Annotated in this window: 112 protein-coding genes, 3 tRNA genes, 6 pseudogenes and 1 other annotated feature (2 of these 122 cut by a window edge); of the genes and pseudogenes, 39 read left to right on the top strand and 82 right to left on the bottom strand. The window is 56.0% G+C overall.

Annotated features, from left to right (window positions below; translation table 11 throughout):
* From SRB521_RS06980 to fba, 15 genes are all read right to left on the bottom strand, one after another.
* Positions 1-442 carry the 5' portion of a gamma-glutamylcyclotransferase family protein gene (locus tag SRB521_RS06980; RefSeq protein ID WP_227152332.1) on the bottom strand. The gene continues 62 nt to the left of window position 1, outside the view, so 442 of the gene's 504 nt are visible here — the first part of the coding sequence; it begins with the start codon at positions 440-442; the stop codon falls past the left edge of the window.
* A 1-nt stretch (position 443) separates the two neighbouring features.
* On the bottom strand, positions 444-692 hold the full coding sequence (locus tag SRB521_RS06975; RefSeq protein ID WP_116722042.1) for a hypothetical protein: 249 nt from the start codon (positions 690-692) through the stop codon (positions 444-446).
* Between the two features lie 5 nt (positions 693-697).
* Entirely contained in the window at positions 698-1660 is a 963-nt protein-coding gene (locus SRB521_RS06970) for an amidoligase family protein (RefSeq protein ID WP_116722041.1), read from the bottom strand.
* Positions 1657-2802, bottom strand: coding sequence for a DNA (cytosine-5-)-methyltransferase (dcm, locus tag SRB521_RS06965; RefSeq protein WP_116722040.1), 1146 nt, complete (start codon positions 2800-2802; stop codon positions 1657-1659). The genes SRB521_RS06970 and dcm overlap by 4 nt, the downstream gene beginning before the upstream one ends.
* A 14-nt stretch (positions 2803-2816) precedes the next feature.
* Positions 2817-3119 carry a hypothetical protein gene (locus SRB521_RS16470; RefSeq protein ID WP_235254762.1) on the bottom strand — a complete coding sequence of 101 codons (303 nt, stop codon included), beginning with the start codon at positions 3117-3119 and terminating at the stop codon, positions 2817-2819.
* Positions 3109-4035, bottom strand: coding sequence for a ParM/StbA family protein (locus tag SRB521_RS06955; RefSeq protein WP_116722039.1), 927 nt, complete (start codon positions 4033-4035; stop codon positions 3109-3111). Before SRB521_RS06955 ends, SRB521_RS16470 begins: the two co-directional genes overlap by 11 nt.
* Entirely contained in the window at positions 4032-5087 is a 1056-nt protein-coding gene (locus SRB521_RS06950; protein WP_242976554.1) for a DUF4240 domain-containing protein, read from the bottom strand. The genes SRB521_RS06955 and SRB521_RS06950 overlap by 4 nt, the downstream gene beginning before the upstream one ends.
* Positions 5074-5502 (bottom strand): synapsin-1 (Synapsin I), encoded by a 429-nt coding sequence (locus SRB521_RS06945; protein WP_116722038.1) that lies wholly within the window; start codon positions 5500-5502, stop codon positions 5074-5076. Before SRB521_RS06945 ends, SRB521_RS06950 begins: the two co-directional genes overlap by 14 nt.
* Positions 5453-6424, bottom strand: a complete 972-nt coding sequence (locus SRB521_RS06940) for a ParB N-terminal domain-containing protein (protein WP_242976553.1) — start codon at positions 6422-6424, stop codon at positions 5453-5455. Before SRB521_RS06940 ends, SRB521_RS06945 begins: the two co-directional genes overlap by 50 nt.
* Positions 6424-6798 (bottom strand): single-stranded DNA-binding protein, encoded by a 375-nt coding sequence (locus tag SRB521_RS06935; RefSeq protein ID WP_116722037.1) that lies wholly within the window; start codon positions 6796-6798, stop codon positions 6424-6426. The genes SRB521_RS06940 and SRB521_RS06935 overlap by 1 nt, the downstream gene beginning before the upstream one ends.
* Before the next feature lie 83 nt (positions 6799-6881).
* On the bottom strand, positions 6882-10148 hold the full coding sequence (locus SRB521_RS06930; RefSeq protein ID WP_116722036.1) for an S-layer homology domain-containing protein: 3267 nt from the start codon (positions 10146-10148) through the stop codon (positions 6882-6884).
* 55 nt (positions 10149-10203) lie between these two features.
* A complete protein-coding gene (locus SRB521_RS06925; RefSeq protein WP_242976552.1) occupies positions 10204-11121 on the bottom strand; it encodes a toprim domain-containing protein in 918 nt (305 codons plus the stop codon).
* 120 nt (positions 11122-11241) lie between these two features.
* Positions 11242-11673 (bottom strand): translation initiation factor 2, encoded by a 432-nt coding sequence (locus SRB521_RS06920; protein WP_116722035.1) that lies wholly within the window; start codon positions 11671-11673, stop codon positions 11242-11244.
* A gap of 385 nt (positions 11674-12058) precedes the next feature.
* A tRNA-Pro gene (locus tag SRB521_RS06915) sits at positions 12059-12135 on the bottom strand.
* Positions 12136-12308: 173 nt separating this feature from the next.
* The gene (gene fba / locus SRB521_RS06910) at positions 12309-13244 is read right to left on the bottom strand and encodes a class II fructose-1,6-bisphosphate aldolase (RefSeq protein WP_058117798.1); all 936 of its coding nucleotides are present in this window, start codon (positions 13242-13244) and stop codon (positions 12309-12311) included.
* 171 nt (positions 13245-13415) lie between these two features.
* Between fba and SRB521_RS06905 the strand changes: the two genes are divergently transcribed.
* Entirely contained in the window at positions 13416-14660 is a 1245-nt protein-coding gene (locus tag SRB521_RS06905; protein WP_058117799.1) for a 6-phosphofructokinase, read from the top strand.
* A 49-nt stretch (positions 14661-14709) separates the two neighbouring features.
* On the opposite strand, the gene pfkA is transcribed toward SRB521_RS06905, so the two are convergent.
* The 4 genes from pfkA to SRB521_RS06885 all read right to left on the bottom strand — a co-directional run bounded on the left by pfkA (position 14710) and on the right by SRB521_RS06885 (position 19920).
* A complete protein-coding gene (pfkA, locus tag SRB521_RS06900) occupies positions 14710-15696 on the bottom strand; it encodes a 6-phosphofructokinase (protein WP_033116536.1) in 987 nt (328 codons plus the stop codon).
* Between the two features lie 20 nt (positions 15697-15716).
* Positions 15717-17156: an adenylosuccinate lyase gene (gene purB, locus SRB521_RS06895; protein WP_075704057.1), complete on the bottom strand. Its 1440-nt coding sequence runs from the start codon at positions 17154-17156 to the stop codon at positions 15717-15719.
* Between the two features lie 84 nt (positions 17157-17240).
* Positions 17241-18431 (bottom strand): pyridoxal phosphate-dependent aminotransferase, encoded by a 1191-nt coding sequence (locus SRB521_RS06890; RefSeq protein ID WP_116722034.1) that lies wholly within the window; start codon positions 18429-18431, stop codon positions 17241-17243.
* 175 nt (positions 18432-18606) lie between these two features.
* A complete protein-coding gene (locus SRB521_RS06885; protein WP_420810022.1) occupies positions 18607-19920 on the bottom strand; it encodes an MATE family efflux transporter in 1314 nt (437 codons plus the stop codon).
* A gap of 234 nt (positions 19921-20154) precedes the next feature.
* Here SRB521_RS06885 and SRB521_RS06880 point away from each other — a divergent pair, with 234 nt between their 5' ends.
* The gene (locus tag SRB521_RS06880) at positions 20155-20715 is read left to right on the top strand and encodes a TetR/AcrR family transcriptional regulator (protein ID WP_075704060.1); all 561 of its coding nucleotides are present in this window, start codon (positions 20155-20157) and stop codon (positions 20713-20715) included.
* A gap of 142 nt (positions 20716-20857) precedes the next feature.
* On the opposite strand, the gene guaA (SRB521_RS06875) is transcribed toward SRB521_RS06880, so the two are convergent.
* The 6 genes from guaA (SRB521_RS06875) to SRB521_RS06850 form a co-directional block, all read right to left on the bottom strand.
* Positions 20858-22147 carry a glutamine-hydrolyzing GMP synthase gene (guaA, locus tag SRB521_RS06875; protein ID WP_116722032.1) on the bottom strand — a complete coding sequence of 430 codons (1290 nt, stop codon included), beginning with the start codon at positions 22145-22147 and terminating at the stop codon, positions 20858-20860.
* A 241-nt stretch (positions 22148-22388) separates the two neighbouring features.
* Entirely contained in the window at positions 22389-22982 is a 594-nt protein-coding gene (locus tag SRB521_RS06870) for a nitroreductase family protein (RefSeq protein WP_058117803.1), read from the bottom strand.
* 37 nt (positions 22983-23019) lie between these two features.
* Positions 23020-23148, bottom strand: a complete 129-nt coding sequence (locus SRB521_RS16670) for a response regulator (protein WP_276329412.1) — start codon at positions 23146-23148, stop codon at positions 23020-23022.
* Positions 23149-23363: 215 nt separating this feature from the next.
* The gene (locus SRB521_RS06860; RefSeq protein WP_075704064.1) at positions 23364-24269 is read right to left on the bottom strand and encodes a GGDEF domain-containing protein; all 906 of its coding nucleotides are present in this window, start codon (positions 24267-24269) and stop codon (positions 23364-23366) included.
* Positions 24270-24294: 25 nt separating this feature from the next.
* Positions 24295-24702 (bottom strand): Hpt domain-containing protein, encoded by a 408-nt coding sequence (locus SRB521_RS06855; protein ID WP_075704065.1) that lies wholly within the window; start codon positions 24700-24702, stop codon positions 24295-24297.
* A gap of 34 nt (positions 24703-24736) precedes the next feature.
* Positions 24737-25753 (bottom strand): HD domain-containing phosphohydrolase, encoded by a 1017-nt coding sequence (locus SRB521_RS06850; protein WP_075704066.1) that lies wholly within the window; start codon positions 25751-25753, stop codon positions 24737-24739.
* A 555-nt stretch (positions 25754-26308) separates the two neighbouring features.
* Here SRB521_RS06850 and SRB521_RS06845 point away from each other — a divergent pair.
* Positions 26309-27223, top strand: a complete 915-nt coding sequence (locus SRB521_RS06845; RefSeq protein WP_116722030.1) for a fumarylacetoacetate hydrolase family protein — start codon at positions 26309-26311, stop codon at positions 27221-27223.
* Between the two features lie 72 nt (positions 27224-27295).
* Here the strand turns inward: SRB521_RS06845 and SRB521_RS06840 are convergent, their stop codons facing one another.
* The 3 genes from SRB521_RS06840 to SRB521_RS06830 form a co-directional block, all read right to left on the bottom strand.
* Positions 27296-28510, bottom strand: a complete 1215-nt coding sequence (locus SRB521_RS06840) for an MFS transporter (protein ID WP_207216007.1) — start codon at positions 28508-28510, stop codon at positions 27296-27298.
* Between the two features lie 100 nt (positions 28511-28610).
* Positions 28611-29711 (bottom strand): MFS transporter, encoded by a 1101-nt coding sequence (locus SRB521_RS06835; RefSeq protein ID WP_279340874.1) that lies wholly within the window; start codon positions 29709-29711, stop codon positions 28611-28613.
* 162 nt (positions 29712-29873) lie between these two features.
* Positions 29874-30635 carry a cyclase family protein gene (locus SRB521_RS06830; protein WP_116722029.1) on the bottom strand — a complete coding sequence of 254 codons (762 nt, stop codon included), beginning with the start codon at positions 30633-30635 and terminating at the stop codon, positions 29874-29876.
* Positions 30636-30867: 232 nt separating this feature from the next.
* Between SRB521_RS06830 and SRB521_RS06825 the strand changes: the two genes are divergently transcribed.
* Positions 30868-31755 (top strand): LysR family transcriptional regulator, encoded by an 888-nt coding sequence (locus SRB521_RS06825; protein WP_116722028.1) that lies wholly within the window; start codon positions 30868-30870, stop codon positions 31753-31755.
* A 244-nt stretch (positions 31756-31999) separates the two neighbouring features.
* On the top strand, positions 32000-32320 hold the full coding sequence (locus SRB521_RS06820) for a hypothetical protein (protein ID WP_207216006.1): 321 nt from the start codon (positions 32000-32002) through the stop codon (positions 32318-32320).
* Between the two features lie 498 nt (positions 32321-32818).
* Here SRB521_RS06820 and SRB521_RS06815 read toward each other — a convergent pair.
* The 6 genes and pseudogenes from SRB521_RS06815 to SRB521_RS06790 all read right to left on the bottom strand — a co-directional run.
* A pseudogene (locus SRB521_RS06815) lies at positions 32819-33349 on the bottom strand (GMP synthase (glutamine-hydrolyzing)); the annotation flags it as partial.
* A 174-nt stretch (positions 33350-33523) separates the two neighbouring features.
* The gene (locus tag SRB521_RS06810) at positions 33524-34903 is read right to left on the bottom strand and encodes a hypothetical protein (RefSeq protein ID WP_116722027.1); all 1380 of its coding nucleotides are present in this window, start codon (positions 34901-34903) and stop codon (positions 33524-33526) included.
* 31 nt (positions 34904-34934) lie between these two features.
* The gene (locus tag SRB521_RS06805) at positions 34935-35957 is read right to left on the bottom strand and encodes a helix-turn-helix transcriptional regulator (RefSeq protein ID WP_116722026.1); all 1023 of its coding nucleotides are present in this window, start codon (positions 35955-35957) and stop codon (positions 34935-34937) included.
* A gap of 107 nt (positions 35958-36064) precedes the next feature.
* Positions 36065-36628 carry a tyrosine-type recombinase/integrase gene (locus SRB521_RS06800; protein ID WP_242976550.1) on the bottom strand — a complete coding sequence of 188 codons (564 nt, stop codon included), beginning with the start codon at positions 36626-36628 and terminating at the stop codon, positions 36065-36067.
* A 160-nt stretch (positions 36629-36788) separates the two neighbouring features.
* The gene (locus tag SRB521_RS06795) at positions 36789-37436 is read right to left on the bottom strand and encodes a SprT-like domain-containing protein (RefSeq protein WP_116722024.1); all 648 of its coding nucleotides are present in this window, start codon (positions 37434-37436) and stop codon (positions 36789-36791) included.
* Positions 37437-37565: 129 nt separating this feature from the next.
* Positions 37566-37844: a hypothetical protein gene (locus SRB521_RS06790; protein WP_116722023.1), complete on the bottom strand. Its 279-nt coding sequence runs from the start codon at positions 37842-37844 to the stop codon at positions 37566-37568.
* A gap of 209 nt (positions 37845-38053) precedes the next feature.
* Here SRB521_RS06790 and SRB521_RS06785 point away from each other — a divergent pair, with 209 nt between their 5' ends.
* Complete coding sequence (locus SRB521_RS06785; protein ID WP_116722022.1) at positions 38054-38260, top strand: helix-turn-helix domain-containing protein; 207 nt, start codon at positions 38054-38056, stop codon at positions 38258-38260.
* Between the two features lie 11 nt (positions 38261-38271).
* The gene (locus SRB521_RS16665) at positions 38272-38403 is read left to right on the top strand and encodes a hypothetical protein (protein ID WP_257534829.1); all 132 of its coding nucleotides are present in this window, start codon (positions 38272-38274) and stop codon (positions 38401-38403) included.
* A 55-nt stretch (positions 38404-38458) separates the two neighbouring features.
* Here SRB521_RS16665 and SRB521_RS06780 read toward each other — a convergent pair whose 3' ends face one another.
* The 6 genes from SRB521_RS06780 to SRB521_RS06760 all read right to left on the bottom strand — a co-directional run bounded on the left by SRB521_RS06780 (position 38459) and on the right by SRB521_RS06760 (position 43237).
* Positions 38459-38767 carry a hypothetical protein gene (locus SRB521_RS06780; protein ID WP_116722021.1) on the bottom strand — a complete coding sequence of 103 codons (309 nt, stop codon included), beginning with the start codon at positions 38765-38767 and terminating at the stop codon, positions 38459-38461.
* Between the two features lie 153 nt (positions 38768-38920).
* A complete protein-coding gene (locus SRB521_RS06775; protein ID WP_116722020.1) occupies positions 38921-39433 on the bottom strand; it encodes a hypothetical protein in 513 nt (170 codons plus the stop codon).
* Complete coding sequence (locus tag SRB521_RS06770; protein WP_129868820.1) at positions 39434-41011, bottom strand: hypothetical protein; 1578 nt, start codon at positions 41009-41011, stop codon at positions 39434-39436. It lies immediately after the preceding gene.
* 748 nt (positions 41012-41759) lie between these two features.
* Positions 41760-41885, bottom strand: coding sequence for a hypothetical protein (locus tag SRB521_RS16660; RefSeq protein ID WP_257534830.1), 126 nt, complete (start codon positions 41883-41885; stop codon positions 41760-41762).
* Between the two features lie 449 nt (positions 41886-42334).
* Entirely contained in the window at positions 42335-42718 is a 384-nt protein-coding gene (locus SRB521_RS06765) for a hypothetical protein (RefSeq protein WP_116722018.1), read from the bottom strand.
* A 282-nt stretch (positions 42719-43000) separates the two neighbouring features.
* Complete coding sequence (locus tag SRB521_RS06760; protein WP_165366590.1) at positions 43001-43237, bottom strand: helix-turn-helix domain-containing protein; 237 nt, start codon at positions 43235-43237, stop codon at positions 43001-43003.
* 144 nt (positions 43238-43381) lie between these two features.
* On the opposite strand from SRB521_RS06760, the gene SRB521_RS06755 reads away from it, so the two are divergent.
* Positions 43382-44377 (top strand): hypothetical protein, encoded by a 996-nt coding sequence (locus SRB521_RS06755; protein ID WP_116722016.1) that lies wholly within the window; start codon positions 43382-43384, stop codon positions 44375-44377.
* A 74-nt stretch (positions 44378-44451) separates the two neighbouring features.
* On the opposite strand, the gene SRB521_RS06750 is transcribed toward SRB521_RS06755, so the two are convergent.
* The 9 genes from SRB521_RS06750 to SRB521_RS06710 form a co-directional block, all read right to left on the bottom strand.
* Positions 44452-44676, bottom strand: coding sequence for a hypothetical protein (locus SRB521_RS06750; protein WP_116722015.1), 225 nt, complete (start codon positions 44674-44676; stop codon positions 44452-44454).
* A gap of 41 nt (positions 44677-44717) precedes the next feature.
* Positions 44718-45176, bottom strand: coding sequence for a hypothetical protein (locus SRB521_RS06745; RefSeq protein ID WP_116722014.1), 459 nt, complete (start codon positions 45174-45176; stop codon positions 44718-44720).
* A 35-nt stretch (positions 45177-45211) separates the two neighbouring features.
* A complete protein-coding gene (locus tag SRB521_RS06740) occupies positions 45212-45400 on the bottom strand; it encodes a hypothetical protein (RefSeq protein ID WP_116722013.1) in 189 nt (62 codons plus the stop codon).
* Positions 45401-45438: 38 nt separating this feature from the next.
* Positions 45439-45909, bottom strand: a complete 471-nt coding sequence (locus SRB521_RS06735; protein WP_165816296.1) for a hypothetical protein — start codon at positions 45907-45909, stop codon at positions 45439-45441.
* Between the two features lie 359 nt (positions 45910-46268).
* Positions 46269-47243 (bottom strand): tyrosine-type recombinase/integrase, encoded by a 975-nt coding sequence (locus tag SRB521_RS06730; protein WP_116722011.1) that lies wholly within the window; start codon positions 47241-47243, stop codon positions 46269-46271.
* Between the two features lie 149 nt (positions 47244-47392).
* Positions 47393-48946, bottom strand: coding sequence for a glutamine-hydrolyzing GMP synthase (gene guaA, locus SRB521_RS06725; RefSeq protein ID WP_116722010.1), 1554 nt, complete (start codon positions 48944-48946; stop codon positions 47393-47395).
* Positions 48947-49083: 137 nt separating this feature from the next.
* Positions 49084-52353 carry a carbamoyl-phosphate synthase large subunit gene (carB, locus tag SRB521_RS06720; RefSeq protein WP_116722009.1) on the bottom strand — a complete coding sequence of 1090 codons (3270 nt, stop codon included), beginning with the start codon at positions 52351-52353 and terminating at the stop codon, positions 49084-49086.
* Positions 52353-53438, bottom strand: a complete 1086-nt coding sequence (locus SRB521_RS06715) for a carbamoyl phosphate synthase small subunit (protein WP_058117821.1) — start codon at positions 53436-53438, stop codon at positions 52353-52355. The genes carB and SRB521_RS06715 overlap by 1 nt, the downstream gene beginning before the upstream one ends.
* 119 nt (positions 53439-53557) lie before the next feature.
* Positions 53558-54397: a metallophosphoesterase gene (locus SRB521_RS06710; protein ID WP_058117822.1), complete on the bottom strand. Its 840-nt coding sequence runs from the start codon at positions 54395-54397 to the stop codon at positions 53558-53560.
* A 159-nt stretch (positions 54398-54556) separates the two neighbouring features.
* Between SRB521_RS06710 and SRB521_RS06705 the strand changes: the two genes are divergently transcribed.
* Together SRB521_RS06705 and SRB521_RS06700 are read left to right on the top strand one after the other, a co-directional pair.
* Complete coding sequence (locus SRB521_RS06705) at positions 54557-55240, top strand: DUF421 domain-containing protein (RefSeq protein ID WP_058117823.1); 684 nt, start codon at positions 54557-54559, stop codon at positions 55238-55240.
* Positions 55237-55617: a DUF4363 family protein gene (locus SRB521_RS06700; RefSeq protein ID WP_058117824.1), complete on the top strand. Its 381-nt coding sequence runs from the start codon at positions 55237-55239 to the stop codon at positions 55615-55617. Before SRB521_RS06705 ends, SRB521_RS06700 begins: the two co-directional genes overlap by 4 nt.
* A 143-nt stretch (positions 55618-55760) precedes the next feature.
* On the opposite strand, the gene nrdR is transcribed toward SRB521_RS06700, so the two are convergent.
* Complete coding sequence (gene nrdR / locus SRB521_RS06695) at positions 55761-56216, bottom strand: transcriptional regulator NrdR (RefSeq protein ID WP_033116499.1); 456 nt, start codon at positions 56214-56216, stop codon at positions 55761-55763.
* A 642-nt stretch (positions 56217-56858) separates the two neighbouring features.
* Between nrdR and SRB521_RS16920 the strand changes: the two are divergent.
* Positions 56859-57629, top strand: a pseudogene (locus tag SRB521_RS16920) (collagen-like domain-containing protein); the annotation flags it as partial.
* 591 nt (positions 57630-58220) lie between these two features.
* On the opposite strand, the gene SRB521_RS06685 reads toward SRB521_RS16920, so the two are convergent.
* The gene (locus tag SRB521_RS06685; protein ID WP_058117826.1) at positions 58221-59570 is read right to left on the bottom strand and encodes a HAMP domain-containing sensor histidine kinase; all 1350 of its coding nucleotides are present in this window, start codon (positions 59568-59570) and stop codon (positions 58221-58223) included.
* Complete coding sequence (locus tag SRB521_RS06680; RefSeq protein ID WP_058117827.1) at positions 59554-60273, bottom strand: response regulator transcription factor; 720 nt, start codon at positions 60271-60273, stop codon at positions 59554-59556. Before SRB521_RS06680 ends, SRB521_RS06685 begins: the two co-directional genes overlap by 17 nt.
* A 196-nt stretch (positions 60274-60469) precedes the next feature.
* On the opposite strand from SRB521_RS06680, the gene SRB521_RS06675 reads away from it, so the two are divergent.
* Together SRB521_RS06675 and SRB521_RS06670 are read left to right on the top strand one after the other, a co-directional pair.
* Complete coding sequence (locus SRB521_RS06675) at positions 60470-62602, top strand: efflux RND transporter permease subunit (RefSeq protein ID WP_075704088.1); 2133 nt, start codon at positions 60470-60472, stop codon at positions 62600-62602.
* 15 nt (positions 62603-62617) lie between these two features.
* On the top strand, positions 62618-64966 hold the full coding sequence (locus SRB521_RS06670; RefSeq protein ID WP_058117828.1) for a YhgE/Pip domain-containing protein: 2349 nt from the start codon (positions 62618-62620) through the stop codon (positions 64964-64966).
* Positions 64967-65094: 128 nt separating this feature from the next.
* Here the strand turns inward: SRB521_RS06670 and SRB521_RS06665 are convergent, their stop codons facing one another.
* The 3 genes from SRB521_RS06665 to murQ are packed head-to-tail and all read right to left on the bottom strand — an operon-like array spanning position 65095 to position 67696.
* Entirely contained in the window at positions 65095-65568 is a 474-nt protein-coding gene (locus tag SRB521_RS06665; protein WP_075704089.1) for a GNAT family N-acetyltransferase, read from the bottom strand.
* A complete protein-coding gene (locus SRB521_RS06660) occupies positions 65559-66776 on the bottom strand; it encodes an anhydro-N-acetylmuramic acid kinase (protein WP_116722007.1) in 1218 nt (405 codons plus the stop codon). The genes SRB521_RS06665 and SRB521_RS06660 overlap by 10 nt, the downstream gene beginning before the upstream one ends.
* Entirely contained in the window at positions 66776-67696 is a 921-nt protein-coding gene (gene murQ / locus SRB521_RS06655) for an N-acetylmuramic acid 6-phosphate etherase (RefSeq protein WP_075704091.1), read from the bottom strand. The genes SRB521_RS06660 and murQ overlap by 1 nt, the downstream gene beginning before the upstream one ends.
* Positions 67697-67843: 147 nt before the next feature.
* Here murQ and SRB521_RS06650 point away from each other — a divergent pair, with 147 nt between their 5' ends.
* Positions 67844-68704 (top strand): MurR/RpiR family transcriptional regulator, encoded by an 861-nt coding sequence (locus SRB521_RS06650; RefSeq protein ID WP_116722006.1) that lies wholly within the window; start codon positions 67844-67846, stop codon positions 68702-68704.
* Positions 68705-69363: 659 nt separating this feature from the next.
* Here SRB521_RS06650 and SRB521_RS06645 read toward each other — a convergent pair.
* Complete coding sequence (locus SRB521_RS06645) at positions 69364-69756, bottom strand: hypothetical protein (protein ID WP_129868819.1); 393 nt, start codon at positions 69754-69756, stop codon at positions 69364-69366.
* Positions 69757-69956: 200 nt separating this feature from the next.
* Between SRB521_RS06645 and SRB521_RS06640 the strand changes: the two genes are divergently transcribed.
* The 5 genes from SRB521_RS06640 to SRB521_RS06620 all read left to right on the top strand — a co-directional run bounded on the left by SRB521_RS06640 (position 69957) and on the right by SRB521_RS06620 (position 75128).
* A complete protein-coding gene (locus tag SRB521_RS06640) occupies positions 69957-71192 on the top strand; it encodes an ABC transporter substrate-binding protein (protein WP_116722005.1) in 1236 nt (411 codons plus the stop codon).
* A gap of 145 nt (positions 71193-71337) precedes the next feature.
* Positions 71338-72282 (top strand): ABC transporter permease, encoded by a 945-nt coding sequence (locus tag SRB521_RS06635; RefSeq protein WP_033116492.1) that lies wholly within the window; start codon positions 71338-71340, stop codon positions 72280-72282.
* Between the two features lie 11 nt (positions 72283-72293).
* Positions 72294-73130, top strand: a complete 837-nt coding sequence (locus SRB521_RS06630) for an ABC transporter permease (RefSeq protein WP_033116491.1) — start codon at positions 72294-72296, stop codon at positions 73128-73130.
* Positions 73131-73146: 16 nt separating this feature from the next.
* A complete protein-coding gene (locus SRB521_RS06625; RefSeq protein WP_116722004.1) occupies positions 73147-74157 on the top strand; it encodes an ABC transporter ATP-binding protein in 1011 nt (336 codons plus the stop codon).
* Complete coding sequence (locus tag SRB521_RS06620) at positions 74154-75128, top strand: ABC transporter ATP-binding protein (RefSeq protein WP_033116489.1); 975 nt, start codon at positions 74154-74156, stop codon at positions 75126-75128. Before SRB521_RS06625 ends, SRB521_RS06620 begins: the two co-directional genes overlap by 4 nt.
* Positions 75129-75191: 63 nt before the next feature.
* Here SRB521_RS06620 and leuA read toward each other — a convergent pair whose 3' ends face one another.
* Positions 75192-76877, bottom strand: a complete 1686-nt coding sequence (gene leuA / locus SRB521_RS06615; protein WP_075704096.1) for a 2-isopropylmalate synthase — start codon at positions 76875-76877, stop codon at positions 75192-75194.
* A 213-nt stretch (positions 76878-77090) separates the two neighbouring features.
* Positions 77091-77324: a binding site (T-box leader), on the bottom strand.
* A gap of 121 nt (positions 77325-77445) precedes the next feature.
* Between leuA and SRB521_RS06610 the strand changes: the two genes are divergently transcribed.
* Both SRB521_RS06610 and SRB521_RS06605 read left to right on the top strand, forming a co-directional pair.
* Positions 77446-78165, top strand: a complete 720-nt coding sequence (locus tag SRB521_RS06610) for a Bax inhibitor-1/YccA family protein (RefSeq protein ID WP_116722003.1) — start codon at positions 77446-77448, stop codon at positions 78163-78165.
* 88 nt (positions 78166-78253) lie between these two features.
* A tRNA-Gln gene (locus tag SRB521_RS06605) sits at positions 78254-78327 on the top strand.
* Between the two features lie 78 nt (positions 78328-78405).
* On the opposite strand, the gene SRB521_RS06600 is transcribed toward SRB521_RS06605, so the two are convergent.
* Both SRB521_RS06600 and SRB521_RS06595 read right to left on the bottom strand, forming a co-directional pair.
* The gene (locus SRB521_RS06600; protein ID WP_116722002.1) at positions 78406-79668 is read right to left on the bottom strand and encodes a site-specific integrase; all 1263 of its coding nucleotides are present in this window, start codon (positions 79666-79668) and stop codon (positions 78406-78408) included.
* Positions 79669-79670: 2 nt separating this feature from the next.
* On the bottom strand, positions 79671-80219 hold the full coding sequence (locus SRB521_RS06595; RefSeq protein ID WP_116722001.1) for a helix-turn-helix domain-containing protein: 549 nt from the start codon (positions 80217-80219) through the stop codon (positions 79671-79673).
* 169 nt (positions 80220-80388) lie between these two features.
* Between SRB521_RS06595 and SRB521_RS06590 the strand changes: the two genes are divergently transcribed.
* The 5 genes from SRB521_RS06590 to SRB521_RS06570 all read left to right on the top strand — a co-directional run bounded on the left by SRB521_RS06590 (position 80389) and on the right by SRB521_RS06570 (position 83293).
* Complete coding sequence (locus SRB521_RS06590; RefSeq protein WP_116722000.1) at positions 80389-80568, top strand: excisionase family DNA-binding protein; 180 nt, start codon at positions 80389-80391, stop codon at positions 80566-80568.
* A 43-nt stretch (positions 80569-80611) separates the two neighbouring features.
* A complete protein-coding gene (locus SRB521_RS06585) occupies positions 80612-80989 on the top strand; it encodes a hypothetical protein (protein WP_129868818.1) in 378 nt (125 codons plus the stop codon).
* A gap of 175 nt (positions 80990-81164) precedes the next feature.
* Positions 81165-81398, top strand: coding sequence for a hypothetical protein (locus SRB521_RS06580; protein ID WP_116721998.1), 234 nt, complete (start codon positions 81165-81167; stop codon positions 81396-81398).
* 726 nt (positions 81399-82124) lie between these two features.
* Complete coding sequence (locus SRB521_RS06575; protein WP_116721997.1) at positions 82125-82877, top strand: sigma-70 family RNA polymerase sigma factor; 753 nt, start codon at positions 82125-82127, stop codon at positions 82875-82877.
* 11 nt (positions 82878-82888) lie between these two features.
* Complete coding sequence (locus SRB521_RS06570; RefSeq protein WP_165366588.1) at positions 82889-83293, top strand: terminase small subunit; 405 nt, start codon at positions 82889-82891, stop codon at positions 83291-83293.
* A 238-nt stretch (positions 83294-83531) separates the two neighbouring features.
* Here SRB521_RS06570 and SRB521_RS06565 read toward each other — a convergent pair whose 3' ends face one another.
* Genes SRB521_RS06565 through SRB521_RS06555 form a run of 3 tightly spaced genes read right to left on the bottom strand, consistent with a single transcriptional unit; the run spans position 83532 to position 84195 of the window.
* Positions 83532-83780 (bottom strand): type II toxin-antitoxin system RelE family toxin, encoded by a 249-nt coding sequence (locus tag SRB521_RS06565; protein ID WP_116721995.1) that lies wholly within the window; start codon positions 83778-83780, stop codon positions 83532-83534.
* Positions 83777-83995 (bottom strand): hypothetical protein, encoded by a 219-nt coding sequence (locus SRB521_RS06560; RefSeq protein WP_116721994.1) that lies wholly within the window; start codon positions 83993-83995, stop codon positions 83777-83779. Before SRB521_RS06560 ends, SRB521_RS06565 begins: the two co-directional genes overlap by 4 nt.
* Positions 83992-84195, bottom strand: coding sequence for a hypothetical protein (locus SRB521_RS06555; RefSeq protein WP_242976549.1), 204 nt, complete (start codon positions 84193-84195; stop codon positions 83992-83994). The genes SRB521_RS06560 and SRB521_RS06555 overlap by 4 nt, the downstream gene beginning before the upstream one ends.
* A 451-nt stretch (positions 84196-84646) precedes the next feature.
* Here SRB521_RS06555 and SRB521_RS06550 point away from each other — a divergent pair, with 451 nt between their 5' ends.
* From SRB521_RS06550 to SRB521_RS16090, 4 genes are all read left to right on the top strand, one after another.
* Positions 84647-84916 (top strand): hypothetical protein, encoded by a 270-nt coding sequence (locus SRB521_RS06550; RefSeq protein WP_116721992.1) that lies wholly within the window; start codon positions 84647-84649, stop codon positions 84914-84916.
* Between the two features lie 76 nt (positions 84917-84992).
* Positions 84993-85286: a hypothetical protein gene (locus SRB521_RS06545; RefSeq protein ID WP_116721991.1), complete on the top strand. Its 294-nt coding sequence runs from the start codon at positions 84993-84995 to the stop codon at positions 85284-85286.
* A 52-nt stretch (positions 85287-85338) separates the two neighbouring features.
* Positions 85339-85653, top strand: coding sequence for a hypothetical protein (locus SRB521_RS06540; RefSeq protein WP_116721990.1), 315 nt, complete (start codon positions 85339-85341; stop codon positions 85651-85653).
* A 10-nt stretch (positions 85654-85663) separates the two neighbouring features.
* The gene (locus SRB521_RS16090) at positions 85664-85828 is read left to right on the top strand and encodes a hypothetical protein (protein ID WP_165366587.1); all 165 of its coding nucleotides are present in this window, start codon (positions 85664-85666) and stop codon (positions 85826-85828) included.
* 492 nt (positions 85829-86320) lie between these two features.
* Here the strand turns inward: SRB521_RS16090 and SRB521_RS06535 are convergent.
* Positions 86321-86875, bottom strand: a pseudogene (locus tag SRB521_RS06535) (IS5 family transposase); the annotation flags it as partial.
* A 268-nt stretch (positions 86876-87143) separates the two neighbouring features.
* Here SRB521_RS06535 and SRB521_RS06530 point away from each other — a divergent pair.
* The 4 genes and pseudogenes from SRB521_RS06530 to SRB521_RS06515 all read left to right on the top strand — a co-directional run.
* Positions 87144-87581, top strand: a pseudogene (locus SRB521_RS06530) (MerR family DNA-binding transcriptional regulator); the annotation flags it as partial.
* A gap of 72 nt (positions 87582-87653) precedes the next feature.
* Positions 87654-87902, top strand: a pseudogene (locus SRB521_RS16795) (RNA polymerase sigma factor); the annotation flags it as partial.
* Positions 87903-87920: 18 nt separating this feature from the next.
* Positions 87921-88071, top strand: a pseudogene (locus SRB521_RS06520) (helix-turn-helix domain-containing protein); the annotation flags it as partial.
* A 364-nt stretch (positions 88072-88435) separates the two neighbouring features.
* Positions 88436-88996: a hypothetical protein gene (locus tag SRB521_RS06515; protein WP_116721988.1), complete on the top strand. Its 561-nt coding sequence runs from the start codon at positions 88436-88438 to the stop codon at positions 88994-88996.
* Between the two features lie 27 nt (positions 88997-89023).
* Here the strand turns inward: SRB521_RS06515 and SRB521_RS06510 are convergent, their stop codons facing one another.
* The 15 genes from SRB521_RS06510 to SRB521_RS06440 form a co-directional block, all read right to left on the bottom strand.
* On the bottom strand, positions 89024-89251 hold the full coding sequence (locus tag SRB521_RS06510; protein WP_129868817.1) for a hypothetical protein: 228 nt from the start codon (positions 89249-89251) through the stop codon (positions 89024-89026).
* A gap of 417 nt (positions 89252-89668) precedes the next feature.
* Complete coding sequence (locus SRB521_RS06505; protein ID WP_075704106.1) at positions 89669-90907, bottom strand: hypothetical protein; 1239 nt, start codon at positions 90905-90907, stop codon at positions 89669-89671.
* A 60-nt stretch (positions 90908-90967) separates the two neighbouring features.
* Positions 90968-91432, bottom strand: coding sequence for an NUDIX hydrolase (locus tag SRB521_RS06500; protein ID WP_075704107.1), 465 nt, complete (start codon positions 91430-91432; stop codon positions 90968-90970).
* A gap of 1 nt (position 91433) precedes the next feature.
* Entirely contained in the window at positions 91434-92729 is a 1296-nt protein-coding gene (rpoD, locus tag SRB521_RS06495; protein WP_371744251.1) for an RNA polymerase sigma factor RpoD, read from the bottom strand.
* Positions 92730-92757: 28 nt separating this feature from the next.
* Positions 92758-94512, bottom strand: coding sequence for a DNA primase (dnaG, locus tag SRB521_RS06490; RefSeq protein WP_116721986.1), 1755 nt, complete (start codon positions 94510-94512; stop codon positions 92758-92760).
* Positions 94513-94595: 83 nt separating this feature from the next.
* Positions 94596-95600: a deoxyguanosinetriphosphate triphosphohydrolase gene (locus SRB521_RS06485; protein ID WP_033116478.1), complete on the bottom strand. Its 1005-nt coding sequence runs from the start codon at positions 95598-95600 to the stop codon at positions 94596-94598.
* Between the two features lie 93 nt (positions 95601-95693).
* On the bottom strand, positions 95694-96335 hold the full coding sequence (locus SRB521_RS06480; protein ID WP_371824768.1) for a YigZ family protein: 642 nt from the start codon (positions 96333-96335) through the stop codon (positions 95694-95696).
* Between the two features lie 205 nt (positions 96336-96540).
* Positions 96541-97818: a GTPase HflX gene (gene hflX, locus SRB521_RS06475; protein WP_116721984.1), complete on the bottom strand. Its 1278-nt coding sequence runs from the start codon at positions 97816-97818 to the stop codon at positions 96541-96543.
* A gap of 23 nt (positions 97819-97841) precedes the next feature.
* Positions 97842-98348: a flavin reductase family protein gene (locus SRB521_RS06470; protein WP_033116475.1), complete on the bottom strand. Its 507-nt coding sequence runs from the start codon at positions 98346-98348 to the stop codon at positions 97842-97844.
* Positions 98349-98448: 100 nt separating this feature from the next.
* Positions 98449-98655 (bottom strand): 50S ribosomal protein L31, encoded by a 207-nt coding sequence (rpmE, locus tag SRB521_RS06465; RefSeq protein WP_033116474.1) that lies wholly within the window; start codon positions 98653-98655, stop codon positions 98449-98451.
* Between the two features lie 88 nt (positions 98656-98743).
* Positions 98744-102361: a helicase-exonuclease AddAB subunit AddA gene (addA, locus tag SRB521_RS06460; protein WP_116721983.1), complete on the bottom strand. Its 3618-nt coding sequence runs from the start codon at positions 102359-102361 to the stop codon at positions 98744-98746.
* Between the two features lie 11 nt (positions 102362-102372).
* Positions 102373-105723 (bottom strand): PD-(D/E)XK nuclease family protein, encoded by a 3351-nt coding sequence (locus SRB521_RS06455; RefSeq protein WP_116721982.1) that lies wholly within the window; start codon positions 105721-105723, stop codon positions 102373-102375.
* A 153-nt stretch (positions 105724-105876) separates the two neighbouring features.
* Positions 105877-107352: an IMP dehydrogenase gene (guaB, locus tag SRB521_RS06450; protein ID WP_116722087.1), complete on the bottom strand. Its 1476-nt coding sequence runs from the start codon at positions 107350-107352 to the stop codon at positions 105877-105879.
* A gap of 72 nt (positions 107353-107424) precedes the next feature.
* Positions 107425-108165, bottom strand: a complete 741-nt coding sequence (locus SRB521_RS06445; RefSeq protein ID WP_116721981.1) for an acyl-[acyl-carrier-protein] thioesterase — start codon at positions 108163-108165, stop codon at positions 107425-107427.
* A 2-nt stretch (positions 108166-108167) separates the two neighbouring features.
* Entirely contained in the window at positions 108168-108779 is a 612-nt protein-coding gene (locus tag SRB521_RS06440) for a hypothetical protein (protein WP_075704115.1), read from the bottom strand.
* A gap of 216 nt (positions 108780-108995) precedes the next feature.
* On the opposite strand from SRB521_RS06440, the gene spoVAD reads away from it, so the two are divergent.
* Positions 108996-110015 carry a stage V sporulation protein AD gene (gene spoVAD / locus SRB521_RS06435; RefSeq protein ID WP_033116470.1) on the top strand — a complete coding sequence of 340 codons (1020 nt, stop codon included), beginning with the start codon at positions 108996-108998 and terminating at the stop codon, positions 110013-110015.
* A 3-nt stretch (positions 110016-110018) separates the two neighbouring features.
* Positions 110019-110387: a stage V sporulation protein AE gene (spoVAE, locus tag SRB521_RS06430; protein ID WP_033116469.1), complete on the top strand. Its 369-nt coding sequence runs from the start codon at positions 110019-110021 to the stop codon at positions 110385-110387.
* A 135-nt stretch (positions 110388-110522) separates the two neighbouring features.
* On the opposite strand, the gene SRB521_RS06425 is transcribed toward spoVAE, so the two are convergent.
* Positions 110523-110792 carry a zinc-ribbon domain containing protein gene (locus SRB521_RS06425; RefSeq protein ID WP_033116468.1) on the bottom strand — a complete coding sequence of 90 codons (270 nt, stop codon included), beginning with the start codon at positions 110790-110792 and terminating at the stop codon, positions 110523-110525.
* A 260-nt stretch (positions 110793-111052) separates the two neighbouring features.
* A tRNA-Pro gene (locus SRB521_RS06420) sits at positions 111053-111129 on the bottom strand.
* 181 nt (positions 111130-111310) lie between these two features.
* On the opposite strand from SRB521_RS06420, the gene SRB521_RS06415 reads away from it, so the two are divergent.
* A complete protein-coding gene (locus SRB521_RS06415) occupies positions 111311-112261 on the top strand; it encodes an AEC family transporter (RefSeq protein WP_116721980.1) in 951 nt (316 codons plus the stop codon).
* Positions 112262-112351: 90 nt separating this feature from the next.
* On the opposite strand, the gene SRB521_RS06410 is transcribed toward SRB521_RS06415, so the two are convergent.
* Entirely contained in the window at positions 112352-113593 is a 1242-nt protein-coding gene (locus tag SRB521_RS06410) for a serine hydroxymethyltransferase (RefSeq protein ID WP_075704120.1), read from the bottom strand.
* A 190-nt stretch (positions 113594-113783) separates the two neighbouring features.
* Here SRB521_RS06410 and nth point away from each other — a divergent pair, with 190 nt between their 5' ends.
* Together nth and SRB521_RS06400 are read left to right on the top strand one after the other, a co-directional pair.
* Entirely contained in the window at positions 113784-114428 is a 645-nt protein-coding gene (gene nth, locus SRB521_RS06405; RefSeq protein WP_075704121.1) for an endonuclease III, read from the top strand.
* 3 nt (positions 114429-114431) lie between these two features.
* A complete protein-coding gene (locus SRB521_RS06400; protein ID WP_075704122.1) occupies positions 114432-115058 on the top strand; it encodes a chloramphenicol acetyltransferase in 627 nt (208 codons plus the stop codon).
* Between the two features lie 110 nt (positions 115059-115168).
* Here the strand turns inward: SRB521_RS06400 and SRB521_RS06395 are convergent, their stop codons facing one another.
* On the bottom strand, positions 115169-115343 hold the 3' end of the coding sequence (locus tag SRB521_RS06395) for a DUF4914 family protein (RefSeq protein ID WP_116721979.1). The gene runs 1700 nt beyond the window's last position; 175 of the gene's 1875 nt are visible here — the last part of the coding sequence; its start codon lies beyond the right edge, outside the window — the gene reads right to left on this strand; the stop codon is at positions 115169-115171.

Genomic DNA, 115343 nt, shown 5'->3' with positions numbered 1-115343 from the left:
ATACCTCGTCAATGGTCCTGCTCCACGCAGCCTGTAATGACTCCACCGGCAGGCCGTTGGCTTCAAAGCCTCGCTGGATCACGCGGTAATAATACGGGGACGGCAGTGCAGGCTGGCGGCAATACGGCTCCGCCATGATATAGACCATGACTGGGAGCTCAGCGCCAGCCGCGTCTTTAACAGTCACGGTTTCTTTCGTGTAGTGGCGGGGATACCCCTCATACCGATCCAGAGACTGTTCACAGTTTGGCGTGATCTTCCACACCAGTCCGTGGACAGTACTGCCTTTTTTCGGTGCAACGGTAGCGAAGCCGCTGCCGCGGAACCGCAGTTCGTAGTTTTCCAGCCTGACCGGCCCCACGATCTCGGCGTCCGGACAGCGCTGCGCCATCTGCTCCAGATCAAGGTTGCTGCCGTAGGCAAAATACAGGTTTTCCTCCACGTCACACCTCCAGCATCGTCAGAGCGCCAAAGCGTTCCAGATGACGGAGCAGGGCTGCCGCCTGTGTCTCCGCATCGCCATCCGGCAGCGGACAGTCCATTCCCGTGGTGCGGATGACATTATTCTGTACAAACCAGATGTAGGTCTCCACATCCGGGAACTCTGTGGGATCAAAGCTGAGATCCCGAAGCTGTTCCATGATCCCGGCTGCGGTCCCTTCGTACACGGTATCTTCAATTTGAATCTTCAAAGGCTTCACCTCTCCATTTCTCTGGATTTTTTCTTCTTTTTGTTGACTGCATAGCTGTCCTTATCAAAACGCCACGCCCGATCACCGTCCAGATTTGCCAACAGGTGGTCACGGGTATGCTTGAATTCCTCGCCGTTGAGCCCCAGCCGCACCAACCAGACCCGGAAGGTGAACAGTTCATTGTCGCTGTGGGTCTTGCGCATGACCGTGCTGCGCTGGGCGATAGCCTGGGCGGAGATGGCAAGGCACAGATTCACATAGGCGGCAACTTTTCCCGCGTGGAGCGTGGAATTGAAGCAGCGCCATTCCACCGTCCCCCGGTAAAAGACCGAATGCAGATTCAGCGCGTAATAGCGGGTCCAGTTATAGTGGTCTGCGCTGCCGTTATCTCCCTCGTACCAGATATTCTCCAACTGCGTCAGATCCCTTGTCTCATCCGATGACAGCTTGCGCGCCTTTTGCAGCATGGGTTCCCGCACCTTCTGACACCAGCGGGACGCCCGGCTTTCATTGACCTGCAGCGCTTTGAACAGGATATCCTCCTTGGAGTACATGATGCCGATGAGGTTTTTCAGACTCTGCCGGTTATGATTGGCTGCGTCCACATGGACATGGATGCCGCAGGAGCTGTTGGCCCTGGCTCCTGCGTGGCGTACCTGCCGGACACACTCCTGCAGCTTGGGCAGTTCCGCATAGGTGAGCTTTGGCGTTACCATCTCCACGCGGTATCTGTAGTCACCCGTTGCACGATAGCCGCTGCCGATCTTCTGCTCCCCGTGGATGCTGGAGTCACTCATGACTGTCCACTCTTTGCCGTCCCGATCCGTCACACACCATTTATCGTAAGCGCCGCCCACATAGCGGGCATCCGTTGCAAAATACGCGGCCAGTGCTGTTGCCGCCTGCTCACGGGTGATGCCGGTCATTTCAACTTCCACGCCGAAGCACTGGTCCTTCAGCCCGATCATGCGGCAGCACCGGCTTTCAGTTCCACATCCACCTCCCGGATACGGCGCCCGATGGCTTCAATGACATTGGCGGTGACGCTGTTGCCTGCCTGCTTATACGCCTGCGCGTCAGACTGGATGGCGAGGATGCGGTCGATCTGCCACTCATCGAAGCCTTGCAGCCGCAGACACTCCTGCGGCATCAGACGCCGGATGCGTCCGCCACGTTCCACGATGCCCTGGATGCAGCTCGTCTCCAATGTATGGGCGATATCCTGTCCCACACGACCACGGCGGGTATTGCTCCCGGAAAAGCCGAGATCGACGCTGTCACCGGGATTCGCCTCTTTATAGCCTTTTTTCGTGGCTTCCTTGATGAGCAGAACGCCGGAACGTTCTGCTCTATGATTGGACAGCGTTGTCTGTCCATAACGCGCAGTGAGGCAGCGGGCAGCCTCCGTTTGTCTCGCCTCCCCGGCACATAGATCCACAAAGGGTCTGTCCTGCGGAATGATATACAATCCTGTTTTGCCGCCCACACCTCCAGCGCCGGCAGTCTGCGTGCAGGCTATTCCGTCTGCGTCGTAGACGCGGGAGCCTTGCGAGCCTCCGAGGACTTGTATAAGAGCTTTTCCACCTGTGCCGAAGACAGGAAATATTTTTCCGGCGCATCGGGGATCAAGATAGCAGATAAGGAACAGCCGCCTTCTGGATTGCGGGACTCCAAAATGTTTGCTGTTAAGCACCATCCATTCCACGCGGTACCCCAGGTCATTAAGCGTGGCGAGGATGACAGAAAACGTCCGGCCTTTGTCATGCGACAGCAGTCCCGGAACGTTTTCGAGCAGAAGATACGAAGGTCGTTTGGATTGAGCCAATCGGGCAATTTCAAAGAAGAGAGTGCCGCGGGTGTCGTCAAAGCCCTTTCTTCTGCCAGCGATTGAAAATGTCTGACAAGGGAATCCTCCGCACAGAAGGTCAAAGTCCGGCATATCTGCGGGGTCAATTTTTGTGGCATCGTGATAATATCGTTCCTCCTTTCCCGGCTCATAAATGGCCTCATAGCTGGCGTTGGCATATTTGTCGATCTCGCAGTGTCCTACGCACTGGAAACCGCCCGCGCGGGTCAATCCCGTGCGGAAGCCGCCGATGCCGGCAAACATATCAAAATATCGGATCAGGTCATCTCATCTCCTTCCTGCAGGGCAAGCAAAAAGCCGAGGACGCTTTCATCTACATCCCCGGCTCTGACGCTATCCTGCGCTTCTTCTTTGGTGAGCTGCACTCCCCGCAGTTCCTGCCGGATGGTCTGGCGAACGGCATCCAGCAATTCCTGCTGCCCTTTATACTCACAGACCATGCGGCAGACCGCGGCGGTACGCTGTCCTGCGGGGATCTCCGTCAGCTTCTTCCACGCCCTGCGCTGTATGGGCGAGGACATGGAAAAGGACAGATTGATCCGCTTTTTGTTACTGCTCATCGTTCTTTGTGAGCCGCTCTGCCAGCCGCTCATAGCCTTTGGCGTTGAGGGATACATCGTCAAGGATGACTGGACGGCAAAGGCCGTCCGCAGCGGATACATTCCGCTTCAGCAGCGCCGCACCACCGCCCAGAAAAACAGCAGGCATGGCACGGGTATCCAGTCCGCTCTCCGTAATGGCGGAGAGCAGGCGATGGACATAGGCGTCTGCCTGCCGGTCAATAATTTTTCTGGCATCCTCGTTGATATGGACAGCATCGCCGCGCAGCACGCTTTCCATCTGTGCCGCCGTCATAGACAGGCCCAGCGTGCGGCGGATCTGCTCACCGATCTCATCCAGACAGCGGATCATGCCAAGTTCCAGACTGCGGCAGGTCGATGCATTGGGAATACGGTTGTCCAGGCGCATCAGATCCACTGTCCATCCACCGATATCTGCCACGATCACAGAAGGCTCATCCAGCAGGATGCTCTGGGTCAAGACTGCGGCATAACCTTGCGGGAACAGGGACACCTTGCGGGTGGCGATGGAGTATTCCTGTCCCTCATAGCGGAAATTTACCGTTTTCCCATCCCGGAGCAGATACTCACGGAATGCATTTTTCTCCCGTCCAAAGCTGGTGAGGGGCAGTCCGGCCGCCAGATGGATCTCTGCTGCAGGCTCCGCATGACGGAAGGAGAGCTCCTTTGCGATAGCGGCCAGCGTGAGGAGGTAGTAGTCCTCTGTCTGCGTTTTGTTCTTCTGCAGCGCCTGACGCCCGCTGCCCACCACATAGAATTTTCCGCCGTATTCCAGCACGTCCTTCAGCGTATATGGCTCATGCTCATACGCCACCAGACCGGAGGGGAACGAGAAATGGGCCGTTTTCATAGCGGCATAGCCGTGGTCGACACCAACAATCATGGACTCGCTCATCTTGCTTCACCTCCACGGCTGCGTTTCTTCTTATTTGATGTCTGGCGCCGGTCATAGTCCTTTCCAGCACGGATAAGATCCCGAATCTCCTTCAGCTGCGGATTCCAGCGCGTTTGACCGTCCCACTCCGGATGCTTCGCACAGAGCCGGGGCAGATATTTCTTCAGATCCGCGCCCTCTCTGGGAAACTCGATGCCGCCCTTATAAACGATATCCTGTTCCAGCTTCATCAAAAGCGCTTCATATGCACTCCAATCTGTCTGATCATAGGCGCTTTTCCCGGTGAGCTGCTCATAGGCATACTCTCCGACATAGCTCAACTGCTCAAAGCAGCAATCTCCGTAGGGAACGACATCCGCAAGGCTGTCCGGGTCTGCCAGCGCAGCAAAATAGACCTCGCGCCCCTGTGCGATGAGCCAGGCACGGAAGTCGATAAAACCGTCATCGCTGCAGCCGTATTCTTTCATGATCCCTGCCGCGTCCCACAAGCCGAACTTGTCCGCGAGATCTTCATAGACGTGGATGATGTCGTGAAAATTCTGTGCCTGCGTGGGGCCCATAAAAACCAGCCGGTCTTTCAGATAGGCCAGCATGGCGTCCATATCCTGCCCGCAGGCGTTTTTTTCTTCATGGATCAGGTCCCAGAAGGATTCTTTGTTGATCTCTGAGATCGGTTCCTTCACATTCTGTCTCTCCTTCCCAATACGTTTTTTGATGCGTGCTGCCGCACCCGCGCAGATCTTTTGATAAAACGTGCGATACTCCGGTGTGGTTTTGCTCACTTCACCGAGAATAGCACGCTCATAGGGCGTGCCGGGGACGACCTCCCAGGTAACGCTCCCAAAGTATGCCGCTTCCAGATACCGCAGCAGCGTGTGTCCGTCTGCCATCTCAAACATTCCCCGGTTATCCTCATAGGGAAATTCTTCATAGACCTTGAGCCCGGTGACTTCTTCCGCGGCGGCATACAACGAGAAACCGTCTGTGTCCAGCGTCGGCGCAAGCTGCGCGTACTGTTCCTCCGGGGATAGCATTTTGTCATGCTGCTCCATCTGACCGCTCCTTTCTTACCCAGCCCGCAAAACGTTCCAAGAGATGGACCCGTCCGCGCACCTTTCCGGCAGACACATCCAGCCCATTCATCTGCGCCTGAATGCGGCGCTGGATGGCTTTCAGCTTCTGCGGGTCATTGCAGCAGTCTACGATGACATACTCGCCGCCGCTGGTGGAGAGGATTTCCCGCTTGCCGTTCTCGTCCCGGATGCCGGACAGGAGACGCTGTCCCAGCCGTTTCCGGTAGGTGTCCTGGAGCGCATCCATATCTCCGCAGACATCATGCTTTTTCAAGATCTCCGCGATCTCACAGGAAGTGATCTTCGTTTCGGCAGACAGCTTTTGCAAAATCTCTGCCTGCGCGTCAGGCGGGATTCCGGTCCGGCTGGGCGCCATTTTCTTCGTTTCCTGCATCGACACACCTCCAATCCGCGGGCAGGATCTTCTGCTCGATGATATCCGCAATCGTCCGGAACACCTCCGCCAGCTCGCGGGATTCCTTCACGGTATCCCGCATTTCCTCCGGGGTCATCCGCGTCCCGTCCGTCCAGCAGCGGATATTTTCTTCGGACGGCGTCAGCAGGACGGCTTTTTCATACGCTTTGCAGAAAAGCGCCGCGATTTTTCCTTTCCGGTCGATCTCGGCGTCCTGCTTTTTCAGTTCTTTTTTCGCTTTTTCGTATTCCAGCGCTTCGGCGGCCGCCTGCTCCCGCTGCTCTTCCGGAAGGTCCTGAAGCTGCCGTGTCAGGTCATAACCCTTGTTGATGGACAGTTCCTTCTTATCAAGAGCCTCCTTGATAACCTCCGGGGCGTTCTCATCGATCTGCATGACCTTGCCCATGGTGACCTCTCCGATACCAACAGCATCCGCCAATTCCTTACGAGTGCTAACAGAGGGGAGCGCTTCTGACAATGTTGTCAAAAGCGCTCCCTTATCAGACTTATCTCCACCCGCGGCAGACTGGTTTGCCCTGGCTTTCGCCTCGATCTCCGGCTTCAGCTTCAGCGCGATCTTGCCCAGCTCCCACTTTTCCAGATTGCGACGACCTTTCTGGGTATCCAGCGCCCACTGCTTGGCTTCCAGCAGATTCTCGAAGGAGAATACCGCCATCGTATAGGGCAGACCATGCTTTTCACACAGCGACTGTCGGTTATGCCCGTCCACGATCACCATGTCCTCATTGACGATGATGGGGGAGTAACAGCCGTTTCGCAGCAGATCCTCTTCCAGAGCGGCAGACTGCTCCGCGCTCAAAGGCGGGAGCAGTTCGGCCATCTCCGGCAGGATCACAGGACTGCGTTCAGCGCTGGTGTATGTGATCCCGGTGTTTTTCATCAGGCGGCGTCCTCACTGGCGGACATATCCTCCACCGCCTGTGCCGCGTCCTCCGCCTTGCGGGGAGACAGGAATTCCACATCGCTGGCTTTGATGAGGAAACCGGGCTGGCGCTGGGGATCGTCCGCGAAGGTGATGGTCTCGAAATCGCCGGAGGCCGCCAGCTTGCAGCCCTTCCAGGCAAACTCGGCGCAGCGCTCGGCCAGAGGGCCGCGCACCTTGATGGAGATAAAGTCGGTGAGCTTGTTGTCGTCCTTATCCTTGTAGCGGCGGTCCGAGGCGATTCGCAGGATGGCGTAGGGCTTGCCGGTGGTCTCATTCATTTTCAGTTCCACATCGTTGGTCAGGTTGCCAATGGCAGTGATTTTCAGCATATTCAGTGCTCCTTTTTTAATGGTTAGGTTTAGTTAAAAAGTGCGGGTGGTCTGCTCTCAGACCACCCGTAGGGGGATACAATTTACTTGCTCCAGCTTTCGCTGTCACCAAGAATGGCGGTATGGGCGTTGGCAGCCTCCATGACTGCGTAGTACGCCCAATGCTTGCGGCTGACATCCGGGAAGGTGTTCAGCTTGCGGAGATTGTCCGCAATGTAGTCCTCGTCCGCTTCGCGGCCCAGCAGGCGGTTGACGATGGTCACAACCTCCGCGCGGTTGATCTCATCGTCAGCGCGGAAGGAGCCGTCGCCATAGCCGTTGATCCAGCCATGCTTGGCGGCAGCCTTGATGTACGCGGCGGCCCAATAACCGTCGCTCACATCGTTGAAGTCCTTATACTGCTCCATGATCTCAGCGTCGCCATCGCCGTACACATCAAAGAAGCGGACGGCCAGCGTGGTGAACTCGGCGCGGGTAATGGCATCGTCGGGGGCAAAGATGGTCTTGCTCTTACCGTAGGTGACACCGTTGTTATTGAGGTATTTGGCATAACCGGAGTACCAGGCATGGGCGGGAATATCCGTAAATCTGGTGTTGGCCACGGTGGAAATGGTATCGCCGTTCTTCTCCGCCAGCAGGCGGGCGAAGATAGCGGCGGCCTCTGCGCGGGTCATGCTGCGGCCGGGGCCGAAGGTTCCGTCCGTGTAGCCGACGATGTAAACACCGTGGCACTCGGTCTGCTCCACTTCGGGGACGGTCAGTTCGCCGTTTTTGTCGGTCTTGCCTGCGGCAGACTGACCCAGATCACCCTTGACCGTAACATTTTTGCCCTGCTGGGGAGCCTTCTTGTGGTCGGTCACGATGACCGTCACCTGATGCTTGGCGTCCAGATCTGTGCCGTCCGGCAGCTTCACCGTGATATTGCCGGTCTTACCGATGGACACTGCACTGCCGGAGATGGGGCGCTTCGTGTCCGTGCGGATGACCTTGACGGTCAGCGTCCAGCGGTCGCCGTCCGCGTCCTCATAGCCAGCAGTGACCTTGCCGTCCTCGTTAGTCTTACCGCTGCCGGTGGGGACGGTGATCTGACCTGCTTTGTCGGTCTTGCCGGAGGCGTAGTTGTCATTCTTATCCGTGACAGCGATGCTCATGTCCGGCACAGCGGACTTGTCCTTGACAAGCTGCACGGTCACGGTGGTCTGGTCGGCGTAGTCCAGCAGGCGGCTGTTCGGCAGGCGGATGGAGATGCTGTTATTCTTGTGGAGCGCAACTGCGGCGTTTGCCACAGGATTTTTGGTGTCGGTATCGGTGACGGTCACAAGGTAGCCGCCCACAATGGCCTCACCCTTGCTGTCCGTGGTGGCGCTGTTGTAGATTTTCTCAATGGGCTGCGCCTCCAGCTTTTCACCGCACACGGTACACTCCTTGTGCTTGCTGCCCTCGGAATCGGTGGTAGGCTCCTTGTCGATGATCCAGTCGCCGGGTTTATGACCGGCAGGCTCGGTGTAATCGGTCTTGTTTGTATCGCCGCAACGGGTGCAGGTGTTGGTGGTGTAACCCATCTCCGTGCAGGTGGGGGCGGTCACTTTGGACTTGTAATCGTGTCCCAGCGCGTTTTTCAGCACTGCGCCGCACTTGGTACAGATCTGCGGCTGGGTGCAGGTGGCATCATTGCCAGGGACATGACCTGCCGCCTCGTTGCCCTCGATGCGGTGATAGCCGCAGCGGGTGCAGCGGTATTCCATGATGCCCTCGCCGGTGCAGGTGGCGTTGGTGACGAGGGTTCCCTCATCCCAGCTATGACCAAGCGCGTCGGTGTAGTCTGTGACGAAGCTGCTGCCGCAGCCGTCACAGCGGTGGATGGTCTTGCCTCCGTTTTCGCAGGTAGCGGCGATGACATGGGATTCGTAATTGTGAGGCAGCGCCGCCGTGATGTCCTCAATGTGACGATCCCCACAGACGGAGCACTCGCGGACGGTATAACCGGGGCTGGTACAGGTGGCAGCCACGGTGTAGACCTCATAGCTGTGTTCGCCCTTGGGCGTGGCGGTCTGCTTCATTTCGCCGCAGCGGGCGCACAGTTCCAGCAGCTTGCCATCCGTTTCGCAGGTGGCGTCGCGAATGACGATGCTCTGCCATGCGTGTCCGAGGGAGTCCACATAGTCGCGCTTTTCGATTTTGCCGCACTCCGTACAGAGGTAGCGGTCATAGCCAAGGGTGGTGCAGCCGGCTTTGGTGCTGTCCAGCAGAATATACTTGTGGTTTTCACCGCAGCCCTTGTCGGTGCAGCAATTTCCATTGCAATGCTTGTTCTGACAGCCGCAATTGGGGTTAGAACAGCCGCAGCCGCAGTTGCCGTTCTCGTCTGTGGTATCATCCCTCAGCCAGACATAGGCCACGCCGTTTTCCGTCATATCCACACCGTCGCAGGTGTAGGTGATCTCGTAATAGACAGTGTACTGACCTTCCTCCGTGTAGTTGGGCGCGGAGGTCATGGTACAGCTATCCGCACTGTTGCCGTAGCGGATAGAGGTGCGGACACCGGCTTCAGAGAGGTCGCTGACCGTGATGGTGTGGGGCTTGCCGTCCACCACGCCGTAATAATCTGCAATGACCGCCTTTGCCGCCGTGTAGTCATAGCGGGCGTAGTCGCACAGGCTGCATTTCTCTACCGTAGCGAAGCGTCCGTTTGCCGGCTGGGGCAGGACTTCCGTCACCATGCTGTGGCGCTCCAGCTTGCGGCTGACCGTATGATTGGTACCGTAGCAGAATGCGCAGTAGGTGCCGCCCTTGGTGGTGACAGTGTGATAGGTATCGTCCGTGTACTCGTAGGAAACGGTTTCGTCCAGTTCCTGCGTAAATGCGGCGGCACAGTCATACAGCCAGTAGACATTTTTCAGATAGCCGTACTCGCTTTTGCTCATATTTGTGTTGATGCCGCCGCAGGTTTCACAGACGGCTTTGGTGTAGTGATATCCGGTATAGGTGGCGTCCTTGCCGGGGATGCCGTCCATGGTATCACCCTTACCGACACCATCTACCATCGTGCCGTCCGAATATTTCACATTGCGGCTAAGTGCCGGCTGGCCATTGCGGGTATATTCGGGAACGCGGAACACCTCAAAAGATGTGGCTTTGCCACACTCACCGCACTTGAAGGTCTCGCGGGTCACAACACTGTTGGCGTCCAGCTCATTGGTTCGACCGGATGCCTGCATCCAGTGTTCTGCGGGGTCGTGGTAACTGTTCTGCTGGGCGGCAAAGGCGGTGGGGATCATGCCCACGCACATGACCAGCGTCAGAAGCAGCGCCAGCGCTCTGCGGGAATAATGGTTCTTTTTCAGATTCATAGGTCCTCCTTATATTTTTTGTTTTTTATCCGCGTTGAAAACGATGTCCTTTTGGCTATCGCCCCCTTTCCCGGCTGCAAATCTTTCTTTGCAGATACTCGTTCCAATCCTTGCCGCAGCGCGGTTTCTCCACGGTAACGGCATACCCCTGTAACTGATACTTTTCCTGTAATTGCTGGGCGGCTTTCTGCCCAGGCTCGTCCGCGTCCAGACACAGCGCAATACGGCGGATCTCCGGATGCGCCTGCAAATAGGTCTGCAGTGCGCCGTCATAGAGTCCGCACAGAGCAACGGCGTTGGTTGTGTCTCTGTGGAGTGTGAGGTAACTCATCAGGTCAATGGGCGCCTCAAAGACAAGCACCAGATCTGAGCGCGGATCGTGCGGGAGGGACAATCCTGTGTTTTTGTCGCTGCCGGGAGCGTCTCCCTTGAAGCCGGGACCGTCCAAATCATAGGTGCCGCGCAGTCCCGCGTACTTTGCCTGTCCGGATTCATTCCTGCCGACGAAGACGCAGTTATGATGTACCGCATCCTCATACAGCAGCCCAGCATTCAGAAACTGCCGGATCACCTGGGCTGCGATACCTCGCTTACGGAGATAGGCGAAGACCCTGCGGTCATCCGCGTTGCGGGGCGGCAGGGAAAACTCCTGTTTCTGGATGATCGGCTTTGGCTGCGGAATGGGCGCGTCTCTGGCTTTCCCATGGAAGGTCAGAAGGTACTCCACCGCTTCCGGAAAGGATTTTCCGCAAAACTGCTGGAGGAAGGTAATGGCATCCCCGCCGGTATTCTGGGAATACCGGAACCAGGTACGCCGGTCTTTAATCCGCAGGCTGTCCATTTCCGCGGTAGTATAGAAGCGTCCCACGCGCTTGACCTGATAGCCGAGGTGGGAGAGCAGCTCCGGCAGGTCCGTTTCTCTGGCGATCTGCATTTCTGTGTCTGTGAAGCGATTTCTGATCTCGCTTGCCATAATGTGTGCCTCCTTTCTGGCGAAACGCAAAAAGCCACCCAGGGCATCCGAGATATTCATCGGATGCCCTGGGTGGCTTTTCTCTAAATCGTGTTCTTTTGTTTTGGCTTTAATGCTGGCTTACACGGCGTTATCTTCGTCGGGGGTGTCCGTGTCCGCTGGAGCGGTCACGTCGGCCACACGGGGCGCGACAGGGGCCTCAGTGGGGGCGTTCTGCTCTGCGGCGTTCTCAGCGTCCGCTTCGTCCAGCGCCTGCGTGATCAGGTTCAGCACGAAGTCTCGCTGGGTGAGCTTTTTGCCGCTGCGGAGCGTCTCGCGCTCCAAGTGACGCTTGATGCGCTGGAAGAGTTCTTCGGGAATCTGGAATGCCATCGTTCTGCCTTTTTCAGTCATTTGAATGCCGCCTTTCTGATTTTCCATCATGTTGTAATAGTCTTGGATGAGGTTGACGATGTACTCGCTGGTGGTCAGGCCCAGCCGTTCTCGTTCTTCACTGACCCGCTCATGTAGGTCGATGGGAATCTGAGCACACAAGTTTTTAGTGGTTGCCATTCTCGGATACCTCCTTCGTTTTTTGTAACGCAAGCATACCCGAAAGGTTACGAGAAAGCTATTACCAACACCACCAAGGAATGGTAGACACACGAAGCGAAAGCAACATAAGCACCAATGAAACGAAAAAGGCCGCCGTCCGCTCCCATAGGGAGCCGAACGGCGGCCTGCCTTCTTATTCTTTTTTAAGCCTCGGTGTTCGAACCACACCAGACCACAAATCTGGCAGGGCGCATCTTCAAAATGTCGCCTCTCGCGGGGCAAAACTGAAATTTTGAAAAATCGAGTTTTTGCAACTTTTTCATTCCAAAAGTGGCGCATTATATGTGAAAACGCCGCACTTTCGTGCGGCATTTTCGGCGTTGCATCTTTCATCAACACATTTTGGTCCGAGTGACTGGATTCGAACCAGCGGCCTCTTGAACCCCATTCAAGCGCGATACCAAACTTCGCCACACCCGGATGTCGTCTTGCTTCAGGCGACTCATATATATTAGCATAGATGGCACGCCAAAGCAAGTATTTTCTTCATATTTTTTGCAAAATTTTTTCTCATTCACTGTTTATGAATCTCTCGCTTTCATCAAGAAGTGGGAGGGCAATACTTGCCCTCCCACTTCTCAGTACTCGTTCCCTTATGCCTTTCCGTCGCAGCCCAACACATCCACGATTTTGTGGGCCACCAGCTTCTTGATGTTTTCACGGGCGGGCTTCAGATACTGGCGGGGGTCAAAGTCCGCAGGATGGTCATTGAAATACTTCCGAATGGTTCCGGTCATCGCCAGACGCAGGTCGGAGTCAATGTTGATCTTACAGACCGCCATAGATGCGGCCTTGCGGAGCTGGTCCTCCGGTACGCCAATGGCGCCGGGCATATTCCCGCCATTTTCATTGACCATCTTTACATACTCCTGGGGCACGGAAGAAGAGCCATGGAGCACAATGGGGAATCCGGGCAAGCGCTTGGAGACCTCTTCCAGAATATCAAAGCGGAGCTGAGGCTTCGTACCGGGCTTGAACTTATAGGCGCCGTGACTGGTGCCGATGGCGATCGCCAGAGAGTCGCATCCGGTCTTGGTCACAAACTCCTCGACCTCCTCAGGTCTGGTATAGGAGGAATCCTCGGCATTGACCTTTACCTCGTCTTCAACGCCGGCCAGAGTGCCCAGCTCGGCCTCCACTACCACGCCGTGGTCATGCGCATAGGCCACGACCTGCTTGGTGATCTCAATATTCTCGGCAAAAGGCTTGGAACTGGCATCGATCATCACGGAAGTAAAGCCGCCGTCAATACAGCTCTTGCAGAGCTCATAGGAGTCGCCATGGTCCAGATGCAGAACAATGGGAAGTCCGGTCTCCTCCACCGCAGCCTGAACCAGATGGATCAGGTAGGTATGGTTTGCATAGGCACGGGCGCCCTTGGAAACCTGGAGGATTAGGGGGGCATTGAGGTCCTTGGCGGCCTCGGTAATACCCTGGACGATCTCCATATTGTTGACATTGAATGCGCCAATGGCGTATCCGCCCTGATAGGCCTTTTCAAACATTTCCTTCGATGTGACCAGAGGCATACGTCTCACTCCTTATTAAATATTGAACAAGGAAAGCGGAAAGAAGTCCCCTTCTCTTTTCACTCTTGATTTTAACAGCAATAGTTGATAAATGCAAGAGGCTATGATATTATATTTGGGCAATAATCGCTTTCACACGAAAGTCAAAAAATTGTGAATGGAGGACCAATCATGAGCGAACTTCGAGGAGCATGTATCATCGGTCAGTCCGGCGGCCCCACTTCCGTCATCAATGCCAGCGCCCAAGGCGCCATCCAGGCGGCGCTGAAAGCTGATTGTATCACCCGCGTACTGGGTGCCGCCCACGGGATCAAGGGCGTGCTGGAGGACAAGCTGTATGATATGGGCCAGGAATCCCCCGAGGAGTTGGAGCTTCTCCAGAACACCCCCTCCTCTGCACTGGGCTCCTGCCGGTATAAGCTTGCCGACCCTGACCAAGACGATACGGACTATCAGCGCATTTTGGAGATCTTCCAAAAATATGATGTGCGTTATTTCTTCTATAACGGCGGCAACGACTCCATGGATACCTGCAACAAGATCTCCAAGTATATGCAGAAGGTGGGCTACGAGTGCCGCATCATGGGCATCCCCAAGACCATCGACAACGACCTCAACGGCACAGACCACTGCCCCGGCTTTGCCAGCGCCGCCAAGTATATCGCCACCTCCTGTATGGAGGTCTGGCATGACGCCCACGTCTATGACACTGGCATGGTGACCGTCATCGAGATCATGGGCCGGCATGCCGGCTGGCTGGCCGGTTCCGCCGCTCTGGCCACCTGGGCCGGATTCGGCCCCGATCTGGTCTACCTGCCCGAGGTGGATTTCGACATGGAGAAGTTCATCGCCGATGTGCAGGCAATCTATGACAAGACCGGCAAGTGCATGGTCGCGGTGTCGGAGGGCATCCACTACGCCGACGGCTCCTTTGTCTCCGAGGCCAAGACCTCCGCCACCGATGGCTTCGGCCATGCCCAACTGGGCGGACTTGCCACCATGCTTGCCGAGGTCATCAAGCAGAAGACCGGCGCCAAGGTCCGCGGTATCGAGCTCTCCCTCCTCCAGCGCTGCGGTGCGCACCTTGCCTCTCACACTGATATTGAAGAGGCAAAGATGGCCGGGCGTGTGGCGGTGGAGGCCGCCGTGGCGGGAAACACCGACAAGATGGTGGCCTTCCAGTGCACCAGGGACGGCGGAAAGTACGAGTGCAAAACCGTGCTGGAGCCCCTGGATATCGTGGCGAACTTTGAAAAGAAGGTTCCCCGGGAGTGGATCAACGCGGAAGGGAACGGCGTCGAACAGGCCTTTATCGACTATGTGCTGCCCCTGATCCAGGGAGAGCCCGAGCGCCCCAAGGAGCATGCCCTTCCCCGCTTTGCAAAACTGAACAAGGTGCTTACCACCGATCTGTAATCAATCGCCAAAAAGCCGCCGGATAAGAATGTATCCGGCGGCTTTTCTTCTATCTCTGCTCCACTCCGGTCAGTGCCCGCATGACCGTATAGGTCTGTTCATCCAGCCCCTTCTTCATCTTCAGGGCCTCGGTGATATCGTAGTCCACATAGGTGTCCCCCTGCACGCAGACCACGCGGTTGCTCTTGCCTTCGGCCAGCAGGCGCACCGCCTCATACCCCATGTAAGTGGCCGCTACCCGGTCCCGGGCCGTAGGTGCGCCGCCCCGCTGGACATGGCCCAGCACAGTGACGCGGGTATCCAGCGATGTAGCCTCCGTGATCTTTTTGGCCACATCATAGGCGCTGCCCACGCCCTCGGCCACAATGACCATAAAGTGGGTGCGGCCACCCAGCCGGGCCCGGCGGATCGGCTCCACCACATCCGCTTCAAAGTCCACGGGGCGCTCCGGAACCAAGACGCAGGTGGCCCCGCAGGCCACGCCCACATAGAGGGCCAGATGCCCCGCGTGCCGCCCCATGACCTCTACCACGGAGCACCGTTCATGGGACTGCATGGTGTCCCTCAGCTTGTCGATGGAATCCAGCGCCGTATTGCAGGCGGTGTCGAACCCGATTGTATACGTGGAACAGGCGATGTCATTGTCAATGGTCCCCGGGAGCCCGACCACCGCCACTCCACGGCGGGAAAGCTCCAGCAGGCCGCGGAACGTGCCGTCGCCGCCGATCCCCACTACGCCTTCCAGCCCCAGCAGTTTGCAGGTCGCCACGGCCTTCTCCTGCCCTGCCTCGCCGCGGAAATCCTCGCTTCGGGCAGAATAGAGCATCGTGCCGCCCCGGCGGCTCAGGCCGCTCACGCTTTCAAAATCCAGTGGAATGAAATCGCCGTTTACGAGCCCGTTATAGCCTCTCCGGATCCCGATGCACTCGATCCCCATATGAAGCGACGTCCGCACAACAGAGCGGATCGCGGCGTTCATCCCCGGCGCATCTCCTCCGCTGGTAAAGACCCCGATGCGGCGCACTGCGTTCGCCATAGAACCTAATCCCCTTTCGATCAGACTTTGAGTTCCACATCTTTTCCCCTCAGCGCCTGAGGGTATTTTTCAAACACGGGCCGGACCGCCCCCTCCAAGAATTCCTCCACCTGCTCCGGGCACCGCCCAATATAGCGGGATGCCTCCAAGTGAGCGGTCAGTTCTTCTCTGGTCATCCCAAACATGGGATCTGCGGCCATAAGATCGATGAGATTATTGGTGAGGCCCAAATCCTTTACATTTTTTCCCGCCTCCTGGGAGAGCACGCGGATACGCTCATGGAGCTGCTGGCGGTCTCCCCCCCGTTTCACCGCATCCATCATGATATTCTCCGAGGCCATAAAGGGGAGCTCTTCTTGGATGTGGCGGTCGATGACCTTCTCATGGACCACCAGTCCGGCACACACATTCTCATAAATATTGAGGATGGCATTGACCGAGAGGAATGCCTCGGGCACAGAGATACGCTTGTTAGCGGAATCATCCAGCGTCCGCTCAAACCACTGCGTAGCGGCTGTGATCGCTGGATTCTGCGCGTCGGCGATCACATAGCGCGCCAGAGAGCAAATGCGCTCACAGCGCATGGGATTGCGCTTATAAGGCATGGCGGAAGAACCGATCTGATTCTTCTCAAAGGGCTCCTCCACCTCCTTCAGATGACACAGCAGCCGCAGATCCGTCGCAAATTTGCTGGCGGACTGCGCAATGCCGGAGAGGGTCGCTAGCACATTGGCGTCCACTTTACGCGAATAGGTCTGCCCCGACACGGGCACCACCTCTGTAAAGCCCATCTCCTTGGCGATCTTCTCCTCCAGCAGTTTGACCTTTTCATGGTCACCTTCAAAGAGCTCCAGGAAGCTGGCCTGGGTACCGGTCGTTCCCTTGGACCCCAGCAGCTTTAAAGTGGAGATCCGGTGCTCCACCTCCTCCAGATCCATCAGCAGCTCATTCATCCATAGCGTGGCTCTCTTCCCCACCGTCACCAGCTGCGCTGGTTGAAAATGGGTAAAGCCCAGGGTCGGGAGCGCCCGATAGGTTTCGGCAAAGCGGGCAAGGGTGTGGAGGACGCGGACCAGTTGATCCCGAATCAGGATCAAGCCCTCCCGCATCAGTATAATGTCTGTGTTGTCCCCCACATAGCAGCTTGTGGCGCCCAGATGGATGATGGGCATCGCCTTGGGGCACTGTGCGCCGTAGGCGTGAACATGAGCCATGACGTCGTGGCGCAGCTTCTTCTCTTCTTTCGCCGCCACCTCGTAGTTGATGTCGTCTATATGGGCCTCCAGCTCCTCCACCTGCTCCTTCGTAACAGGCAGACCAAGCTCCATCTCCGCCCGCGCAAGAGCCACCCACAGCCTGCGCCAAGTCGCAAACTTTTTGTCGGGTGAAAATAGATAGAGCATCTCGTCGCTGGCGTATCGAGAGGACAGCGGACTCTCATAGATATTTGTATTACTCATGTTCGACCTCCCACACAATCTTTCGATTGAAAGCATCATACCACAAAAAGGGAGCGGACACAAGGTCCGCTCCGCAAGTGTTGCTCACTCTGCCAGGAATTTTTCCAGCCGGTCCAGCCCCGCATCGATGTTCTCCATAGAGGTGGCATAGGACCAGCGCACAAATTCCGGCGCGCCGAACCCATTCCCGGGCACGACGGCTACCAGCCCCTGTTTGAGGAACACGTCGGCAAAATCGTCGGCATCGTGGATCGGAGTTCCGTGTAGCGTTTTGCCGAGCAGCTCTCTGAGATTCATCATCACGTAAAAAGCCCCCTCCGGCTTGAGGCAGCTTACGCCTGGAATACGGTTCATCCGTTCCACAAGGTGATTCCGTCGCGTCTCAAATGCCTTCCGCATGGCCTCCACAGTATCCTGGGGACCATTCAGCGCCTCCACGGCGGCCTTCTGCGCGATCGAGCAGGGCGCCGCGGTGGAGTGACTCAGATAATTGGCCATGACCCTCGCGATCTGCTCCGGCGCCGCAGCATATCCGATCCTCCAGCCGGTCATAGCATAGGATTTGGACACACCGTTAATTACGATGGTCCGTTCCTTTACATCCTTCCCCAAGCTGGCGATGCTGGTAAAGCTCCGGCCGTCGTAAACCAGGCGATAATAAATCTCATCCGCAATAATATAGATATCCTTTTCAACGCACACAGCCGCCAACGCTTGGAGTTCCTCCCTGCTGTACACCATGCCTGTAGGGTTGGAGGGATTGTTTAAAAGGATGGCTTTGGTCTTGGGCGTCACGGATGCGGCAAGCCGTTCCGGTGTGATCTTAAAGTGTTCGGACTCATCGGCGGAGACAATGACAGGAATCCCCCCTATCATACGGACCATTTCAAAATAAGTGACCCAGAAAGGGGCAGGAACAATGATTTCATCTCCCGGATTCACCAACGCATGGAGAGCGGCATAGAGAGCATGCTTGGCACCGCTGGCCACAACGATCTGGGCCGGCACATAATCGAGACCGCAGTCTGCCTTCAGTCTGGCGCAGACCGCCTGACGCAGTTCCGGAATACCGGGCGTCGGCGTATAACGGGTAAAATTCTCCCGGATCGCGGTGATTCCCGCCTCTTTGATGTTATCCGGGGTAGGAAAGTCCGGCTCTCCGGCGCCAAATCCGATTACATCCACGCCGTCCGCCTTCATCTGCTTGAACATAGCATCAATTGCCAGGGTGGTCGAGGCACGGACCGCCGAGGCAATTGGGGATAGCTCCTTCATTGCGACTCCTCCAAACGCAGTTTTCCTCACAACTTGCTTCATTATATGATTTCACCTGTCAAAATGCAAGTGCCCGCCGGTACAAATTCGCGGTTTTTGAGAGAAATCAGGCGCTTGGGCTGGGAGGCGTCGAAAAGCGATTCTTGAGGCTTCCCCGCAGGGTCTTTCCATGGAATCAGACCTCTTGTTTAGAGAGCATCCTTTTCCAAACGACAAAATACATGGTGGCATAGCAGGCCGCTCCGCTGATAAAATTGGAGATTGGCTCCGCCAGAAACACACCGTTCGCGTCCAGGTTTCCGACCATTGGTAAAATCAGCGTCAGAGGAACAACGATCAGGAGCTTTCGGAGGGTAGAGAAGAAAATTGCCTCTTTTGATCTTCCGAGCGCTACAAATGTAAATTGGCCTGAAAATTGAAACGCCGCCATAAAAAGCCCGAAAAAGTAGATATGCATGGCGGGGACCCCGGCCTCCAACATTAGGTCCTCGCTGTTGAAGAGCCGGATGAATCGATGCGGAAACAGCAGGACGGCCGCCCAGGCGGCCAAAGTAAAGGCCAGACAAGCCACCGTCATCATGCGTATGCTCTGCTTCACCCTTGCATATTCCTTTGCGCCGTAATTGTATCCGATCACGGGCTGTGCGCCGTTTGTGAGGCCCGTCAATGGAGTATATACGATCTCTCTGATCGAGGTCAAGACCGTCATGACTCCGATATACAGATCGCCTCCATAACGCGCCAAGGAGACGTTGCAGACAATCTGTACTATGCTCGTTGAGATATACATGACAAAGCCGGACATCCCCAGGGCGAGGATTTCTTTCAAATGTTCCAGCGCCGGTCTCATCGCCGCAAGGCGCAATCGCAGCAGTGCCTTTTTCCCCGTCAGGAACCGAAGCACCCAAAGTGCGGAAATGCCCTGTGAGATCACAGTCGCAAGCGCAGCCCCTTTCACCCCCATGTCGAGTGCGAAGATAAAGATGGGGTCCAAGAGAATGTTCAGAATTGCCCCGATCAAAACAGTGAGCATCCCTGTTTTGCCAAATCCTTGAGCATTGATGAAGCTGTTCATCCCCAGGCTTATCATCACAAAGACGGTGCCGAGCAGATAAAGCGCAATATATGTATTCGCATAGGGCATCGTCTGGGCGCTTGCGCCAAACATCTGAAGAACCGGTGTACGGAACGTCTCAAAAGCGAGCGTCAAAAGAATGCCTGTACCTAAGAGCATGAAGAAGGACGTCCCCATGATCGATTCCGCTCTTTTGTATGCATGGGCGCCTCTTGCAATCGAGCAGAGCGGGGCGCCGCCCATCCCGAAAAGATTGGCGAACGCACTGATCATTGTGATAATGGGGAGCGCCAGACCCACGCCCGTCAAGGCATCCGTAGCCGCCCCAGGGATATGTCCAATATAAATCCGGTCCACAATATTATATAGAACATTTATTATCTGTGCCACCGTCATGGGCACCGCCAGGTTCACAATGTGCTTCCAAACACTTCCCCGGCTAAAATCATTTTGCTCTCCCATCTCATTCTCGCTCCCAGCGAAAGTCGGCCCTCCCGGAACCGGCCTCATTTTTATACTATTTTTACACTTAACGTCAATATTGTCAAGTCACTTTATATCTTGTTTCCTACCTGACCTCACAAAATCGCGGTCAAGAGATGGACAGACACCCTTGACGAGACGTGTCAAATAGATTAAGCTTTCCATATGAAAAAAGAAAACTTGGAAAAACAAGAATATGTGCTGCAAATCGCTTTGCGGACCTTTCTGCGCTATGGTTTTAAAAAAACCTCTATGGAGGATATCGCCAAAGCCGCAGGACTCACTCGTCAAGGCCTGTATTTCCATTTCCAGAACAAGGATGAACTTCTGAAATGTTCTGTTGAAAAGGCTCTTGACGACAGTATGCAGGCGGTGACTCTCGCACTGGACACGAAAGTCCTCTCTCTGGAGGAACGGATTTTTCATGCTCTTGATGCGTGGTTCGGGTGTTATGTCGGCCTCTTTACTCCCGAATCGATTCCTGATTGGGAGTTTCACTGCAATCGTGTAATGGGAGAGGAAGTGGAGCAAAGCAACGCCCAATTCCGCCGGAAACTGACAGCGGTGATTCTCTCCTCCCCCGAAACTGCGCACCTGGCGCCGCTTGCCGAGACAGCGGTCGAAATGCTTTGGATCTGTGGTCAGAAATGGAAACGGACCTTGGATTCTCATGATGCGTTCGCAGGCAAGATGCGGGAGGCTATCCATCTTTGTTGTCAAATTTGACGGCTCCCACCCCTTTCCGCCTTTTTCTCTCCGACTGTCATACGTAAAATCAAACGAGGCGGCTTGATCTTAAAGATCAGGCCGCCTCGTTTGGCTTGATTGGACGTCTTGGCAAATCGTGGTTTTCACCGTGTCAAGAACTCTATTCCCACTCAATGGTCCCCGTGGGCTTCGGCGTCAGGTCGAAAAGGACGCGGTTGACGCCCTTCACCTCGTCGGTGATTCGCTGGGTGATATGCCGAAGCAGGTCAAATGGCACGTTCTCCACAGTGGCGGTCATGGCATCCACCGTGTTGACGGCGCGGATGATGACGCACCACTCGTCGGCGCGCTTGTTGTCCCGCACGCCCACGGACTTGATGTCGGGGATGGCGGTGAAGTATTGCCACACCTTGCCCTCCAGGCCGTTCTTGGCGAACTCCTCCCGGAGGATGGCGTCAGACTCCCGGACGGCCTCCAGCCGGTCCCGGGTGATGGCGCCCAGGCAGCGCACACCCAAGCCGGGTCCGGGGAACGGCTGCCGGTACACCATACTGTCCGGCAGGCCCAACGCCTTGCCGCATGCGCGCACTTCGTCCTTAAAGAGCATTTTCAGTGGCTCCACCAGCTGGAATCCCAGGTCCTCAGGAAGACCGCCCACGTTATGATGGGATTTGACCGCCTTCACCGTCTTGGTCCCGGATTCAATGATGTCAGGATAAATCGTCCCCTGCGCGAGGAAGTCGATCCCCTCCAGCTTTCGGGCCTCCTCCTCAAAGACACGGATGAATTCCGCCCCGATGATCTTCCGCTTCTGCTCCGGATCATCTACTCCGGCCAGCTTGTCCAGGAAGCGGTCCACGGCATCAACATAGACCAGATTGGCATCCATCTGGTGCCGGAATACTTCCACCACCTGCTCCGGCTCACCTTTCCGTAGCAGTCCGTGGTTCACGTGGACACAGGTGAGCTGTTTCCCGATCGCCTTGATCAGGAGGGCCGCCACCACGGAGGAGTCCACCCCGCCGGAAAGCGCCAGCAGGACCCGCCTATCCCCTACCTGCTGCCGAATCAGCTCTATCTGGTCAGCAATGAAATTGTCCATGTTCCAGTTGGGCTGGGCACCGCAGATGCCAAAAACAAAGTTGGAAAGCGCTTCTTTCCTCTCCTGCGCATCCTCCGGCCAGGGCTTGTCCCCCTTGTGATCGGCCAGGAGGACGGGCACCTCATAGTTATAGATATCCTTGCTGACGTCGATCTCTACCCCGTCCACCACACGGTTTGCCCCGCCGTTGAGGATGATTCCCCTCACATTTGGGAGGGCTTTGAGCTCCTCCAGTGTGATGTCATGGGGGTGGATCTCGCTATAAACGCCCAGAGCGCGAATCTCCCGGGCCAAACGGGGGTTCTCCTCGCTGCCCAAATCCAACACCAGGATCATATCCTGCCTCATTGCAGTTCCTCCTCATCTTTGAAATATACGTCCAAACGACGCGCCCCCTCCCTGTATCGGACACACTGCGGCACGTCATCTTTTCTCCTATGGTAACATATGTGCCGCACTTTCCGCAACACTCAAAGCGTGACCGGGGCCCACGCTGCATTTCTCAGCGGACTGCGGCGGGCGGCATAACCGCTCCAGATTGTGAGTGAGTCCCAAATGCGGGCCCGGTCTGCCGTTCCCGCGCCCCTGTCTACCGGATCCAGGTTACCGAATTTCCTTTCCTTCTCAGCGGTGTGCGCGGCGGAAGGCCGTCCTCTGTATCTGCATATCCGATCGCCACAGAGCCGCAGACAGTCTCCGCCTCCCCAATCTGGAAGTTCTTCAAAAATGTCCGGAGCGCAGCGTTTTCATCCAACCACCGGAGCTGATTGATCCAGCAGCTTCCCAGGTCCAGGCCGTTTGCCATCAGCATCATATTCTCTATCGCACAGGCGCTGTCCGCCACCGCGTTTCCATAGCCCTTTTGATTGGTGACGATGATCAGCAGCGGCGCATGGTAATGAAAAGTATAGTTTCCCTGTTTCGATCTCTGGATAGAAGTCACCAGGGACGCATAGGTGTGTGCATCGTATTCCATGCCGCTGAATTCCCTCTGGACCAGTTCAGCAAGTTCGTTGAGCTTCTCCCCGTCCTCTACCACAACAAAGTGACAGCTCTGGTTGTTTCCCCCGCTGGGCGCATATCGGCCCGCTTCGATAATGGCGTCTATTTTTTCCTCTTCCACCGGTCTGCTCAGGAATTTTCTTGTTGACCGGCGGGATTTTATCAGTTCCAACATATCCATATCACATCTCTCCCTTCTCTTGCCCTGCTCACTTTCATCAGGCCCGTTTGATCAGGCTCAGCAGGGTCGCGCACAGCGCGCGCATGTCGGTCGGCTTGGCGGCGTGCGCATTCATTCCGGCCTCCAGCGCGGCTTGAACGTCTTCCGCAAAGGCGTTGGCCGTCATAGCGACAATGGGGATGGTCCTCCGGTTGAATACGCACCTTCTCCAGGATCTCCGCAAAATTCGCCGCATCGATCACGGCGGACATCCGGTTGCCCATGGCTGTGAATTATCCTCCGCTAAAAATGCAATCACTTCATCCAGGTCCAGCTTTTCGAACCAAGCCCTGCAAAACTCCCGCGCAGTTTCCACCGCGCTCATACTCACGTTCACTTCTCTCACTCTTTCCATAGCTGACAAGTGCCCTTGGCGCTGTTCTTCGCACGATAGAGCGCCTGGTCTGCTCGTCCAATCATCTCATATACGGATTTTGATGCCTCGCACAACACGACTCCCGCCGTACACGTTACAGTGGTATGCTCTGCAAACACAGCCTCCCGGAATGCGCGACAGATCTTCTCCCCTTTTTCCAGGGCGCTCTCCTCTCCGCGCATCTGACGCATGACGACCACAAATTCATCTCCGCCGAACCGCGCCACGATATCGCTGGCCCGTGTGTGGGCGCGAAGCAGCGCCCCAAATTGCCGGATCATCCTGTCTCCCTCCATGTGACCCAGCATATCGTTGATCCGTTTCAGGTCATCCAGATCAAAGAGGTAGAGCGCTGCCGGCATGTCTCCCTCGCACAGCCCCTGCACAGCGTCGAGCAACCCGCGGCGGTTAAGCAGCCCGGTCAGATAATCCTGATGGGCCTCCTGCCGCAAAAGATGCTCCCGCGCTTGTGAGGAGGCGCTTTTTACAGCCCGAATGGTCCGCAGCAGGAGCTTCTTCTGGGAGTGGGGTTTCCCGATGAATTCGTCCGCGCCCATTTCCAGCGCCGTCTCCTCCATCGGGTCGTCTGTGGGGGCGGTGGCAATAATGGGCACATCCCAAAACTTCTTTTCTCTTTGGAGGGCTTTCAGCACGGGAAAGTCCCCAGGCCCCGGAATCGTCAGGCTTAAAATGACGGCGGCCAACCTTCCCTCATACCGCTCGATATCCTCCAAGGCCGCATCGCTGTCGGCCGCCTCTGCGATCCGATATCGCCCATCAAATGTCCTTCGGACCTGCGTTCTGTACGCCGGGTCCTCATCCGCCACCAGATGGATGCGCTCAGCACGAGTTCTCCGGTACCTCCCAACCATTTGCTCATGACCTCGTTCAGGCACCTCAGGTCCAGCGGCTTTGCGACGTGTTGTCCATACCGGAGTTCCTGGCAGCCTGTATATCCTCTGCCGTGCCGCCAACACCGTCTTCACCCTGAAACCGGAGAATACTGTCCACGATTCGGCGGTAATCCGCTGTTACCGATTGCAGCAGGCGGTCCGCCTCCGCCCGCGCTCCGTTCCGCAGCGCCTCGGTCAGCGCCGAAGCGGATGTACACAGCCCGCCGAATCCCAGGCTCTGCGTGATCCCCTTGAGCGTATGCGCCGCAAGGAATGCCTCCTCCACTCTGCCTCCGGACATCGCCCGGCAAAGTGCGTCATAACTGGGGTCATCCGGGAACCGCAGGACATATCTCCGGATGAGTCGTTCATCCCTCAAGCGCTCCAGCACCTCCGCATAATCGGCTCCCATCTCCGCGTAGCATATCCCACTCCTTTCTGCGCGCTCACCTGCCACCCGCCGGCGCGCCGCGCCTCTTTGTCTTTGCCGCATACATTCGTTGATCCGCCCTTTTCACTGCCTCCACCATGAGACGGACGGAATGAACGCCCCCAATGCTGATGGAAAGTCCAAGTCCCAGATATTCCTTTACTACTGTCCGCTCCACAGCCTTCCGGACCTCCTCCGCCTTGGAGGCGAAAAACTGTATCTTTTCCCATTCCTGTTCGGCCAGACGCAAAGCGCGCCCGGAAATCCCCAGATCTTTTTGTTTCAGCAGTTCCTCCACTACGTTATACATCTGCATCTCACTCTGCCTGCGCGCTTTTCTCGGCCTGAGCTCCGCCGGAATCCGCTCCGCGATTTCTGTCAGGCACTCTATCAGGAGCGGGTGAAACGCGCCGCACGCCCCATCCAGAATCATCCGTACCGCCTTTTCATGCGGAAGCGCCGCCTTATAGCGCCGCTCGCTGGTCAGCGCGTCATAGATGTCCGCCAGGGACACGATCTGGGCGGAAATCGGAATGTCTTCGCCCCGCAGGCCATCGGGATAGCCCCGCCCGTCATACCTCTCATGGTGCCAGCGACAGGTTTCATAGGCCACCTTGACCAGCGCCTCGTCCTGATAGGCCGGGAGCGCCTTCAGCATGGCGGCTCCTACCGTGGCATGGTTCTTCATCACCTCAAACTCTTCCGGCATCAGCTTCTGTTTGGCATAGAGCATAAGGGTGTTGACCACCCGCCGGCGTACGATCAGCGCGTCAAAGGGACGGCTGATGTAATCGCTCACGCCAAGCTCATAGGCGCGTTCCACAAAGGAGGTGACGCTCTCCGCCGATATCATGATGACCGGAATACTTACGATCCAGCGCCACTGGTTCATGACTTCCAGGACTTTAAATCCGTCCAGCTCCGGCATTATGATGTCCAACAGCATCAGGTCAATCTCCATGTTCCGCTCCCGGATGGTTTCCAAAGCCCGCATACCGTTCGCGGCCTCGATGATCTCACATTCCTTTCCCAAGCATGTCCGCCGGAATGGCGCGTTTTATCTCAGAGTCATCGGCGATCAGGATGGTCTGTCTGTCCGGCGGCCGCCTTTCTGTCATCTTCTTCAATCCTTATTCTGTATCTACTTTTAAATCCCCGATGCGCAAGGAGGGTGACGGTTTGGCGGCTCGACGGCTGCGCCGCCGTTTTTTATGGTATTTATAATTATAAAAGATCGGCCCTCAGGATACAACCCATTTCTCTTTCCCTCCAAACTGTCTCCCATATACCGCGGGCATACAGACCGATCCCCGCCGCCAACTCTTTTGAAAATGAGGACGCACGACGTTTCCCAGCCCCATGCATCGCCTAATGTGTCTCATGGAGCCAGACCCCTTCTGCCCGACTACCGCTCACAGACGCCAAACGCAGCCGCCGCCGCAATGAAACTTTTGTGCACATCAGCGTGTGGAATCCGCGCTTTACTTCATTTTAGCACACTGATAGAATCATTTTACAGACCATACAGGACCTGTTCAAAAGCGGGGTGAACGTCGCTTCTTCCCCCTCAAGGAAAGGATGTTTTTCAATGGAACTGCTGACTTATCAATACAAATTCTTTGGTCCTCGGGCCGGTATGAAGCTGGACGACGAGGTGCTTGATCTGACGGTTCTGCTGAACTGCCGCTCCAGTCCGATCTCAGACATCGGCGCGCTGCTCCGCCGTTTTGACGCCCCCGTTGCCGCCATCCAGGCAGCTCTGGACAGCGGAGCAAAGCAGGAAACCCTGCCGCTGTGTGAGGTCTCTCTCTGCCCGCCCATTCTGCATCCGGCATCCCTCCGGGACTCCAGCCTGTTTGAGGCCCATTCCAACGGCACCAGCAAAAGCAACGGCCACACCACTCCTCCCATCTGGTATGAGCGGCCCATTTACTTCTATGAAAATCCCAATGGCCTCACCGGGCCTGAGGCTGTCATCTCTCGTAAAGCCGGTTCCGTCACCCTGGACTACGAAGCTGAGCTGGCTCTGGTGGTAGGAAAGTCCGGCCGCAACGTCACCGCAGAGCACACGTTGGAGCATCTGTTCGGCGTCACCGTGTACAACGACTGGACGGATCGGGCAGCGGGCGGCCAGGAAGTGGGTTTCCTGGGGATGCATAAGAGCAAAGACTTTGCCGCAGGGCTCGGTCCATGGATCGTCACCATGGACGAAGTCATGGACCGGTGGAACGACGGCCGGCTGGACCTGAAGGTGGATGTCTTTGTCAATGGAAAGCAGACCACGGATTCTTCCACAGGAACGATGTACTGGACCATCCCTCAGCTGTTTGAAGTGATAACCCAGGACTGCACGGCAGTCCCAGGCGATGTGATCGGCCTGGGCACCGTGGGCGGCGGCTGCCTGGCTGAGCGCGGGGGCACGCTGCCCTATCTCGCCGACGGGGACACGGTGGAGATCCGAATTGAGCGTATCGGGACCCTGCGCCAGTATGTCAAGAGATAACGAAAAAGCCCACCGGCACGGAAGCTGACGTCCGTGCCGGTGGACTTTCTATTATTGTAAATATCAGTAATATTAGTTTTGCGGCACGGGACGATATTTGAAATTGGATACCGCCAACAGCACAAAACTGAACGCTGAAATGATCCCCCAAAACAGATAGACCCTGGCGTAGGTCCCGGACAGGGATGCAATGGCACCGATCAGCAGATAGCATAGGTTCCGGATCAGGCTGGCGCCAGTAAACAGGACGGACCACACGCTGGCATAGTTGGCCCGCCCATACTGGCTGACCAGAGTGGAAGCCATCAGGTTGGCGTTGGCCCCACCACTGGCCATAGCCAGCCAGAGGGGCAACAGGAACAGTTTGTCGATGCCCGTCAGGGCAAAGGCCCCTGAATAGCCTATCACATAGAGCGCGGCAAAAATCAGACTGGCCTTCTTGGTTCCAAGCCTGGTGTCCAGCACCCCCATGATAAAGCTGCCGGCCAATGAAAACAGACTGGTCAGAGACATCAGCCCCACGGCGTCCACCTGAGAATACCCCCGCTCCAACATATAGGGGACAAAGGCGGTAATGCCGCCGGTGGTGGCGATAAACAGCAGACCAAAACCCACGATATAGCACAGTCCGTCTTTGCAACATATCAGGTTCCGTGCCGTCCAGTCCTGGCGGGCCGTCCCGCCGCCGAACTCCTGTTGTTCCCGCTCCGTCAGAGGCATATTGTCCGGCAGGAGGCCGCACTGTTCAGGGGTATCGACGATCCATTTCAGGGATACGACGCCCAGCATGGCAATTACGGCCGCCAGGAAATAGCAGACATTGGTAAATCCGATCTTGGGGCTGTACACCGTGATGAACAGAACAGAGGTAAAGGAGGCCGCCATCATACCGGCGATGGTGATCCCCATGACCCAGCCCTTTTTTCGGGGGAACCAGTTGGCAATCCGTGCGTTGGTAGCGGTAAAGCTGTAACCGTTATACAGGCCCTGACTGACCACGGACCAGAGGATATAGATTCCCAGGCTCGTCCCATTCCCTAGAATACACAGTCCAACCGCCGCGCCGATGCAGCTAAAGGCGGTAATCCCCCGCACTCCCCTGGCGATGACCCAGCGTCCGATCAGAAAAGTCATTGCCACGGAGAGGAATCCGCCCACGGTGTTGACGGAAGTGACAAGATTGGAGTTCAGTCCGGTCATACCGCAGTACTGCGCAGCAAGAACGCTTAGTCCCCCGCCGATCAGGGTGCCATAGATCCAATACATCAAAAAAGAATGGAGCACCATGGAGTAACCGCGGAGAAACGATTTTTCCCCAGCTATAAACAGCATCCTTCCCATATCAAATCTGCGGCGGGGCGCAAGCCCCTGCCGCAGATTTTGATTTTTAGTCTGCGATCTTCTCGGTCCCTTTCAGCTTCTGGGTGGCAATCGCAAAGATGGACAGGGCCGTGCAGATCACCGCGCTCAAGACATAGCGGGTATAGATGGTACCGCCCATCCGCGCCACCGTGGAGGTGATCAGGTAAGGGGTGAGGAAGTTGCCCAGCACATTGGCTGCGTTGAAATAGGAGAAGCCTCTGGACGTGGCTCCCTTTTCCAGGGTGATGGGCAGGAATACAAAGCTGGCCGATTTAAAGATGCCGAAGCCAAAGCCGATTACTGCAGTGGCCACAAAAATCAGCCACAACAGCGAAACGCTCTTGCAGACGGCAAGCATGAACAGGCCGATGGCCATCAGAACAATACCGCCAGTCATGCAGGGCTTGCCGAACTTGCGGCAGAACACTTTCAGCGTAGTCGCCGCGATCACATTTAGTCCGGCAAAGACAAAGGAGCCATAACTGGCCACCTGTGCGTAGTTTTCAAAGCCAAGGCTCTGGAACAGGGACGAGGCGCTGCTCTGGTACACCATCCAGCACAATCCAGCAAAGAAGGACTCGATCACCCAGCAGATGAGCGCAGGGGACCATACCTTGACCTTTACGGGCTCACTTCCATTCTTCCTGGGGAGGCACTGGATTTCCTCCCGGGGCTGCACGATCACGGTGATGAGCATAACCGGAATAGTCAGGAAAAAGATCCAATAGACGCAGGGCCAGTCGATGGCCGCCAGCAGGCCGCCGATCAGCGGAAACACTACGCTACCGACCGTCGCCACCACAGAGTTCTGGGCGTTCATTCTTACCAGCTCAGCGCCCTCAAAGTGATTGGCAATATTGATGCCGTTTAGCGGGGTGATGAGTCCCATACCGATGCCAATGAGAACACTGGACAAGAACAGCAAAGGAACACTGGTCTTCGCACAGAAAAAGCCGATGACGCCGCCTGACAGAACACTTATCAGGGTGAGCATGGACATGCTCTTCAGCGTCATCCTCTTTTCCAGCCAGATACACAGCAGGGAGCCCACCACCGCCATGCCAGTGGTCGTGGAAAAAATCAGTTGTATGGTGGAAACCGGGTACTCCGGATAGGTCTTGATCAGGTCGGCAATAATCAGCGATATTACATTTTCTTACAAAGCAAGCGCGTTCAGAGAGAGGATCGCGATGGCAATCCTGGCTTGAAGCGCAGTCCGTTTTGCTGCAGCGTGCATGTTCAGAATTCCTCCTCGTACCTTATACCTTTTCTCTTTTCCGGCTACGGATTACAGCACGGCGATAGAACGCACCCAGCCCGCACTTCCTCCCTTGATCTTAATCGGGAAACAAATCACCTGGAATCCGGTGACGGGCAGCAGATCCAGATTTGTCATCTTCTCCATCTGGTAATACTCCATCTCCACGCCCGCCAAGTGGCCCTCCCAGATAACGGACGGGTCCTTCGTCTTGGCAAATTCCTTTGCCACCAGAGGCAAAGGAACGTCCCAGCTCCAGGCATCGGTTCCCACCACCTTGACGCCCTGCCGCAGCAGCCACAGGGTAGCCTCACGGCCCACACCGCAGCCAGTGATCCTGTATTCCGTCCGGCCATAATTTTTCTGTGCGCCGGTGTGCAGAAGCACGATATCCAGCGGCTTGAGCTGATAATCGATTCTTCTGAAATACTGCTCCAGATCCGCCGCAGTCACCTTATAGCCATCCGGTTTGTCCTGGAAGTGGATACACACACCATTACCCATACACCACTCCATCGGCATTTCATCGATGGTCCGCGCCCGCTCACCGCCGTTCATAGTGGGCGCATAGTGCCAAGGCGCGTCCATATGCGTCCCGCTGTGATCCGCGCAGGATATCCGCGTATCCGCACAACAGCCTCCGGCCGGTAGGTCCTCCCGACTACAGCCGTAAGTCTTCATCATTTCACCGGCGCCCGTCTCATGGTCGGAATATTGAAAATGCGGGCGCATGATGGGAATATCAGAGAGCGTGTCGGGCTCAAAGAGGACAGATAAGTCAATGAAACTCATGCTATATTGTGTACTCCTCTCATTTGCTGTGATTTGCCGCGAATCGTCCGTGCACACGAAAGCAATTTGTTGGCTTCACGTACATCATACCGGCACTCTGCTGCAAAATAAAGGAGCAATTCCGCACGCCTCTGTGCATTCAGTGCACAGAGCGTCTAAAATTGACATAACTCTTCTTTTGTCTTATTGTCAAAAAAATAACCGGACATAGCGTAAGGGGTGTGATGGTGCTATGACGCTGGAGCAGCTGGCGTTTATTTCAGAGGTGGAAGCCGCCGGTACGATCGTTGCCGCGGCAAGGAACCTCTACGTCTCCCACACCACGGTCAGCCGCGCCATTTCCAGTCTGGAGGACGAACTGGGCTTTGCCATTTTTGACCGCTCCAGGCGTGGTTCTACTCTGACCGACAAAGGCGCAGAGGCTATCCGTCTGGCCAGGATCATTTTGGAGAATGCCGAGAGTCTCAAGCAGTTGGGTGAGAGCAGGGAAACCGGCGCTCTGCATATCGGAGCTTACCCCATCGGTCCTACTACCTTTTTGCGGGATGTGGTATCCAGATTCAATCATGTCTATCCCGAGTATACGATTTTTCTCAATCACGCGGGTGTAAACGATATTATCGCCGGTGTGCGGGACCTTACCCTGGACTTCGGCCTCATCTGCTGTCTGCCAGAGCTTTGGAGCTCCGGCCGCGCTTCCGTCCAAGTCACAGAGTTGTTTGAATCCAATCTAGTCATCATCTGCAGCCCGGATTCTCCATTGTCCAAGAAACCCTTTGTCACTCCGAATGATCTGAAACATGAGATCTTTATCCTCCAGAGTGAGGAGCAAGTCCTATACATGATGCAGCATGTCTTTTTCCCCGGAGATATGCCGCCAATCTCTATGTTCTCCAACAACAATGAGTTGATCAAAACCACGGTCATGTCCAATCATATGATCGCCACTTATGTTGAGATGGTCATTGCGGACGATCCCCTTGTGAAATCCGGTCGACTGGCCTGTGTCCCCATCAAACTGGGGGCCGAATTATACAAGCTGAAATATCTCTATGTCCGTCCACTAAAAAAGCGGATCAGCGCCGCGGAACGCACTTTTATCCGGCTGATGCCCTTTTAACCCGGAAACTTCCGTTCCAACGCAGAAGTTCGAAACAGCTCTCCGAAAGAAATTGCCCCAATCGCCTTATGTGCGATTGGGGTAACTTCTTTGTTCCGGTCTGAAACCGATATTTTGCTGAATTATATGTTGATGGGTGTTTCCTTTTCCGCCGCATTTACAAACATGGTCGGCAAAGAGCGGCTGGAGGAAATAACAGACTATTTTCATCCAATCCTGGCTGTCAGTCTGCTGGCTGCTTATTGTGGATCTTGGCGCCCCGCTAAATTACCATCTGATTCCGGGCGCGGGATTCTACACCTTTTTATATATTGGGGCAAGGTTCGGCGCCAAAGCGATGAAGATGCCAGGTACCGTACAGAAGTATCTAGGCCTTACACTGCTGCCCCATTCGGGCGTTTCTCTTGTCTTCACTGGGATTGCCTGCGTTACTTTGGCCTCACGGCCGGAACTTGTAGGCATCCTGCAGGGAACGATTGCCGCCTCGGCTGTGATCAATGAGATCATTGCTGTGGTTGCCGCAAAAAATGGCTTTGAATTGGCGGGTGAAATTGAAAAGAGATAAGCATAAGTACAAATGAATAGTCAAGGCGGTTGATATCGCCTTTCGCTATTTCGATTTTTCTTTAACTGCCGATCCGTTTCTGGTCGTACTTCCATTTTAAAAAGAGCTAACTGACCCAAACAAAATCAGTTAGCTCTTTTATATAGGGATTTTGCGGAAATTATAAAGGATGTTACCAAATCGTTGCCACAGAGAGACCTAAAACTTGAAAAATCCAGTCATCTCAAGGCTTCCCAGCCCCATAATGTCGCAGGGCAAAGAAATTTAACCTAAACGAGGCAATTCTATTTATCCTGTTGGATCGCCGCTCTCGGGTTGCCTTCACTCCATGGTGGTATTACGCAGAATGTTCCAAAAGGTGTGTGTTCATGCGGGTTTAGGATAGTTTGTAGAACAAAAAATGGCCCTGCATCATATTTCTATGTCGGGGGCACTAATCTTTTTTGCCCTTTGTCCCTTGGTTTTAGGCTAAATTTCTTTGCCCTGCGACAACTCAATTTACTCCCATTCGATTGTGGCGGGCGGTTTGGACGTGATGTCGTAAACAATGCGGTTGATGTGCGGCACCTCGTTGACGATGCGGACGCTGACTCGGTCCAGCACCTCGTATGGGATGCGGGTCCAATCCGCCGTCATAAAATCACTGGTGGTGACGCTGCGCAGCGCCAAGGTGTAATCATATGTCCGGCCATCGCCCTGGACGCCCACCGAACGCATGTTGGTCAGCACCGCAAAGTACTGGTTCATGCTGCCCTCCAGCCCGGCTTTGTCGATCTCGTCCCGGAAAATGAAGTCCGCCAGACGCAGCGTGTCCAGCTTCTCCTTCGTGATCTCGCCAATGATGCGGATCGCCAGGCCCGGACCCGGGAAAGGCTGGCGCATCACCAGGTACTCCGGCAGCTCCAGTTCCCGGCCCAGCTGGCGGACCTCATCCTTAAAGAGCATCCGCAGCGGCTCCAGCACACCCTTGAACCGGGCCACCACCTCGGGGGGCAGCAGGCGGTTGTGGTGGCTCTTGATGACGGCTGAAAAATCCTGTCACACATCCCTAAAAGCGTTGCAGAAAAAGAAAGTATTGGCTTCCTTCTTCACTTTTCCCACTCATTATAGCATGACCATTTTTGTGATTCAAGTTTCCCACTCAAGGTTTGCAAACTTTTAAAAAGAAAGAGGCAGAAAGTGAAAACATTATGGTTGCTTTCTTTAAGTTCCAGCATCTTCTTCAATATTTTGTGTATATTCCAAAGTTGCCATAAGAAGTTTTTTGATAGATGATGGAGTAGTAAAGCTGGTAAACATTCTTGAGAAGACTCCTTGTCCTATGTCTACTGACATTCCGTTTTTTTCAACAACAATGCCCCGCCCATCAATGTCGAATATTTTGTTAGAACCTTTCATCTTAGAGTTCAATCTGGCTGTTTCTTTTTTACTTAACCATCTTACATTACAGCCATCTTCTTTGAAAGTTTCCAACCATTTTTCGATATCAAGGGTCATTTTGATAACCTTTTTCCCCAAGATCAAATCTATTATGAACGTATCTGAAAATGAATGTAAAAATATTGGGTAAGACAGTGGATCGTAAAAGGACACTCTCATGTCATAAATTGGCATTTTTATCTTTAGGCTTTTAGACCACATATCAAATACTTGACTTGGGAACTTTCCTATATCATATACACCGATTAGTAGACACTGCTCAATAACTGAGATAGAATAACCTTTTTTGTGGCAGTTTTTTGATAAATCGCTTACTATGTCTGAATAGGTATCGAGTTCTATTTCGTCTTGGATAATTCGCACCTTTTGCCCAGTCAGCAAATCCGTTCCGTAGCCAGTCGTAATTGTTTCGTGTGTTTGACTCGACTTGTGGATTTGTTTAATGGCTCTTTTGAACTGCTTTACAAATTTTTCGTCTTTATTTTCCAATGCATATTGGAGATGTCTGGGACATTGAGTTTTTGACACTTCTTCTATTAGCTCAAAAACTTCATCGTTTACGGCTCCTTCTTTTAATTCAGAAATGCAAATTCCACTATCTTTACCAATCGTAACTACATCGCCTATTTGAATAAAGGATGTCAAATCACTAATTAGAGCAAATCCACTTGGCTCCTTGTTCTGAAAATGTTTAATAAATAATAGCTCTGAATCTAAATTGGAATCTGTAATATCAATAAGTGCTTCTCCGCAATACAACCTTCGCATGGTAGATAAATCATAATGAAAGAGTTGCCATGCAATAGAATCCATTACTTTTCTTAAAACATGCTCCTGATATTCTGCTTTTTTTAGGGATTGCTTAACAGTCTCTTCCTCTTCTTTTTTCCTCTGACGCCTTACCTCCGCCAAAGTAGCTTTCAGTCTCTTCTGTTCCAATAAAACTTTTTTCAAAAGATAACATACTCTTTCTTGAGCTGCAAAAAAGCCTTTATGAACCTGAGTAAAAAACTCATCCATTTTGTCCGCATCTTTGGCGACTTTATTCTGGTTGTCAACCTTAAAGCCTATATGCTGAATTCCATATTCGCGCACATAATAAATCAAAGTTTTCAGTTCTCGTGAGAATTTGGCATCATTCATTTTGCTTTCCTTCCAATTCAATTGGCGTGCATTACAAATATAATTCTGTAATCTGGCCCAAAAAAGTTTTCATCTCATCAACTACTTCAGGGGGATTGATGATCTTGGCCCGTTTCCTAAAACCGCATACCCATGCAAAAAACTGATTGCTGATTTCCACGTCGGCGGTCACAACAAAATGCTTTTCGTCGTCGGGCCGATAGAATACATCCTTCCCAGTTCCAAACCGCTCGACAGCCGTATCAAGCAATGGATTGATAAATCGAATACTGACACGCTTCTGCTCTCCGCCAAACATGGAGAACACGCGGCGGGTATAGGTTTCCATGTCTATCTTTGAAAACGCCTCCGCGCCTTCCCGTGGCTCCGAAAGTACCTTTACTTCCTTCATGCGGTCAATTCGATATGTCCGCATATCCTGGGCCTTATCGTCAAAGGCCAGCAGATAATAGTTGCCTTCATTGATCAGCAGTTTGTAGGGGCTGACTTTGTAGGCTGCCCCTTTGCGGCGCTCTACTTGTGTTATCCCATCTTGAAGTGTATATTTCAAATATTTGAAGCTGATTCTCTGCGGGGTGTGGGGCTTGCCGTCTTGCCTGGTCGCCATGGCCTGATTGATCTTCGTAATGATTGCCATGGTTCCCTTTTGCGTTGTTTTCACCCGGTCACACAGGAATACTTCCCGTTGAAGCTGCTCCGCCTGATAGGTGCTGCAAAACTCGCCCAGTGTGTCCACCAAATCTTTCGCTTGCCGGGCGGATATGAACTTTGCCGCATGGACACACTCAGCCAGCAACCGCAGATCGTCAAACTCAAATTGACGGGACAGCAGCCGGTATTTTCCGCCCTGTCCGCCTTCTATATCCATCCCAAACACATCCCGCAGGGCGGCAATATCCCGGTAGATGGCGCGGCGCTCTGCCTCAATCCCGCACTCGTCTTTCAGATAGTCCACCACATCCCCGGAGGTAACGGGGTGGTTCTCGTCGGAGTTCTCCAAAAAGTATTTGGCAACATAGAGCGTTTTCACTTTTTGGTTTTCTGACTTTGCCATGTGTGCCGCCTCGCTTTCCAGGTCTTATGTCCAGTGTATCACAAAATCAGGAAAAAGACAGCAGCAAACAGCATTGAGGCCGCTCGACACGAGCGGCCCCAATGCTGTCAAATGAGCTGTGCGTGATTCTGTATTGCTGTTTCAATCCGTTGTGGCTCAATGCCGATATACCGCTGTGTGACGGCGGCGGAGCTGTGCTGTAATAGCCGCTGCACCAGGGCTATGTCGTAGCCGTTTGCCTTGTATATCTCCGTGGCGTACCATTTGCGGAAGCTGTGGGTGCTGATACCCTCATAGCCCAGATAGTCGCACACGATATGGAGCTGCTTTTGAATGGCCCGTTCTGTGATGGAAAAAATCAGATCATCGCGGCGGATATTGTGTCGCAAGCAATAATTCTCTATGTATTGCTGAATGACCAGCGGGACGGTGAACGCACGGCGCTTGCCGGTTTTCTGCTCGGTGATCTCCAGGCGGTATCTGTCCCCATCCCGGACAATATCGCAGGGCCGCAGATTCAATATATCGCTGACGCGCAAGCCTAAATTCCCTTCCAGCACCAGGGCGGTGGCTATCCGCTCATTAGGACGGCAGCCGCTGAATCCCTCCTTCATAGTCTGTATGATCTCCTTGTATTGCTCGGTGGTGAGCGCCTTGGTTTTCTTGTTCATGGTGGCCTCCATCGTCAAAAGTTCGTTTTTTGAGGCGGGAAAGTTCGTGTATTTCGGACGGCGGCGGGAAAGTCCCGTGATTGCTGGTTTTTGGTGTTCGTATTTCTTCACTTATACGAACTTCGGGAAATGGGCGGGGATTTCTCCCCGCCCTTCCCTGTCAACCGGCCAGCACCATCCGTTCGTTACAGTCCAGGCAAGCGATATTCACCGCTTTGGTGGCCCGAACGGAATTCCCGCAGCAGGGGCAGATATACTTTCTCGTGCTGGACGGGCGCGGCGGTGGGGTGATTCCTGTGCCGCTGTGCGTCCCAGTGCCGGTGACCTGGAAGCCGATAAACTCGTTGCGGTTTATGAGAATGTCGGTCAAGCCGTTCTCCAATATGAAGTCAAGCAGCGCCTCGCCGGGGGCCGTGTGTGACCATCCATATTTGTCGCTGTGGGTGACGATCAAGCCGTGGGCCTCCGCCGCCGCTTTGAATTTCTTATTGTGGTAGGTATTGCACCGGCTGCAATCCTGCACGCCGTTCTCGAAGTTGTAGTAGTGAACCATTTCATGAAGCAGGGTCGCCGCCACTTCCTCAATGGGGCGGGCCAGCGTTCCGGCCCCGATATTGATTTCATGGGTTCCGCCCAGCTTGGATACCCAGGTATCTTCCCGCAGGGAGAAGTGGCCGTAGGCGCGGGGCGTGGACTGAATGGTGATAGTGGGCCTTGAAAGTGTACCTTCAAAGAATTCGGCGTTCAGCAGATCGAACACTTTGTTGAGATAACCGGCCACGCGGTTATAGCTTGTCAGTTCCTTCATGTCGTTTCTCTCCTGTTCTTGATTTTGTGGAGAGGGCAAGCTATAATGTTCTTGCCCTCTCCGTTCTGGTTTGGGTGGGAGTCCTTTGCGTGTCTACTTTGGTCGGTGGTTCACGCAAGGGGCTTTTCTTTATGCGCTGATGGTGAAGCGGCGGCTCTGGCTCTGCTTGGTGAAGGCTTTGTAGAGGTCGCCGTACACCTTTTTGAAGGAAGTGGTATCGAAGCGGTTGGAGAGAACGGAAGTCCAGCGGACGATGTACTTTCCAGCGGCCAGCTCTTCGGTTTCGCGCTCCAGCATTTCGGCCTTGATGCTGTCCCGAATGGCTTCGGCCTCCGCCTTGGCCTCTTCCATAATGGCCTCCCACTCGTTCAGGGCCTCAATCTTGGCTACCAATTCATTCTTGCTCATGTTCAGATCTCCTTTTCTTTTATTGGGGTGTTCCCCTTGACTGATTATATATTACACCTTTTTTAAGTGTAATTCAATCCGCATAGTACACAAATATTACACTCAAATTATGTGTAATATTGACACTTGAAAAAGGTGTAATTCTGTGCTAAAATGAGGACAATGGAAAAGGAGTGCATTTTTTCATGCGCCCCGGAAGGAGGCAAGACATGCCCATTAAATACAAGGTTGATGTGATCGCAGCACTGAAAGAAGAGGGATACAATACCACCAGAATTCGGAAAGATAAGATCATGGGAGAAGCCATGCTGCAAAAAATTCGCAGCGGGCAGATGGTTTCTTGGGCTACACTCGAAACCATTTGCGAACTGCTGAACTGTCAGCCGGGGGATTTGCTGGAATACATCAAGGAATAGGAGGCGCTGCCATGTTTGGAGATACAGACCTGCCCCTTGCCCTTATCATGGAAGAGATTTTAGGCTGGGAGAAGAAGCCTGGTCAAAAGGATGAAGAAGAGGAGCAAAACCAACAAAAAGACACAACTCACAAAAAGTTCTAATACAAAAAAGAGAAGTCGGAGAGAAGTTTCAACAACTTCCTCCGACTTTTTGCGTTTATTTGAAATAATACTTGACCGTCTTATCCAGCTTTTCACGGAACACCTGAGTAAGCTCCTGCTCGGCCTTGGCTGTGATCTCCTTGGTGCTGCTGTCAATCACGCTTTTTGCCACAGCGTCCACCAGATCGCGCCGCTGCATGAGAAAGTCACAAAAGCGCTGGCGGCGGCTCTGTTCGTCCTGCCAATCCGCCTTTGCTCGCTTGTAATTCTCAAGGGCGCTTGGAGCGGAACTGCTTTGTGCAGCAAGCGCGACCTCTATCCAGGTAATACGGTTCGCGCTGTCCTGACGCTCAAAGTCCTGCAAAATCTAAAGTAATTCTTGAAACATGGCTGTTTCCTCCTTTTGATAATTTTTGAATATACACTTTCAAGTGTGGGAAGCGGTAGATGTACCATACCCCGTGGGGAATATACTTTTCTTTTATCCCCCTCGGGGTGTGGTACATCGGCGGCAGCTTCACTTGAAATTCTTTCGGTAAATGAATTTGCGTTCCGGCGTCCGGCGCTTGGTGTCAATCATCAGCCCGTCCCGAAGCAGATTGGAAATGGCCTTCGGGCCATAGCCCAGGGCCTTCAAATCATCCCTGGTAAAGTCGCCGTCCGGCAAGGTCTTACTGGCGCGAGCGGCTACCCTGTTTTTGCCCTTCTCCTTGTTTCTGACAGCGTTGGTTTCGTGGTTGTATTTTGCCATCTCGTCAGGGTCTTTCAAATCCCGGTTGTCCACCAATTCAACATCCGTGTTGTAGTCAATCACAAATTTATAATTAGCGGCGGGAATTTCCCCGGACAGCGGAAATGGAGCGGAACCGCTCACAAGGTATTCTCCCATCCACTCGGTTATTGCTTCCCTGTCTGCTGCTGCAAGGGTAAGACGCTTTCCGTCCTGATAGTACAATGCGGGGAAAATCTGTTTTTTCACCTTGGCGTAGGGAAGGCGGCCATTTCGGCAGCGGTCAAGAATTTCGATCAACTATTTTTGCCAGCACTCCCAGGTCATTGCCTTTCCCGTGAAAACCGCTCTGTTCTCCTGGTAGTCAACGGAATAGCACCATGTATGCTGTGCGGCACCGTCCAGCTTCATCCCCACGCCAAAGGTCACCAGTTTGGCTAATCCATTGGGCCAATACAAGCGGGCCAGCAAATCATCGGCGGTTTTGTTGTCCTCTTCGCGCTGGCAGAGATGGATTAAGTCAAAGCTGTCCTGTTCGCTCACTTCTTCCAGCTCATATTTCCACGCCAAAATTTCATACATCAGTTTGGTGCGCTGTCCGCCTGTCAGCCGCAGCACATCATCCGCAGCTTGCTCCAGGAATTTCACGCGCTTTTTGACTTTGTTGTATTGGTCGGGGAAGGCCAGCTTGAAGAACGCTTCCCGCTTGGAGCGGTTGCCATTCCAGACAATCCAATGCCCGGTTCTCTGCGTACCATCCTCTTCTGTTGTCACATTCTCCCAGGCAATCGGAAGGTCACGGAAGGTCGGTTCAGCGGTGGTGGTTTCTTCCAGCGCGGCGGAAGTATCATCTTCGAGCGGCAGCGAAACTTGTGCCTCTGGTTCTGGCGCTTGTACTGCTGATTTTATCTCTGCTTCATCAATGTCAAGGGCGTTTCTGGTATTCCGTATAATATCGACCCAATGATTATCATAAAGTTCTTTATCTGGCCCAATTTCACAAATATAGTCCCAGGTATTAGCGCAGCTTTGAGGCTGAAATGTTTTACCTGGTTTACTCCAAAACAGAAACACCTTCCCACCCAAATCAGCACCAAACACATGAAAAATATCAATACCAACAGAAATCCACGCTTTCTGCTTCCAATGCGGCGATTTTGTCCTTTCCAGATCAGCAAAGACTTCTCGCTGCTCTACGCTCATTTGCTGTAACAGTTCTCCTTCGGAAAGCTCTTCCAGCATGGCATAACTCTTGCCACCTTTACCGCTTGCGCGTTTACCCTTGCCGCCGCTCATGGGACGCGGCAAGTCAAAGTTTTCATTGATAAGCTGGTAAAGCTCTTGCGTCTTATCGGTCAGGCCAATGGTATTGTCCCACGGCTCCCATTCATAGATAAAATGGCCTACATCACAAAACATGTCCACTTTGTTTGCCTTGTCCAGCGAAGGAGCCGCATATTTACACACAAAACCCGCAGCGTTCTCACTTGTCAATAAATTGATACTGTCAAAAAGCGGTTCCGCCTTTTTCCTATCTACCCCATAGAACATGTGATAGCCGCCACTCTTTGACCGAGTTACTTTATCCGCTAAACGGTGAGCTTCCTTGAAAAAATGGCTCTCTTCGTCAAAATCATCAAAGTCAATGACAAAGATGTGAAGGTTGCCAAACATGGCATTGTCCAGCCAAAGGCCGATACGCAAATCTTTACTGCTTTTCTCCCAGTTCTCACTACTCCAAAACCGATAATATTCTGTTCTGGCTTCTTCATAAGAAAGTTCATAATATTTACGTTTATCGCCACTTTTGCTGCCATATAAATCCTGGATTGTATCATCATAATGGTCGATATAAACAGGGATTTTCTTTGAACCCAAAGTAAAACAGTTATTGTATGTCGGCTTATCCCCCGTTGGCGACAGGTTCTATTTTTCCATCTTGTGCGCTTCCTTTCTTTGTAGATTTAAGCAAACAGTAGGAAGCGTGTTGCCAGCACTTGGCGTTGCTGCCCGGAAGCATAGAACGGAAGCGCTCTACAAGATGGAAGGCCGCAGCGCCTTCATCCTACTGCTTGTTTAAGCCTACAAAGGGAACGATGAATTACAAATCCTATTTTCCTTTTTCTGTAAATATTATAACATAAAAATTTTTTTAATGCAAACAAGCGGTTTTGTCCTTATATTTGCCTCATTCTACAACAAAGTTGTTGCCTTCACTCTAAAAGTTTTTACTTAATGATTTGAAGTTATCGCTACTTCTCAAAAGTTGTTTCGGAGTTGTCGGTTCTTCTCACAAGTTGAATTCTTGCGTGTAGAAGATCTGTTTTTGAAAGTGCAGTTTCAATTTGGAGCGGAACCCAGATCGCGAGCGGGTGAAGGAATTTCCCTCACAAGAAGGTCAAAGGGTAGGCCGGGAGTACCCCCAGGTGGAGCGGAACAGAGGAAACACCGCGCGGCGGCGGGGGACGGTTCCGGGAAAATACAGTTGTAATTTCTGGCGGCGGCTTTTCTTGGCAGTTTTCCCGACCGCTGAAAAATCACGGGAAACACGGACGAAAACGGCAAAGAATACATGAAAAATACTCACCCTTAATTCAAAGAATTGAGGGCGAGTATCACTTAATAATTAGTGCTGCTCGGCTTTGTGAATAGCAAGAGTTTTTCCTGCCTTACTCTTGGCTTTGCAAGTAGACGATTTGGCTGCAAGTGTTTTAGCGGCTTTGCCTACTTTGCCACCATGATGGATTGCCATGAATAATCTCCTTTCAATGGTGAGGGAGGACGAAACCGCCAACATCCTCCCTGAAGGTTAGTTACTGTTTGTCAGCCTGAACGGCGATACGGAACGCATTAAGGCCATACGCCTTGGCATAAATCCGTCTACCATTACGAGTAGTGATATACGCCGTGTAAACATAAGTAACCGAAGAATTGTCCCGTTCAGTTTGGGATAACTTCACGTCGTTATTCAAACGCTCGCCCTCCTTTCCAAAAGATTTTCCGTGACTTGATAAAAACGAGTTGTAAGCAAATCACTGAAACCTCTTGAAAAAAGCAGAGACGACCATATACTTATAATTTGTCAGGAGTAAAGTATATGGGCGGTTTAGCCGTCTGAACTTTTCTCAACAGGGCCTTGACTGAGCTGCAACTCAGCCAAGGCCTTTTTATATGTCATCCGGCGTTGCCGGTAGACACCGATCAAGTGAGCACAATTGCTTTGGAAAGGTCAAATACAATGGCTCGTTCCTCTCGAAGCAAGACTCCATCAGCCCGGTAGCCATTTTCTTTGAGGTTCCATCCCATCACGCGCTCCAGCGTGTTCAACAAATCACGTGCGTTCCATCGGACAGACAGTACACCAGACGCCTTGGGCCGATAAAATACAGTTGCATTTTTGTCATCCGCACTACATGCTTGAACTGCGACTTGCTTCGTCTCTGGATTGATAAGAAATCTTGCGTACTCTGGTTCGCCCAATTTGAGCGTCACCGACTTGTTGAAGGTGATGCCGTTCTGCGTAAATGACGCATACGGAACTCCCTCCGAAAAGTCAAAAGCTCTGAATCCATCTAATGCAGACATATCAAACACCTCCTTTGCGCAGTCCCATTATACTATATATCAAGGAATAATGCAACTATTGCGTCGGATATTTTGCAAACTTCTCGTTGTGTTCACGTCCTTGTATTGTTGTTTCTTCTATACATCTTCTTTATTCCTGTGTGAAAATTAGCCTCTGATACATTTGCATTGGTTTCGCTACACAAGATGTTTCTGGTGTGGCCTTGTGATAAATTACGGGGAGCACGACCGGGAACGGCAAACAGTTAAATAACATGAAGGGCAAGAGTTTCGGTCTGTAAATTACTCTTGCCCTTCTATCGTTTCTTCAATTTTTGCCACCAATTCACTTGGTCGCATTTCTAATGCACTTGCAATTTTCCAAATTGTTTCAAAATTTGCTTGTTTTGTGCCGTTTTCAATCATTGATAAATGTGTGCGCGCAATCCCGGCAAAGCCGCTTAACACATCTTGGGAAATCCCTTTTGCTTTCCGTAGGTTTCGGATTGTTTGTCCAACCGCATGATTATCAAACTGCACGACAACACCTCTTTTCTCACTATATTTTATGAGAAAATCTTTGCTGCGTTGTCTATGATAGTAGACATTCCTCCAAAACCATGCTATACTTCACTTGGTAAACCCCTGTCTTATATTTTAATCGATTAGGAGGAATCAGCACAAATGAAAAAGATAGTGTCTCTTTTACTGGCAGGAACATTAGTGTTGTCGTTAGCTGCTTGCGGCGGGAATGAAACCAGTGACACCGGCGTATCAGACAGCGGTGAAACCAATCTCCCGAGCAGTAGCGAAACACCCAGCGACGATGCCAATAGCAGTCAAGAAGTAACTGTTCCCAACAATGGGGAGTGGGACGAAATCCTCTGTTCCGGGGACGGGTATCACCTGGTAAAAAAAGAAGTTGACGCCTACGATGGGTATAAATTTATGCTTGGTGTTGTGAACGATGATGGCGAGTGGGTACAGGAATTGACCGACACGGGAACTTTCGTAGATGAAGTGCGCTTCCGCGCCGAGGGCAGCAGCGAAACTTTGCGGGATAGTTCTTGTTACATGTACTTGGGAGAAGGCGTGTTCCTTGCTTCTCCGGGCGTGTCCGTATACACGAAGGACGAAGAGTACCGGGTCGGCCCCTGGGAGAACAGCGTATCGTATAGCCCCACCGGACGAGGCGAAGTCGCTATCTGGGAATGCCTTCTTTGGAACGTGACAGATAATTCCCAGACAAAGATTAACGCTTCAAAAATGTCCGTATTCCAGGACGGATACTTGCTTTTCTGTGAAGAGGACGAGATGGGTAAGGGGACGCTCAATGCGATGAATCCAAAGGGTGAAATTACTGAACTCTCATGCCAATACTTGCCCAATAAACCGATGCACAATTTCCCTGTGTATTCCGAAGGGCTGTTCTACGCTTGTTCGGAAAATTCTAATCCCGGTTTTTTTGACATTGAGGGAAATATGGTCATTGACTTGTCAGCGTATGACGTAGGTAGAATACCCTATTCCATTGAAATGGGAGTAAATGCTCCGTACTTTGAAAATGGACAAGCTACTATTCTATTCGCCAATAATGCCGGTAGTGTGTTTGAGGCAGTTATTGATAAAACAGGAGCATTTGTAGGTAAAGCCGAAAAAGTAGATGTTACTGTTTATTGATTACAACATAGCCAAAGAGGACGGTACACCAGCAGTACCGTCCTCTCTCATTTTGTATTCCATGTTTTCTTTCCTTATTTGTCCCCGAAGTCCACCGTTTTTCCCTGGCTATTTACCCTTCTATTCAGATAAACTCGCTCATACTCTTTGAGATAATCTTCATCCGTCCACTTGGCAAGTTCTTCGTGGGTAAGCCAATGACCGTCGGCACTGCGCCACCCATAATCGTCAATAGCGAATTCGATTTCAGCGTCCATCATGTTAATAATATCTTCTCTTGTCATAGTATTCATGTCCATATCGTCATTCTCCTTTTCAGATCTGAAAAATACACTTCAAGTTAGGCGTCCTTCTTTTCCAGTTGCTCGCCCTGCTCCTTCTTCTCTTCCTGCTTCTTCTGGGAGGTCGGAAAGTCAATCACCTTGAGGGCGTTGTTGCCGAAGTCGGGCAGCTCTTTGTACTTGGGGAACTGGGCCTCGAACCATTCCCGCACGAACTTGTAGGGGCTGTTCTGGCCCAGGGAACACCTCTTAACCGTATCGAACTGGGCCAGCAGCTCGCCGGCGTTCTTAAACACGCTCATGTACTGCTCCATGTGCTTGTAGGTCAGGTTCTTGGTGGGCCGGGCCTTCTTGGGAGCGCGGCGGGTCTTGCGGGTAATCGTCAGGCCGGGGAAGTCGGCGCGGAGCTGCTTCAACAGCTTGTATTCCTCGGAAGCAGGATTGTTGGTGGCTTCCTCGAAAGCCTTGCTCATGGCGAGGGTGTTGTTCACAAAATCAATCTTGTAAGTGTTCTTCATGGTAATCTTCTCCTTTTCGATATTTCAATATTTATTTAGTGTGCAAACTCTAACAGGTCGTTCCTATCCACATCGGACATTACCTTTTCCCGAACAGCTTCATACTCTTCCTTTAACTGGGTATCTGTCAGGGCTTCCAATCGCACTTCCTGTTCCCGGTATTCCGGTTCGCCTTCATACGCAGCAAGCAGGAAGTCAATCATTGAATTTCTATCTTTTTCCATAGTAGCAAACTCCTTTTTTAATTTTTGAAAAATGCACTTCAAGCGGTCTGTCCCAGCTCCACCACCTCGTTCTGATTGGAGGCGGCTTCGCTGGCGGGAGCGGCTTCCTCGGCGGCGGTGGCAGCGAAGAACTGTTTGTATTCGTCATACTTGGGGAACTTGGCGAGGAACCAGGCCAGCACCGCGCGATAGGGGTTCTGCTGGATGGCGGCTATTGCCTTCTGGTCGTTGAACTCCTTGATAAGCTCCTTGCTGGTGGGCTGCATGGTCAAGAAGCGCTCAATGTTGGCATAGGTCAGATTCTTGTAGGTACGCTTGCTGGTGTTCTTCTTGATGGTCTTGGTCACCATCTGAGCGCTGGGGAAGTCCTGGCGGTAAGCTCTCCACTCTCTGTATTCGGGAGTGCCGAAGATACGGGCCTGCTTCTCGAAAGCCTTGGTAACCTGGGCGTGGGTGTCGTCGATGTAGATAATAGCGTTCTTTTTCATGGTGATAATCTCCTTTATCATATATTTTTGTTTTGAGAGATTTTGTTTTTCTCTTGTTCTCTGTCCCTCTTTGTGCTTTAAGTATAGCATGGGCAAAGAGAAAACCTGTACTTTAATAATGACATGTGATATAATCAAACTATGAAAAAGTGTCCCCAAAGTATCTGCAAGATCACAGAGAAAACAGCAATCGAGCGGTAGTTATTGCGATTTTGAAGCGTAGATTTCAAAAAGTTGCGGCTATGTATGGGAATCTTCTCGTTTTTCTCTTAAAAGATCTAAAAACTTCTTAAAACTTGTCCCTTTTTATTCAAATATCGTTGAAAAATCATCATTTCAAGTAAGAAAAAAGAGGTTTGCAGCCCGCAAACCTCTTTTTCTTACTTTTTCTTCTTTTTCATATCAAAACCTATGCGTTTCTTTTGGGAAAACCGCTCCACGGGCGATGTTTGATTGACGGCGGTGATTAGGTCGGCAATATTGTGGTTGTAATAGCCGTCAAGGGCTTTTAGGCTCTTGTGACCTGTGATCCTACGCAGCACCAGCGGAGCAATCCCTTCCCGCACTTCCAGGGTAATGAAGGTATGGCGGAACAAGTGGATTGATGTCTTTTCCACGCCTCGGCTCTTGTTATACCGGGCCACGCTGGACTGTAAAGTCACGCGGCCCATCATATCGCCGTAAATGCTGCAAAAGAGGTAATCTTCCCCCGCGCCATTGCGAACCATCATGTACTCCTGGAGAATAATAATCAGACTTTCACTCAGAGGAACAACACGCGGCTCCTTATTCTTGGTATGAATCAGAGTAATATACCCCTCGTTCAGATTCACGTCCTTGCAGCGGATAGACCGCAGTTCAAGGGAGCGGATGCCCGTACCCAAAAACACGCTGACAATGACCCAGGTACGGTATTCGTTGAACTTGTTCGTCTTGGGGCGGGCCAGCAGCTTCCTGATCTCGTCCTCGGTATAAACGTCCTTGAAATGCTCCTGATAGGCCATGTGCGACAACTGAATATCGGCGGTGATGTAGCCGCGTTCCTTGCCGAACTTCAAGACGGGCGAAATCTTGAAAAGATAGCTGTTGACCGTTTCGGCCTTTACTCTGGTTGCAAGCTCCATCTGATAATCGTCGAACAGTTCTTGGCGCAAATCGGAGCATCGAATGTCCTCCTGCAAGTATTCAAGGAACTTTTTACAGGCGTATTCATACCCGGCAATCGTGACTTCTTCAATGCCCCTTGTGCGGCAATCTCTGGAATAGAGCTGTACCAATTCACGAAAGTAAATGTCGGGCAGATTCTTGGCGTTTCCCTTCAAACTGATTGTAGCTTTCCCACTCGGTCTGGGCATAACAAAACCTCCTCATTTTTCTGAAAATACGGTGGCTACCTTGGCTTGAAAAATGAGGAGGTTTGTCAATTTTTCACTTTTTCGTTCTGCAACTTTTTCAATGGAAAAGTGTAGGTTTTCTCTGATTTTATCGAAAAATCAGAACAATTTTACTCCCATTCTATTGTGGCGGGCGGCTTGGAGGTGATGTCGTAGACGATGCGGTTGATTCCTTTGACCTCGTTGACAAGGCGGACAGAGATCTTGTCCAGCACCTCGTAGGGGATCCGTGCCCAATCGGCGGTCATAAAATCGCTGGTGGTGACTGCCCGGAGGGCCAGGGTATAGTCATAAGTGCGTCCGTCTCCCATAACGCCTACGGAACGACTGTTGGTGAGGACCGCGAAGTACTGGCTCAGATTTTTGTCCTCACCGGTCTTGGCGATCTCCTCCCGGTAAATGGCGTCGGCCTCCCGCAGGGTATCGGCCTTCTCCTTAGTGACGGCGCCGATGATGCGGATGGCCAGACCAGGGCCGGGGAAGGGCTGGCGCATCACCAGATATTCCGGCAGGCCCAACTCGCGGCCCAAGGCCCGCACCTCATCCTTAAACAGCAGGTCCAGCGGCTCCAGTATACCCTTGAACCGGGCCACCACCTCGGGCGGCAGCAGGCGGTTATGATGACTCTTGATCACATCGGCGTCTCCCTTGCCGGACTCGATCACGTCGGGATAGATCGTACCCTGCGCCAGGAAATCCTGATCCGTGATCCCAAACTGTTCGGCCTCATCCCGGAACACATAGCCGAACTCCGCGCCGATGATATGCCGCTTTTCCTGCGGGTCCTCCACTCCAGCCAGTTTGGACAGGAACCGCTCCTCCGCGTTTACGCGGACGAACCGGACCTTCCATTTGCTAAAGGCGCTCTCCACTTCGTCTCCCTCATGCTTCCGCATCAGGCCGTGGTCCACAAACACGCAGGTCAAGCGGTCCCCAATAGCCTCGGCCAACAGCGCGGCCAGGACCGAGGAATCCACGCCGCCGGATAAGGCCAGCAGGACACGCCCCCGGGGCCCGATCTCCTCCCGCAGCCGTGCAACCGTGGATTTGCAGTAATTCCCCATGGTCCAGTCCCCGGTGGCTCCGCAGACCTCGAAGAGGAAATTGCGGATCATCCTGGTGCCGTTCTGTGTATGGTTGACCTCCGGGTGAAACTGAACGCCGTAAAAGCTCTTGGATGCGTCGGCGATGGCCACATTGGGGCAGTTGTCGCTGTGAGCGGTGAGGGCAAAGCCCGCGGGCACCATGGCCATGTAGTCCCCATGGCTCATCCAGGATGTTCCCTCTGCGGGCAGGCCCTGAAAAATCTTACAGCCGGTGTCGTAGTAGGTACGGGTCTTGCCGTACTCCCGGGCGGTATCCTCCTGGGCCGCGGTAACCTGTCCGCCCAGGGTATGCGCCATGAGCTGGCATCCATAGCAGATCCCCAGGACGGGGATCCCAAGTTCAAAGATCGCGGGGTCCACATGGGGCGCGGCGTCCTCATAGACGCTGTTGGGGCCACCGGTAAAAATGAAACCGATGGGGTCCATGGCCTTCAGCTCAGCAATCGGCGTGGTATAGGGCTTGACCTCGCAGTAAACACCGCATTCGCGGACACGTCGGGCAATGAGCTGGTTATACTGACCGCCAAAATCCAGTACGATGACAAGTTGATGATTCATATTGTTTCCCTCCTTGAGAGGATCAGAATACAGTCGAAAACATGTCTGCGGCGGGACAGAGCGCTATCGCCTCCGCCCCGCCCACAGACAGCGGCTCTGCCGGCTGCCGGATCGGAGAGAGCCCCAAAGAAGGGCTCTCAGATTTTCGTGATGTCGATGGGCCGCAGGTCGGCGCTTCTCCCCTGCTCCCGGACCGTCAGAATGGCGTGCGCCGTATCGATGGCGGTGACACAGGCCACCGAATGCTCCACCGCAGCGCGGCGGATCTTGAATCCGTCGGTGTCGTGCTTGCGGCCCCTGGTGGGAGTATTGATCACCAGGTCCACAGATCCGGAGGCGATCATATCCAGAATATTGGGGTGGGCCTGGGAGACGCGGGCCACCTTCCTGGACGGGACCCCGGCGGCGTTGAGGGCATCGCAGGTCCCAGAGGTGGCCAGTATCTCGATCCCCATCTCCTCCAGGCCGCGGGCGATGCCGACCATCTCCCCCTTATCCTCGTCCTTCACGGTGACAATGACACGGCCGCCCTTTTTAGGCACCTTCATGTTGGCACCCTTAAATGCCTTCAGCAGCGCCTGTGGGAAGGATTCCGCGATCCCCAGCACCTCGCCGGTGGACTTCATCTCCGGTCCCAGACCGGTATCCACATCGGTGAGCTTCTCAAAGGAAAACACAGGCATCTTGACCGCAAAATATGGAGCCTCCGGGTAGATGCCGGTGCCAAAGCCCAGATCCTTCAACTTCTCTCCCAGCATGACCTTAGTGGCCAAGTCGATGATGGGCACCCCGGTAACCTTGGAGATATAAGGTATGGTCCGGCTGGAGCGGGGATTCACTTCGATCACATAGACCTGGTCGTTATAGAGGATGAATTGGATGTTGATGAGGCCGATGACCCCCAGTGCCTTGGCCAGTTCATAGGTGTATCTGAGGATGGTCTCTTTGTGCTGATCCTCAATGTGAAGGGGCGGGTAAACGGAAATGGAGTCGCCGGAATGGACCCCGGCCCGCTCCACATGCTCCATGATGCCGGGAATCAGGATATCCTCGCCGTCAAAGACGCCGTCCACTTCCACCTCGCGGCCCATGAGGTATTTGTCTACCAGGATGGGGTGCTCCTGTACCGTCTGGTTAATGATGCGCATAAACTCGGTAATGTTCCGGTCGTGATAGGCGATCTCCATCCCCTGCCCGCCCAGCACATAAGAGGGCCGGACCAGCACGGGATACCCCACTTCATTGGCGGCGGCCAGCGCCTCTTCGGTGGTAAAGACCGTTTTGCCGGCCGCACGGGGAATACCGCACTGCTGGAGGATCTCATCGAAACGCTCCCGGTCCTCCGCCGCGTCCACGCCGTCGGAGGAGGTGCCCAGAATGGGCACTCCCATATCTGTGAGGGCCTTGGCCAGCTTGATGGCGGTCTGCCCGCCGAACTGGACCACCGCGCCCCAGGGCTTTTCCAGCTCCACCACGTTCTCCACATCCTCGGGAGTCAGCGGCTCAAAATAGAGCTTGTCCGCCACATCGAAGTCAGTGGAGACGGTTTCCGGGTTATTATTAATGATGATGGTCTCATAACCCATGCGGCGGAAGGCCCATACAGAGTGAACGGAGCAGTAGTCGAACTCAATGCCCTGTCCGATACGGATGGGGCCGGAGCCCAGCACCAGCACTTTTTTCTTTTCCGGGTCCGGCGCATAGCCATGGGCTTCAGCGGCTCGAAGCGTCTCGCAGACCGGTGCGTCCCCCCACTCATGGGGCTGCACCGCCTCGTTCTCCGCGTCATAGGTGGAATAGTAGTAGGGGGTCTGCGCCTCAAACTCGGCGGCGCAGGTATCCACCATCTTGAAGGATGGGACAATGCCCAGCTCCCCCCGCAGGGCTTTGATCGCAGCGGCGGTCTTTCCCGAGAGGGCCGCGATCCAGGCGTCGGAGAAGCCCATCTCCTTGGCCAGATACAGAGTGTCCCGGTCCAGATGGCCCCGCTCCAGCCGGTCCTCCATGTCCACGATGTTCTGGAAGCGGTCCAGGAACCAGATGTCCATCTGGGTGATCTTGTTGATCTTCTCTGGCGAAAACCCTCGGCGGAGCGCTTCGGCCACGACAAAAAGCCGTTGGTCGTCCACATTGGCGAGACGCTCCTCGATCTCCTCGGTGTAGAGCTCGTCCAGGCCGTCCAACCGCAGGGATTTGACGGGCAGTTCCAGAGAGCGGATGGCCTTCATAAGGGCCCCCTCAAAGGAATTTCCGATGGCCATGACCTCACCTGTGGCCTTCATCTGCGTCCCCAGGGTCCGGCTGGCGGTGGTGAACTTGTCAAAGGGCAGGCGCGGGATCTTCAGCACACAGTAGTCCAGCGTGGGCTCGAAGCAGGCGGTGGTTTTCCCCGTCACCGCATTGGGGATTTCGTCCAGGGTATACCCAAGCGCGATCTTGGCCGCCACCTTGGCAATGGGATAGCCGGTGGCCTTGGATGCCAGCGCGGAGGAGCGGCTCACCCGGGGATTCACCTCGATGACCGCATATTCGTAGGAATCTGGGTTCAGCGCCAGTTGGACATTACAGCCCCCCTCGATCCTCAGGGCGGAGATGATGTCCAGAGAGGCGGTGCGGAGCATTTGATACTCCTTGTTGGCCAGTGTCTGGGTGGGCGCCACCACGATGGAGTCGCCGGTGTGTACGCCCACGGGGTCGATGTTCTCCATGGAGCAGATCTGGATCACATTGCCCGCGGAGTCCCGCATGACCTCGAATTCGATCTCCTTCCACCCGGCGATGGACCGTTCGATCAGGACCTGTCCCACCCGGGACATATGGATGCCCCGGTCCGCGATCTCCCGCAGAGAGGGCTCGTCGTATGCGATGCCGCCGCCGGTGCCGCCCAGCGTATAAGCCGGACGGACGATCACAGGATAACCGATGGAGTTTGCAAAACCCACGGCGTCCTCCACAGACTCCACCACATCGGAAGTCACGCAGGGCTGGCCCAACTCCTCCATGGCGTCCTTGAAGCCCTGACGGTCCTCCGCCTTGCGGATAGACTCCGGGGAAGTCCCCAGAAGCCGGACGTTGTACTCCTCTAAAATCCCCTGCTCATGGAGATTCATGGCAAGATTGAGGCCCGTCTGTCCGCCCAGTGTGGGCAGGATGGAGTCAGGCCGCTCTATCTGAATGACCTGGGTCACCGAAGCGATGTTCAGAGGTTCAATATAGACATGGTCCGCAATGTCCTTATCAGTCATGATGGTGGCCGGGTTTGAGTTGACCAGCACCACCTCCACGCCCTCCTCCTTGAGGGCCCTGCAGGCCTGAGTGCCCGCGTAGTCAAATTCGGCGGCCTGTCCGATCACGATGGGGCCCGAGCCCAGCACCAGTACCTTCTTGATATTTTGGTTCTTCGGCATTACCAGGCGCCTCCTTCCATCCGGCGGATAAATCGGTCAAAGAGGTATTCCGTATCTTTGGGGCCGGGCGAGGCCTCGGGGTGGAACTGGACGGTATAGACATTCCCGTTCTTGTACCGGAGTCCCTCCACACTGCCCTCGTTTACGTTGACGTGAGAGACTGCGGCCACCTCCGGGCTGACGCTCTCGGCGCAGACCACATAGCCGTGGTTCTGAGAGGTGATGAACACCCGGCCGGCGTCCAGGTCCTTCACCGGATGATTGGCGCCCCGGTGGCCGAAGCGCATCTTCCTGGTGGAAGCGCCGGTGGCCAGCGCCATGAGCTGATGTCCCAGACATACGGCGAAAATGGGAATCCCGGCGTCATAGAGGTCCCGAATCTCCTGGATGATGGCCACGTTGTCCGAGGGGTCCCCCGGTCCGTTGGAGAGCATCACGCCGTCGTATCTTCCCGCCAGGATCTCCTGGGCGGTGGTGTGGGCCGGAAACACCGTCACCTCACAGCCACGGCTCTGGAGGCAGCGGATCATATTTTCCTTCACACCGAAATCCATCAGCGCCACCCGCAGTTTCTGGCGGATAAGCGGAGGATAGACCTGCACCGCTTTCCTGGTGACTCTCTCCACCGTACCCTTGACCCGATATGCCTCCACCGTTTTCAAAACATCCTGGATACAAAAATCCTCCGCACAGGTGATCATACCATTCATGGTACCCTGACTGCGGAGAATACGGGTAATAGCGCGCGTATCCACGCCTTGGATGCCCGTGATCCCATGTTCTTTTAAATAATCGTCCAAATCACCTTCGCAGCGGAAATTACTGCCCCGCCGGGAGAGGTGGCGAACGACAAATGCCTCTCCCCAGGGCCGGGAAGACTCGTTGTCCTCGCTGTTCACGCCATAGTTGCCAATGAGCGGATAGGACATCACGATGCCCTGTCCGGCGTAGGAAGGGTCCGTCAAAATTTCCTGGTAGCCCACCATGGAGGTATTGAACACCATCTCACAGACACAGTCCTCTGTAGAGCCGATGCTCTGTCCCTCAAAAATGCTGCCATTTGCCAGAATGAGGGTGGCCTTCATCTGCAGTATCCCGCCTTTCACCGCATTTTATCTGATAGATTCTATCTCAAATTTTCTTTCCTGACAACATTCTTTTTTTAAAATGGAGAAATACGTGGATTTGGACAAAGATATCCGGTTCATTCTGCCGGCGTCACGTCAATGATGACCAGTTCCGGCGGATTGAAAATGCGCGGGACCCGCGTGGACTCCCTGGCCAGCCCGCGGCTGACCACCAGGTCGGTGTTCTCGTCAAGCCGGTACAGCCCGCCTGCATACGCCGGAAAGAATCCCTGGTCCGGGGCCAGCAAGCCGTTGACCAGGCCCGGAAGGCGCCACTGTCCCCCGTGGGCATGGCCCGACAAAACCAGATCAAAGTCGTAGGCCAAGTAGTCCTCCACCCGCTCCGGACGGTGGGAGAGGAGCACGGCAAAGCAGTCCGGGCCCGCCGCCTTCGCCGCTGCGGACAACTGATCGCTCCACATAGACCCGCCGCACTTCGGATCGTCCACACCGCACAGCTCGACACGCTGCCCCTGTAAAAGTACCGAACGGCACTCCCCCGCCAGCACGATAACGCCGCTCTCCGCCATCTCCTTTCGGATCGTCTCCACCCTGCCGCTGCGGTATTCGTGGTTTCCTGTGACATAATAAGTCGGATACCGCGCGGCCAAGCGCCGTACTGTGAGCCATGCATTGTCCTCCGGGAGAACGTCGTCCACAATATCGCCGCCCAGCAACACCACATCCGGATGCTGTACCTCCACCATGTCCAGCAACTCCCGCTGTCCCTCTCCATAAAAGCAACTGTGCAGATCCGTCAGCAGGGCGATCCGCACCGTCTTCTTCACCTTTTCGCTGCCTACGGTATATCGCCGCAGGGTCAGCCGATTTTCCAGCCCTGCCGCCGCTATGGCCAGGAGCGCGCAAAAGGCGGCCAGAACCGCCCATCTGCGCTTTCGGTTTTTCGGTGGTCTCATTTTCTCAGCGCCCCTTTTCCCTTCCTGCGCAGTATAATCCCCGTATCCTCTGACCATACTGTTATGGCGTATCTGAGCCGTCGGGCCCCTGTTCCGGACGCCCCGCCGGTTCGTGCACGCCCCAGGACAGACCTATCTTTTGGGAGGAGCGCATTTTTTATGATCATCGCGTTTCTGCGTACCATTATATTATATCTGCTGATCATCGCGGGCATTCGTCTGATGGGAAAGCGGCAGGTGGGAGAGCTGGAGCCCTCCGAACTGGTGCTCGATCTCATCATCGCGGATCTGGCGGCCGTCCCCATGCAGGACTTCGGCATCCCCCTGCTCTCCGGCATCATTCCGATCCTGACGCTGCTCAGCGTCACCATGGTCCTCTCCGTGCTCACCATGAAGAGCGTCAAGTTCCGTGCCATCGTCTGCGGACGCCCCAGCATTATCGTGGAGAACGGGCGGCTGAATCAGCAGGAGATGAGGCGGAACCGCTTTACCGTGGACGAGCTAAATGAAGAGCTCAGAGTCCAGGGGATCACCGACCTGTCCACCGTCAAGTACGCGATTTTGGAGACCAACGGCCGGGTGTCCGTCATTCCTTACGCAAATCAGCGACCCGTCACTGCCGAGCAGATGAACCTCTTTCCGGACGACGTCGGCCTTCCCCTTGTCATCATCAATGACGGACGGCTGCTGGAGCACAATTTGAAGCTCCGCGGCTTCAACGAGGGCTGGCTCAATAAGCGCCTGGAGGAACACGGCGTCCGTGCTGTCCGGGATGTATTCCTCCTCTCCGTGGACGAGCAGAACCGGGTCTATTTTGTCCCCAAGGAGGTCGGTGTAAAATGAGAAGACTCTGGATCGCTGTCGCCTTCCTCGCCGCGGTCTTTGCCGCGACACTGGTCAACTCCCATTATCTGAAAACCTTCTCGACAGAGCTTACATCCCTGCTCACGCAGGCCGAATCCTTGGCCGAGCGCGGGGAGTGGTCGGAGGCCGAGTCGCTTACCCAACAGGCCCTTGCGTCCTGGGAGGAGCATGATCTTTATCTCTACACCATGCTGCGTCACTCGGACACCGACCAGGTTCATAGCGGATTCCAAGAAGTTCTTGAGTTTATCCGCTGTGAGGAAGGGGGCGAATACTCCGCCGCCAACGCCCGCCTTGTCTCCCAAATCGAGCTGCTCTATGAGATGGAAGAATTCAGTTTGAAAAACCTTCTCTGATCCTCCGTGCGGCATCAATGCCGTCCTGATAGATATTATACCCTCATATTTATTGTTTCTCAATATTAAATATCCTCAAAGCAATAAATCTATACAAAAACACTCCGGGCGGACCGACATCCGCCCGGAGCCTTACACGAGGTTCATTTTCCATCCAGAAGCTTATTGAGCTCATCCATAAAGGTACCGATATCTTTGAATTGGCGATAAACCGAAGCAAAACGGACGTAGGCCACCTCATCCACCTCCTTGAGCTTCTGCATCACCATCTCCCCGATCACGGCTGAGCTCACTTCACGCTCCATATCGTTTTGCAGGCTCTGCTCGATCTCCTGCGCAATCTCCTCCAGCTTGGACAGGGGGACGGAGCGTTTTTCACAGGCCTTGAGCATGCTTCCAAGCAGCTTATCCCTGTCAAACGTCTGACGGCTGCCATCCTTTTTGATCACCACAAGAGGCAGGCTTTCCATTGTCTCATAGGTGGTGAACCGCTTGTGGCACTCCAGGCACTCCCGGCGGCGGCGGATACTGGCCCCCTCGTCCGAGGGGCGGGAATCGACGACCTTACTTTCCAGGTTGCCGCAAAACGGACACTTCATCTTGGAATGACCTCCTCTGCAATGTGAAATTTTACCGTTATAAATACAGGCAGTTCTCCAGCGTCAAGCACCGCCGGAGCTCTTCCCGACCGGCAAGCGGCCAAATATTCATAGATAGCGTGGTCCTGTATCTGCTTTGCGGCTATTATATCACACAATCCAGTGTCCTGGTATTCTTTTTTCTATTTATATCCTTTTTTATCTCTGGGCTGTATAAACTCCGCTTCTCCATGGTAATACTAGGGGCGTAACAGGCGAAAAGAGGTGAGTTTTTATGAACGAGAACCAAAACAACAGCCGCAGCAACGCCAAGAACCGTAAGGATCAGGGCCAAGCCCAGAACAAGAAGAAGGATCAGGCCCAGAACAAGAAGAATGACCAGAACCAGTTCTAAGCAAACAAGAGCCGGAGCGCACTGCTCCGGCTCTTGTTGTATCCATGCCCGCCCTTCCGGCATAGGATAGCCCGGAGGTTATGAGTATGAATATGTTCCCTCGCAAATCAATCGATGCTTCCGACTTTGCCGCATCCCTTCGTGATGCCGAAGCTTGCGTTTCCAGCGACTGCGGCCACCATCCCGCAAGGTGCTGCGTCCCTAATCCCTGCTGTGGCTGTCCCCCCTTCCCCACCGGATGCTGTACTGGCCCGATCGGCCCCCAGGGGCCTCAGGGGATCCAGGGGCCGACCGGTCCCCAGGGCGCTCAGGGTCCCCAGGGTGCACAAGGTCCGGCCGGACGTGACGGCGCTACGGGCGCCACAGGCACGGCCGGCGTGACTGGGCCCACCGGTGCAACCGGCGCGGCTGGCGTGGCTGGACCTACCGGACCTACCGGCGCTACGGGTGCCACAGGCATGGCCGGACCTACCGGCGCTACGGGCGCCACAGGTGCGGCCGGCGTGACTGGGCCCACCGGTGCAACCGGCGCGGCTGGCGTGGCCGGACCTACCGGCGCTACGGGCGCCACAGGCACGGCCGGTGTGACTGGGCCCACCGGTGCAACCGGCGCGGCTGGCGTGGCCGGACCTACCGGCGCTACGGGTGCCACAGGTGCGGCCGGCGTGACTGGGCCCACCGGTGCAACCGGCGCGGCTGGCGTGGCCGGACCTACCGGCGCTACGGGCGCCACTGGTCCCACCGGACCGACGGGGCCAACGGGACCCACTGGTCCGACCGGCACTGCGGATACTATTGCCGTAGGCACCACTACAACCGGCGACCCGGGCACCGAGGCTGCCGTGGTAGACTTCACGGGGAGCCCCAACCATGTCTTTAACTTTTCTATTCCCAGAGGCGCGGATGGCGCGGCCGGTGCGACTGGCGCGACTGGTCCCACCGGGCCCACCGGGCCGACAGGCGCACAGGGTCTGGCGGGCGCAACCGGCGCGACTGGTCCCACCGGGCCGACAGGAAGCTGCACCTGTTCGTGCCGCTCCCGGGGCGAGTTGGTCGTAAACGGCGGCATGGAATCCTTTACAGGCACTGTCCCCACCAGTTGGACCGCAAACAATAAGAACCTGGTCTCCATCGTCGGCCAGCAAGGTCGGGTGCATTCCGGGAGTCTGGCCGCCAATCTGAACAACGGTGCCGTCCTCTATCAGGACATCGCTGTAAACGCCGGGTGCTATCACCGCTTTTCTTTCTTTGCAAGAGGAGAGGGCAGCCAGGTAGGCGTCACCGCCAAGGTGATTTATCTAAACGCACAGGACCAGCCGACCCAGGGCCTGCTCATCCAGGTAAGACAGCAGGATATGGTCGCCAGCAACCGGGTATTCGCCTACTATCAGGGAATCACCATCGCCGCGCCGGCCGGAACCGTGAAGGCAAGGATCGAGTTTGATGTCAGCGCGGACGGCGGTCAGAGCATGGATCTGGACGACGTATCGTTCTCCTTGGCCTGACAGTAGCCCGGAGAGGTCCCGCCTCTTTCCATCCTTTTCTCTGCCCGGCACTTTCCGGCAGTGAGCGGAGGCTCCCGCGCCGTTTGAGGCGCGGGAGCCCCTTTTTTATAGATGGACGCACGGCAGCGATGCACGGACCAGCAACCCGCCCTCAGGGCCGCTCTCCGCTCCTACCGTCCCTCCGTGCGCCTTCATGATGCTCTTGCAGATGGACAGGCCGAGACCGGACACTTTCCGCCCCGGGTCTGTGGTGTAGAGCGGCTCAAAAATCTGCTGGAGCAGCTCCGGGGGTACGCCTTTTCCGTTGTCCCAGAACAAAAAGACGACCTGCTCCCCCTCCCTGCAGCACCTCAGGCGCAGTTCCAGATGCCCCGCTCGGGCATGTTGGATGCTGTTTCCAATGAGGTTTCCAAAAAAGCGCCGCATATGCTCCCAGTTGCAGATGATCTGCTCTTGCGGACATCTGCACTCGATCCTGAACAGCACGTCGGCATCCATCAACTCCGACTCATATTCCATTCGGAGCTTTTCACAGAATGCCTCCACGGTCATCAGCCGCATGGGGGCCGTGTCCCGCAGCCCCACATCCAGATAATCGTCGAACTCGTCCACAATGGACTTGAGCCTCAGTGCTTTTTCATAGACGCTGTCCAGGTACTGCTGCCTCTTTTCGGGCGAAAGCTCTGCCGAGCGAAGGCGCTCGGAATAGCCGAGCACAGAGGTCAGGGGCGTCTTGATATCGTGGGAGATAGAGGCGATGAGCTGGTGCTCCGCTTTCTCCTTACATTCCAATACGCCCACCAGATCGGCAAAGGCATTCTGGAGTTTCCCGATCTCATCCTGGCGCTCGCTCCGCTCGGGGCGGTCCCCCTTCTCATAATAGCGGCGCATGGTTTTGCGGAGCCGCACAATTGGAGAGAGCATCAGCAGATACATCAAGACCGCCACTACCGTGAATACGCCGATATTCAGGCCGGACAGGCCCCTCAGGGCCTTTTTCTGCAGATCTGCGCTCAACTCATTGCGCTGGATGGCCCGGCTCCACACATACACATGGACGCGCCGCCCTTCCGACAGCGCGGCCTCCTGCTCCCCGGAGGCCAGCAGCCGTGTCCCCGCCTCACCGGCAGGCATCCGCTCATAGAGGAGCGTCCCGTCCGCATCGCGCACGATGCAGTAGAGCGCTCCGTCCTCCAAATAGTCCTCCAGTGCCGCAAAATCCCCGCCGCATCCTTCCAGGAAGGCCCCCACACGCTGCGCGGCTCCGTCCGCCGCTCTCATCACCCCGTCATAGGTGTTCCCTGCGTAGTCCCCCAGATAGGACAGGAACCATCCGCACATCAGCCCCCAGCTCAGCACCGCCGCAGCCACCAGGGCCAGCAGCAGCTTCCGCGACAGATGAGAACTCAACCAGCCCACCCCGGAAAACCTCCGCCCCTCAGCTCCGTCTGTCATCGCTCTCCTCCTCCACAAATCCGTTTTGGGTGACAAAACGGTATCCTGATCCCCACACGGTCTTGATATAGCGCCAGTCAGGGTCCAGTTTGGCCCTCAGGTTCTTGATGTTGATGGCTACCGTTCCCACGTCTCCATACTCCGTCCGCCACACATCGTGAAAGATGCGCTCCCGTGAGAGCGTCTGTCCCGCGTTTTGCATGAGGTAGGCCAAGAGCTCAAACTCCCGGGTGGACAGTGGGACCTCCACGCCGTTTCGGGTGACCCGCATCTCCTCCGGCTCCATACGGATCCCGCCGATCTGGATCGGTCCCGCCGATGCCCGCCGGGGGTCCGAGCGCATTTGCCGGCGCAGGTGCGCCTGTATTCTCGCCACCAGCTCCTCCAGTACAAACGGCTTGGTCAGATAGTCGTCCGCCCCCAAGTCCAGGCCCGCCACAATGTCCTTCACGCTGTCCTTTGCGCTGAGGAAGAGAATCGGGCAGCTCACCCGGCTGCGGATCTTCCTGCACACATCCAGCCCGCTGAGCCCCTTCATCATAATATCCAGAAGAATCAGATCGAAGCTCTGCCCTTCCATCAGGCGGACGGCCTCTTCTCCCGAACGGGCCGTCACCACATTCATCCCGTTTTCCTCCAGCACGTCGGAGACCAGCAGAAGAATGGACACATCGTCGTCCACCAAAAGTATATTTCCGTCCATTTCCACGCCCCCTTTTTTCTAATGATACCACAGTCGGATCGCGGCGGACCATAAAGAATCATTAAGATAAAACCGTTTATTAAGAATTATGAGAGTTGGCCCCATCCCGTTGACTCTCCGGCGGACGGAAACTAAGATAAAATAGCTTCCGGCGGGGCCCTGCCGCCGCCAAAATCTCTCCGGGAAGGTGACTGCTTTGCTTGAAAAAATCTCCCGCGCACTGACACGCAAACCAAAGCTGGTGGTATTGGTCGCGGTCCTGCTGCTGATCCCAAGCGTTTTGGGCGCCGCTATGACCCGCATCAACTATGATATCCTCTCCTACCTCCCTCAGGACCTGGACTCCGCCAAGGGAGAGGCGCTTCTGGAAGAGCCCTTCCACATGGCGGCCACCACTATGCTCATCGTGGAGGGAATGCCCCCTGCGTACACACACCAACTGCAAAAGGAGGTAGAACAGGTCCCGGGGGTGAGCAATGCCATCTGGCTGTCCAGTCTGGTCGGCATCCAGATCCCTGAGGAGATGCTTCCCGAGGATATCCGTGACATTTTCTTCTCGGGCGATGCCACAATGATGATCGTCCAATATGAACAGCCCGGCGCCTCGGAGGCCACGATGAAATCCATCGAGCAGGTCCGGTCCCTGTGCAATAAAAACTGCTTTCTGGCCGGCTTCTCCGTCTTTATCAAGGACACCAAGGACCTGATCTCCAAGGAAATGCCGCTGTATGTGGTGATGGCCGCCGTGCTCTCCATCATCGCCATGTGCGTCACGATGGAGTCCTGGCTGCTGCCCGTGGCCCTGATGCTCAGCATCGGCCTGGCCATTCTCTATAATTTCGGCAGCAACATCTTGTTGGGGGAGATCTCCTTCATTACCCAGGCCATTGCAGCCGTCTTGCAGCTGGGCGTCACCATGGACTACTCTATTTTCCTCTATCACCGGTATGTGGAGGAGGCGCCTCACTACGAGGACCGCCGGGACGCCATGGCCGTCTCCATTGTCGCTGCCTTCAAGTCCCTCTCCGGCAGCTCCCTGACCACCATCGCCGGCTTTCTGGCGCTTTGCTTCATGCGTTTGACGCTGGGGCGGGACCTGGGCCTCGTGATGGCCAAGGGCGTGGTTCTGGGCGTGGCCACCGTGGTACTGGTGCTCCCCGCTATTCTCCTTCTGATGGACGGCCCGATCCGCAGATACCGCCACCCCGCTTTGGCCCCAAACATGGGCCGTCTCAACGCATTTATCGTCCGGCACAGACACTTTTTCGTGGCGCTCTTTTTTCTTCTCTTTTTCCCAGCCGTCTACTCGAACAATCATACGCAGGTCTACTACAAGCTGGACCAATCCCTTCCCCAGGATATGCCCTCCATCGTTTCTACCGATAAGCTGAAGGATGAGTTCAACATGGCCTCCTCCCACTTTATCGTGATGCGCGACGATATCAGCCGCGCCAGGATGAAGGAGCTGGAGGAGGCCATCGATGAGATTCCCGGCATCACCAGTGTGGTGGCCTATGACAAGCTGATCAGCGGCACGATTCCCGATTTTTTTATTCCCGATGAGATCAAAGACCTGTGCAAACAGGACGGTTATCAAATGATGATGGTCAATTCGGAGTATGTCACCGCTTCCGACGCGGTATCCCAGCAGCTCTCCCAGCTCAGCGCTCTGGTCAAGTCCTACGACCCGGAGGCCTATATCACCGGCGAGGCCGCCATGACCGACGACCTCATCACCGTATCAGACTCCGACTTTAAGCTGACCAATTATTTGTCCATCATCGCCATTCTTATCCTCGTGGCCTTCACCTTCCGCTCCATCTCCATCCCCATCCTGCTGGTGTCCACCATCGAGCTGGCTATTTTCATCAACCAGGGCATTCCCTACTTCTCCGGCACGGTCATCGCCTTTGTGGCCCCCACCGTGATCGGCTGCGTGCAGTTGGGCGCCACGGTGGACTACGCCATCCTGATGACCACCCGCTTTCAGGAGGAACTGCAAAAGGGCAAGGACCGGAAGGAGGCCATCCAAATCGCGGCCACCTCTTCAGACATTTCCATCATCACCAGCGCTCTGGTCTTTTTCTGCTCCACCCTCGGGGTAGCGCTGATCTCCACAATGGACATCGTCAGCAGCATCTGCCTGATGCTCTCCCGCGGCGCCGTCATCTCCGCACTGGTCAGTATCTTCATCCTTCCCTCCGTGCTGGTCGTCTTTGAGCCCATCATCGCCAGGACCAGCCTCTGGTGGCGGACACCCAAGCCGCCCAAAGCCCCCCAAAACCCACAGCCCGGCAAGCAGGCCCTCTCCTCCGCCGGAAAGCATTGAAAGGAGCCCATTCCCATGAAAACCACTCATCAACGTATTGGGGCGCTGGTACTGGCCGCCGCAGTGAGCGCAGCGCTGCTCTGTCCCCCCGCTCTGGCCTCGGGAGCCCTCTCCCCCGTGTGTGACGAGTCCTATTATGCGACCCTCGATTATTACGGCGGCCTGATAAACAGCAGCGTGGTCAAGAGCTACCAGACCAACGGCAATACCGAACTCACCGACTATGGTACTTACGACGAGATCATCAACCTCACCGACGACCGGGCCCCCACCACCCAGGACGGCGCCGTCACCTTCGAGTTGGGCGAGGATGGGCCGGAGCATTTCTACTTCGAGGGGAAAACGGAGCAGCCTTTCCGGGATCTGCCCTGGACCCTCACGCTCTCCTATAAGCTCAACGGCGCTCCCGCTCTGGCTGAAGATCTGGCCGGCAAGACCGGCCTGGTGGAGATCGATCTGGACGTGCTGCCCAATCCCGCCGCCCCTGCATACAGCCGGAACAATCTGGTCCTGACTGCTGCGACCGCCTTCAATGCGGACGATATTCTCTCCCTGGAGGCGCCGGGCGCCGAGGTCCAACTCATCGGCAACCTGCGCACCGTACTCTTTATGGTCATGCCCGGAGAGGAGCAGCACTTCGCCATCCGGGTGGGCAGCAACGATTTCTCCTTTCCCGGCATGGTCCTCTTGGCCGTTCCCGCCACGCTCGGACAGTTGGATCAGATCGCCGACCTGCGCGAGGCCAAAGAGAAAGTCGAAGACTCCTACGACGCCATCAACGACAGTCTGGACGTCATTCTGGACACCCTGGACGGCATGAGCGGCAGCCTGAACACCACCGCCAACGGCCTGGACCGCCTGAATGACGCGCGGCGCACCATTTCCGGCGGAAAAGATCATGTCTATCAGAATGCCGACGCAGCCCTGGCCGATCTGGACACCCTTTCCGATGCATTGGAGCCAGCAGCGGGCCACCTGGCCTCCGCTTCCCAGGCGCTGACCGAGACGACGCAGACGCTGACCGACCTCACCGAGAACGCCGTGGCGCTGAAACCGGAGCTGGAATCCACACGGAAGATCATCCAGCAAATCCAGTTGGACACAAGCTCTCTGCGCGAGCTGATAGACAGCGTGGAGTCCTATAACAAGTCCGCCTCCGTGATCGCCTCCAACCTGGAAGACGACTTCTATTATATGAGCGATCAGATGGACGACCTGCAAAGCAGCCTGAGCGCCCTGGAGAACACACTGAGCCGGATCAGCGGCATGTCCACCGTCGACGAGATCACCATAGAGGGTATGTCCATCTACGAGCTCCGTGAGAGCGCCGCCGCCACCGCCAACGCCCACCAGCTCTATCTCCAGAATGTCCCGGAGGCGATGCGGGATCAGGTCACCTTTCAGGTTTTCCTGACCAGCCCGGCCGTTGGACTGGACGCGGCCACGGCCGCGCAGATGAACGTTCTCTGGAACCAGATGGAGAGCGATCCGGACTTCTGGGATAAGCTGGACCAGGCCGATACGGTCAACGAAGTCATTGACGGCGTCAATGGGAAGATCAGCGAGGTCAACCGCCTGCTCAAGGGGATCGCAAAGCCCACCTCTCAGGTCGTGGGCGACCTCCAAAATCTGTGCTATTGGCTGGGAGAAGACGGTCTCTCCGGCGATCTGGAGGAGCTCTCCAAGCTGGCCGCAAGCCTTTTGAAGGATGGAAAAGCTCACGAAGGGGCTGCCTCCTCTCTGCTCAACAGTCTGGATGAACTGGGGGACCTGGCGGGCCGGGTGACCAAAAACGCCGACACCGCGCTGGACCTCCTCCAATCCCTGGACGGGACCCTGAATACCTATGAGCCACAGGCACAACAGGCTCTTTCCGATGCGCAGGCGCTCACCGACGCCGCCACGTCCGGTCTGCGCAATTCCACGGCCTTTCTCCGCTCCGCCGAATCCCTCCTCAAGGACAGCGGCGGGGATCTGGACGAGGGCACCCGCCAGGCCCTGTCCGGACTGGCCGATGCGCTACGGCGCTCCACCACCGGCCTGTCACAGACGGACACCATCCGCGCGGCCAAAGCCACCATCACCAGTCTGATCGAGGACGAGTGGAACAGCCACACCGGCGGGGACAACAATCTGCTGCTGATGGACGCCGATGCCGCCCCTATCTCTCTTACCTCCAGCAAAAACGCCTCCCCCAACAGCATTCAGTTCATCATGCGCACCCAGGAGATCAAAGTGCCGGAGACGGCTTCCGAAGATGCCACATCGGTGGACACTGCCTCCCAGGGGACGGTTTGGAGCCGCATTGCAGCCATGTTCCGGGATTTCTGGCATATGCTCACCGGAGTATTTCGCCGGGGCTGACGGTTCCTCTTTTCTGTCCCAGCCTGCAGGAAGGGCGCTGCGTACCGTGTACGCAGCGCCCTTCCTTGTTTTCATTCTCAACCGGCTCCGGGACAGGAATCCCGCGGTGCCGGGCGTATGGCCCATATTCAAACGGGCTCCAGGTCCTTAACCATGACAAATTCAGCGATCCCGGGCTTTACCGCATCGCGGAGCACACCCAATCTCCAGTAGCCGCGCGCCTGATAGAATTGCTGGGCGCTCTCGTTGAAATCGCTGACCATCAAGGTCACCCGCCGGCTGCCGGCCTCCCGGGCCAGGCGCTCCAGATGCTCCATCAGGAACCCTCCCACACCGCGCCCGCGGAACCCATCCCTGACTCCGATCAGGCTCAGATAGGGATACAGGCCGCAAAAGCCTTTCATGACGATCCGCATGGCCCCGGCAAGCTCGCCGGATTCGCTTACCGCCAGATAGAGCTCCCCCTGCTCCGCCGCCCGGTGCAGGCTCGCCTCCAGGCGGCCCGGGTCCTGAAAATATCGCTCATAGATCAAGCTGTTCCGAAAAATCTCCTCGCAGCCCTCCGGGCACTCTGGTCCCGCCTGTTCCAGCTTTAGCTGCATGCCCCGTTCCCCCTCGCCGGCAGAGATATTTTCCCCATAATGGCCGCTTCCGACGCGCCTGTCACACTGGGGAGGGTATTCGTGCGCTCCCGGACGCAGCAGTCGGCCAGCAGGGCGAAGGCGACGGCTTCCTTTGCGTCGCTGCTCCAGCCCAGCTCCTCCTGGGTCCTCACCTTTACGCCGTGAGGCGCAAAGCGCCTGGTCAAGTCCCCGAGCAGGGTGCTGTTATAGCTTCCGCCCCCGCCCACGATGAGCTCTCCGGCGCGGTACCGCCCCAGCACGTACCGCTCGTAGGCGTCCACGATGGACCAGGCCGTGAGATCGGTGACCGTCGCCACCAGGTCCGCGTCGGAAATAGGGTGTGTCTTCCGCCAGTCCAGTATCTTCGCCGTATATTGTGTCCCAAATCGCTCCCGCCCCGTGGTCTTGGGCAGCGGCCGGGCATAATAGGGCTCCTGCTGGAGCCAGGCGAGCAGCCTCTGGTTCACGGTGCCGCTGCCGCCGAGGCGTCCGCCCTCGTCAAAGGTCTGTTTTCCACCGGTAACGGCCGCCGTCACGGCATCGATGATCATGTTTCCCGGACCGGTATCGAAGGCATAGACCTCCTCCGGCTTTGCCTTCGCTGGCATCACGGTCATATTCCCGATCCCCCCGATGTTCTGGAGCAGGATCGTCTCGTCCTCTCTCCGGTATAGGAGATATTCGGAAAAGGGTACCAGAGGAGCGCCCTGTCCTCCCATGGCCATGTCGGCCACCCTGAAGTCGGACACGGTGGGGATCCCGGTGCGCCCGGCGATGACCGCCCCCTCGCCGATCTGGACTGTGTAGCGGATCGGATACCCATCCTTTTCACAGATCTCCGGCTGGTGCCAGATGGTCTGCCCATGGGAGCCGATCAAGTCGATATCCTCCGGCCCCAGCCCCGCCTTTTCGATCACGCTCCGCGCAGCGGAGGCGTAGAGCTCTCCCAGCAGGAAATTCATATACCCCACTCGATCCACTGTGGCTGATTGGGGCTGGAAAAGGCGGAAGATCTGCTCCCGCACCGCCGGGGGATAGGGGCGGTTCTCAAAGGCCAGCAGCTTTACCTGCGGCGCGGCGGCGCTTCCCCCGATCTCCACCACAGCGGCGTCCACCCCGTCTACCGAAGTGCCCGACATCATGCCCACCACCCGGCGGACTGCTTTCTTCTGGAGCTCTCGCAGCATCAGTGCACGCCTCCTTGCTCCGCTTCCCGGATCGCCTGGGCCAGACGGCCCTCACAGCGCTCCAGCAGCGCCCCCGCCGACGGTGCGTCCAGGCCGCTTTTGATCATCAGGATTGCAAGCTTCACATGTCCGCCGGCTGCCTCCAGGGCCCGTCCTGCGCACGCCGGGTCCACGCCGGTGGCGTGGATGATGAGACGTTTGGCTCTGTCCTCCAGCTTCCGGTTGCTGGCCTTCAGATCGACCATCAGATTGCCGTATACCTTGCCCAGTTTGATCATGGAGCAGGTCGTCAGCATATTGAGGACCATCTTCTGGGCGGTGCCGGATTTCATTCTCGTGGACCCCGAGATGACCTCCGGCCCCACCAGGGGGGCTATGGTCACGTCGCAGAGCGCCTCCAGCCTGGAGTGGGCGTTCGTGCATACCCCGATGGTTACGCTCCCCCGCTCCTTTGCCCGCCGCAGCGCCGCCAGAACGTAAGGCGCGCTGCCGCTGGCGGTGATGCCTACCACCACGTCGGTCTCCCCCACCTCCAGACTGTCCGCCAGGTTCCTTCCGTCGGCCTCGCTGTCCTCACAGCCCTCTACCGGGCAACGCAGAGCGGTATCCCCGCCGGCGATATAGCCCTGCACCATTTCCGGAGAGACGCCGAAGGTGGGCTGACATTCCGAGGCGTCCAGCACGCCCAGCCGCCCAGAGGTCCCGGCCCCCAGATAGATGAGACGCCCCCCTTTTTTGAAGCATTGATAAATAAGGTCCACCGCCCGTGCGATGTGCTGCTGCTCGGCGGCCACCGCCCCGGCCACAAGGGCGTCCTGGCGGTTGATCATGGCCACCATTTCTTCGGTAGAGCAAAGGTCGATATTCCGGGTGTCCTCATTGATCCCCTCGGTGGACAGCCCCGCCAAATAATCGTCCATCTCACCACCTCCAATCTGTTCCTTTTCAGACTATCGCATCCATTCCCCGCTGTCAATAAGATTTCATGTTCTTTGTTGAATTTTTGAAATTTAGTTTTAAAACATATGGACTTATACTGTCGTTTTTGCTATACTGGATAAAAAACAATGGGGAGCTCCACTATGGGTTGTACACTTTTGATCAAAGAATGTCTGGACAGCCTGACAAGCACGGAACAGCGGCTGGCCGCATATCTGCTGGACCACACCTCTGAGGTCATCCATATGAACGCCAAGGAATACGCCGCAGCCTGCACCTCCTCCCCTGCGGCGGTGGTCCGTTTTTCCAAACGGCTGGGCTTTAAGGGTTTCACCGCGCTCAAATTGGACTTGGCCCGGGAGTCCGGACAGGGAGAGCTGGATGATTTCCAGGCCGCCATCCGTGACAATGACGATATGGAGACCATTGTCCGAAAAGCCGAGCGCATTCATCTCCAAAACACCTCTCTCACCTACCAAATGCTCAACGTCTCCATCCTGTCTCAGGCTGTGGAGGAGATCTGTGCCGGCAGGCGCATCCATCTCTTCGGTGTGGGTGCCTCCGGCCTGCTGGCCATGGATTTTCTCTATAAATCCTCCCGCATCGGCATTCCCGCCACCTACCACTCCGACGCCCATACCAATCTCGCTACCGCCTCACTGCTGGGGCCGGAGGACATCATCATCGCCATCAGCTACAGCGGCGAGACCCGCGAGACTGTGCTGGCCGCCAGAGCAGCCAAAGAACACGGCGCCAAGGTGATCGCCATCACCCAGGCCAACCGCAACACGCTCGCCCGTCTGGCCGACTATCCCCTTTTCGTCCCCGGTGAGGAGAAGGAACTGCGGGTGGGCGCCATGACCTCCCGCACCTCCGGGCTCTTCATCCTGGACCTGCTGTATCTCGGTATTGCAAAGCATGACCCGGAGCGGACCGAAGAGAGCCTGCGGCGGACCCATGATCTGATTCGCAGCTTTCAGGAGGAATAAAATTTCATTTTTTCTTAGTTAAGAATCCGCGGGTGAGCGCAGTGACCATCAAACTCACCAAGTTGCTCATTTTGGACCTGCTACATCCGAGTGCGCCCGTTGCACCCTTATCAAGGTTGAACCTGGGAGCGCCATAAACTTCTAAAATGAGTGTTACTAAACAAAGCACATAACGCCAGAAGATACATATCTTCTGGCGTTATGTGCTACTAAATTTGATTTATTTAATTTCGATAGTATACTCAATTGATAAAGTCGTAGATGCACTAGGATTGTGGAGATAATAATGTTGGATACCTGATGTAGTCGCAGTAACTGTGGACGACAAGATGCCATCTTTATTTGAAGTACTGGCAAAGGTACCATCTTCACCCACTGCGCTATGCTCTATAGTCGCACTGGCTGGCGTCCAAATTACAAGCCACACAACACTCGAACCCGCTGAAACAACTACAGGGGTACTAAGAGTTTTAGTTTCTCCTGGTTTAAGCGTCATTGAATAACGACGTGTGGGAGAGAGGGTTTGCTCTGAATATGCAGAAGTACTTAACATCGCGGATGGTAAAATGCAAGCGAGAATTAGTATTGTAGAGACTACCTTTTGACAGACACTTCTTTTCATTTCAATGCTCCTTCACTAAAGTTTCATCATCAACCTATTATGTAAATAATAACTCATACTCAATTGTAACAGTATTTGCTGAATAGTTTTCTAAACAGACCTGGTAATATGATGTGTGCACACATTGAAAGGAAACTATCCCAGTACCGGACACAATTTTACTGTCCTCAAACTCCCCAGTGTTCCACTCAAAAATTTTAACTAGGATATCAGCTTTAGGCTGTGTAGTAGATGTGATTCGTACTCCTAAAATGTTGCCTTTTTCTAGGTATGGGATAGCCACTCTTTGGCTACCACTGCCCGGAATTGTTACACTCATTGACCGAGGAGTGATCTCAATTGTTTGAGCTGAAGCGAAGGAAATATTACTTGATACAAGTAAAGCAACTACAAATAACAGTGCTAGGCTTTGTTTTAAAATTTTTCTCACAATTATATCCTCCTTACTAAAATCAAATTGATAAAATTGCAATAGCGCCTATCCTGCATTGGAATCACCTCATTTTATTATATATAGTGCCCAATTTTTTACACTTAAATTATATACATTTAATCCATTTTGTCAACAGATATGCAAGAAAAAGTCTAATTAGTTTCGAAAAGCGTTATACATAATAGTGTTTATTATTAATGGGCGACCTAGTATATACCTTTGACCGAATCCTGGGCAAAACTGAGGCCGGCGACATCGGCGCGCTGGGCAGCAAGGCCAGCTATTACGGCGGTGTCACCGCTGTGGAGGCCCTGGACACCTATACCGTCCAATTCACGCTGGCTGAGCCCAACGCCGCTTTCCTCAGCACCCTGACCAGCAACTACGGTGCTATCGTGGATAAGGACGTGATCGAGGAAAACGGCGATCTGATGCGCGCGGACGGCGGCACCGGCCCCTTTACCCTGGGGGAGTGGCTGCCCGACAACTACGTGACCATCACCAAGTTCTCCGACTACTGGGACGCCGACCGGGTCCAGCTTGACGGCATCACCTACTTCCTCATCGGCGATGAAGCCGCCCGGCTGGCCGCCCTCCGCACCGGGGAGATCGACTTTGCAAGCCTGTCCGCCACCAACATTGCCGCGGCGGAGAAAGAGGCGAATCTGAACGTCATCAGCTACCAGACCAACGACTACATCGCCTTGGGCTGCAACCTCTCCACCCCCGCCCTCCAGGATATCAACGTCCGCCAGGCCATGAGCTATGCCATGGACCGCGACGCCATCATCAACGTGGTCTTCGGCGGGCAGGCCGTCCCCTGTTCCATGGTGCCTCCCGGACTGGGACACTGGTCTCTGGACGTCTCCGACATGGAGCTCTACCAGACCAATGTGGAGAAAGCCAAGGAACTGATGGAGGCCGCCGGTTACAACGACGGCAACCGTCTGACCCTGAAAGTGGCGGCCGGCCTCATGGACTCCATCCGTCAGGCCGCTGTGGTTCTCCAGCAGCAGTTGGCCGAGATATACATCGACCTGGAGATCACCAATCTGGAGTCCGGCGAATACGTGGACATTTGGGGCAAAATGAGCACCCCTGAGGCCGGTTTTGACCTGATGATCGTCAACGACGGCGCGGGCACCGATCCCAACCGCTCCATCTCCTTCTTCTTCGGCACCGGTGCCAGCGCCAACGTGTTCGGTTTCTCCAACGAGCGGGTGGATGGGCTCTGCGCCCAGGGTATCGCCACCACCGACGAGTCCAAACGCGAGGAGATCTACAATGAGGCCCAGCTCATCTGCATCGAGGACTGCACCAAGATCTGCATCGCCAGCCCCATGAAGTATTTTGTGACCGCCTCCTACGTGGAAGGCTTCGCCCCCTCCTCCGCCGACGCCAGCAACTTCCGCGACACCTATCTGGCCCAGTAATCTCTGTATTGCGGGGATGAGGCAGCGGACAAAGTCCTCTGCCTCATCCCTCTCTATCTCCGTCTTTGAGGACTGACAATCCCCAATCGCCGGATATGCGGTTGGGCATTGTCAATTCTCAATGGCTTGCCGGGAGTGTGACACTATGAAAAACTATACGATCCGCCGCATCCTACAGCTCATCCCTGTTCTGTTTGGTATCAGCGTCCTCATCTTTGCCGTCATGAAAATGATTCCCGGCGATGTCATCTCGGGTATTCTGGGTGTGGAAGCCACACCGGAGCTCCGCGCCCAGTTGGCCGCCAAATATGGGCTGGACAGGCCCTATATCGTCCAATACCTGGACTGGATCGTCGGTGTCCTCCACGGAGACTTCGGCGAATCCATCCGCACCTCCGCCCCCATCCTCCCCGAGATCCTCAGCCGCTTCAAGGTCACCGCGGAGCTCACAATCATGGCGGCCGTGATCTCCTGGTGCATCGCTATCCCCTTGGGTGTCTTGGCCGCTGTGAAGCGCAACACCTTTGCCGACCGCTTCGTGCGGGTATTTGCCCTGCTGGGCGTCTCCGTCCCCGGATTCGCCCTCTCCATCCTGCTGATTCTGGTACTTTCCCTGGCCTTCAATTACTTCCCCCCGCTGGGCTACGTCGGTTTTTTCGAGGACCCGCTGCGCAATCTCCAGATCATGATTCTCCCCGCCGCCATCCTGGGGGTGAGCATCTCCGGATCGGTGATGCGCATGACCCGCTCCTCCGTCCTGGAAGTGCTGCGTCAGGACTTCATCAAGACAGTACGTGCCAAGGGCGCCAGTGAACGCGTGGCCATTTTCAAGCATGCCCTGCGCAACGCCCTGATCCCCATCATTACCCTTATCGGCATGCAGATCGGTTCCCTGCTGGGCGGCGCCGTCATTGTGGAGCAGATTTTTTCCCTGCCCGGCCTTGGTCAGATGACGCTGACCGGCATCAATCAGCGGGACTACCCCGTGGTGCAGGGCTGTGTCCTGTTCATCGCCTTTGTCTACGTGCTGGTGAATCTGGTGACCGACCTGCTCTACGCCTATATCGACCCGCGTATTTCTTACGACTGAGGTGATCCGCCATGAAACGATTTGGACAGATCCTACGGGAGCTTTGGCGCGACCCGATGGGGCGGATCGGTATGCTGGGCATTTTCCTTGTCATTCTGATGGCGGTTTTTGCCCCCCAGCTATCCCATTTCGGCCCGGAAAAAATGGTTGGCCTCCCCAAGGCGCCTCCCAGTTCCGAATTTTGGTTCGGGACGGATAATTATGGACGCGACATTTTCAGCCGCATCCTGTACGGCGCCCGCGTCTCTCTGCAGGTTGGCATCATCGCCGTGGGCATCGCCGCCACTGCAGGCTATGTCCTGGGGCTCATCGCCGGATATTTCGAGGGCTGGGTGGACCGCGTCATTATGTGTGTGATGGATATCTTTTTCGCCTTTCCCTCCATCCTGCTGGCCATCTTTATCTCCGCAGTGCTGGGCCGCGGGCTGGTGAACACCATGATTGCCATCGGCATCGTCAATATTCCCGTGTTCGCCCGGACGGTCCGCGCCTCGGTCATCTCCGCCAAGGGGCTGGAGTATGTCCAGAACGCCAAGTCCGTGGGCGTCAGGACCGGCGCGATCCTGATCCGCCACATCTCTCCCAACGTCGTGGCCCCCTTCACTGTTCAGGCTACCCTGGCCCTCTCCAGCGCCATTCTTACCGAGGCGTCCATGAGCTTCCTGGGCCTGGGCATCCAACCGCCGGACCCTTCCTGGGGCTCCATGCTGTCTGAAGCGCGGACCTTTATGGAACAGGCCCCCTGGATGGCCGTTTTTCCCGCTCTCTTTATCATCGTCACCATCCTTCTCTTCAATATCCTGGGCGACAGCCTCCGCGATGTGCTGGACCCCAAGTTGAAGCTTTAAAGGGGAGGTCAGGAATATGGATCATCTGTTGGAAATACGCAACCTCTCCATCGAGCTCCCCCAAGGCAGGCGGAAACCGCCGGTCAAGCTGGTGGAGGGTGTGGACCTCACGGTCCGCAAAAAGCAAAACTTCGGCGTCGTGGGAGAATCCGGCTGCGGCAAGAGCATCACTTGTTCCTCCATCATGGGCCTCCTCTCCTTTCCCCTTTCGCTGGGTCAGGGCAGTTCCATCCGTTTCCAGCAGGGGGACGGACGCGAGGTGGAAATCACCGGTCTCTCCAAGGCCGAGCTGCGCAAGCTGCGGGGCCGGGACATCTCCATGATTTTTCAGGAACCCATGACCGCGCTGGATCCCATGTACACCATCGAGGAACAAATTTGCGAATCTCTTCTCTTTCACGCCAGCCTGAGCAAGGCGGAAATGCATGACGCTGCGCTGGAAATGCTCAGGAAAGTTAAAATCCCCCGTCCGGAGCAGATTTTAAAGGATTATCCCCACCATCTCTCCGGCGGCATGCTGCAGCGTGTGATGATTGCCATTGCGCTCATCAACAATCCCCGCCTTCTCATCGCCGATGAGCCCACCACCGCGCTGGATGTGACCATACAGGCCCAAATCCTGGACCTGATGAACGAGCTGCGGGAGAGCTACGATACCTCTGTCATCATGATCACACACGATTTGGGGGTCATCGCAGAGACCTGTGAAGAGGTCGCGGTATTTTATGCCGGTCAGGTGGTGGAGCAGTCCGATGTGAACACGATTTTCCACGCGCCCGCACATCCCTATACCGCTGGCCTGCTGCGCTCTGTCCTCTCCCTGGGCGGCGCGCAGCAGGAGCTCTATACCATCCAGGGCACGGTGCCCACGGCGGGAAATTTCAGCGCCGGCTGCCGCTTTGCCGACCGCTGTGAGCACTGTATGGACATCTGCCGCAATCGGGCCCCCGTGCTGTCGGAGATCTCTCCCGGACATCTATGCCGCTGCTGGCTCCATGCGGACACGCCAAAGGAGGAGACAGCATGAGCGGACACAATGTCATCCTGGACGTGCAGAACCTCCAGACCTACTTCCCCATTCAAGGGGGAGTCGTCCGGAAAACCGTGGGCTACGTCCATGCCGTAGAAGACGTCTCCTTTCAGATCCGGGAGCAGGAGACATTCGGCCTGGTGGGCGAATCCGGCTGCGGCAAATCCACCACGGGCCGCACGATCCTGCGGCTGATCGAACCCACTTCCGGACATATCTATTTCGATGGTCAGGATCTGTGCGCCCTGGACAAAGAGTCCATGCGGCAGAAGCGCCGGGATATGCAGCTGGTCTTTCAGGACCCCTATGCCTCCCTGAATCCCCGTATGACGGTGCGGAAGCTGCTGGAGGAGCCCCTGAAGACCCATTTTTCTCTCTCTCAGGCCGGGATGGACGAGCAAGTCCTGTGGATCTCCCAGGCGGTCGGTCTGTCCCCCGAGCAGTTGGAGCGATACCCGCATCAGTTTTCCGGCGGGCAGCGGCAGCGCATCAGCATTGCCAGGGCCCTCATCACCAAGCCCCGCTTCGTCGTGGCCGACGAGCCCGTATCCGCCCTGGATGTCTCCATCCAGGCCCAGATTCTCAATCTGCTCATGGGACTTCAAAAAGACCTGAAGCTCTCTTACCTCTTTATCTCTCACGACCTCAATGTGGTCCGCCACATCAGCAATCGGGTCGGCGTCATGTATCTGGGCCGCATCATGGAGTTGGGGGATACCGAAGATGTCTACCACACCCCCATGCACCCCTATACCCAAGCCCTTCTCTCCGCGATCCCCAAGCGGGACCCATCGGAGGAAAAAGCGCGTATCCGCCTGGAGGGCGACGTCCCCAGTCCCGCCTCCCCTCCCCCCGGCTGCGCCTTTCACAACCGCTGTCCCCACTGTACGGCGGCCTGCAAGGAGCAGGTGCCGGAATCCAGAGAGCTCTCGCCTGGTCACTGGGTCGCCTGTCATCTCTATGATTGAGAATAAAAAAATCGGAGCCTTCCCTGAGGAAGGCTCCGATTTTTTATCCCGTTCCGCCGTTTTTTATTTTCCTACCGCACGATTGATCGCGGAGAGGATACCGCGCAGGGGGGCCAGATTGATATTGTGATCCACGCCGACGCCGAAATGGTCGGTCCCCTGTGCGTCCCGAAGCTGTATATACGCCACCGCCATCGAGTCAGAGCCGGCCTGGATCGCGTGCTCCTTATAATCCACAAAGGTGAACCGGTCCATCTTCTGCCCGTGGATGGCGTTGAAGAAGGCGTCGATCGGGCCATTTCCCTCCCCGGATACCTGGAAGACCGTGTCCTTGTGGGAGAGCGTCCCTTCAAAGGTGACATGGGAAACTCCCGTTCCATCCGTACTCTCACGGAAAGCGTGCTTGATCAGCCGATACGGCGCATCAATGTCGATATAGGCGTCCCGAAAAAGCTCATAGATACGCTCCGGCTTGAGCTCGGTACCCACGCGGTCCGTCTCCACCTGGACGATCTGTCCAAACTCCGGCTGCATGGCCTTGGGAATATCGTATCCGAAATTCGCCTGCATCACAAAGGCCGCGCCGCCCTTGCCGGACTGGCTGTTGATCCGGATGATCGGCTCATACTGGCGGCCCACGTCCGACGGATCGATGGGAAGGTAAGGCACTTCCCAGAGCGTGGAGTTGCTCTCCCGCATGTACTGCACGCCTTTGTTGATGGCATCCTGATGCGACCCGGAAAATGCAGTAAAGACCAGCTCTCCCACATAGGGCTGCCGCTCCCCTACCTTCATCTTGGTGACGCGCTCATATACGCTCCGGATCTGGTTGATATTGGAGAAGTCCAGGCCGGGGTTGACCCCTTGGGTGTACATGTTCATGGCCAGGGTGACCATATCCACGTTGCCGGTCCGCTCTCCGTTTCCAAACAGGGTCGCCTCCATACGCTCAGCCCCGGCCAGCAGGCCCATCTCCGCCGTGGCTACACCCTCCCCTCGATCATTGTGGGGGTGCAGGGAGATAATGGCACAGTCTCTGGAAGGCAAATGCTCGATGAAGTACTCGATCTCGTCGGCAAAATAGTTGGGCATGCAGTTCTCCACCGTAGAGGGCAGATTCAGGATCACTTTGTTCTCCGGCGTGGCCCCCAATTCCTCCAGTACCCGCTGGCAGATCAGCACGGCATTGTCCATCTCCGTCCCCATGAAGGATTCAGGAGAATACTGATACCGCAAATTGGTCCCCCCACGGATTACCGGCTCGGAGAGCTCGCGGATCAGTTTGGCCGCATCCACGGCGATCTGGATGATGCCGTCCATATCGCTGTGGAACACCACTTTTCTCTGCAGCGTAGAGGTGGAGTTATAAAAATGGAGGATCACATTCTTCGCTCCCTCCATGGCCTCAAAGGTCTTGCGGATCAGGTGCGGGCGGGCCTGGACCAGCATCTGGATGGTGACATCGTCCGGGATGTGGTGGCCGTCGATGAGCGCCCGGAGAAACTCATATTCCGTCTCGGAAGCGGAGGGGAAGCCCACTTCGATCTCCTTCACCCCGATATCCACCAGGGTGTGGAAGAGCTCCAGCTTTTCCTCCACATTCATCGGATCAACCAGGGCCTGGTTTCCATCCCGCAGGTCCACGGAGCACCAGACGGGAGGGTGGGTGATCTGACGGTCGGTCCATGCGCGATGCTCCATCTTGATGGGTACAAAGGGGATATACTTGTTTTTCGGATCTTTGACCATGATAAGGTGCCTCCTTTTTCAATTTGCTGCGCGGGGGTATAAAACTTCATGCGCCATTGGCGCGCCACGATAAACAGGCAAAAGCGGGTGCATGAAGTTTTGCGCATGTGGGCCGTCCCGGCCCACGCGCTTTGGTTCCAGGCCGTGCCGCCATAGGCGGCGCATGGCCCTTTTGCCTTGCTTTAGCATAGCAAAACGCCCCCGACCATTACGGTCAGGGGCGTATAGTACGCGGTACCACCCTGATTCAACCGCCGGTTACCCGGTCGGCCCTCGTCAGCCTCCAGCAAGGCCCTGGCCAGTAACGCGGCCGCACGTTCCATCCTACTCGCGGTTCAGACAGACGGCTCTGGGGCCAGTTTACACCTGCACTCGCCGCGCCGGTTCACACCAACCACCGGTTCTCTGAGCGGGATATACAGGTCTTCTTCCCTTCATCGCCTTTGATTGTGTTTATTCTAGAAGATTTAGGAACTCTTGTCAAGCAAAAAATAAAATCTGCTTTCCTTTTCGGGCAAGATAGTCTATAGTAATAGCTATCCCGATTTGAAAGAGATGTGATATTTGTATGGACCACAGCAATTTTTATGACTCTGAACGGTACCAGGAGCAGTACGGGCAGAGAGAGTCTCTGGGCGCCTATACGGCCAGGACCTTCCTCTGGATGTTCCTCGGTCTTCTCGTCACCTTCGGCGTCGCTTTAGGCGGCTACCTGACGGGGGTGATCGTCTACGTCTTTGCCATTCCCTATTTCCACATCGTCCTGCTGGTAGCGGAAGTGGCCGTCGTCTTCTTCCTCTCTGCCCGCATCCAGCATCTCTCCGTGCCCATGGCCCGCGTTCTCTTTTTTCTCTACGCCGGGATCAATGGAATCGTTTTTTCCGCCTACTTTATCATTTTTGATGTTTTGAGCCTCATTCTGGTTTTCGGTGCGACATCCCTTTATTTTGGCGTGCTGGCCCTCTACGGTCACTTTACGAAAACGGATCTCTCCCGCCTCCGCCCCATTCTCCTGGGCGGTCTCATTTTCCTGTTGATCTTCGGCATAGTCTCCCTGTTTCTCCCCTTCCTCGGCGCGCTGGACCGGGCCTACTGTCTGATCGGTATCGCAGTTTTTCTGGGCTTCACCGCTTATGACACACAAAAGATCCGTGCCTACTACGCTTTTTATAGCGGGGACGCTGCGATGCTGCGGAAGGCCTCCATCTTCTCCGCACTCCAACTCTATCTCGACTTTATCAACCTCTTCCTCTACCTTCTCCGTTTCCTGGGCCGCCGCAAGGATTGACCTATTTCCATCTTTTTTGTAAAAGGTATTGACATTCTTTGTGAACCTGCTATAATATCATTCGTGCCCGCGATAGTGGGTGCGAAATAGCGGGATTGTGTAAGGGTAGCACGACAGACTCTGACTCTGTTTGTGAGGGTTCGAATCCTTCTCCCGCTGCCATGAGGAAACCCTGGAACCACAACGGTTCCAGGGTTTTTGCTATGTTATAAAAGTGCTGAATACCCCTATCTTTACCCCTTACCGGTTTACAAGCTCTTTTATGTACTCCTCCATCCTGGCGGCGCTGTCCTCCTTCATGCGCTCCGAAACATGGCCGTAGACGTCCAGGGTAAAGGCCGCCGTAGCATGGCCCAGATTGCCCTGAACAGTCTTCACATCATCCCCGTTCTGTAGGGAGAGGACGGCGAAGGTATGCCGAAGATCATGGACCCGGCTGTCTGGTGCTCCGATCTGAACGGCCAGCTTCTTGTAATGGTTATAGACCGTTTGTGGGCTGAGATTCCCGCCGGTGGCCGTAGTGAATACTAATGCTGTTTTTCGCTCCTCTGCTGTGCTCCATCCCTGCCACAGTTGCCCAGCCTTGAGACGCTGGGCGCCCTGCTCCTTCTGCCTGCGTTTGAGAAGGTCCATGACGAAGGGAGCGGGCTTTAAAACACGGACTTTATCATTTTTTAACGGAGCAAAAGTGAAGCCACCATCCTTCAACGGTCGCTTTTGGAGTTGCTTGCACACCTTGACTGTCCCATCATTAAAGTCCACGCAATCCCATGTTAGTCCGGTGGCCTCAGCTTCCCGTAGGCCAGTAAAGAGAATCAGCTTTAAGATAATCTCATATTCGTCTCCTGCTGCCGTCTGGAGGAAGTTTTTCACCTGCTCATCCGTGAGCGGGTGAATTTCTTTTTTCTCTACGCGGGGCAAAGTAACGCGGTCAGCCGGGTTGTCCCGGAGGTAACCCGCACTGACAGCCACAGAGAGGGCTTTCGTGAGGATGCCGTGGACATTGCGGACAGATTTTGCAGACATAGGAGCGGATTCACAGACCGTCTTTCCATCTTTCTTCAAGACCTTCCCGTCCTTGTCCCTCTTCGGAATAGACCGCCCGGTTTTGAGCAGATCGTTGTAGAATTTCTGGATAGTATGGGGCGCAAGCTGGGACAGCTTCACCGCACCCAGAGCGGGCTTAATGTGGGCTTCCACCTGGGCTTTATAGTGCTTGACGGTCAGATACTTTTTATCACCCATATACTCCTTTGTCCAGATGTCAAGCCATTGTTCCATTGTCATTTTTGACGGTTCAAAATACGTCCCCGTATCAAGCGCTGCCACAGCCTGGGCCAGCTTTTGCCGTGCTTCTTTCTGTGTTTTCCCATAGACAGACTTTCTGATCTGTTTCCCGGTGCCAGGGTCCCGGCCTACGGTATATCGGGCCTCCCATGTTCCGTCCGCCCTCTGCCGGAGGCTTCCCGCTCCCTGAGCATTGCGGGTTGTCTTTCGTGCCATGTTCATTTCTCCTCCCAATTAAGCCCTTTAACAAATTCTTTCATAAATTCTTGACAAGCAAAAAGCGACACAAGCATTTTGTCGTATTCTTCGGAGGTAAGCGGACTTTTTCTAGAGAGCGTCACATATCTACCGGCGTTGTTTGAAATAGCCTCCCATAATCCTCCGGGGGCAGTGATTAGATCACTGATAAATGCAAGCATTTTCCAAGAGCCCGTATCGAAGTAATAATTTACAGAAATAAGGGCTTCGACTGCTGCTTCGGAAAGACCGGTTTCCTTATGTATGGCCTGGATAGTCTGGTTAGGGGTTTCTACATCTGTAAGCCCTAAAATATAGTCAGCAGAAACACCGAGGGCTTTTGAAAGGGCTATCAATCCTTCAGTTCTTATGTCACGCGTTGCATTTTCCCAATGCGTGATAGTGCGGGGAGACTCCCCTATTAGGGACGCAAGCGCAGACTGTGTGAGGCCACGTTTTTCTCTGACTCGACCAATTCGGCAACCAATATCACGCCGCACCTTTGATGCTTTTTTGTTCTCATGCTCCATGTAAATACCCCCAAAAGTCCACTTTTGTTCTCAAGTTACCATTTAGGTAACTTTGGTATTGCCAAACCAAATATTACTTGATAGCATCATATCAGAAACACATTATGTTCGCAATAGTAATTTTAGAGAACATTTCGTGTAATCGGATTATTTTAAGGGGGTAAGCAGTTTGGAAAAGCTGACCATTACAGTTGAAGAGATGGCGAACGTCGTTGGAGTAAGCAGGCCGAAAGCCTATGAGCTGATTCACAAGGAGGGATTCCCGGCCGTCCGCATCGGTCGTCGTGTTGTGATTCCGATTGATGGCTTGAAGCGCTGGCTGGAAGAACAGGCCGTGTCTGTTGGTTAATATGGCGTGGGTAAGCGTACATGATGGAGTGAACGGACCAAAATTGCGGAAGCTGGCAAAGGCGGCCGGAGTATCTAAAGCAGAGGCCCTGGGAGTCCTGGTAACTCTTTGGATCTGGGGCCTTCATAATGCAGATTGCACTGGAGAAATAAAATATGCAGATACCCGGACAATAGCCGCCGCTATCCCGTCCGATATGTTGAGCGCAGAAACAGATCATCGGCGGCTTGTAGAAGCTCTAATATCCACAGGGTGGATAGACAACATAGACGGCGTACTATATCTCCACGACTGGGATGAATGGCAGGAGCAATGGTATAAGTTCCTTGAAAAGAAGGCCTATGACGCTGAAAGAAAAAGGAAAAAGCGAAAAGAGGTGCGCAAACAGAGTCCGCAGGATTGTCCGCCGGACAGTCCGTAGGAAAATCCCTCGTAACCAGTACCATAACCATAACCAATACCATAACCATAACCAATACCAGAACCAGTATATAACCGTGGAGGATATACGGTATACGGGGGGTATGGGGGGAGAAAACGGACTGTCACCGTGACAGTCCACGGACACCTCAACATGAGAGTGGGAGGAATGAAATTTGACCACATTGGAAGAATTGGAAGCAGCCCGGGAGGCTGCCATAGAGCTCCAGAGGCGCATAGAGGCTTTACCCATTGGCGAACAGTTCCGGCCCAGGATAGACCGCATTATGAGCAGCATTGATGAAGCGTTTGATTTTCTCCAGGTTACCCCGGAATATCAGGTGTTTCGGGATCGCCTTCACGAGCTATCTTCTGTGCTTCAGGAAGCCTCTGAACTCCTGGGCACATAACGAGAGCGGGGGCCGCATAGCTCCCGCTCAACCTGTTCTGCGGACGCTGCCGGGGCACCCGTCCCCGCTGCCCATCGGCCCCCTCCGCTCTGGCCGCCGCCCGTCGGCCTGGCTCCGCTGTTCGCTGCGCCGCTGCCTACGCCCCCCTCCGCCTCGCTGCTGGCCGTGCTGCGGCCCGGCCCGGCTCGGTCCCCTGGCCCTCGCCTGGGCCGCTGCGGTCGCCCTTGCCTGCTGCGGGCTCCCTGCGTTCCTCGGGGCGGTGGGATCCCCGGCTCGGCCACTACTCGCCGCCTGTGGGCGCCCGTGGCTCCCGAACGGTGCCTCTGGCGTCATCACAGAGCTGGAGGCAGTTGGCCGCCAGGACTTCATCAATGGGAACGCTCAGTTCGTGTTTATCCCCTCGGAGGCCTAAAACCACCGAATTTTCCGTGCGTCCTACGGACAATCCCGTGAAAATCCGGTGAAAATCATGTGAAAATCCCTCGTAACCATAACCATAACCAGAACCATAACCAGAACCAATATATAACCGTATTCTCCTTACGGAGAATACAAAAAATCGCCGGCTTACGCCGACGCTTTACCACCTTGGGAGTTTTAATTTTGATGATGCCGAACGAGGAGAAGCGGTGCCGCCCCACTACAAGCACACCGTCTCTGAAGAAAACCGAATGGAGTTGCCGTCCAGTACCCTTTGACTATATCACAGAATAGAGGGTGCCGCAAGTGATAAGCAATGAAGAATTGGCGCTACGCATAAAAAACGGCGAGGCGGAGTACATACCGGAGCTGTGGGAGCAGGTGCGGCGATACGTTGAAATGAGGGCCAAACGGTACGCGCGGAACATGGAAAACCACTGCGCGGACGTTGACGATCTGATACAGGCCGGGTATTTTGCTATGCTGGCGGCGGTCCAGGACTATGAGCCGGAGCGGGGGGCGAAGTTCCTTACCTGCCTGATCTGGGCAATCCAAAAGGAATTTGCGGCGGTGGCCGGGGTGAGGAGTACCAGAAGAGATGCCACCGTTTACGCCGACAGTCTGGATGCTCCTTTGACAGATGACCCGGAGGTCGGGACACTGCATGATCTACTGGCTGATTCCAGGGCCCAGGAGCCATTCTTAGCTGTGGAGGAGGAAAGTTACATCCATGCAGCACATGACGCCTTAGAGGCGGCTTTAAATGGCTTGTGCGATGCGCGAAAGAAACGGCTCATATCTGAAATGTACTTTGAAGGCCGGTCGATGACAGAGGCGGCGGAGTTGGCTGGGTACACTAGCAAGCAGGGAGCTGAGCGAGACCATAAATGGGTATTGCGTCGGCTGCGCCATTGCTCACAAACTCGCGCACTCAGAGAGCTGCTACATGGCTATGACGATGTAGATATACCCTCTGAGGCCATTAAGGGCGTCAGTGTGCGGCGATGGAAGGAAACCGGGGAATCAGCCACGGAGCGGGTGGCCCTCAAACTGACGTAAGGAGGAGAACCATGAACCAGCGAAAGCGGGCTTTCTGCGAAGCCTATCTATTGAGCGGAAATGCGACGAAAGCGGCGGTGGAAGCCGGTTACAGCTCCAAAACTGCCCGGAGCACTGGACAAAGGCTGTTGACTTTTGCTGACGTGCAGGAATATCTTGAACAGCGAAATAAAGAAATCAGCGCGGCCAATACCGCCGACGTGGAGGAAATACGCCGGTTCTGGACGGCTACCATGAGGGACGGCGGGGCCAGGACCGGGGAGCGGCTGAAGGCGTCGGAGCTGCTGGCGAAATCCTACGGGGCCTTCCTGGATCGGGTTGGAATAGACGGGGATATATCAATCCAGGCGGCTATGAGAGATTTAACCACGGAAGAACTGCGGCAACTTGCACAGCTTGACGGGGACCCGTGGTAATAGACCGGAAAGCCGATAGAGACCGCAGAGAAACGCTTGACCATCTTGCGCCTGCGAAGTAAAATAACTGTGGTTACTTGCGGAGCCAGTCTTGAATCGTAAGTATCAGTTGCAGGATGAAAGACCCTGCTGCCGAGATAGCCGCTACTATCTCAAAAACTGATGCCTTACGCTTCGGGACTGGTCTCTGCATTTACGCATACGAAAAGCCGGGGAAGATGATCCCCGGCTTTCTGTGTTATTTATAAACGTCCCCACGGTTGCCAATCGTCAGCACCCGCACAATCAACAAAATTCCCTCAATGGTGTAGATCACCCGGTAGGAGCCAACACGGAGCCGAAACAGGTTGCTGTGACCACTCATGGGCTTAATATCTCCGTTGTCCGGCAAACCCTGAATGGCCCGTAAAAGGCGCTCACGCTGTGCCTGTGGCTGCTTTTGGAGGAATTTCACAGCAGGCTTTTCAAGCACTATTTTATAGCTCACAGGGACACCCCCAGCTCCTTTGCAACATCCTCCAGGCTGACCGCCTGGCCCCTGTCTGGGTCCATCTTGTATTCCTCATACAGAGCATTGCAAAAAGCATCATCTGCCGCTTCACTGATTGCGTCCCGTGCCGCCTGGAGCATGGCGGCTATATTGGCGAGCTGCCCCTCGCTAAAGCTGTTCAGAATATCAATGCACTTTTCCCGGTTGCTCATTGGCTGACGCCTCCTTTCTGATCCCGTATCATGGCCTCCTCAATAGCCCGGCCAATGAATCCGTTGACGCTCTCACCCTGGGCCGCCGCGTGGGCCTGTATGGTCTCCTTACGGCCCTTGGGGACGGTAAGGTTGATACGGTCATATGCCTTTGAAATCCATTTATTCTGAGCCCGTTGCTGCGCTTTTGACGCCGGCATATCTATCCCTCCCTGGGGCATTTTTATTTGTCAATACCCTTTCCATTGTAGGTATATTATACACCAAAAGTCCATATTGCGCAATGATTAAATCTCACAAATATAATTGCGCAATATTGTGTGTATTTCCAATTGATATTATTGCGCAATGATAGTATAATAAGACCATAGAAAAGGACCACACAACAGGATCAAGCCAAAGCGGTAGAACCAATAGGGAGCGCGAGGTAAGACCGGGACAGGATAGAAGTCACACAGAAAGGCAAGGAAGACTTAACAGCCCCCCGGCGCTTGATCCAATTGCAAGGACGGTACAAAAATGCTGGAGCAGAAGCGAATAGACAACCTATACCGCCTTCTTCACCGTGCGGAGCAGGAGAAGGACGTGGACGGGGCGGCTGCCCTGCGGTGGGCAATTTTCATCCTGGAGAACATGTGAGGAGGAGTTTCGATGAGTAGTCAAGAGATCGAGAGCAAGGTCAGGGAGCTGCGCGAGCTCCAAGCGCTGATCGAGGAGGCCCAAGCGGAGGCGGAAACCCTGAAGGACACCATCAAGGCCGCCATGGGAGACAAGGACAGCATCCAGGCCGGGGAGTACCACATCACCTGGAAGGCCGTTACCTCCTCCAGAATCGACACCGCCGCCCTGAAGAAGGCCCTTCCCGATGTGGCCCAGGCGTTCACCCGGGAGACCACCACCCGCCGCTTCTGTGTGGCATGAGATATATGCGGAGAAGGGGCCTGGAAGATTGGGCGCACCAGGCCCCACCCGCAAAATAAAATGAAGGAGAACAGACATGAACGACTTTGGACGTGCTTTCACTAATATGCTCTATGACCGCATGGAGGGCGGCGGATTCCTTCAGGAACTCCAGAGCTCCCCCGAATATATCAAGGCCCAGCAGGTTTATAATGATGCGTATGAGGCCCTTGCCGGGGAGAATGGTCTCGCCAGTGGGAGCCCGGAGCAAACATTGCTTGATGCGCTTAATCGCCTGCGTGATCTTGAGCTGCATTTCATTTACAGGGCTGGCATCCAGGACGGAATGAGCATGACCCGCCCCGGCTTTCTGGTGTCTGGCGTTGCATGATACTGATAGGGGGAGGGCCACGCCTTCCCCCTCGAGAGGGGAGGGGCCAAAGATGAAAACAGCCTTATTTAAGCCGGAAGAGCTGGAGGAACTGCGGCGGTATGACGCCATGGTGGACGCATCGCCCATGACACACGAAGATTGGAAAGCCCTCGAACTGGTGGAAGACCTTCTTTTCCCGGAGCGTGTTGCAGTTAGGAAGGCCAATCACGCCAGGTATCTGAGGCGAAAGGAGGAATTGGCGGCCCGTGGTAAGGCATACCGGGAGTCCAACAGGGAGCGGGAGGCCGCCCGGAAGCGGGCCTATTACCTGGCAAACCGGGAACAGGTGCTCGCCTCCCAAAGAGCGCGGAGAAAAACAGGATAGGAGGGAAGCTATGACAACGAAAGAGCGCGTGGAAGCCCTGTGGGAAATGCTACGTGAATACTTCGGCATTGAAACTATGGAACAGTTTCAGCGGGAATACAATAGGACGCCATGTATTGATATTTCCGCCTTTGTTGCGCCGGGAGAGCATCCCTTTTTCCCAAAGCCAAAGTGAGATACCCACCCCACAAAATACCCCTTAGACGATATAATTCACTTTATTTCCATGACACAACCTTGCACGAATACAAAACATTTCTTGCTTATTGTAACCAGAAATAATGTAATTTCACACCGTATTTACTCAATTTAATAATTCGAATCCTTCTCCCGCTGCCACAAAAAACCTTGGAACTGCAATGGTTCCAAGGTTTTTTTATGCCATTTTGTGGTTTGACCCTTATTCCTCAAAAATAAAGAAAATGAAAAGGAAGTGACTCCCCCAGAAAGGTAAGCCACTTTCTTTTATTTATCTTGGTTTACGCAGTTTTGACATGTGTATTTTCCATTGGGTAATGCTTTTAAGTTTTCTGTAGATTGGCAACAGTGACGTGCCCCCAATAGGTATACCAAGAAGATGTAGAGAATAGCCGTCGGTTTCAAGTAGTCATAACGGTGCCAAACTTGTGCGGAAACATAATGTGTTTTCCATAGTTTGGCGCCCTTTTTATCCTGCCCAGAGAACCGGCCAGGGATCGGAGACATTGCTTTTGGGCGGAATCACATAGCTGGCCCCGTGCGCTGAGATATCTTCCCGAATTGCCCGAGCACCATATGCCCGGTCTGCCAGTACGGCACTCCCTCTGATCCTGACTTTTTCCAGTAGTTCAACAGCGTGAACCGAATCGTGGTCATTTCCAGCGGAGAGAAGGAACTCCACCGGGTTTCCCAAACCGTCCACGACCGCGTGGAGTTTTGTGTTCCACCCACCTCTGGTACGGCCAACCGCCTTATCCGCTGTCTTTTCCCCGCCATTGGCGCTTTCTTGTACCTTTACGCAAGTGGAGTCTACGCTCAGATTCTTCATGTCCGCGTCCCCGGACAGCGCGTGAAATACCGCCTTCAGTGTGCCGTCATCCCGCCGCTTGGAGAATCGTGCGTACACAGACTGCCAGGGGCCATAGGCCGCCGGCAGCTCACGCCACTGAGCACCGCTCCGGACAATCCAGAGCATCCCGTTGAGCATGGTCCGGTTATCCTTCCGGGGAACGGCCCCGCTTCCACGTTTCTTCCGGTGGCAGCAGCGGCTTGATTCGTTCCCATTGTTCTTTTGTTAATTCATATCGTTTCATGCCCCTAGCTTCGCATAACTTGCTTTATTGTGCAACTCTTATTTTTCAAACAAGGCCTAATCCGGGGAGGTTCTGGAAATGCCAATATCAAACAACACAATCTTACTAATTTTATTTTCTATGGTAAAATAGAACCCTACACTATCACACCAGACTTTTTGGCTATGGTATATTGGAAGAGAATGGAGGTGGGAAATCGTGAACACATATAAAACTGCGGAGGTTGCCGCAATCATCGGAATACACCCAAACACAGTACGATTATATGAAAAACTGAAACTGATATCTAAGCCGGAACGTCTGTCAAATGGTTATCGTGTATTTACAGAATTTCATATAAAGCAATGTAAGCTGATACGTCTTGCATTTCAAGTAGAGGTTTTGCAGAACGGGTTAAGGAAGAAAATTGCACAAATGATTACGGTATCAGCGACAGGTGATTTTGACACAACCATTGCTCTTACAGAAAACTACTTGAAACAAATCGGATAGGAACGCCGAAACGCGGAAGAAGCCATTGAAATTGTGAAGCAGATTTTATCCGGCGGTATCGGGGGAAACGCTCAACATTTGAAGCGAAAAGATGTGTCAAAACTGCTTGATATTCCTATGGACACTCTCCGAAATTGGGAAATGAAATAACAACCAAAGCCGCCGTTTTTATGTGGCAGGACAGTTTTCATGGATACGGCGGTATTGTAAGGTATTGCTATGGATAGTTACTTTGAAAAACAGGACAAGCCGGCTGTATTTCTTGTGTTTGGAAAAGAAGTGATCGTTGACAATGAACGATTCGCAACGGTATTATCAAGATTGCCGAAACTAAGGCGGGAAGTCCTATTGATTTATTACTTCCTCGGTTATCGTGACGGAGCAATCGGCAGACTGTATGGGCGTTGCAGAAGTTTGATAAACCGCAGAAGAGATGTTGCACTGAAACAGTTACGAAAAGAATAGGAGAGATTGGAACACGAGGAGCAGGAAGCGGTAGACGCAGTATTGCGGCACTACACCCCACACATCAAATACCTGTCTATGTTATAAGGGGCATATCAATGACGATACACAGAACAAGCTAAAAGCAAAATTGACAGAAGCCATATTGAAATTCCGTTTTGACCGGTAACAGGTAGCAAAGGCAGGCAAGAGGGCGAACGCAGCAGACTGCTTTCGCCCTCAATTTTTTATTATAGAGGAGGAGGATATCTCCTGCGACAGGATCTTTGTCGAAAAGATGGTCGAACTTTTTAATTTCCGTGAGCTTCCACCTGAACGGCTTTACCGCATCATAGAGCACTTGCTCCCATAAAAAGAGCTGTCATCATCGGAGGGGTTAAATGCAACCTTGGCGCGGCCAGTGCCGCTTCTGACCTTTTCCCGCCGCCCTTGACGGGAGGGGCGGCTTTTTGTCTTTTCTCCTTCCCCCTGGTAGAAAAATTCATAATATCATGATATCGTTATGTCATATTGATCTACCAGGAGGATTTCCAATGGACCATTTAAGGGCATTCGTCGATAGATTATCCGGAAGATTTGATAATTCCGAACAACTTGCTGCGCTTCAGCGCCAGGGCATCGCTGACTTTCCCTACGCTGAGCATGTAAACACGGCATGTAACGACAAGATTCTTGGGCTCCCCGCGGATTTTTCCGGTCTCTTTCTGGTCGAGGAGAGCTACTATACCCTGGCAGGGAAGACCAATTCCTCTTCCCACCTCTTTTTGTTCACGGAAGAAGGGGATAAAATCAAGCTTACCTCTTACGAGATCCCTGAAGGCTACAATAAAGCGTCATTTTCGTATCAGGCGCTGCGGGCTGTGGCATATTCCAGTCTGAAGGAGTCAGAAAAATTTACGCCCGCTCTGTATACACAAAAGGACGGCGTATGGGAGGGCGGTAGTGTGAGCATGTTTTCCCCGGTCCTCAAATTCACATTATTTGAGCGTTTTTCCGACGAAATGCTGGAAGTATCCGAAACAATGGAGCTCAATGGAAAGCGCACCTTTGGATATGATATTCCGATCCTGTACAAGCGGAAACCCGGTGCTTGATATGCAAAAAAGCCTGTAGTTTTGATACTACAGGCTTTTTTCCTCTCCGACCGGTATATCCGCGCCCTTCAAGACAGCCATGAATATCTCCACCGCCGTCTCAATCTCATCGTCCGGAAAATCGAACTGTTCGGCGTGAATGGGGGGATATTCCTCCCCATTCACGAGGAGAAACAGCGCGCCGGATATCTGCTTCAGATAGTGCCCAAAGTCCTCCGACCCACGCATCGCCTCCGGCATATCACAGATAGGCACACCCAAGGCCCGGGTGTGCGGCGCGTACATTCTCCGCGCAGGCCGGATGATTGGGGAACACACCGCACTCGCCAAACCCGACCTACAGGCCCGCCCGCCCGGCCTCGGCCATTGCCAGCTCTTCTAGCTTCCGCTGGAGCTTATTTAGTCCACCTCATGCTCCGCCCGGATCGTCAGGCACAGCGCTCCCTGATGGGCCGCTGCGACGAATGCCCTTTCCTATGATCGTCCATCATTGTACCATAAATTGAAAAAAGAAATACGGGTCCGCTTCCCAACGGACCCGTATTTCTTTTTTAAGAGAGAGGAGGAGGGAGTTCTTTGTGATTTCCTGATCACGTCTTCACTTTACCACATTTAGATTGGGGATACTTGGACAGATTTTGAATGTCTTATGAACAATTTGTAAATCCACTGCTATGGGAGCCATCCGTTGAACAGTGCCACCGTACCGGTCAGGTTGAGTCCCACTCCCCAAAGGCACAGCGGTACCGCCAAGGGTTGGAGGTCGCTCTCATCCCTCTTTTGGAGAAGCGTCAGCGCCGTATACAGAGCCGGAAGTGCGTCTATGGTGTAGCGGTTTCCGAACTGCCATCCTCCCATGGTGGCGTGGCAGCACAGCGCTGCAAACTGGAGCAAAATCAGTCCCACCGTCAGGGGCACTGCGGGCTCTCGTCTCAGTCCGCGTAAGTTTCGCAGCAGATACACGGCGAAGACAAGAAATATGGGGCTGAAGAGCCAGAAAGCGCAGCCATCAAAGGTCGGAAACCGGAGTCTTCCGTTTTCCATTCCGGGAAGCCGCCACAAGCGCGCCCAGTTGCCGGCCAGATAGGCCAGGCTGAACTGGCCGTCTGCTTTCTCCACTGCAAATTCCGGCAGATAATCGTGCCCGAATTGAAAGGGATCGTCGAAACGAGCGGCGTTCAGCGCCATCAGCCCGCTGCCCACCGCCAATGGCGGCAGGAGCCACCACCAATACTGCTTCAGGGCCTGTACCAGAGCCACGCCCTGCCCACGGAGCTTTTGCAGGAGGAGCAGCGCCACCAGAGGCAGATAGACGATCTGAAGGGGGCGGCAGCCAAATGCCAGTGCCAAGAACAGGAGAGGCGCCCAGCCATGCTTTACTTCCTCGTCCATGGCATAACAAAGGGATATCATGGTAAACGCAAAGGATGCCGTCTGCGCAAAATACCAGACGTCGGCAGAAAAACCCACATGGAGAAAGTTGCTCCCGGCCGTCACAAAAAATGCCCAGAAAACCGCGGCCGCTCCACGCCGTCCCGCCATATGCGCCATTTTGAGGGCGTAGACAGCGCCCAACAGCCCCAGCGCTACGGCGACCAGCGTATCCGGCGGACTCTCTCCGAAAAGCACGCAAAAGGGCAGCAGCAAAACGGAGGGAATAGGCGGGAAGCTGATGAAGTATCGGCCGTTGTACTCCGCGATTTCCAGATAGGAATACGTCCTGCCCAGTTCCAGATGGCCCTCCAGCCAGCGGCCGGCCTGGAGGGCATAGGAGTCGTAGATAGAGCCCTGAAAAGGGCTTCTGCCGATCATGATCCAAATCAGCGTGTAGACCGTCAGGAGCATAAGAAGCAGTACAAACGCCTCCCGGCGTTCTCCCTCCCTCTCCACAGCGCGCATCTGTTTCAGCACAGCCTCCCCCTCTCCCCCATGAAAAGGCCGCCCGGCACAGCAAGCACCGGGCGGTCCAGGTCACACCAGCAATTCAAAGATATCCTCTTCCTCCGAGTGGAAGTTGCCCTCGCCCAACCACGCTCGGACCTGTTCCATCAGCTTGGGCTGGATATGCGGATAGGTTATCGCCTCCGGGAATTCGTCAAATAGGCCGTTTTCCTCAATCTCCGAGTCCCCGGGGCGCGCTCCCACTTCCCGGATCTCCGCGAAAAAGAGGGCCCCATAGGACGGGTCCTTCCCGGGTTCAAACAGGCCGTAAGCGGCCACCGGCTCCAGTTGGAAATCCGTCGCCCCCGTCTCCTCCCAGAGCTCCCGCCGGGCGGTCTCATGGATGTCCTCCCCCGTCTCACGGTGCCCCCCGGGAAACTCCCAGGTGGCCCGCTCCCTATGGCGGCAAAGGAGCCACTTGCCGTCCGCTCTGGCGGCGACCACCGCAACCTTCAGGTCGCTGTCCAGCGCCTGGTCGTAAAAGCGTATCTCCATGTCAGTTCAAAAAGTCCTTCAGCTTCTTGGAGCGGGAAGGATGGCGCAGCTTCCGAAGGGCCTTCGCCTCAATCTGGCGGATACGCTCACGGGTCACATTGAACTCCTTGCCCACCTCTTCCAGCGTGCGGGTGCGTCCATCCTCCAGACCAAAGCGGAGCTTGAGCACCTTTTCCTCCCGGGGCGTCAGCGTATCCAGCACGTCGATGAGCTGCTCCTTCAGAAGGGTGTAGCTGGCCGCCTCGGAGGGTTCAGAAGCGTCCTCATCCGGGATAAAGTCGCCCAGGTGGGAGTCCTCCTCCTCACCGATGGGGGTCTCCAGAGAGACCGGCTCCTGGGCGATTTTCAGGATCTCCCGTACCTTGTCCACCGGCATGTTCATCTCCTCGGAGATTTCCTCCGGGGTAGGGTCGTGGCCCAGCTCCTGGAGGAGCTGACGGGAGACCCGGATGACCTTGTTGATGGTCTCCACCATATGGACCGGGATACGGATGGTCCTGGCCTGGTCCGCGATGGCGCGGGTAATGGCCTGGCGGATCCACCAGGTGGCATATGTGGAGAACTTGTAGCCCTTGGTGTAGTCAAACTTCTCTACCGCTTTGATGAGGCCCAGGTTGCCCTCCTGAATGAGGTCCAGGAAAAGCATTCCCCTGCCCACGTACCGTTTGGCAATAGACACCACCAGCCGGAGATTGGCCTCCGCCAGGCGCTGTTTGGCGGCCTCGCCCTTACGGATGGCGCGCTTGAGCTCCTTCTCCTCCTCCTGCGCGAGGGAGACCTCTTCTCCATTCTTCCGCGCCTTTTCGATTTCGGCCAGCTGTTCCCTGGCTGCGTCCCCCGCGCCCATGTCCTGAGCCAACTGGATCTCCTCGTCGGGGGTGAGCAGATTTACCTTGCCGATCTCCTTGAGGTACATCCGTACAGGGTCGTCGATGCCGAAGGAGTCCACCAGGGTGTTGGGGTCCACGATCTCCTCCTCGGGGATCTCCTCGATCTCCTCGATAGGGGGGACCTCATCCACCAATTCGGGAAGATAGTCCTCTCCCGCGGTGTCGATGCCCATATTTTCCATGGTGTCGTAAATCTTATCGAGCTGCTCGCTCTCCAGATCCATTTCCTCCAGGACGTCCATGAGCTCGCCGGAGGAGAGTTTGCCCTTCTTTTTGCCCTTGTCCAGCAGTTCCGCCAGCTTTTCCGCGCCCTGAACCCCCTCGACGACCTTCATCAGCTCGATCTTGCCGGCTTCGATCTTTTCCTCACTGGTCATCTTCGGCTTCTTATCGGTCTCAGCCGGCATATCCAGCACTCTTTTCTCACTCATGGATTCATCCTCCATACCCTTTTTTCTCTAGCAGCTTTTTCTGCACGGCCAAAAGCGCGTCTTTGTCGCCTTCCAGCCTGCGTTTTCCCGCTTCATTTTCTATGATCTCTATGTAATCCCTCATGGCCTGCCGGCCATTTTGAAGAGATTCCGGCTGATCGAGCACTCCGGCCAGGTGGCTCATCTCCCCGCTTTCCAGTTCGGCGGTCAGGGCCGGCAGACTCACCGCCAGGCCGCCGCGCCAGCGGTCCCGCAGCAGCCGGAAGGCCTTTCCCAGCAGCGGCGCGGAGAACGCCTCCTCTGTCAGCACTTCGGCGTCCCTGAGGAGCTCCGGATCCAGAAGCGCCAGCCGCAGCACCCCCTCCTCGGCCCGGGCCGAGCGGATGTTCTGATAGCGGAGGGACCGCTCCCTGGGCTGGAGCTGCGCCGCAGGCGTCAGATCCCTGCGCTCCTGCTGTTTTTGCTCCTTACGGATGCGGCGGGAGAGCTCCCGCTTGACCTCCTGCCCCATGGCCTCGGAGGAGATCCCCGCCAGCTCTGCACAGCGCGCGCCGTAGACCTCCCGCTCCACAGGACTGTGAAGCCCCGCTATGACCCCCACAACCTCCTTCAAAAACTCTACCTTTTGGGCGTCATCCGTAAGATCGTAGCGGCCAAGCACCTGTTCAATGCGGTACTCAATGTGATTTTCACTCTGATCCAGCAGCTTTGCAAATGCCTCCGGCCCGTAGGTCTTGAGGAACTCGTCCGGATCCTTTGCCCCCTTGACCCGCAGGACCCGCACCTTCATTCCCGTCTTTTCCAAAATGGGGATGGCCCGCTGAGCCGCGGAGACGCCGGCCCCATCTCCGTCGTAGGCGATGATCGCCTCTTTCGTATAGCGGGAGAGCAACTGCGCGTGTTCCGGTGTGAGGGCGGTGCCCAGAGATGCCACCGCACAGTCAAATCCCGCCTGATGGAGGGAAATGGTATCCATGTACCCCTCCGTGAGGATGATACGCCCCAGCCTGGACTTCTTGGCGATATTCAGAGCGAACAGGTTGCGTCCCTTATTGAAGACCGGGGTGTCCGGCGAGTTGAGATATTTGGGCGTAGAATCATCCAGCACCCGGCCGCCAAAGCCGATCACATCCCCCCTCAGATCGATGATGGGAAACATCACCCGGTTGCGGAAACGATCGTACACCCGTCCATTCTGCCCCTTTACCACCAGGCCGCACTCCAGAAGCTCTGCCTTTTCATAGCCCTTTTGGGCCATGGCGGTGATCAGGTGATCCCATCCCTCCGGGGCCATACCCAGTCCGAACCGCGTCACCGTCCCCCGTGAGAGCTTCCGCTTGCCGAACAGATACTCCGCCCCCGCCCGGCCTTCCGGCGCCTGGAGCTTTGCGTGGAAAAACCGGGCGGCTTCTTTATTCAGTGCCAGGAGGCGCTCCCTTTTCTTCCGGAAATCCGCGTTCCCGCGCTCCTCGGGCACCTCAAGCCCCACCCGCTTGGCCAGCAGACGCACAGCATCCGGGAAAGGGAGATTCTCGATCTCCATCACGAAGTTGATGACTCCTCCGCCCTTCCCGCAACCAAAGCAGTGGTAGATCTGCTTATCCGGCGAGACCGAAAAGGAGGGCGTCTTTTCACCGTGAAAGGGACACAGGCCCCACAAATTATTGCCCTTCCGGGTGAGAGGCACATAGTCCGCCACCACATCGGCAATGTCGCATCGAGCCGTAAGTTCATCCAGAAATTGTTCCGGAATGGCCATGGGCGCCCTCCTTTCCGGCTTTTCGAGTATCTTTTCCAGTAAATAACAACTCTATACAGAATCGCACCTTCCGAAAGGCAATTTTACTTCACACCCCATGACATAGGGATAAATGCTTCGGAAAATTTCTCTACCGCATATTTATCGGTCATACCCGCAATGTAATCGCACACGGCCCGTTCCACGCCCTCCCGCTCCCGGATGTCCTGAAATTCGGGGGGCAGCCGGTCCGGGTCGGACACATAGCACTCGAAGAGACGGCGGAGCATATCCTGTGCCTTGGACTCCTCCCCCTTGGCCACCGGGTTGCGGTAGACATTTTCAAACATGAATTCGCGCAGGCGGCTCATCGCCTCCCGGCAGGGCCCCGACTGGCGGACGACCCCCGCCCCGGCGCTCTCCCGAATGATGTCCACCGTCAGCGTGTCGATACGCTCGGAGTGGGTGAACCCCAGCACATTGGAGATCTCCAGGGGGATATCGATGGGGTAGATGATGCCGCCCCGCAGCGCGTCGTCGATGTCGGCGTTGATATACGCGATCTTGTCCGCCAAACGCAGGAGCTGCCCTTCCAGCGTCTCCGCCGTGTCCGGGCCGGTGTGGCACAGGATGCCCCTGCGCACCTCATAGGTGAGATTGAGGCCATCCCCATCGTTTTCCAGCCGGTCCACCACCCGCAGAGACTGGACATTGTGCTCGAACCCTCCGGGCATGATCTCGTTCAGGACCCGCTCCCCCGCGTGGCCAAAGGGCGTATGGCCCAGATCATGTCCATAGGCAGCGGCTTCGGTCAGGTCCTCATTGAGCTCCAGCCCCCGGGCAATGGTCCGGGCGATCCGCACCACCTCGATGGTATGGGTCATGCGGGTGCGGTAGTGGTCTCCCTCCGGCTGGAGAAATACCTGCGTCTTGTGCATCAGGCGCCGGAACGCCTTGGAGTGGATGATGCGGTCGATATCCCGCTGAAAGCAGGTGCGCACCGGACAGGGCTCCACCGGCCTTTCCCGGCCTTTGGAGTCCGCCGCCAGACAGGCATAGGGGGACAAAAAGCGCCGTTCCTGTTCCTCGCGCCGTTCTCTCTCGGTCAACCTCCTCCGCCTCCCCTCGTTTTTTCTACCTGATGCTATATACCCTGCGGACACACAAAAATCCTGCAAAGAAAAGAATTATTCACAGTTTCTTCATATTATTCCCGCTCTCGGCACGTCCTTGAAGGACTCCCCTGTAACTGCCGGGACAACGCCGCCGGCGGTCAGTTCGGTGATCCGGTCCGTAAAGCCTGTTGCCTTTTCCTCCGGGAGCAGAACCCTCAGCGTCACATCCGCGCCATATTCCGCGCCGTCCACCAGTCCTCCTGCCGCCTCCGTCTCCTGTCTGGCCCGTTCAAAGAGGCTGTAGGGGACCCGGAGTTCCGCCTCCACCCAGCGGCGGACCACTGAGATGCCCGCCGCATCCAGGGCATCCTTGGCACTCTGAGTATAGGCCCGGACCAGGCCGCCGGCCCCCAGAAGGATACCGCCGAAATAGCGGGTCACCACACAGCAGACATTCTCCACCTGCTCCCGCTGGAACACGTTGAGCATGGGCTGGCCCGCCGTGCCCTGGGGCTCTCCGTCGTCGGAATACCGCTCCACACCGCCCTCCCGGAGCCGGTAGCACCAGCAGTTGTGCCGGGCGTCGTAGTATCGCTTCTTCATCTCTTCCACGTGGGCGCGTGCCTCTGCCTCGCTCTCCACCCGCCAGACATGCCCGATGAAGCGGGACCGCTTCTCGGTAAATTCCGTCTCCGACGGGGCGGTGGGGATATAATACTCCCTCATCATGCCTGCCACTCCTCCCGTATCAGGGTGCCGCGGAGTCCCATACGCTCCTTTTTCATCCGCTTCCCCGGACCTTTGGGCGAAAGCGGATGGAAAGGCGCGTAGTCGGCCGCGCCGTCTCTATCGTACTGCTCGGAACGTAGTCGGCACGTCCCATCGCCGTGGCTTTTGCCCGGCGCCGGGCAGATTGCCAGCGTGCAGGCAGGCCTTAGCCGTTCCATAAAAACTCGCTCACCTGGCCCAGGATCTTGGCGGTGCAGACGGCCGTGACCTCGATGGTCTCGCCGTACTCCACCCGCTCCACCTTTGCCTCCCGGTAGAGCATGTCCACCACTCCGCCCTGGTCGTAGGGCAGACGCAGGGTGACCCGGTGGGCGCCGCCGTCCAGCCGGTCCCCGATCATGGAGGTTAACCGGTCCAGCCCCTCCCCGGTCCGGGCGGAGATGGAGACGATATCCTCCCCGTGGGGCATGATATCCCCCCGGTAGAGATCGGACTTGTTGAACACCTCGATGCGGGGCGTCTGTTCGGCCCCAAGCTCCCGGATCAGGGCGTCCACCACCGCCGCCTGCTCCCGCCACTCGGGGTTGGAGGCGTCGATGACGTGGAGCAGGAGGTCGGCAAAGCTCAACTCCTCCAGCGTGGCCTTGAATGCCTCCACCAGGTGGTGGGGCAGCTTGGAGATAAACCCCACCGTGTCGGAGACCAGCACGGTGCAGGTGTCGGAGATCTCCAGGTTTCGGGTCGTGGTGTCCAGCGTGTCGAAGAGTCGGTTGTTGGCCGGAATGTCCGAGCCGGTGAGCGCGTTGAGAAGGGTGGACTTCCCCGCGTTGGTATAGCCCACGATGGCCACCACCGGCACCTCGTTCTTGATGCGCCGCTCCCGCTGGACCCCCCGGACCCGCCGCACCTGCTCCAGATCCTCCTCCAGCTTGGCGATCTTCTTCCTGATATGCCTCCGGTCGGTCTCCAGCTGAGTCTCGCCGGGCCCTCGGGTACCGATGGGGGACTTTCCGCCGGAAGCCGTCTGCCGGACCAGGTGCCCCCACATACCCGTGAGGCGGGGCAGGAGATACTTATACTGGGCCAGCTCCACCTGGAGCCGCCCCTCCTTTGTCCTGGCCCGCTGTGCGAAGATGTCGAGAATGAGTGCGGAGCGGTCCATCACCGCCACCCCCAGCTCCTCCGAGAGCACTCTCTGTTGGGAGGGGGAAAGGGCATTGTCAAAGATGACCATGTCCGCCCCCGCCGCCTCCGCCAGCGCCTTCACCTCCGCCGCCTTGCCCTCGCCGATAAAAGTTCTGGGATCCGGGGCGTCCTTATTCTGGAGCACCGTCCCCACACAAACTCCCCCAGCCGTCTCCAGCAGGGCGGAGAGCTCCTCCATAGAGGACTCCGTGGCGTTCTCCTCCCGGCTCAGGCAGGCGGCATTCAGTCCCACCAGCACCGCGCGGTTGATTTTCTCTTCTGTCGTATGGTCCGTCATAGTACCTCCGGGGCGACCGCCCCTTATTTTTTCTGATATGCCTCGACGATCTCGCCGATATACATCCGGTGGTAGTCCTTTTGGGGATACCATTTTCCGTCTATGCCTTGGTCCAGGAAATGGGTGGGATCGATGTCCTGGTAGTAGAGCTTGCGGCACACCAGCACCAGCTCTGCCTCCTGAAAATAGGGTGCGTTCCCCGCCCCTGCGCACACGGTGAAGCCGCACTCCTTCACCTTATCGACCTCTCTGCCGCTCTTGGCGCCGCACAGGGCAAGCTGTTTGCGGTACGCCTCCCCCAAAAATGAAAGCGTGAAATAGTCGCTTTTCTCTATAAATTCATAGGTGTACCGCTGGGGACGGATATAGCAGGTGGCCACATCGGCGCCCCACAGGACGCCCAGCCCGCCCCAACTGGCGGTCATGGTGTTGCAGTGCTCAGGCGTACCGGCCGTGATGAGCATCCACTGCTCCCCAATCAGGGTAAATACGTTCTGATCCAGGCTCTTGACCTCACATTTTTCCAGCATGGCCGTTTTCCTCCTCTATTATTATGTACTCATGTACTGAAAACAGTATATGCGAAAAGACCCGCGCCGAAACCGACGCGGGCCTTATTAAGTCCCAAACTTACTTCTGGTCCAAACCGAACTTCTTGTTGAAGCGGCTCACACGTCCGCCCGTATCCACCATCTTCTGCTTGCCGGTGAAAAAGGGGTGACATTTGGAGCAAACTTCCACGCGGATGTCCTTTTTGGTAGATCCGGTCTCGATCACATTGCCGCAGGCACATTTGATAGTGGTCTGCTGATAGTTGGGATGAATGCCTTCCTTCATTGCTGGGTTCACCTCTTTCTCCTTGGGGATATGCGCATAAACGCAACTAGTATAATAGCATGTTCTCCTTGGGAATGCAAGTCCTTTTTCAAGTTTTTTCTTGTTTTTTGGAGTTGCTGGCCTCCGGCACACTGGCGTCCGGAACCTCCTCCGCCCGGTCCAGGGCAAAAAACCACAGCACTCTGCGGCACACCTGTCTCCCGGTCACCTCTTCCAGTGCCCTGCTGTAGGCCGCAAGCTGCGGACGATATTCCTCCGCCCGGTCCCCCACGGTCCGCTCGTCCACCCGGTCTGTTTTGAAGTCCAAAACCGTGATCCCCTCCGGCGTCTCGAACCAGCAGTCCACCACACCCTGAAGGAGCACCTCCTCTCCCCGGCTCGCCCGGGCATAATAGCCGGCGGCTGGAACCAGGATGGAAAATTTGAACTCCCTGTGCAGCGTTTCAGACGCCCGCGCCTCTCTGCCGATGGCGGAGGAAAAAAACGCCGTGAGCTTTTCCGGGCGTACCGCCTCCCCCTGCTGGGGCGTGATCATCTGTCTTTCCACCAGCCGCCGAATCTCCCCGGCTACCTGTTCCACCGTCTCCGTCCTGGAAAAATCGATGAACTGCATCACCAGATGGAGGGCCGTTCCCCGCTGCGCCGGAGTGAGCCCCATCTCCTCGGACGCAAATCGCGGCCGCCCGAAGCGGACGGGGCGGAGCGGCTGCGGCGTCTCCTCCGCCGCCTCCCCGTCCAAGTCGCGGCCCTTGAGCTGGGTCGCCGTCAGTTTGGACGGGATCTCCACATCTCCGGCGAAGGGATACTGCCAGAGAAGCCGTTCTTCCAACCCTGGACCGGCGTCCTCGTCTGCCTCCTCTTCCGGCGGCGCTCCGCAGGGCGGGGGCTCCACCGCCAGCCCGCTCCCATTGATCCAGCGGATATCCCATTCCGGCCCGCAGTCCTCCGCAGTCACCGGAATCTCGACCCCGGCGGCCCGGCGCAGCGCGTCGGCGTCGGGCCGCGCCAGCACAGGCAGCAGCACCCACTGGCTCACCGCCTGCATACCCAGAAGGGCCTGGGGCTCCACCGGGCAGCCTGCGTCCCCCGCCATACGCTGAAGATCACGGGCTCCGCCGGTGAGGGAACAGACCAAGACCAGCTTTTCCCTCGCCCGGGTCATCGCCACATAAAGCAGCCGCAGCTCCTCCGCCATCATCTCCCGCTCCAGTTGGCTGGCCACAGCCTTCCGGGCCAGCGTTGGGAACGATACCATCCGTTCGGTGTCCAGACCTTTGGGACCCACGCCCAGCTTGGGGTGAAAAAGGATGGGGCGCTGCATGTCCTCCCGGTTGAGCCTTCTTGCCAGCCCACAGAGAAAGACCACTGGAAACTCCAGCCCCTTGGACTTGTGGATGCTGAGGACCCGCACGCCGTCTCCCCCTCCCGCCGGATTGGGAGAGGTGAGCCTGCCGCCGTTTTCGCGGACATGCGCCAGATAAGAGAGGAAGCCAAAAAGTCCCTTGTGTCCGGACGACTCAAACTGTCGTGCACATTCGCTGAGCGCCAGCAGATTTCCCCGCCGGGTCCCGCTGTCTCCCATGGCGCTGAAAATGCCCAGGAGATCGACCCGGTCATAGAGATCCCAGAGGAGCTGGTGACAGCTCATATCCACGGCCCGGTCCCGCAGCAGTTCCAGCTCCTCCAGAAAGGCGGCCGTGTCCCGGCCCTCATCCCGGCACAGCGCCTCGTAAAAGTCCGTGTCCCTGGCGTTGGCCCTGATCTCTGCGAGCCGGTCCGCCGAAAAGCCGTAGAGCGGGGAACGCAGCACCGAGATGAGGGGGACGTCCTGCCTGGGATTGTCAATGATCTGGAGGTAAGAAAGGGCCACAGACACCTCAGTGGAGTCCAGAAAATCCTCTCCCCCATCCGCCTCCCAGGGAATATCCCGTTCTCCCAGCGCCCTGGCATAGTGGTGAAGCACCGCCCCCGGCGAGCGCAGAAGAATGACGATATCCCCCGCAGACACCGGCCGCAGGCCGCCGTTCTGATCGACGACCTGGAATCCCTCCTCCAGGAGCGTCTGGATGCGGCCTGCGGCAAAGCGGGCCTCCAGCAGATCCCTGGGGGACTTCTCTCCCTCTTCCTCACCGGTCTGGGAGAGGTCCAGGGCATCCAGCTCCACACGGTAGTCCCCCCCGTCCTCTTCGAAGGATGCGCCGGGATAGAGGGCCTCGTCCCCGGTGTAGTCCATCTCGCCGAACTCCGTGGACATCACGTTTCGGAAGAGGAAATTGGCTCCCTCCAGCACTTGGGGCCGGGAGCGGAAATTCCGTGTCAGAAGGATGCGCCTGGGCTCGCCCTCCGCCGCCTCACCCGCCGGGCGGAACGAGCGGTACTTCTCCAGGAAGATGGTGGGGTCGGCCAGTCGGAAGCGATAGATGGACTGTTTCACGTCCCCCACCATAAATAGGCGTTTTCCCTGCCCGGAAACGGCGGAAAAGATAGCGTTCTGCACCTCATTGGTGTCCTGATACTCGTCCACCATGACCTCGGCGTACCGCGCGCCCCACTGGTCCGCCAGCTCCGTAGGCAGCCCGTCTTTTCCCACCAGAAGCCGGACCGCGCAGTGCTCCAGATCGGAAAAGTCCAACAGGCCGCGTTCCCTTTTCAGCGCCGTATAGGCATGTGAGAAGTCCTCCACCAACGCAAACAGTCCCCGCACCGCCGGATGTACCGCGCGCATATCTTCCAGCAGCCGTCCGCTGGGCTCGGAGAACAGCTCCGCCAGCTTTCCCATGCGCTTTTTACAGACCTCCCGTATGGTCTTGATCCGCTCCTGGGCCGCGGGATCGCCGCAGCCCCGCACCGCGCCCAGACGGGGGAAGGGGATCGCCACCCGTTCCGAGGCCCGGTCCCAGCCCTGGGCGGCGGCCTCCCGGAATGCGCGCAGGCCCTCCAGAGTGGCAGACAGGCTGGGGGCGTATCCTTTTGAAAGCTTTTCCTCCCCCCAGGCCAGCTCCAGGGCCCGCATCATCTGCCCCTGCCAGTATTCCGCCTGCCTTTCTGCCTGCTCCAGCAGCAACGCGCCCCAGGGCGTCTCCCCCGCATCGGCCACGCCCTCCAGAGCAAAGGCCCTCTGCTGCCCCGCCAGCCAGGCGCCGGGGGCCGGATGGCTCTGCACCTTTCCATAGATATCCAGGGCGATCCGGACCAGACGGCTGTCGTCCCGCCCGGCGGCCACCGTGTCCAGAAGCCGGGCGAAATCCCCCTCCGGCTCTACCGTCTCATACCGCTGTTCCAGCACATCGTCCATGGCCTGGAGCATCAGCACCCCCGCCTCGCTCTCGTCACAGAGCCGGAAATCGGGGTCCAGATCCAGCAGGTGCCCGCACTCCCGGAGGAGTTGGGCGCAGAACGCATGGACGGTAGATATCTGCGTCTGATAGACCAGCATGGCCTGCCGCCGCAGATGGCGGTCCCCAGGGCGCTCTGCAAGGCGGGCCGCCAGTTCCTCCACGATCCGTCCCCGGAGCTCGGCGGCGGCGGCTTTGGTATAGGTAATGACCAGGAAACGGTGGATGTCCAGCCCCTCCTCCTCCACCCGGGAGAGCAGGCGCTCCACCAGCACCCTGGTCTTACCGGAGCCGGCAGCAGCAGAGACCAGCAGTCCTCCGCCGCGGTCCTCCACCGCCGCACGCTGTTCCTCCGTCAGCGGGAACCCCATCTTCTCACCTCCTACTTCTCCATCTCTTCCGCCGCCACCGCCTGCCAGAATGCCTCCCCGTCCAGCGCGGGCAGGTACCTCACCCTGTCGCCGCCGCGCCCCTCCTCAAAGTGGCAGGCAGCGGCATAGTCGCAATAAAGGCAGGCGTTCTTCTCCGGTCCCCGCCAAAAGGGGGCGGCCGCGATGTTCCCCGCGGACAGTTCCCGGGCAATTTCCCGCAGGATACGCTGCGTATGGACTTTCAGCCTTCCCAGCCGTTCCGCCGACACCAGCGCGTCGCCGGTAATGGCTCCCGTGCGGCCGGACACGCGCAGGGGAAGGAAGCGCAGCCCCTCCTCTCCGGGGCTCTCCATGGCTTCCACCACCTCCGGATCGTCTAGGATCAACCCCCTCCGCCGCAGCTCGGCGTCCGCCCTTTTCCGCCGCTCCGCCTCATCCATATCACGTCTCCCCTGGACCGTCGCCTCCCGCGCGGGCAGATAGAGCACACCGGCGGGCGTCACCTCACGGTGATAGAGCGCGCTCCCCTGATCCTCCAGTGTAAACAGATAGAGCAGCATTTGAAGGCCCAGCCCATTCCAGACCTCCGTCAGATCAAAGGACTTCCGCCCCGTCTTATAGTCCACCACCCGGAGGTAGAGCCGCCCGTTATGGACCCAGCCGTCCAGCCGGTCCACAAAGCCGGATATGCTCACGGTGATGCCGTCCACCGTGAGCTCCACCGGCGGCAGCTCCCCCTTGGCGCCGAAGCCCAGCTCAAAAGCGATGGGCCGGAACTGGGAAGCGCCCAGCTCGTCCAGCACGTTCTCCACCACCTGGGTCACAGGCCGGACTAGGCGCTGGAACAGGTAGAGAAAGCGTGGCGTCTTGTTCTCCAGTCCGCCCAGCTCCTCCGCAATATATCGCTCCATGATCTCCCGGATCAGCCTGCGGGCCCGCTCCCGGTCATAGGACCAGCCGCCGGAGCCGTCCCCGACCCGGCAGGCAGGGTCCTGAAGCACATGCTCCAGAACATAATGGACGAAGGTGCCGTATTCCGGGGCCTGGAACCCGGCGGTCCGTCTGGCCTTTGCGTTCAGTCCGTACTGCATGAAATAGGAGAAGTGACAGGATTGGTACTTGTCCATCCGGGAGGCCGACATAGGCACATGCCGGCCGTAGAGCCGCTGTACCGCCTCAGGCGACAGGCTTCCCCGCTCCGCATGGAGGGCATCCTCCATCCGCCGTACCCGGGGCGCATATTCCGCCCTTCCGCTCAAAATGCGCCGCACCTGGGGATAGCGGCCCGCCAGCTCCACTGCCGGGCCGGGGGCGGACAGCCGGAATGTGCCGGACATGTCCTGCTCCCGCAGCAGCGGGTTCTGTGGGAAGAGCAGGCGCAGTCGACTCACCAGAAAGGAGGGGCGTTTTTCCTCCCCTTGGGGGTCCATGGCCGCCCAGCTTACGGTCAGCCAATGGGAGGGACGTGCACATGCCTCGTATACAATGGTCATCTCACGGTCCAGCTTGTCCGCAAGCTGCGGGGAGAGCTCCAGCCCGAAGGAGGAGAGCAGGCTCCGGTCGTCATCGGTGAAGAGCCCCGGCGCTGGCGCCACCTGGGGCACAGCCCCATCGTCCGCCCCCAGGAAGAACAGTGCTTTCACCTCCCGGTTCCCCAGTCGGGCCGCCTCACCGGCGTTTACCCGGTCCAGGGACACCGGGATGGTACCCACGTCATACTGGGACAGGACCAGCTTGAAGAGTTGGGCAAATTCCTGCAGCTCCATGGGCTCTTCCCCCAGCAGCCCGGCGCACTGCTCCAGCCCGCCGCAGAGGATCTCCCAAAGCTGTCCGTATTCCTCCGCCCGCTTGAGCTCTCCCCGCGCGCGCAGCCGTTCTGACCGCTCCGCGAGCTGCTCCGGCAGGCGGATGGATTCCAGGAAGCGATAGAGCGCCATCGCCTGTCCTCTCCCCGTGCGGTCCCTGTTTTTCCGGAGCCCCTCCAGCGGGCCGACAACCTTTCTGCGCACTTCGTTGACCCGGGCGATCCATTCCCTGTCCGGCCCAGTCATGGGGAAGCCATATCCCCTGGGGTGCATGTCCCAGTCGGCTTTTGCCGTCCAGCGATTCCCTTTTATCCCCCACTTCAGCACATAGTTCTCCAGCTCGTCACACTCGCCTCTGGACACCCCCGCAAGGCCTGTTTTCAGATAGCGAAACACGTCGTCATAGCTGTAGCCCCGCGCCACCACGTCCAGCGCTCCCGTCACCACGGCAAAGACCGGCTTTTGCAAAATATCAGTCATTGCATCCAGGAAAACGGGGATGCCATACCGGGGAAAGATCTCCTCCACCAGGGGCGCGTAGCGCTCAAATCCCCGCGCCACCAGGGCGATGTCCCGAAAACGGCAGCCCTCCTCCCGCACCAGCCGCAGGACCTCCGAGGCCGCATACTCCACTTCCGAGCGGGGCCGCAGGGCGGAAAACAGCCCGATCTCCGGCGCGAGGGACGCTGCCGCCGCCGGCACATCGGCAAACAGGTTGGCCTCCAGCCGGGCAAGCGCCGCCGACCGGCCTTCCCCGCGCTGGGGCAGATATTCCGCCTCGGCGGGGACATGTTCCTCTCCCGCCATTCGCCTCAGATAGGCCGCCGTCCGCCGCGCAGGAGCGAAGATGTTGGATGCTCCGGTATCCCGGTCCAGCCGGTCAGAGGTGAGGGCGACCGTCACGGACTCCGCCTGCCGCAGGAGGGCCCGCAGCACCAACCCCTGCTGGGGCGTGAAGTCCGTGAAGCCGTCGATATAGATATCCATGCCACGGGCATAGCCGCATTCCTTCAGACCCTGGGCCAGCCGTGTGATGCGGTCCCGCGGGTCGGCCGCCGTCCGCGCGGAAAGCGCCTCATAGGCGCCAAAAATCAGCCCCAGATCCCGGAGCTTTTCCCCCTCCCGACCCTCCACCGCCTCGCCCGCCCTGGCCAGGTCGTCCGGAAAGACCTGATACTGCTTGCATTCGTCCAGCGTGGCCAGCAGTCCTGTGAGGAAAGCAGGTTTCCGGGAGGGACGGGCATAGACGGTCAGGCTGCCGGAAACTGATTTCAATGCCGCGCACATGAGGAGCAACCGGCCGCCCGGGTCCAGCGCCGGGGCGGCCAGCCCCCCCGTCTGAGAAAAGACCCGGCTTCCCAACCTCGTAAAAGAGAGGACCTCGGCGTAGAGGGACACCTGGTTCCCGGCCACGGCGCACAGACGGCGCTCCGTCTCATGGGACGCCTGTTCAGGTACGATCAAAAGCTGTCTCCGCGCTCCCCCGGAGGCGGCGATCCGGCGCAGGATGGCGGTGGATTTACCCGCGCCCGCCCGGCCCAGCAGCAGCCGCAGCATCCTTCTCCCCCCTTTCTTTTTCTCTTCTGACTCTGACCATTATAATGCGTGTGGGGCAAAGCCGCAAGTCTCACAGCATCCGCTCCCGGCCCATAAAAAGGACTCCGGCAGCCTGGGGGCCGCCGGAGTCCTGGAATCCTTTTTGTCCAGCCCTTACTGGGGATTGAGCGTGTAGTTGGGCGCTTCCTTCGTGATATAGATGTCGTGGGGATGGCTCTCCTTCAAGCCCGCACTGGTGATCTGGATAAACTGGGCCTTCTCATGGAGCGCGATGATATCCCTGCATCCGGTGTAGCCCATACCGGCCCGGAGGCCGCCCATCATCTGGTAGATGGTCTCCCCGGCGGCGCCCTTGTAGGGCACCCGGCCTTCCACGCCCTCGGGGACCAGCTTTTTGTTGTCCTCCTGGAAATAACGGTCTTTCGAGCCCTTGGCCATGGCGCCAAGGGACCCCATACCGCGGTAGACCTTGAACTGACGGCCCTGATACACCTCGGTATCGCCAGGGCTCTCCTCGCAGCCCGCCAGCAGGGAGCCCAGCATGACCACATTGGCGCCCGCCGCCAACGCTTTGGCAATATCTCCGGAATACTTGATCCCGCCATCCGCAATGATGGGAACGCCGTACTCGGCAGCCACACAGGCCGCGTCATAGACCGCTGTAATCTGGGGCACGCCGATGCCCGCAACCACACGGGTGGTACAGATGGAGCCGGGCCCGATGCCGATCTTCACGCAGTCCGCGCCCGCCTCGATCAGCGCGCGTGTGCCCGCTGCGGTGGCCACGTTGCCGGCAATGAGCTGTACATCCGGATAGAGTGCCTTGATGCGCTTTACACATTCGATGATATTGTGGGAGTGGCCGTGGGCCGAATCCAGCGCCAGCACGTCCGCACCGGCGTCCACCAGGGCGGCCACCCGGTCCAGGACATCCGAAGTGACGCCGATGGCGGCCCCCACCAGCAGCCGTCCCTTTTCATCGCGGGCGGAGTTGGGATACACCGTGGCCTTTTCGATGTCCTTGATGGTGATGAGCCCCTTAAGGTGGAATTCATCGTCCACAATGGGGAGCTTTTCAATCTTATGCCGCCGCAGGATCTCCTTGGCCTCCTCCAGCGTGGTGCCCTCCTTGGCGGTGACCAGGTTCTCCTTGGTCATCACATTGTCGATGAGCTGGCCCATATCCACTTCAAACTTCATGTCGCGGTTGGTGATGATTCCGATGAGCTTCCCGTTGTCACAGATCGGCACGCCGGAAATCCGGTACTTGGCCATGAGCTCATCGGCTTCGGCCAGGGTGTGGCCGGGAGCCAGCCAGAAGGGATTGGTGATGACGCCGTTCTCAGAGCGCTTGACCATATCCACCTGCTCCGCCTGGGCGCCGATGGACATATTCTTATGGATGATGCCGATCCCGCCCTCACGGGCAATGGCAATGGCCATACGGTACTCCGTCACCGTATCCATGGCGGCGCTCATGACCGGGATGTTGAGCCGGATCTTCCTGGTGAGCTGGGTGTGCAGGTCGATGTCGGCGGGCAGGACGTCGCTCTCCGCGGGGACGAGCAGGACGTCGTCGAAGGTCAGGCCCTGCCGGGCGAATTTACCTGCGGCGTCAGTGTTAATCATGGACTCCACTCCTTCATTCATCATCAATATTCCTGGGCAGTCAACAATATTTGGCCTATTTTACGCCCCGTTTCAGGGCTTGTCAAGAGGGGACATGGTGAGCGCCGCGTCAAATCTCGGCTTTCCCTCTTCCCCGTCGCCCTGCACATACCATGTTCCGTTTTCGCAGCCCGTCGAGAGACGAATGGTCTCCCCCGCCCGGCACTCTTTCAGATATCCGATCTGGAGCGAAGAGACGAACCGCCCCTGGCCCAGGCGCTGCATCTCCAGCGCGTCACAGGTAAAATCGGCATATCGGACATTGTTCACATGGCCGTTGACATCGGTATCACTGTAATGCAATGCGCGCGCCTGCGCCGGGACCAGCGGTACCGGAACCTTCAGCCTGGGCAGCAGTTTCTCCTTGCAGAGCGCGCCGCCGGAGGTATCGTCAAACTCCCGCACATTCCCCAGCCGGAAGAGTTTATGGGTATCCAAATCCGCCAGGACCCACACGCTCACCGCCTCTCCAATGGGCTTACCGTCCATCAGAAGGTCGAAATCCCGATACATAGACGCCCCCCTGCTCCCCCGGTGCCAGGTTCTGATTGTGACCCTCTCATCCCAGCAGACCGGTCGGTCCAGGCGATACCAGATCCGCGCCAACATCCAGAACACATGATAGCGCGCCACCATTTCCTCCCGGGAGACATGGAGCTCCACCGCGGCCTCCGTGGCCGCCTCCTGAAGGAAGTCCATCATGGAGGAGGGGCGGCACTGGTTAAACGGGTCCACGTCCCGCGCGCCGACCCGATAGGTGTTCTCGTAGTACATCCTCACACCTCCTTGCCGTGGATGAGCAGCGAAGGTTTGCAGCAGATATCCTCCAGGTCGTCCGCCGTGGCGGCGGGAATCCGCAGCGCAGCGCCGCAGCGGGCACAGAACAGATCCACCGAACTGAAATTTACCTGGAGCTTCCACTCCTTAGAGCCACAGGCACAGGAGATCCCGCCCCGCTGCGCAATATCGCGGATCTCCGACAGGACTTCATGCATAATCACGTCGTCAATAAACGTCCCCTCTGCGCCGGCGGCGGCCTCCAGCTTATCCACGGCCTCCTCCAGCCGCTTCATCGCCGCAAAAACCGGCCCCTCTTCTCCCACGTAGCAGCAGTCCAGTCCCGAGGCTGCGCAGGAGAAAGCCAATGTTTTCTCATGGAGAAAAGCGTGCGTGGAACAGGAAACGGTGTGCTCCTTCTCACAGAACAGACAAGGGACCGTCAGCTTCACGCGGTCCCCTATGATCTCCGTTTTCAGCGCCGCCTTCCCACAGGGGCAAGGGATAGCGCTGGGCGCCGCAGCCAGAGAAAAAACCGTCTTTTCCACCACCACGCTCTGGCGGCAGGACGGACAGAGATAGGCGATCGTACGCTTGGGCTCTTCCACCATATTGTGCTTCCTCCCAACTGAGCCTTTTCTCCGGTAGCCCACCGGGGTACGACGCAATCCATTGCATTGCAGTCGGGCTCAGGACTTATTCAGTTCTTATTATAGCTCATTTTACCGTTTTTGACCAGCACATCCCCTGCCAAAATCCACTTTCATATTTTGCGGAAAACTGTTCAAACTATGGCCAGCTTGATACAGAAATGAGTGCTGAAGAACATGACGACAAAAAAGCTGGGAAAGCAGACGGTTGCCTTTGCCTCCCCACCCTCCATCGCCGGCCACGCCAACGTGGTGGGCAAAAAAGAGGGTGAGGGACCTCTGCGCGCCTCCTTTGATCTGATCAACCAGGACGATACCTTCGGCGAGTCCAGTTGGGAGAAGGCGGAGAGCGCCATGCAGAAGCTGGCGCTCCAGAACGCTTTGGATAAGGCCAAGCAGGCGGCCTCCACTCTGGACTTTATTTTTGCCGGGGACCTTCTCAATCAATGTATCGCCTCTTCCTTCGCCATTCGCGGACAAGGCGTGCCGTTTTTCGGTCTGTACGGGGCCTGTTCCACCATGGCGGAGAGCCTGACTCTGGCCTCGATGATGCTGGACGGCGGGTTCGGCGAGTGGGCCGCCGCCATGGCCTCGTCCCATTTCTGCTCCGCCGAACGGCAGTACCGGACCCCGCTGGAATATGGAGGACAGCGCACCCCCACCGCCCAATGGACGGTCACGGGTGCCGGCGCGGTCGTCCTGGCGCGCGAAGGCGATGGCCCTTATATTACCCATGCAACTGTGGGAAAAATCGTCGACAAGGGGATCAAGGACGCCAATAACATGGGGGCCGCCATGGCCCCGGCCGCCTATGACACGCTCTCCACCCACTTTTCCGACACGGGAAGAAAGCCCTCTTACTACGATCTGATCGTGACCGGCGACCTGGGCACGTTGGGCAAAGGGATCGTATTGGACTTTTTCCACAAAGATGGGGTGGACCTGCAAAACCTGGATGACTGTGGCGTGCTGATCTATGATGCACAGGGGCAGGACGTACACTGCGGCGGCTCCGGCTGCGGATGCTCAGCGGCCGTGCTCACTGGCTTTCTGCTCAACGGGATGCGGGAGGGGCGCTGGAAAAAGATTCTGTTTTGCGGAACGGGCGCGCTGCTCTCCCCCACCTCCACCATGCAGGGAGAAAGCATCCCCGGCATCTGCCACGCAGTTGCCATAAGCACACAGAAGGGAGGGTAACCCATGGACCTGTTTCTGGAATATCTCCGCGCCTTTCTCTGCGGTGGTCTTCTGTGCCTCATCGGGCAAATTCTGATTGACCGGACGACTCTGACCCCGGCAAAGATTTTGGTGATCTACGTGGTCTCCGGCGTTGTGCTCGGAGGTCTCGGCATCTATAAATATATCGTACAATGGGGCGGAGCAGGTGCCACCGTCCCTCTCACCGGCTTTGGCTATCTGCTGGCCAAGGGCGTGGCCCAGGCCGTGGAAGAGGGCGGCCTGCTGGGCGCCTTTACCGGAGGTGTAACCGCCGCCGCAGGCGGTATCTCCGCCGCGATTTTCTTCGGCTATCTGGTGGCGCTTATTTTCAAGCCCAGACCCAAAGGGTGATTGGGACCATCCCTCGCTTCACAAACCGCGCCGGGGCACGATCATGCCCCGGCGCAATACATAACAGTCCCGGTCCGCGCGCTACACCAGTACAAAAAGAGCGCCCTCCTCTGAGGGCGCTCTCCATATCGCTATTTATCTGCGAAAGCAATCGCTGCAATAGATGGGCCGGTCCCCGCGGGGCTCAAAGGGAACCTTGCAGGGTTTACCGCACTCGGAGCATACCGCGTCAAACATCTGCCGACCGCCGCCGGCACGGGGGCCTCCCTTGCGGGCGTCCCGGCAGGCCTTGCAGCGCTGAGGCTCGTTCGTAAAGCCCTTCTCCGCGTAGAACTCCTGCTCGCCAGCGGTGAAAGTGAACTCCTGCCCGCAATCCTTGCAGACGATAACTTTGTCCTGAAACATGAAATACCTCTTTAAAAACTTAGTCCACCACATAGGTGGCTGATTTACTATACGTCCAGAACGCCGGAATGTCAACAAAAACTTGAGGCGCCCGCCGCAATTTCTCTGTGACTTGTCCTGCCACTTTCACCAGAACTCCGTATCACAGCAGTAAAAAAAGTATAATATGTCTCATCTCCGTTAGGGGTTAGTCGGACATAATTGCCAAACTTAGTCCTCAGGATATAAAAATCGGAAAGCCTTAAATAGGACTTTCCGATTGGTCGGAGTGGCGGGATTCGAACCCGCGGCCTCTTGGTCCCGAACCAAGCGCGATACCAAGCTTCGCCACACCCCGAAAGAATGTTACCGGTATATTATAGTAACTTCTTCTCAAATTGTCAAGACTGTTTCCAATTTATGCTCTGCGCCATACCATGGCATACCATTTGTGACAAAAAGCTTTCTTCTTGACGATATATGCTGTTTAGGGGTATGATATTCTCAATTTATACTCTATATTTTGGGGGAATCATGCCTTGGAAAGTTTTTTCTACAGCGTAAATGCCACTGCGCCGGTTTTTTTGGTCATCCTTTTGGGGTATACCCTGCGCCGGATTGGCATTCTGGATGAGCACTTTGTTTCCGTCTGTAATCGCTTCAACTTCAAGATCACACTTCCAGTCATGCTCTTTGTACAGATGACTGATACCAGCCTGCGGGACAATTTCAGCGGTGGTTTTGTCCTGCTCTGTGCGGTCATCACTGTGCTCTCCGCAGTCGGCATTTGGATCGGCGCCCGTATCTTCCTAAAAGACCGCCACATGGTAGGCGCTTTTGTTCAGGCGGGATACCGCAGCAGCGTCGCCGTTCTCGGTATGGCCCTGGTCACAAATATTTACGGCTCCGGCGCCGTTGTTCCTATGATGATGGTGGGCAGCGTTCCCCTCTTTAATGTATTTGCCGTACTCATCCTCACCCTGGAGGGTCCCACCCATGAAGAGAGTTCTTTGAAAGAGAACCTTCTGAAGGCCGGAAAAGACATCGTCACAAACCCCATTCTCCTGGCCATCCTCCTAGGCATGGCCGCATCTTGGTTTGAAATCCGTTTTCCCCTCATGCTGGAGCGAGGAATGGGATATGTGGCCGATATGGCCATGCCCCAGGCGTTGGTCTGTATCGGAGCCAGTTTTCAAGGCACAGAGGCATTGAAAAAAATCAAACCGACACTGGCCGTCACTTTTATCAAATTGATGGTCCTGCCTGGCGTTTTCCTCCCAATCTGCGTTGCGCTGGGGCTGCGCGGAGAGTACTTGGCCGCCGTTTTGGTCATGCAGGGTTCCCCCACCACCAGCACGGGCTATGTTATGGCGGAAAATATGGGCGGAGACGGCGTGCTTGCTTCCAGCGCAGTGGTCTCCACCACGGTGCTCTCCGCTTTCTCTTTGACCTTTTGGGTTTTTCTCAGTCGATATTTTGGCCTGATATAGTTCTCTTTTGAACATGATACCATAACGGCCTCCGTGTGGGGAAATCATTCCCCCCATCCGGAGGCCGTTCCATGGATTATTTTTGTTTTATTACTGGTAGAGGGGATACTTTTCCGTAAGCGCGGCCACGGCTGCGCGGATCTCCTCTGCCTTGGCATCAAAATCAGTAGCGGTCTGCCACATCAGCTCACCAATGACCTTCATATCCTCCTCACGGAATCCTCGTGTGGTGACCGCCGGCGTACCCACACGGATCCCGCTGGTGACGAAGGGCTTCTCAGGATCGTTGGGGATCGCGTTTTTGTTGACGGTGATGTTCACCTCGTCCAGCCGTTTCTCCATCTCCTTGCCGGTCACCCTTGCCTTGCGGAGATCCACCAGCATCAAATGGTTGTCCGTTCCACCGGAGACCAGATCGAAGCCGGACTCCGTCAAGCTTGCTGCCAGTGCCTGGGCATTCTTAAGGATACGACTCTGATAATCCTTGAATTCGGGCTGAAGCGCTTCCCCCAAGGCCACCGCCTTGGCGGCGATGATATGCTCCAGAGGCCCGCCCTGAGAGCCGGGGAAAATGGCGGAATCAATCTTCTTGGCAAACTCCTCTTTGCACAGGATCATACCGCCCCGGGGGCCCCGAAGCGTCTTATGGGTCGTGGTGCTCACCACATCGGCATAGGGCACGGGAGAGGGGTGGAGGCCCGCGGCGACCAGCCCCGCAATATGGGCCATGTCCACAAAGAAGTAGGCCCCCACCTCATGGGCGATCTCTGCAAAAGTCTTAAAATCAATGACCCGTGGGTAGGCGGAAGCGCCGGCAATGATCATCTTGGGCTTGTGCTGCTTTGCCATATCGCGGACCTGGTCGTAATCGATGCATCCGTCAGCCCCCAGCCCGTAGGAGATCATGTGGTAGTTCTTGCCGGAAAAGTTGACGGGAGAGCCGTGGGTGAGATGGCCTCCATTGGAGAGATCCATGCCCAGCACCGTGTCCCCGTGCTCGCACAGCGCCGCATAGACGGCATAGTTGGCCTGAGCACCGCTGTGGGGCTGGACGTTGGCATGCTCTGCGCCGAAAAGCTTGCAGGCGCGCTCGCGGGCGATATTCTCCGTAACGTCCACCTCCTGGCAGCCGCCGTAATAGCGCTTGCCGGGGTATCCTTCGGCATATTTGTTGGTGAGCACCGTGCCCATGGCCACCAGAACCGCCTCGCTGACGATATTCTCCGACGCGATGAGCTCGATGTTTCTGCGCTGACGCGCCAATTCAGCCGCCACGGTGGCTGCCACCTCTGGGTCCTTGGTGGAAAGAAAGTCGATCATTTCCTGTACCATTGCCGTCGCACCTCTCCTCTAAGTAAGTAGTGTGTGAAAGAGCTATACTGGGTATTATATCGAATCTTTCCGAGAAATACAACTGACATACCATGAAAAACCCCGTCGCATTCCGTCTGCTTTTATGGTATTATGGTAGAGAATACTTCTCTTATGTGTTCTATATCTCTGATAGACGAGGTGAGTCGGAATGAAAACAAAAGCGGATGTTCTCTCCATCATAGCGGAGCTGAAAAAGCTCTACCCGGACGGGATCTGCTCCCTGGACTATCCCAAACCCTATGAACTGCTCTTTTCCGTCCGTCTGGCGGCCCAGTGCACCGACGAGCGTGTGAATATGGTGACGCCCGCTCTCTTTGCCCGTTTCCCCACCCTGGAGTCTCTGGCCGAAGCCGACATCGGTGAATTGGAGACCTACATCCATTCCACAGGCTTCTTCCGGGCCAAGGCCCGCGATATTGTGGGCGCCGCCCGGATGATGCTGGATGAATACGGCGGAAAGGTGCCGGACAACATGGATGATCTTTTGAAGCTCCCCGGCGTGGGGAGAAAGACCGCCAATCTGATCCTGGGCGACGTCTATCATCAGCCGGGCGTTGTGGTGGCGGATACCCACTGTATCCGCATTTCCGGCAAGCTGGGCCTGACGGACGGCACCAAAGACCCGGCCAAAGTGGAAACGCAGCTCCGCGAAGTGCTCCCTCCCGAAGAGTCCAATGATTTCTGTCACCGGCTGGTGCTCCATGGTCGCGCCGTATGCATGGCCAGAAGGCCTGACTGTCAGAACTGTACCCTGCGTCCCTGGTGCGACTTTTTCCAGAAAGGTGTGGGCTGAGCTGTGGATTACGTCGACTTGGAGCAGTGGCCCCGCAGAGCACAATTCAAATTTTTTTCCGGCCTCTCTTTCCCCTTTTACAATGTCACCACCTCTTTAGACGTTACGACACTGCATCGACACACAAAAGCCCACGGCCTCTCCTTTTACTATGCCCTGATCTACGCCACGCTGCATGTCATGAACGGACTGCCCGACTTTCTCTACAAGATTCGCGGGGAACAGATCATCCTGCACGACCACCTGGACCCCAGCTTTGTGGTTCCGAACGGGGACACCCATCTGTTGAAAATCGTCAATGTTCCCTATGGTGGAACATTGGAAGAATTTTGTTCCCGTTGCGCCCACCAGGTTGCAGTGCAGCATGCACCCTTTCCTGCCGGCACGGAGGAGGCACGGGACGACTTGGTCTATATCTCCTGCCTTCCCTGGCTATCTTTCACCAGCCTCAGCAATGAGATGGACTGCAACCCGGACGACTCTATTCCCAGAGTCACTTGGGGAAAATACGAAGCACGGGATGGAAGGCTGCTCCTCCCCTATTCTGTGCAGCTCAACCACCGGCTTCTGGACGGATGGCATCTGGGGGAGCTGGTCAACGGCGTGCAGGCCTTCCTCGACGCGTTTTAGCTTCCAGCGCTGTCCGCTCTGTATCATGGCTTGTTTCAAAATGATTTTTAGATCCTGAAATGGACTGGGGCCCGCCTCACGGCGGGCCCCAGTCCATTTCCCATTTTCCATTATTCCAATCCCAAAGGAATGATGGCACAGTAGTCCTCAATAGTCCCATTTTCCCGGAAACACTTGAGGATTTCTTTCCCAACTGGGTGCAGCTCCTCCACATCATAGACTTCCAGCTCTTTGGCAAAGAAATGGTAGAGAATCTCCGCGCCCTTGTCATACCCTTCCACACCC

The organism is Intestinimonas butyriciproducens, from assembly GCF_004154955.1.
Taxonomy (GTDB): domain Bacteria; phylum Bacillota; class Clostridia; order Oscillospirales; family Oscillospiraceae; genus Intestinimonas; species Intestinimonas butyriciproducens.
The sequence above is the reverse complement of the archived record's forward strand: the minus strand, read 5'-3'. Positions and strand labels throughout refer to the sequence as shown.

Bases quoted from the DNA above. Each gene is read 5' to 3' on its own strand.
- SRB521_RS06870 (WP_058117803.1), bottom strand. From the start codon at position 22,982: ATGGATATGTTGGAACTGATAAAATCCCGCCGGTCAACAAGAAAATTC.
- SRB521_RS06570 (WP_165366588.1), top strand. From the start codon at position 82,889: ATGAACCAGCGAAAGCGGGCTTTCTGCGAAGCCTATCTATTGAGCGGA.
- SRB521_RS06970 (WP_116722041.1), bottom strand. From the start codon at position 1,660: ATGATCGGGCTGAAGGACCAGTGCTTCGGCGTGGAAGTTGAAATGACC.
- SRB521_RS06950 (WP_242976554.1), bottom strand. From the start codon at position 5,087: ATGGAGCAGCATGACAAAATGCTATCCCCGGAGGAACAGTACGCGCAG.
- SRB521_RS16670 (WP_276329412.1), bottom strand. From the start codon at position 23,148: ATGACGGCCAACGCCTTTGCGGAAGACGTTCAAGCCGCGCTGGAGGCC.
- SRB521_RS06665 (WP_075704089.1), bottom strand. From the start codon at position 65,568: ATGCAGCTAAAGCTGGAACAGGCGGGACCAGAGTGCCCGGAGGGCTGC.
- rpmE (WP_033116474.1), bottom strand. From the start codon at position 98,655: ATGAAGGAAGGCATTCATCCCAACTATCAGCAGACCACTATCAAATGT.
- SRB521_RS06955 (WP_116722039.1), bottom strand. From the start codon at position 4,035: ATGAGCGAGTCCATGATTGTTGGTGTCGACCACGGCTATGCCGCTATG.
- nth (WP_075704121.1), top strand. From the start codon at position 113,784: ATGAAAACAAAAGCGGATGTTCTCTCCATCATAGCGGAGCTGAAAAAG.
- SRB521_RS06745 (WP_116722014.1), bottom strand. From the start codon at position 45,176: ATGAAGAACACTTACAAGATTGATTTTGTGAACAACACCCTCGCCATG.
- SRB521_RS06830 (WP_116722029.1), bottom strand. From the start codon at position 30,635: ATGAGTTTCATTGACTTATCTGTCCTCTTTGAGCCCGACACGCTCTCT.
- SRB521_RS06840 (WP_207216007.1), bottom strand. From the start codon at position 28,510: ATGGTGCTCCATTCTTTTTTGATGTATTGGATCTATGGCACCCTGATC.
- SRB521_RS06410 (WP_075704120.1), bottom strand. From the start codon at position 113,593: ATGGTACAGGAAATGATCGACTTTCTTTCCACCAAGGACCCAGAGGTG.
- SRB521_RS06480 (WP_371824768.1), bottom strand. From the start codon at position 96,335: ATGATGAGGGAGTATTATATCCCCACCGCCCCGTCGGAGACGGAATTT.
- SRB521_RS06930 (WP_116722036.1), bottom strand. From the start codon at position 10,148: ATGAATCTGAAAAAGAACCATTATTCCCGCAGAGCGCTGGCGCTGCTT.
- SRB521_RS06805 (WP_116722026.1), bottom strand. From the start codon at position 35,957: ATGGCAAAGTCAGAAAACCAAAAAGTGAAAACGCTCTATGTTGCCAAA.
- SRB521_RS06545 (WP_116721991.1), top strand. From the start codon at position 84,993: ATGAACGACTTTGGACGTGCTTTCACTAATATGCTCTATGACCGCATG.
- SRB521_RS06670 (WP_058117828.1), top strand. From the start codon at position 62,618: ATGAAAACCACTCATCAACGTATTGGGGCGCTGGTACTGGCCGCCGCA.
- SRB521_RS06845 (WP_116722030.1), top strand. From the start codon at position 26,309: ATGGAACTGCTGACTTATCAATACAAATTCTTTGGTCCTCGGGCCGGT.
- SRB521_RS16665 (WP_257534829.1), top strand. From the start codon at position 38,272: ATGTTTGGAGATACAGACCTGCCCCTTGCCCTTATCATGGAAGAGATT.
- SRB521_RS06715 (WP_058117821.1), bottom strand. From the start codon at position 53,438: ATGAAGGCCACCCTCATTCTGGCAAATGGCAGCATTTTTGAGGGACAG.
- spoVAE (WP_033116469.1), top strand. From the start codon at position 110,019: ATGGACCTGTTTCTGGAATATCTCCGCGCCTTTCTCTGCGGTGGTCTT.
- SRB521_RS06560 (WP_116721994.1), bottom strand. From the start codon at position 83,995: ATGAGCAACCGGGAAAAGTGCATTGATATTCTGAACAGCTTTAGCGAG.
- SRB521_RS06705 (WP_058117823.1), top strand. From the start codon at position 54,557: ATGATCATCGCGTTTCTGCGTACCATTATATTATATCTGCTGATCATC.
- addA (WP_116721983.1), bottom strand. From the start codon at position 102,361: ATGGGGTTCCCGCTGACGGAGGAACAGCGTGCGGCGGTGGAGGACCGC.
- SRB521_RS06595 (WP_116722001.1), bottom strand. From the start codon at position 80,219: ATGGAGCATGAGAACAAAAAAGCATCAAAGGTGCGGCGTGATATTGGT.
- rpoD (WP_371744251.1), bottom strand. From the start codon at position 92,729: ATGCCGGCTGAGACCGATAAGAAGCCGAAGATGACCAGTGAGGAAAAG.
- SRB521_RS06855 (WP_075704065.1), bottom strand. From the start codon at position 24,702: ATGGGAGCCGATTATGCGGAGGTGCTGGAGCGCTTGAGGGATGAACGA.
- SRB521_RS06795 (WP_116722024.1), bottom strand. From the start codon at position 37,436: ATGAAGGAACTGACAAGCTATAACCGCGTGGCCGGTTATCTCAACAAA.
- SRB521_RS06740 (WP_116722013.1), bottom strand. From the start codon at position 45,400: ATGGAAAAAGATAGAAATTCAATGATTGACTTCCTGCTTGCTGCGTAT.
- guaA (WP_116722010.1), bottom strand. From the start codon at position 48,946: ATGAATCATCAACTTGTCATCGTACTGGATTTTGGCGGTCAGTATAAC.
- SRB521_RS06685 (WP_058117826.1), bottom strand. From the start codon at position 59,570: ATGACAGACGGAGCTGAGGGGCGGAGGTTTTCCGGGGTGGGCTGGTTG.
- SRB521_RS06940 (WP_242976553.1), bottom strand. From the start codon at position 6,424: ATGAAAAACACCGGGATCACATACACCAGCGCTGAACGCAGTCCTGTG.
- SRB521_RS06635 (WP_033116492.1), top strand. From the start codon at position 71,338: ATGAAAAACTATACGATCCGCCGCATCCTACAGCTCATCCCTGTTCTG.
- SRB521_RS06790 (WP_116722023.1), bottom strand. From the start codon at position 37,844: ATGAGCAAGAATGAATTGGTAGCCAAGATTGAGGCCCTGAACGAGTGG.
- SRB521_RS06550 (WP_116721992.1), top strand. From the start codon at position 84,647: ATGAGTAGTCAAGAGATCGAGAGCAAGGTCAGGGAGCTGCGCGAGCTC.
- SRB521_RS06890 (WP_116722034.1), bottom strand. From the start codon at position 18,431: ATGAAGGAGCTATCCCCAATTGCCTCGGCGGTCCGTGCCTCGACCACC.
- SRB521_RS06540 (WP_116721990.1), top strand. From the start codon at position 85,339: ATGAAAACAGCCTTATTTAAGCCGGAAGAGCTGGAGGAACTGCGGCGG.
- SRB521_RS06810 (WP_116722027.1), bottom strand. From the start codon at position 34,903: ATGAATGATGCCAAATTCTCACGAGAACTGAAAACTTTGATTTATTAT.
- SRB521_RS06905 (WP_058117799.1), top strand. From the start codon at position 13,416: ATGAGCGAACTTCGAGGAGCATGTATCATCGGTCAGTCCGGCGGCCCC.
- SRB521_RS06945 (WP_116722038.1), bottom strand. From the start codon at position 5,502: ATGCAGGAAACGAAGAAAATGGCGCCCAGCCGGACCGGAATCCCGCCT.
- fba (WP_058117798.1), bottom strand. From the start codon at position 13,244: ATGCCTCTGGTCACATCGAAGGAAATGTTTGAAAAGGCCTATCAGGGC.
- SRB521_RS06700 (WP_058117824.1), top strand. From the start codon at position 55,237: ATGAGAAGACTCTGGATCGCTGTCGCCTTCCTCGCCGCGGTCTTTGCC.
- SRB521_RS06785 (WP_116722022.1), top strand. From the start codon at position 38,054: ATGCCCATTAAATACAAGGTTGATGTGATCGCAGCACTGAAAGAAGAG.
- SRB521_RS06710 (WP_058117822.1), bottom strand. From the start codon at position 54,397: ATGAGACCACCGAAAAACCGAAAGCGCAGATGGGCGGTTCTGGCCGCC.
- SRB521_RS06800 (WP_242976550.1), bottom strand. From the start codon at position 36,628: ATGAACAAGAAAACCAAGGCGCTCACCACCGAGCAATACAAGGAGATC.
- pfkA (WP_033116536.1), bottom strand. From the start codon at position 15,696: ATGGCGAACGCAGTGCGCCGCATCGGGGTCTTTACCAGCGGAGGAGAT.
- SRB521_RS06920 (WP_116722035.1), bottom strand. From the start codon at position 11,673: ATGGCAACCACTAAAAACTTGTGTGCTCAGATTCCCATCGACCTACAT.
- SRB521_RS06860 (WP_075704064.1), bottom strand. From the start codon at position 24,269: ATGGTTGGGAGGTACCGGAGAACTCGTGCTGAGCGCATCCATCTGGTG.
- dnaG (WP_116721986.1), bottom strand. From the start codon at position 94,512: ATGGCCATTCCGGAACAATTTCTGGATGAACTTACGGCTCGATGCGAC.
- SRB521_RS06625 (WP_116722004.1), top strand. From the start codon at position 73,147: ATGGATCATCTGTTGGAAATACGCAACCTCTCCATCGAGCTCCCCCAA.
- SRB521_RS06750 (WP_116722015.1), bottom strand. From the start codon at position 44,676: ATGGACATGAATACTATGACAAGAGAAGATATTATTAACATGATGGAC.
- SRB521_RS06935 (WP_116722037.1), bottom strand. From the start codon at position 6,798: ATGCTGAAAATCACTGCCATTGGCAACCTGACCAACGATGTGGAACTG.
- hflX (WP_116721984.1), bottom strand. From the start codon at position 97,818: ATGACGGACCATACGACAGAAGAGAAAATCAACCGCGCGGTGCTGGTG.
- SRB521_RS06755 (WP_116722016.1), top strand. From the start codon at position 43,382: ATGAAAAAGATAGTGTCTCTTTTACTGGCAGGAACATTAGTGTTGTCG.
- SRB521_RS06445 (WP_116721981.1), bottom strand. From the start codon at position 108,165: ATGTACTACGAGAACACCTATCGGGTCGGCGCGCGGGACGTGGACCCG.
- SRB521_RS06610 (WP_116722003.1), top strand. From the start codon at position 77,446: ATGGACCACAGCAATTTTTATGACTCTGAACGGTACCAGGAGCAGTAC.
- SRB521_RS16470 (WP_235254762.1), bottom strand. From the start codon at position 3,119: ATGAGCAGTAACAAAAAGCGGATCAATCTGTCCTTTTCCATGTCCTCG.
- SRB521_RS06640 (WP_116722005.1), top strand. From the start codon at position 69,957: ATGGGCGACCTAGTATATACCTTTGACCGAATCCTGGGCAAAACTGAG.
- SRB521_RS06730 (WP_116722011.1), bottom strand. From the start codon at position 47,243: ATGCCCAGACCGAGTGGGAAAGCTACAATCAGTTTGAAGGGAAACGCC.
- murQ (WP_075704091.1), bottom strand. From the start codon at position 67,696: ATGGACGATTATTTGGCGGGGCTGTCCACCGAGGGGATCAATGAGGAC.
- SRB521_RS06765 (WP_116722018.1), bottom strand. From the start codon at position 42,718: ATGTCTGCATTAGATGGATTCAGAGCTTTTGACTTTTCGGAGGGAGTT.
- SRB521_RS06620 (WP_033116489.1), top strand. From the start codon at position 74,154: ATGAGCGGACACAATGTCATCCTGGACGTGCAGAACCTCCAGACCTAC.
- SRB521_RS06425 (WP_033116468.1), bottom strand. From the start codon at position 110,792: ATGTTTCAGGACAAAGTTATCGTCTGCAAGGATTGCGGGCAGGAGTTC.
- SRB521_RS06455 (WP_116721982.1), bottom strand. From the start codon at position 105,723: ATGCTGCGGCTGCTGCTGGGCCGGGCGGGCGCGGGTAAATCCACCGCC.
- spoVAD (WP_033116470.1), top strand. From the start codon at position 108,996: ATGACGACAAAAAAGCTGGGAAAGCAGACGGTTGCCTTTGCCTCCCCA.
- guaB (WP_116722087.1), bottom strand. From the start codon at position 107,352: ATGATTAACACTGACGCCGCAGGTAAATTCGCCCGGCAGGGCCTGACC.
- SRB521_RS06440 (WP_075704115.1), bottom strand. From the start codon at position 108,779: ATGGTGGAAGAGCCCAAGCGTACGATCGCCTATCTCTGTCCGTCCTGC.
- purB (WP_075704057.1), bottom strand. From the start codon at position 17,156: ATGAGTAATACAAATATCTATGAGAGTCCGCTGTCCTCTCGATACGCC.
- SRB521_RS06925 (WP_242976552.1), bottom strand. From the start codon at position 11,121: ATGGCAAGCGAGATCAGAAATCGCTTCACAGACACAGAAATGCAGATC.
- leuA (WP_075704096.1), bottom strand. From the start codon at position 76,877: ATGGTCAAAGATCCGAAAAACAAGTATATCCCCTTTGTACCCATCAAG.
- SRB521_RS06515 (WP_116721988.1), top strand. From the start codon at position 88,436: ATGGACCATTTAAGGGCATTCGTCGATAGATTATCCGGAAGATTTGAT.
- SRB521_RS06735 (WP_165816296.1), bottom strand. From the start codon at position 45,909: ATGATAAAGGAGATTATCACCATGAAAAAGAACGCTATTATCTACATC.
- SRB521_RS06470 (WP_033116475.1), bottom strand. From the start codon at position 98,348: ATGCTGGAAAAATGTGAGGTCAAGAGCCTGGATCAGAACGTATTTACC.
- SRB521_RS06825 (WP_116722028.1), top strand. From the start codon at position 30,868: ATGACGCTGGAGCAGCTGGCGTTTATTTCAGAGGTGGAAGCCGCCGGT.
- SRB521_RS06500 (WP_075704107.1), bottom strand. From the start codon at position 91,432: ATGGAGATACGCTTTTACGACCAGGCGCTGGACAGCGACCTGAAGGTT.
- SRB521_RS06600 (WP_116722002.1), bottom strand. From the start codon at position 79,668: ATGGCACGAAAGACAACCCGCAATGCTCAGGGAGCGGGAAGCCTCCGG.
- SRB521_RS16090 (WP_165366587.1), top strand. From the start codon at position 85,664: ATGACAACGAAAGAGCGCGTGGAAGCCCTGTGGGAAATGCTACGTGAA.
- SRB521_RS06660 (WP_116722007.1), bottom strand. From the start codon at position 66,776: ATGCTGCGAGAGCTCCAGAAGAAAGCAGTCCGCCGGGTGGTGGGCATG.
- SRB521_RS06555 (WP_242976549.1), bottom strand. From the start codon at position 84,195: ATGCCGGCGTCAAAAGCGCAGCAACGGGCTCAGAATAAATGGATTTCA.
- SRB521_RS06880 (WP_075704060.1), top strand. From the start codon at position 20,155: ATGAAAAAAGAAAACTTGGAAAAACAAGAATATGTGCTGCAAATCGCT.
- SRB521_RS06630 (WP_033116491.1), top strand. From the start codon at position 72,294: ATGAAACGATTTGGACAGATCCTACGGGAGCTTTGGCGCGACCCGATG.
- SRB521_RS06680 (WP_058117827.1), bottom strand. From the start codon at position 60,273: ATGGACGGAAATATACTTTTGGTGGACGACGATGTGTCCATTCTTCTG.
- carB (WP_116722009.1), bottom strand. From the start codon at position 52,353: ATGCCGAAGAACCAAAATATCAAGAAGGTACTGGTGCTGGGCTCGGGC.
- guaA (WP_116722032.1), bottom strand. From the start codon at position 22,147: ATGAGGCAGGATATGATCCTGGTGTTGGATTTGGGCAGCGAGGAGAAC.
- nrdR (WP_033116499.1), bottom strand. From the start codon at position 56,216: ATGAAGTGTCCGTTTTGCGGCAACCTGGAAAGTAAGGTCGTCGATTCC.
- dcm (WP_116722040.1), bottom strand. From the start codon at position 2,802: ATGTTTGCCGGCATCGGCGGCTTCCGCACGGGATTGACCCGCGCGGGC.
- SRB521_RS06650 (WP_116722006.1), top strand. From the start codon at position 67,844: ATGGGGAGCTCCACTATGGGTTGTACACTTTTGATCAAAGAATGTCTG.
- SRB521_RS16660 (WP_257534830.1), bottom strand. From the start codon at position 41,885: ATGGCAATCCATCATGGTGGCAAAGTAGGCAAAGCCGCTAAAACACTT.